The following is a 115,343-nucleotide window of genomic DNA, read 5'->3' as shown; positions in this document are numbered from 1 at the left end:
GCCGAGTATTGGCTAGGCAAACCTAACCCCACTGCCGGTCGGCAGATCGGTGTCCGATATTGTTCCGACCGTGCCGAATCGTGCACACCGACCTGGGCAGAAGGGCAAGTGACGTGGGAAGTACGGAATCAATTCTGGAGCTCGGCTATTGGCTGTCCGGCACCGATGTCTACAACAATGTGTGGCTGCCGATCTGGGATGTGATCGCGGGTACCCACAACGCGCTCTTCCCGTTCCTGCCGCCACTCTGGACCACCAACAGCTAGCCGGTCTCTGCGCGTCGGGGGTTGGTCACCGACGAACTCCCGACGCGCGACGGCAGGCTCACGAACGCGGCTTGACCAGCGGGAACAGGATCGTCTCGCGGATCCCGAGACCGGTCAGCGCCATCAGCAGGCGGTCGATGCCCATGCCGGTGCCGGCGGTCGGGGGCATACCGTACTCCATCGCGGCGAGGAACTCCTCGTCCAGACGCATCGCCTCATCGTCGCCGGCCGCGGCCAGCCGCGCCTGATCGACGAACCGCTCCCGTTGGATGACCGGGTCGACGAGCTCGGAATAGCCGGTGGCGAGTTCGAAGCCGCGCACATACAGGTCCCACTTCTCGACCACCCCCGCGACGGTGCGGTGCGCTCGCACCAGCGGCGATGTCTCGACCGGGAAGTCACGAACAAACACCGGCTGCGACAGATGTTGCCCCACCATGTGCTCCCAGAGCTCTTCGACGAGCTTGCCATGCCCGTAGCCCTTGTCCTTAGGGACCTCGAGTCCCACCCGATCGGCGATCGACAGCAGTTCGTCGACGCTGGTGCCGGCATCGCCGCTCATCGGGACGATCTCGCTCCCCAGCGCCTCCGACAGCGACGGGTACATCTGCAGCGACGTCCACTCCCCCGACAGGTCGTACTCGCTACCGTCGGCCATCGTCGGCGTCAGGGTGCCCAGCGCTCCCTGTGAGACCTCTTGCACCAGTTCGCGAGTCATCACCGCAGCGTCGTCGTAGGTGCCGTAGGCCTGATAGGTCTCCAGCATCGCGAACTCCGGCGAATGGGTGGAGTCGGCGCCCTCGTTGCGGAAGTTGCGGTTGATCTCGAAGACCCGCTCGATCCCGCCGACGATGCACCGCTTGAGGAACAGCTCCGGCGCGATCCGCAGATAGAGATCCATGTCGAAGGCGTTCGAATGCGTCACGAACGGACGGGCTGCGGCACCCCCGTGCAGCGTCTGCAGCATCGGGGTCTCGACCTCGAGAAAGTCTCTGCGGGACAACGCATTTCGCAGTTCGGACATCACCGCGATGCGGGTTCGCGCATTCGCTCGCGCCTCCGGCCGCATGATGAGGTCCACGTAGCGTTGCCGGACCCGGGTCTCCTCGTTCATCTCCTTGTGCGCGACGGGCAAGGGACGCAACGCCTTCGACGCCATCTCCCAGGAATCGGCCATCACCGACAACTCGCCGGTGCGTGAACTGATCACTTCGCCGTGCACGAAGACGATGTCACCGAGGTCCACATCGGCCTTCCATCGGGTCAGCGCCTCTTCGCCGACACCGTTGAAGCTGATCATCGCCTGCAACTGGGTACCGTCCCCCTCCTGCAGGGTGGCGAAACACAGCTTGCCCTTGTTGCGCAGGAAGATGATGCGGCCGGTCACCCCGACGATCTCGCCGGTCTCGGTGCCCGCCTCGAGGTCGGGATGGGCGGCCCGGATCTCCGACAGACTGTGTGTACGCGCGATGGAGACCGGGTAGGCCTCGCGCCCCTCGCCCAGGATGCGGTCGCGCTTCTCCCGACGGATCCGGAGTTGTTCCGGGGCGTTGTCGTCGGCAGTGTCTACGGGCGCGTTCTGCGTGGTCGGGGAGTTGCTCACCCCCGAGACCTTATCGGAATCAGGTGTCGCGCCCGTTGCCCGGTCGAGCAGCCCGCCGCGCCGGTTCAGTGGGCGGAGATCGCGGCGAGTTCCTGTTCGCTGATGGTGCCGGCGACATGCGCCCGGCGCAGGGCGCGGAACCCGCCGACCACGAACACCGCCCCGGCGATGCCGCGCGCCTGCAGATGCCAGGCCAGCCACTCGGCCTCGTGACCGTCGTCGCTGATCAGCAGCCAGCGGGCGTCGGTATGGGCCGAACGCAGGGACTCCGGCGTCCCCGGGGTGAGACGGGTGAGGAGTTCGGCGGCGTCGACGGCCAGCGCCCCGGAAAGCACACCGTCGGCCTGGCGTTTGCGCTGGCTACGGACGTCGACGGGTGTGTGGCCGGAGCGCACCAGCTTCTCGTAGTCGGCGGCCTGGGCCGACAGCGGCGTGGCGTCGGCGGACGTTGTGACAGTGGTGATGGGGGTACCGAGGACGGCGGTCATGTGAGGTCCTGAAAGTAATCGAGTGAGCGGGGGTCGTCGAAAAAGGGCGGCCGCAGATGCGGAACTCAGCCCTGACAACACTCCAGACAGCTCTTGATCACGGCGAAAAGTGTGCCACAGAATCACACTCTGCACCAGACCTGCACAGATCCGAGACGTGGTGGAAGTCGTCACCCCCGGCCCCTGAGACCCGGAGCCTGCGGAGGGTCGCACCCCGACCCCTGCGGAGAGTCGTCACGTAGGGCGGCTGACGCCTCGCTCTTCGCGCACCGACAGGCACCCACTCCGCTGATCGAGTAGCGACGAACGGAGTGAGGAGTGTATCGAGATCAGGTTCGGCGACAATCGGAACCTCAGCGCCGACGCTGCTGCTTTGACCGCTCGTACACCAGCCGCAACCCGTCGAGGGTCAGGTACGGGTGATGGGCGGTGAGCGTTTCGCATTCGTCGAACATCAACGGCGCCAGGAAGCCGGTGGCCACCACGGACACGTCGTCGCCGTCGAAGCCGGCGACGGTGTCACGCACGCGGTCCACCAGCGCGTCGACCTGACCGGCGAACCCGTACAGGATGCCCGACTGCAGCGCCTCGACGGTGTTCTTGCCCAGCACGCTGCGCGGGGGCATCAACTCCACCTTTCGCACCGTGACGGTGTGTTCGGAGAGCGCCTCTACCGCGAGGTTCACGCCGGGGGCGATGGCACCGCCGAGGAACTCCCCCTTCGCCGACACCGCATCCACCACGGTGGCGGTGCCGAAGGCCACCACGATGCACGGCGCCTTCGGATAATTGTGGTGGGCGGCAACACAGTTGGCGACACGGTCGGTGCCGACCTCTTTGGGGTTGTCCACCAGTAGCGGAACGCCGGTCCGCACACCGGGTTCCAGCAGAATGTGGTGATGGCCGTCGCCGAAGTAGCGCGGCACCATCACTCTCAGCTCACGCAGCAGCGACGGAACCGTGGACAGCGCCGCGACACCGGTCACCTGCTCGATGTCGGAGCCCAGCAGGCCGCGGATCAGCAGCGCGAGCTCGTCGGAGGTCAGGTTCGGCTCGGTGTGGATACGCCAGTCGCGCACCATTGTTGCGTGTTCGCCCGAGCCGGCGAAGACCCCGAGATGGATGTTGGTGTTCCCGATGTCGACGGTCAGCAGCATGGACGCGACTACACCGCGGTGTCGACGAGCTCGCGCGGGTCACGCAACCCTGAGCCGGCGGGCACACGGGCCGGGTCGTCGCCGGCCTCGAGGACACGGTTGCGGTCATCGACAAACACGACCGAGGGCGAGTACTCGCGCAGCTCCTGCTCGTTCAAGATGCCATAGGCGATGATGATCACCAGATCGTCGGGGTGTACGAGATGCGCTGCGGCGCCGTTGATGCCGATGACACCGGAGCCGCGTTCGCCGGCGATGACATAGGTCTCGAGGCGGGCACCGTTGTCGATGTCGACGATGGTGACCTGTTCACCCTCGAGCAGGTCGGCGGCGTCGAGGAGATCCTGGTCGATGGTCACCGATCCCACATAGTGCAGGTCGGCCTGGGTGACCCGGGCCCGGTGGATCTTCGACTTCATCATGGTGCGGAACATATGCGATTCCCTTCGGTGGGTGATCTGGTGTCAGTGGTGGATCTGTTCGGGGTCGCGGCCGGCGAAACCGGTGCCGATCGCGACGCCCACGTTGTCGATGAGGCGTGCCGCGCCGACCCGGGCGGCGACCAACAGCCGTCCGTCGCCGAGTTCGGGTGGTTCGCCGAGTTGACGGTCGGTGAGCGCGAGGTAGTCCACCTCGATCTCTGGGTTGGCGTCGAGCACCGACTGCGCAGCGGCGAGGATCGCGTCGCGTCCGCCGGCCGCGGCATGGGCACCGGCGACCAGCGCCGCCGACAACGTGGTCGCCAGCTCGCGTTGCTCCTCGTCGAGGTACCGGTTGCGCGACGACATCGCCAGACCGTCGCTCTCCCGCACCGTCGGCACGCCCACGACGTCGACGTCGAGGTTCAGGTCGTCGACCATCTGCTTGATCAGGACCAGCTGCTGGTAGTCCTTTTCCCCGAAGTACGCCGCATGCGGCGCGACGATGGTGAGCAGCTTGAGGACCACGGTGAGCATGCCGGCGAAATGGGTGGGCCGAGACGCGCCGTCGAGCACGGCGCCGGCCGAGCCCGGATGGACCATCGTGCGCTGCCCGTCGGGATACATGTCGGCGGCCGTGGGCGCGAACACCACCTCCACCCCGAGCGGCCGCAGCAACTCGCAGTCGGCGTCGAACGTGCGCGGGTAGGCATCGAGGTCCTCGTTGGCCCCGAACTGCAGCGGGTTGACGAAGATCGACACGATGACGACGGTATTGCCGCTGGCCTTCGCGGTCCGGACCAGTTCGAGGTGGCCGGCATGCAGTGCGCCCATGGTGGGCACCAGCGCCACCCGCTTGCCCGCGCGACGCAGCGCGGACGTGATCCGGTGCAGCGTCGCCGGATCCCGATGCACGGTGAGTTCGCCTGGCGTGTACGGCTTGTCGCCGAGGTCGGTGGTCATGTCGTCTCCAGCACGTCGATGAGTTCGGCGGGCGCAGCGGTGTGGGCTGCGGTCCGACGGGCGAGCACGCGGTAGGCCTCGGCGATGTCGGTGGCACCGGCGTCGTCGGCGGGCAGCCCCCGCAGCGCGCCGAGATGATCGGCGACGGCCTTTGCGTCGCCGCGGGCGACCGGCCCGGTCAACGCGCGCGGCCCGAGCTCCAACACGTTCTGCAGAGATGCCGTCACGAGGGGGCCCAGGATGCGTTCGGCGAGCATCGCGCCGCTGCCGTCGACGGTGGCCGCGGCCCGCCCGGCCTGGCCGGCGGGCCCGTCGATCGCGGCGTCGAGCGCGGCCACCGCGTCGGTGATGAGGGTGATCAGATGGTTGGCGCCGTGCGCCAACGCGGCGTGATAGAGCACGCGGTCGGCTTCGGCGATGCGCACCGGTTCGCCACCCATCTCCAGCACCAGCGCCTGCGCGATCGCATACCCGACCTCGTCGGCGGCGGTCACACCGAAACAGGCCTGCCGCAGCCGTGTGGTGTCGTCGGCGGTGCCGACAAAGGTCATCGCCGGGTGGATGGCGAGTGGCAGGGCGCCGAGTTCGGCGAGCGGCGCGAGTACGGCGACGCCGCTGGCTCCGGCCGTGTGCGCAACCAGCGTGTTGGGCCGCAGCGCCCCGCTGTGGGCGATCTCGTCGACCACGGCACCGAGCGCCGCATCGGGGACGGCCAGGATCAGCAGCTCCGACCGGGCGACCACCGACTGCAGGTCCATGACCTCGGATTCGGGGAGCCGGTCGGCGGCGCGGCGTCGGGAGGCCTCGGAACGGGCCACCACCGCGCCCACCACGTGACCGGCCTGTTCGAGAGCGGCACCGAGTGCGGTTCCGACTCGGCCGGCCGAGATCAATCCGACGGTCAGACGCGCAGGGGTGGGGAGATTGGAAACGCCGGACAGGTACGGGGCATCCCCGTGCAGCCCGGACGGGCCGAGATCATCGCTCGGTGAGGTCACCACTGTCCTCCGCTGAAAATGTTCCAGTCCCGGCTGAGCTCGGGTACCAGACGTTGCAGAGCAAGACTAGGCCCTCGACACCGCCCGGGGCCAACGCCTGTGACAGGCTTCACGTGATGACACGCGTCACGGCACGCGGTCGGTCAGTCCTCCCGACGCCGCCGACCACCGCCGGGCGCACCCGACTGACGCAGCTGGCTGAGCAGCTCGGAGACCGGCAGGCCGGCGGAGTGCGCACTCTCGCTGTCCTCGCCCCGCCGCCGACGACGCCCCTGCAGGGCCGGGTTCGACTCGTCGCCGCTGCCCTCGTGCCGTCCTATCGCAGCGAACGACGCCGACTCCGGCGACGGGTCGGGACGGGTGTTGCCCGGTGCGGGTTCGGCGGGGGCCGACTCCTCGTCGGCAGCCTCCGGGATATCGGTCCCGGCGTCGGCCGGCAGGTCGTCCACAGACTCTGGAGTAGCAGACTCGCGAGCAGCGGATGCCGGAGCCGCAGACTGGGCGGGCGGCCACTCGTCGGTCGGCGACTCGTCGACGTAGGCGTCGGCGGTCGCGGACGTCTCGGCGCCGGCCTCCTCGTCGGCGAGGACGGCATCCTGCACCTGATCGTCGGTGACGTCGGTGGGCACCTCGGTCGCGATGCGTCCGGAGATGGGCGCCTCATCGGTGATCACCGGGATCACCTCGGTCATCTCGTTCGGATCGACGTCGGCCGGGATACGCCGACCGGAGTCCGCGGCCGGGGCGGTGGTGGCGAAGTCCTGCGCGGCGCGCACACTGTCGTCGGTGGCGAAGTCCGCGCCGAAACCGGTTCCGCCCCCATATCCGGAGCCGTAGCCGCCGGGCTGACCGATCCCCGAGGCCAGCTCCCGCAACTTCTCACTCGGCAGTGCGACCCGCGGATCCGGCAACGACTCACCGAGCAGGGTCTCCAGACTCGACCGCAGCGCCAGCACCTGGGCCTTGAGTTCGGCGAGCTCCTCGTTGGACTCGGCGCTGACCTCTTTGCGGATCGTGGTCTCCACGTCGAGCTCGTACTGGCGCCGGGCCGCGATCTCGCGCTCGAGCTGCAGTTCGTACACCAGCCGCAGATCGCGACTCTTGGCCTCTGCACTCTCGGCCTGCCGACGGAATTTGGTCACCAGGATGGCGCCGATCACGGCCGCCCACAGCGCTGCGATCACCGCCAGCGATCCACTGATCGACAACTGATCGGTGAAGACCATCAGGATGCTGGCCACAATGGCGAGCACGATGAGCAGACCCAGCAGCCACTGTCCCACCGATCTTCCGGAGCGCCGCGGCTCCGTGGAACGGCCGTTCGAGGTCGTCATGATCGTGAACTTACCGCCTGACCGCACTGAAGTTGCCCAAGCACCGCGGAGAGTCACGAATCCCTCGGGTGCTATGGGCGAGGTCAAGCAGGCCCCGGATGCCCTTCGACAGCGTCATCGGTCGGGTCGTCGGGTGCACGACAACAATATTCGAGCCAGAGGGCGGCCGCCACCAACACAATGCCGCCGACGAGTCCGACGATCGCGCCGGGCCGGTCGTGCTGCGCGGCGGCGAGATCGTGTCGGGTCCACAGGAACACGAGCAACCCGGCCCACACCCCGACCGCGATGGCGCCCAGGATCGCCGACGATTTCGCCAGTGCGAACACCCGTGCCGCGGTCAGCGGATGCAACTGCCCGCGGGCGCGCCCGACATCACGCGAGGCGACCCGGGCGCGCACGATGAACGCGATCACCGCCTCGAGCGCGGCCAGGATGTACAGCACCAGGCCGGCCAGTAAGGGCATCGGCGGCAGGCTGCCGTAGTTGTAGCGAACCAGTATCCACGCCACGATCGCCACGACGACAGCGATGGCGGTCAGGTCTCGCACCCGGGTGGGGCCGAGCCCGGATTCCTGGTTCTCCTCCGGTGGACGTTTCGGTGCGGTCATCGCCGCCTCGGTGTGGGCAGTTCGTCGACCACCACGACTCCGGCGCGTTCGTCGGGGTCGAGTTCGGCGACGAGGTCGGCCACCGGCCGCTCGCCCTGCGCGGTCCACAGTGTGGCGTCGGGCTCGACGGCCAGCCACGGCACCAGCACGAAGGCGCGTTGGGCCGCACGGGGATGGGGCAGCGTCAGCGCGGGATCGGCGCTGGTTACGACGTGGCCGTCCCGGCTGACGGAGATCACGTCGACGTCCAGAGTTCTGGGCCCCCAACGCACCTCGCGGGTACGGTCGGCGGCCTGCTCGAGTTCGTGACAGATCTCGAGCCACTGCTCGGGGGAACGCTCGCCCTCCGCGATGATCGTCACGTTGAGAAAATCGTCCTGTGCAACGCCACCCCATGGCGCCGTGGAGTAGATCGGCGAGACGGCCACGAGGTCGTCGGCGAGACATTCGACCACACCGGCCAGGTGGGCCGTGCGGTCACCGATATTGGACCCGGCCGAGAGGACGACACGTGAATACGTCATCAACTCATCGACTTTCGGGAACTCATCGATTTCCGGGAGCGTCGCGTCACCACCGCGACGTCGGCGAACTGCAGCGGGATGGGCGCCGACGGCTTGTGCACCGTCACCTCGCAAGCAGCGATCCGCTCGTCGTCCATCAGCGCGTCGGCCACCTCACCGCCGACGGCCTCGATCAGGTTGCGCGGTTCGCCGGCCACGATGTCGTGAGCGCGTTGGGCGAGTGCACCGTAGTCGACGGTGTCGTCGAGGTCGTCGGAGGCAGCCGCCGCGGTCAGGTCGAGCCACAGGATGATGTCGAGGATGAAGTCCTGCCCGTCGCGGCGTTCGTGTTCGAAGACACCGTGGTTACCCCGGACGACGAGGCCACGCAGCTCGATGCGGTCGGTCATCGGCTGTTCCTCGCTCTGGTCGGACGTATCGGGTCGGCCGACCCGGCGTCGGTGGGTCGGCGGCGTCCGCCACGGCGCCAGGCGCTCGCGACGGCGATGGCATCGCGACTCTTGGCCACATCGTGCACACGGACCGCCCAGGCACCGTCGGCAGCGGCGAGGGTGGAGATGGCCGCGGTCGCGATCTCACGTCCCGCCGGTGGCCGGCTCTCGCCGTCGTCGGCCAGCAGGGTGCCCAGGAAGCGTTTGCGCGACGCCCCCACCAGCACCGGGAAACCGAGACCGACCAGGGTGGGCAGGGCGTGTAGCAGCGCCCAGTTGTGATCGGCGGTCTTGGCGAAGCCGAGGCCCGGATCGAGGATGATCCGATCGGCGTCGACACCGGCATCGACGGCCGCGTCGACCTGGGCCAGCAGTTCCCCGCTGACCTCGGCGACCACGTCGCGGTACCCGCCGGCGTCGTCGACGCCGTGGGTGAACGGTGCACCGGCATGAGCGGCGACCCGGTCGACCGGACGCCAATGCATCAGGATCCAGGGCAGGCCCGAGTCGGCCACCACCCGCGCCATGTCGGCGTCGGCGCGTCCGCCGGAAACGTCGTTGATGACGGTGACACCGGCGTCGATGGCGGCCTCGGCCACCGCGGCCCGCATGGTGTCCACCGACAGCGGCACACCGGCGTCGGCGAGGCCCTTGATGACCGGCGCGACCCGCGCCGCCTCCACCTCCGGGTCCACGCGGCTGGCGCCCGGTCGGGTGGATTCGCCGCCGACGTCGATGAGGTCGGCGCCCTGGGCGATCAGTTCATGCCCGTGGGCGATCGCCGCGTCGAGGTCGAGGTAGCGGCCGCCATCGGAGAACGAGTCCGCGGTGACGTTGATGACCCCCATCACGAGGGTGCGGTCGGCATCCAGACGCATCGGGTCGCGTGGGCCGCTCAGGTCCGCGAGATCAGGTCGAGTGCCTCGCCACGCGAGACGGCGCTGGTCTTGAACAACCCGCGCACCGCCGATGTGGTGGTGGTGGCACCCGGTTTGCGGATACCGCGCATCGCCATGCACAGGTGCTCGGCCTCGATCACCACGATCACCCCGCGCGGCTCGAGCCGCTTGACGATGGCGTCGGCGATCTGGCTGGTGAGACGTTCCTGGACTTGCGGACGCTTGGCGTACAGGTCGACGACCCGCGCCAGTTTGCTCAGCCCGGTCACCTGGCCACCTTCGCCGGGGATGTATCCGACGTGCGCGACGCCGTGGAACGAGACGAGGTGGTGTTCGCAGGTCGAGTACATCGGGATGTCCTTGACCAACACCAGTTCGTCGTGGTTCTCGTCGAAGATGGTGGCCAGCACTTCGCTGGGGTCGGTGTAGAGACCCGCGAACATCTCCCGGTAGGCGTTGGCGACGCGGGTGGGGGTGCGTTGCAGCCCCTCGCGGTCAGGGTCCTCGCCCACCGCGATCAGCAGTTCTCGGATCGCGGCCTCGGCGCGAGGCTGATCGAAGTGTCGCCCGCTCGGCGTGCGCGGGGCGAGTTCGTCGACCGCGCGATCCATGTCCTGCTGCTCACTGATGGTCATCGTGTCATCTGGTCCGTTCTGGGAACGTCGGTGCCGTCGGCGGGGTCTGACGCCTGGTGTCGCGGGTCGTTACCGGTATCCGGCACCGTTCGTGCCGGAGTCATCGGGTCCCCGGTCGTCTGGATTCCGGTCGGGAGACCCGTATCCGGCACCGTGGCCGTTGGTCCCGTTGGGGTACCCGTGTCCGTTCTGCTGCCCCTGGGGCTGCTGCCCCTGGCCACCACCGTGGTGGCCGGCACCCTGGTTGCCGGGGTAGCCGGGGTAGCCCTGGTTGCCGGGGTGGCCCTGGTTGCCGGGGTAGCCCTGGTCGCCGGGGTAGCCCTGACCGCCATAGCCGCCCGAGGACCCATTGGGGCCGCCCTGCGGAGCGTCCCGCGGCGGCCAGCCCGGTGCCGACCAGTCGCGCGGGGCGCCGTAGTCGGGCCGGGTGCCGTGGGTGGGTTGACCGGAGTAGCCACCCGACCCCTGATATCCACCCGATGAGCCACCGTAGGGCTGGCCGGGCGCGGACTGCGGCGGGTAGGACGGTGGATACGACTGGCCCGGTGTCGGATTCGGGTAGCCGGGTGCGGCACCCGGATGTCCGGGCGGACCGCCCGCGCCGACCGGTTCCGGAACCGGCTCGGGCGCCGGCGGCGGCCACGGCTCACCACGTTCGATCGCCATTTCACCCGGCGTCTTCACCGGCGGCTTGTCGCTCGGGGTGCGATCACCGAACTCGTTGAAGGTGGTGATGCGCGGACGCTTGTGCACCTCGGCGAAGATCCCCTCGAGGTCCTTGCGGGTGAGCGTTTCCTTCTCCAGCAGTTCCGAGGCGAGCACGTCGAGCGTGTCGCGGTACTCCGACAGGATGGCCCACGCCTCGGTGTGCGCGGCCTCGATCAGGCGGCGCACTTCTTCGTCGATCTCGCTGGCGATCTCGGCCGAGTACGACGCCTGATTGCCCATCGACCGGCCCAGGAACGGATCGCCCTGTTCCTGGCCGTAGTGCACGGCGCCGAGCTTTGCGCTCATGCCGTACTCGGTGACCATCGCACGCGCGATCTTGGTGGCCTGGTCGATATCGCTCGACGCACCCGTGGTGGGTTCGTGGAACACGAGTTCCTCGGCGGCCCGACCGCCCATCGCCATGACGAGACGCGCGATCATCTCCGAGCGCGTCATCAGGTCCTTGTCCTGCTCGGGCACCGCGAGAGCGTGGCCGCCGGTGCGGCCGCGGGCCAGGATGGTGACCTTGTAGATCGGGTCGAGGTCGGGCATCGCCCAGGCCGCCAGGGTGTGTCCGCCCTCGTGATAGGCGACGACCTTCTTCTCGTGCTCGCTGATGATGCGGCTCTTGCGGCGCGGGCCGCCGATGACGCGGTCCACGGCCTCTTCCAGCATCTCGGCGGTGATGGTGTCTTTGTGCTCGCGAGCGGCCAGCAGCGCCGCTTCGTTGACGACGTTGGCGAGGTCGGCGCCGGACATGCCGGGAGTGCGCTTGGCCAGTCCGTCGAGGTCGGCGTCGTCGTCGATCGGTTTGCCCTGCGCGTGCACCTTCAGGATCGCGCGGCGACCGGCGATGTCGGGATTGCCGACCGGGATCTGCCGGTCGAAGCGGCCCGGCCGCAGCAGCGCCGGGTCGAGGATGTCAGGGCGGTTGGTGGCGGCGATCAGGATGATGCCGGAGCGATCACCGAAGCCGTCCATCTCGACCAGCAGCTGGTTGAGCGTCTGCTCGCGCTCATCGTGGCCGCCGCCGAGGCCGGCACCACGCTGGCGACCGACGGCGTCGATCTCGTCGACGAAGATGATGCAGGGGCTGTTGTTCTTGGCCTGCTCGAACAGGTCACGCACGCGCGAGGCGCCGACACCGACGAACATCTCCACGAAGTCCGAACCGGAGATGGTGAAGAAGGGCACTCCGGCCTCGCCGGCGACGGCCCGGGCGAGCAGTGTCTTACCGGTTCCGGGCGGGCCGAACAGCAGCACACCCTTGGGGATCTTGGCCCCGAGCGCCTGATAGCGCGTCGGGTTCTGCAGGAAGTCCTTGATCTCGTAGAGCTCTTCGACCGCCTCGTCGGCGCCCGCGACGTCGGCGAAGGTGGTCTTGGGCATGTCCTTGGTGAGCTGCTTGGCCTTGGATTTACCGAAGCCCATCACGCCGCCGCGACCACCGCCCTGCATGCGGTTCATCACGAAGAAGAAGAGTCCGAACAGCAGCAGCATCGGCAGGATGAAGATCAGGATCTGCCAGAGCGCCGATTCCTCGGTCACGTTCGTCTGATAGGGCGCGCCGGTCTGGGTGACGGTGTTGAACACTTCGTCGCCGGCCGCGGCGGGATACTTGGCGCTGATCTTGGTGACGTCCTGGCCGTCGACCTGGATCGGGTTCTTCAACTCGATTCGCAGCGTCTGCTCGCGGTCATCGATGTCGATGCGGTCGGTGTTCTTCACGTTGAGCTGCGTCAACGCGACCGAGGTGTCCACGGACGAGTACTCGCGGCCGGAGTCACGCATCACGCTCCAACCCCAGAGGGCGAGCACGATCAACGCCACGATGGCGAGGTTGCGGAAGACTGACTTTCGGTTCATGCGTGTTGGTGGTGGTTCGGGCCGGTCTGGCTGTCCTGCCCGCGCCGTTCCCACTGTCCTTCCCGGTCGACGTCGCGGCTTGCCGCGCGTCGCGAGCGCAGCTGTCCGTATTTGTAGAGGCTACCGGTCAACGAACTTCCGGGGAAAACCGTTCCGCCCACCGTCCGCGGCTGCTCACCGCAGGTACACGGTCAGTTCTGGTACACCGTCGGGCGTAGCCGACCGATGAAGGGGAGATCGCGGTAGCGTTCGGCGAAATCGAGGCCGTAACCGACCACGAACTCGTTGGGGATGTCGAAGCCGACGTCGGCGACGTCGACAGGCGAACGCACCGCTTCGGGTTTGCGCAGCAGCGTGCACACCTCCAACGAGCGCGGCGAGCGGGTCGCGAGATTCTTCATCAGCCACGACAACGTGAGCCCGGAATCGATGATGTCCTCCACGATGAGCACGTCACGGCCGGTGATGTCGCGGTCGAGGTCCTTGAGGATGCGCACGACTCCCGACGACGAAGTCGACGACCCGTAACTCGAGACGGCCATGAACTCCATCTGCGACGGGATGCTCAGCGCCCGCGCGAAGTCGGTCATGAACATGACCGCACCCTTGAGCACCCCGATCAACACGAGGTCCTGCTCGATGTCGGCGTAGCGCGCCGCGACCGACTCGGCGAGCTCCTGGGTGCGGAGCTTGATCTGCTCCTCGGTGATGAGGATCGCCTCGATGTCGTCGCCGTAGGCGTGTGAGTTGTCGACAGGTGCGGCGTCGGCGGGTGTGGTGTCGGATCCGTGTGGGGACTGCACGCTTCCAGCTTGTCATGTCCCGGCCGGAGCACGCCCACGACCACCCGAATCCGCGCGCGAATCTCGGGTGGATTCGCTGTCGCCGGCGTGGCGTTGGTCAACCGTCCCAGTGGGCCTGGTAACGATGTAGGTCGTTCGTACGACATTTTTTGTGGGAACGGGATGTCGCGCATCACACTAAGATCACGAATGACAACATGATTCACACGCGACACACTTTTCTCCAGCCGTGAACAGATATTTGTGAAAGTGAAATTCGTCCGCAGACGCTGTGATTTCAGGGGGCCTGGTCATTTGTTCTGCGAACGAGATTCCTTCATGCAGCCTGCCCAGCCCCGACTCTCGTCGCGGAGTCGATGACCTGAAAGACACCACAATATGCATGCACACCCAGGCACCCGCACCCGCAGCCGCGGGCTTCGTCGCCACCTCCGCCTACTGACCGCCTTTTCCTTTGTCACCGTGGCGATTACGGCGTTCGCCGGGGTCGCGCAGGCCGCTCCGACCCAGCCCGCGCCGACGACGTACGACATTCATACGACAGCGACGTCGTTCTCCATCACCGTGCACAACGGCTCGATCAGCACCAATAACGGTGTGCTCGCCATTCGCAATAACGCCGGTGCGACCGCATTTCAGATGCCCCTGAACTATCGCAAGGAATATCTGCAATTCCCCATCGATGCCCGGACCTCGGGAAATAGCGCCACGCTGATACCTTCCCGTGACGTTGCGCGGGCCGTTCCGGTCAATCCGGCCGAGGTGGAGCGGCTGCGGGTGGAGGCTGCCAAGCAGCAGAAGGCGGCCGGCCCGCAGACGAAGCAGGAGCGGGATGACGAGGCGCTGGCCCGGTTCAATCAGGAGTTGAGTGCTGGTCTGTCGATCTCGTCACTGGTCGGGACTGTGCTGGGTGCGATCGTAGGTGGCGTCATCGGTTGCCTCACGGGACTGATCGCGGCAATCGTCGGGTGCCTCCCCGCGATCCCGCTGGGCGCGAGTCTCGGTGGAATCGTCGGCCTCAGCCTCGGCGGCGGCGGCTCGCTGATCTACTCCGCAATCAACTACTTCAACACCATCAACTCCCCGTTCGTCCCACCCAAGAAGTGACACGCTGACGCTTCACCCCGACGGTCCGCCTCAGTGATCGACGAGGCGGACCGTCACTTGAGTCTGCGATGTTGGCCTGCCGTGGTCGCGAACTTCTGGCCGCAGTTCCCGCTTCCGGCTTGGAGCCGCACCTGCGGCCAGAACCCACAACTGCAGCCAGAACTTATTGGCCCACCGCCCGCGGCGGCGCGGCGCACGTCAGCGGGGGTGGCGGGTGAGGTGTAGCCGCGTTCCGGTGCGGGTGGCGACGAGGCGCGCGGTGGGGTCGCCGCCGATCGCGACCTGCGCTCGGGAGGTGGGATCGCACACCAGCGAGTCGACGGCGACGATAACCCGATAAGTGGGCTCGGTGGCGCCGACGTCGAGCAGCCAGCGACGCACCGCCCGGGTACGCAACGCCGCCGGAGCGTCGGCGAGGACCGCAGCGTCGAGTACTGCAGCACCGAGTTCTGAGATGTCGACTCCTGGGATGTCGGCTCCTGGGATGTCACAGTCTGCACCGATGACCGCCCGGTCATACAGGTCGTCGGCGAGTGCGTCGAGAGCGTCGTTGTCGTCCCGCAGCGACGCCGCCGTCCGGCCCAGCGCGTCGACGACCCCGCCGTGCAGCACGTCGTCGAGCAGTGGCAGCACCTCGGACCGCACACGAACCCGGGTGAAGCGGGGATCGCGGTTGTGCGGGTCGTGATGCGGGCGCAGTCCGAGCTCGGCGCAGGCGGCCAGTGTCTGGGTTCGACGAACACCCAGCAACGGCCGGCCCCACGGCGGATTCCATGGCCGCATGCCGGCGATCGATCGCGTCCCCGATCCCCGCGCGAGGCCGAGCAGCACCGTCTCGGCCTGGTCGTCGGCAGTATGCGCCAGCAGGACGGGCCGGCCGGCGCGGGCGCCGTCGAGTGCGGCGTAGCGAGCGGTGCGCGCGGCCGCTTCCATCCCGCCCGCGGAGCCCACGCGGGCCGCAAGCACGGTCGCCTCGGCCCCCAGCCGCCGTGCGGCATCGACTGCCTCGGACGCAACGGCGTCCGATCCCGCCTGCAGACCATGGTCGACGACCAGCGCGCGCACCCGCAGACCAGCACGCACCGCGCACGCCATCAACGCCAACGAGTCCGGTCCGCCGGACAGCCCGACGCACACCTCGTCGCCGACGCCCGGGTACGCAGCTGCGAATTCGGCGACTGCGCGGGTTACAGCACCCGTTGCATCCACAGGCGCGGTTCGTCGATCTCGTTCGGTCGCGGCATCGTCTCCGGCGAGGTCCAGATGGTGTTGAACTGTTCCATCCCGACTGCGCCGACCACTTCGTCGACGAACGCCTTGCCCCGGATGTACTGCGCCAGTTTGGCGTCCATGCCGATGAGAGCCCGGATGATGCGCTGGATCGGGTTGCGGGGCGCGGTGCGTCGTTTGTCGAAGGCCGCGCGGATATTCGCGACGGTCGGCACGTGCACGGGGCCGACGGCATCCATCACGTGATCGGCGTGGCCCTCGAGCAGGGTGCCGAGCATCATCATGCGGTTGAACGCCTCGTACTGTTCGGGCGTCTGCAGCAACTGCATCGCGCCGAGCACGCCCTTTTCGCGGGGTTTGTCGCCACGCAATGTCTCGGTGATTCTGCCGATGATCTCGCCGGTCGATTCCCCCGCATCCGAGGTGAGGATCTCCAGATTGTCGATCATGTACTGGCGCAACCACGGGTTGGCGGAGAACTGCACCCGATGGGTCACCTCGTGCAGGCACACCCACAACCGGAAGTCGCTGGGCACAACCTTCAGGGACCGTTCGACGGCGATGATGTTGGGTGCCACCACCATGAGCACGCCGGGGTCACCGGTGTCGGGGTCGGGGGTGAACGGGTCGTACTGCCCGAGGATGGCGCCGGACAGGAAGGCGAGCAGCCCGCCCGCCTGCACTCCCCCGGCCTTCGCGGAGAGTCCGGCGAGTCCAGAGGTGTCGGCCTCACCGCTGACGCCGAGCATCGACTGCATCGAACGGGAGGCGGCGTCGACCCATTGCTTGCGGTCGAGGATACGGGTGGTGGGCACCCGCAGGCCGTCGGCCAGACCGGTCACTTCACGGACCGGCGCCTCGGCGCGGGTGGCCGCATCGGCCAGTTCGGCATGGGCGGCGTCGAGCGTGTAGGCGGTGGTCTTGGGTCCCGGTCGGGCCAGTCGTCGTCCGGTGGCAGCGGCCAGGCCCCAATCGATCCGGGCACCGATCGACTCGGCGTCGACCTGGTCGAGAGTCGTGTCGTTGCTGTTCATCGGCACCCACATTCCCTCAGCGCGCCGGCCACGTCGTCGAGCGCGGGCCGTGCATCGGCCGGGGACGTGCCTCCTGACATGAGCGCGAACGCCAGCACCCGGCCGTCGATCGTCTGGACTATCCCCGTCAACGAACTCACCCCGGTGAGGGTTCCCGTCTTCGCGCGTACCCATCCGGCGCCGGGATTGGTGTCCGGGTCGAAGCGGTCGGTCAGGGTGCCGGTGCCGCCGGCCACCGGCAGTCCGTCGAGCAACGACCGCATCAGCGGCTGCGACGGCCCGGCCGCCGCGCCCATCAGGGTGTCCAACACTCCGGCCGGCACCCGATTGGCGTACGACAGCCCCGACGCGTCGCGCAGGGTCACCGCCGACATGTCGAAGCCATGCCGGCTCAGCGAGCTCTCGATGGCGGCCACTCCGCCGGCGAGGCTCGCCGGGCCGCCCTGCGCGGTCGACAGTTCGACCGACAGCGTCTCGGCGAGCACGTTGTCGCTGAAGCGCATCATGTCGTTGACGCGCGTCACCAGCGGCGCCGACTGCACCTGCGCGATCACCTGTCCGCCGGTGGGCACGGTCTGCTCGGTGACGGGGGCGTCGACGCCGAGCGCCGCGGCCAGCGACTCCCCGGCGATGATGGCGGGGTCGGCGACGCGCGGCGAGTACTCGTCGAGCGGTTCTATGCGGGCGCCGTCGGCCATCAGCGATTCGATGGGCGCGATGTCGCCGCCGGCGATGTCACCGTCGTCCCAGGTGCTCTCCATCGACGGCCCGGTGTAGGCACTGGTGTCGACGGCCACCGAGGTGACGTCGATACCGGCCTTGCGGATCTGCGCGGCGAGGTCGGCGATGCGGGGGGCGCGCGTGTAGAAGGTGTCCGCGCCGGTCGGCTGCGCCGACAGGGTGGGATCGCCTGCGCCCTTCAGGATCACCTGTCCGCCGGGGCCGGCGACGACCGTGGTGGTGATCCGCTGATCGTGTGGCAGATCCAACAGTGCCGCGGCGGCGGTGAGGATCTTGGCGTTCGACGCCGGAACCCGCGGCTCGGTTGGCGAGTCCGACCAGAGCTGCTGCCCGGTGAGCGCATCGCTGATCTCCCCGGTGAACTCACCCAGAGCCGGGTCGGTGACCGCCTCTTCGATGGCCTGCCGCACCCCGGCGGGAGTGGGTTCGGGCGCGTTCGGCGGGACCGGGTTGATCTGCGGGTTCACCGCGATGGCGGCCGGCTGCGGCGGGATGCCGGGTGGCAGTTCCTCGGACGAGTCGATCTGCAGGGCGACGGCGACGGCGCCACCACCGATGAGGGCCAGGATGACCACCGAGATCAGCGCCCACAGCACTCCTCGACGCGACCGCAGCGAACGACCCGACCTGCTGTCGGGCCTCGTCGATCCGAGCCGCACGCTCCGCCACCTCCGGTGATCGCCGTGGGGGTCGGGCCCCCATGTCCGCCTCACAGTATCGTTGAGGCGATCTGCGCAGGCGACTGCTCGTCGGCTGCCGTCACCACCAGCGACAACTGTGCCAGGAGGAACTGTGGAATTCGATGTGACCATCGAGATCCCGAAGGGTAGCCGCAACAAGTACGAGGTCGATCACGAGACCGGCAAGGTCTACCTCGACCGCTACCTGTACACGTCATTCGGCTACCCGGCCGACTACGGCTACATCGACGGCACCCTCGGTGAGGACGGCGACCCGTTGGACGCGCTGGTGCTGCTACCCGAGTCCGTCTACCCCGGTGTCATCGTCAAGTCCCGTGTGGTCGGCATGTACACCATGACCGACGAGGCCGGCGGCGACGACAAGCTGCTGTGCGTGCCCGCCGACGACGTGCGCTGGGACCACATCCAGGACATCTCCGACGTCAGCGAGTACGAGCTCGGCCCGATCTCCCACTTCTTCGAGCACTACAAGGACCTCGAGCCGGGCAAGGAAGTTCAGCCGGGTGGTTGGGTAGGCAAGGCCGAGGCCGAGAAGGTCGCCCAGCAGGCCATCGACCGCCTCGCCGCGCATCCCGACCACGCCAACGAACCCTCCCGCGGCTAAGCAACCGCACCTGCGGCTGGCCACGACACCAGCACGGCGGTCGAGTGGGCACTGTTTTCCGTCGAGTGGGCGTCGCTTCCCACAGAACCGCACGTTCTGCCGGAAGTTCGACGCCCACTCGACACCAACACAGCGCCCACTCGACACGAAAAGCGTGCTGGGCACGGTGCGAGCGTGACTTACGTGGCTTTCTGTCCTATCGGCCGACCCGTCCGCAATGGCAGTTCCTTCCAGGTCACCGTCCCGATGATCGCGAATGCCGCCATGATCGACACGGCCAGGAACACGCTGTCCATCGAGTTCGCGAAGCCCTCCTTGATCGGGCGGGCGAGTTCCGGCGGTAGTTCCTGGATCACCGACGTGTCCGACATGACGTCCGACGACGCCGACGCCTGGCCGGGGTTCTGTGCCGCGGCAATGAGACCTTGCGCGAACTCACGGGTCTGCGGGTTGTCACTCTGCGCGGCCTGCGCCACCGCCGCCTGATACTCCGGCTGTGTGGCGGCCGAGCTCATCTCGTCGGCGATATTCGGCCCCATCAGGGAGAACAGCACCGAGAAGAACACCGCCACACCCATGGTGCCGCCGATCTGGCGGAAAAAGGTCGCGGTGCCCGTCGACAGGCCCATGTCCTTGGGCGGCAGGATGTTCTGCATCGCCAGCATGATCGGCTGCATCAGGTTGCCCAGGCCGAAGCCGATCAGCGCGGCGATGAGCATCACCAGATACAACGGGGTGTCCACGCCGACGAGGTGCATCAGGAATGCACCGACGGTGATGAGCACCGAACCGATGATCGGGAAGATCTTGTACCGCCCAGTGCGCGAGATCAGCTGACCGGACAGGATCGAACCGGTCATCAGGCCCAGCACCATCGGCAACATCTGCAGGCCGGCGACCATCGGACTCGATCCACGCAGCACCTGGTAGTACTGCGGCAACATCGAGATGCCGCCGAACATCGCGGCACCGACGATCACCGAGATCCCGATACCCTGCGAGAAGATCGGGTTCCGGAACACCCGTAGCGGGATCAGCGCCTCGTCGCCCATCCGGTTCTCGATCCAGATGAAGGCGGCGATGCCGACGACGCCCACCACGTAACACAGCCAGGCAGCTCCGGAGGTCCAGCCCCATTCGCGGCCCTGCTCGGCGACGATGAGCAGCGGCGCGACGGCGATGGCCAGGGCGGTGGCGCCCCAATAATCTGTGCGGCCACCCTGTCCCTTCTGCTGGTCGTAGTTGAGGACCTTGTAGATCAGCACCAGCGCGGCAATCCCGATCGGCACGTTCACCAGGAAGACCCAGCGCCAGCCGGTGACGAACAGGATCGACGACTGTCCGGCGAAGAGACCACCGAGCACCGGACCCAGGACGCTGGAGGTACCGAACACCGCCAGGAAGTAGCCCTGGTACTTGGCACGCTCACGCGGCGGCACGATGTCACCGATGGTGGTCAATGCCAGCGTCATCAGGCCACCGGCGCCGAGGCCTTGGAAGGCACGGAAGGCCGCGAGTTCGTACATCGACGTCGCGATGCTGCACAGGAACGATCCGATCACGAAGATCGAGATGGCCACCATGAAGAACGGCTTGCGGCCGTACATGTCCGACAACTTGCCGTACAGCGGTGTGACGATGGTCGCCGTCACCAGGTAGGCGGTCGTCGCCCAGGCCTGCATGTCGTAACCGTTGAGGTCGTCGGCGATGGTCCGGATCGATGTCGACACGATCGTCTGGTCCAGCGCGGCCAGGAACATCGCGCTCATCAGGCCGGCCAGCACCGTCAGGATCTGACGGTGACTCAACCCGGCGCCGGCGACGTCGTCGTCGCGGGCCGTAGCCGTGGATTCTGTCATTTCTGTCCTTTCACAAGCGCTTCGAGCGAGCCGGATCCCGTCTTGGCGCACGGGGGTGCGATCACGGACTCGGCGGCGTCGACGAACCTGCCGAGCAAACCGACCAGGGTGCGCAGTTCGTCGTCACTCCAGTCCGACATGGCGTTGTCCATGGCTGTACGACGCACCGTCCGCATCGCCTCGACGCGGGCGCGGCCGTCGTCGGTGATCACGAGCTGGGTGGCACGGCCGTCATCCGGGTCGGCTTCGCGGCGTACCAGGCCGAGATCGACGAGTTGGGCCACATAGCGACTCACCGTCGACGGGTCGGCGTTGAGGCTCTCGGCGAGTTCCCGTGACCGCATGGGCTGGCGGGCCAGGTGGAAGAGCGACTTGAAGGCGGCCGACTCGAACTCGCCGTCCGGTGTCTTGAACGTGGTGTGTGCCGCACGGTCGCGGATGCGGATGTATCGGGCGAGCGTGTCGAACAGCTCGTCGAGAGCTCTCTGGTCGAGCATCACGCCTCCTCGAGTTCTTTACTTTCCCTTTGCAATTAGTTGCACACTGCAATTAGTTGCCGGACGCAAGTATGCGCGCGGATTCGTGGGAAGGCAAACCGTTACCTACGATCAGAAAACGTGACTCCTCAGCCGCCTCCCACATCGGGCAACCGTCCGCATTTCACCTCCATGCCCGATCTCGCCCTTCGCGATCTCGGGGGCGCGGTGGTCTGGACCAACGACGACCTGTTCGCCGAGGCGCAGAACCTCATCAAGACGCCGGCGGCGCAGTACCAGCCGGCCACGTTCGGTCACAAAGGCCAGGTCTACGACGGCTGGGAGACCCGGCGACGGCGGCAGAGCGGGGTCGACCAGGCGATCGTCCGACTCGGCGCGCCCGGCGTCATCTACGGCGTGGTGGTCGACACGTCCTGGTTCAAGGGCAACTATCCTCCGCACATCTCGGTGGAGGCGGCCGCGGTGGAGGGCGTCGTCTCAGTCGATCAACTGCTCAACGACGTCGAGTGGGTCACGATCGTCGACAAGTCCCCCGCCGAGGGTGACACCCGAAACCCGTTCAAGGTGGACGCCAAGAATCGCTTCACGCACGTGCGTCTGACGATGCACCCCGACGGCGGCGTGGCCCGCTTCCGCGTGCACGGTCGCGGAGTGCCCAACCCGCACTTCTTCCGCTACGGCCACTTCGACCTCGCCGCACTGGAAAACGGCGGCCTGATCACCGCCTGCTCCAACATGTTCTACAGCTCCCCCAACAATCTGCTGATGCCCGGACGCGCCCGCAACATGGGCGAGGGCTGGGAGACCTCGCGGCGCCGAGACGACGGCAACGACTGGGTCCAGGTCCGGCTGGCCGGGCGCGGCCAGGTCAGCCTCGTCGAACTCGACACCAGCTACTTCCTCGGCAACGCTCCCGGTGCGGCGACGGTTCGGGGTCGCGACGGCGAGAACGGCGAGTGGTTCGAGGTCCTGCCCCGCACCGAGCTGCAGCCCGACACCCGCCATCGCTTCGTCATCGACCTCGATCGTCCGATGACCGAGGCGCGCATGGACATCTACCCCGACGGCGGGATGGCGCGGTTCAAGCTGTACGGCACGTTGACCGACGATGCGGAGGCCGAGCTCATCGAGCAGTGGGAGCGTGGCGAGGCCTGAGCTTCGCGCGCATCTATCGCGCATCCGCGCATGTCGAGACGTGCGCGGATGCGCGCTCGGTGCGCGGATGTGTCAGGCCTGCAATCGGTGCAGCGCCTCCACCAAACGGTTGATGTCGTCTGCGCCGGTCCCCAGGCCGAAGCTCGCGCGCACCGCACCATCGGGAAAGCCGAGCCGTTGCAGCAGCGGATGTGCGCAGAACTTTCCGTCGCGCACGCCGATTCCCGCTGTGTCACTGAGATGTTCGGCGACTTCACGGGGCGCGTGACCGTCCACGACGAACCCGGCTATACCGACCCGGTCGGTCGAGTCGTCGAAGATCCGCAGCAGCTCGACGCCGGCGATCCCGGCCAGTCCGGCGTCGAGGCGACCCAACAGCTCCGCCTCATGCGTACCAATGGTCTCGAAGCCGATGCCGGCCAACGCCTCGCAGGCCGCCGCGATCGCGATGGCGCCCAGCACGTTCGGTGATCCCGCTTCGTGTCGAGCTGCGCCGCTGCGCCATTCGACACTCGCCGACGCTGCGTCGTCGAGGGTGACTGCCGCCGACGCACCGCCGCCGGCGAGGTACGGGTCGGCCGCGTCGAGCCAGTCCGCCCGGCCGATCAGCACCCCGGCGCCGAACGGCGCGTAAAGCTTGTGTCCGGAGAACACGAGGTAGTCGATACCGTGGCTGACCATCGACACCGGCCGGTGCGCGACGAGCTGGGCTGCATCGACCAGGATGCGGGCGCCGTGTCGGTGGGCCAGCGCGGCGAGCCGGCCGATCGGCAGCACTTCACCGGTCACATTGGACGCCGCGGTCACCGCCAGCAACGCAGCCGGCGCCGCCGCCAACTCCGCCTCCAGTGCAGCCAGGGTGCCCTCGATAGTCGACCGCGCCCGCACCACCCGCGAGCCCCCGGTGCGCTCGCGGGCCGTCCACGGCAACAGATTCGCGTGGTGCTCGATATCCAGGACGACGACATCGCCGCGGGTGGCCCGGGCGGCCAGATTGATCGCGTCGGTGGTGCCGCGAGTGAACACCACGGCGTCGTCGATCCGTCCGCGCACGAAGGCTCGTACCGACTCGCGGGCCGACTCGTACCTGACGGTGGTGACCTGCGAATGATGTCCGGCACCCCGATGGACGCTCGCGTACTGGCCGAGCGCGGCCTGCACGGCGCCGGCCACCGCGGCCAGCGCCGGCGCACTGGCCGCGTAGTCGAGGTTCACATAGCGCACCGACCCGCCTGAGCACAGAGGAACGTGCGCGGTGGCGCCGACGACCTCGGCCAGCGGCGGGATCGGGGTCGGCTGCGGGCACGCGGGCAGCGGCGCAGCCGCGAGTGACGTGATGAATGGGTCTGACAGCACAGTGGACATGAACGCTCCTAGGGAATCCGCACTTGCCGTGGCCACCTCGACCACAGCCGGGTCGTCACCCGGAGCACCCCACCGCGGAGGAGGGTTGCCGGCCAGCGAGCCGGGGCTTGTCACTGGCACTCATGACCCGCATCAACAGTCGCCCATCGGCCCCGGATGAGTCAATTTCCGATCATCGTGAGCGAAACCCGGCGAGCCGCGCCGGTACCGTGAGGTCATGTCCACTTCCGACGGCGACGACCGCGAGGTGTTCGTGCTGTCCCGACCCCACGGCACCGTCCGCGCCCGTGGTCGTCGGCGTGCGTTCACCGACACCGCCGCCGCCCGCGCAGCCCTCTCCACGGGTGACGTTCGGGCCATCACCGGGGCAATCCCTTTCGACCCGGCCGACAATGCGGCGCTCGTCGAACCAAAAGTCCTCGATGTGGACGCCGCACCGCTGACGCCGGTGCCGCCGACACCGCGCGAGGCTGTGTCGATGACGGCCCACCCCGATCCACGAACCCACCGCGACCGGGTGGTCGCAGCCATCAAACAGATCGCCGACGGCGTGGTCGACAAGGTGGTCCTCGCCCGCGCCGTCGACATCGTGATCGGGCAGCCGGTTGAGGTCACCGATCTGCTTGCCGCACTGGCGGGCGGCAATGTCGACCACAACGCCTTCGCCGTGGACGTAGGGGCCGTCATCGGCGACGATTCGTGGCTACTCGGCTCGAGCCCGGAAGTGTTGTTGCGCAAGACGGGTCAGGTCGTCACCTGCCGACCGTACGCAGGCTCGGCACGCCGATCCGCCGACCTTACCGCGGACCGTGCGGCCGCCGAGGCGCTCGCGTCGTCGTCGAAAGACCTCGCCGAGCACCGATTCGTCGTCGATTACCTCCGCGACCGGCTTGCCCCAGTGAGTTCCGATCTGGATGCACCGTCGACGCCGGAGGTCCGCTCCACGGGCGAGATCTGGCACCTGGCGACACCCATCCGTGCGACGCTGCGTGATCCGTCGGTCACCGCGCTGGATCTCGCGGCGCTGCTCAGTCCCACCCCCGCGGTCTGTGGCACACCGAGTGATGTTGCCGCCCAGTTGATCCGCGATGTCGAAGACCCACGCGGGCTCTACGGGGGCGCGGTCGGCTGGTGCGACGACGCCGGCGACGGCGAGTGGATGGTCACCATCCGATGCCTGCAGCTTGCCGCAGATCGCCACAGTCTGCGCACCTGGGCCGGCGGCGGGATCGTGGCCCAGTCCGACCCACAGGACGAACTCGACGAGACCACCGCCAAACTCGCGACCGTCCTCAACGCATTGGGTATAGCGCATGCCTGACGACTTCCTGATCGCCCACAACCCGGAGGAAGGTTCGTCGCTCCTCGATACGTCGCCCAGCGGTTGGGCTGACTCTCCGGTGATCGAGTAGGTCCGAGGCGCTAGCCGAGGGCCGTATCGAGATCAGGCCGCCGACTTCCTTACCCCAGCGCCCGATCGAGATCCGCGATCAGGTCGTCGACGCCCTCGAGCCCCACCGAAAGCCGCACCACCGAGTCGGTGACGCCGATCGCGGCTCGACCCTCCGGACCCATCGCACGATGGGTGGTGGTGGCCGGGTGGGTGATGAGCGACTTCGAGTCGCCGAGATTGTTGGAGATGTCGACGATCTGCAGGCCGTTGAGCACCTCGAAGGCCCGCTTCTTGCCACCGACGCCGTCACGGTCGGCGATCTCGAAGGTCACCACGGTGCCGCCGCCCGACATCTGCGCCTTGGCGAGTTCGTACTGCGGATGTGACTGTAGGAAGGGATATTTGACCCACGCCACCCGTGGATCGGCCTCCAGGAACTCGGCGATCCGCAACGCCGAGGCGACCGAGGCGTCCAACCGCAACCGCATCGTCTCGAGGCCCTTGAGCATCGTCCACGCATTGAAAGGACTCAACGCCGGCCCGGTGTGGCGCATCAGGGTCTGAACCGGGCCGTCGATGTACTCCTGCTCGCCGAGCACCGCACCGCCCATCACACGTCCCTGGCCGTCGATGTGTTTGGTCCCCGAGTAGACGATGACGTCGGCACCCATGTCGAGTCCGCGCTGCAGCAGCGGGGTGGCGAACACGTTGTCCAGCACCACCTTCGCGCCGGCGGCATGGGCCAGCTCGGTCACTGCCGCGACGTCGACGAGGGTCTGCATCGGGTTGGACGGGGTCTCGAAGAACACCGCCGTGGTGGGCGTCGACAGCGCATCGCGCCACTGGTCGAGGTCCTCGCCGTCGACGAACACCGTCTCCACACCCCAACGGGGCAGGATCTCGTTGCACACCACGAAGCACGAGCCGAACAGGCTGCGTGCGGCCACCAGGCGGTCACCGGCCTTCAGCAGCGCACCGAGCGCGACGAACACGGCGGCCATTCCGCTGGCGGTGGCGAAACACGCTTGCGCACCTTCGATCTGGCGCAGACGTTCCTGGAACATCTCGACTGTGGGGTTGCCGTAGCGGGAGTAGACGAAGCGCTCGTCCTCACCGGTGAACGCGCGTTCGGCGGCCTCCGCCGAGTCGTAGACGTAACCACTGGTCAGATACAGCGCCTCGGAGGTCTCGAAGAAACCCGACCGGTCGAGGCCGGCGCGCACCGCCAGCGTGTCGGCCGAAACACCTTCGGGCAGTTGCCGGCTCACGACTGCCGCCAGGGGAGGTTCTGTGCCCGCCAGCCCGCGTTGCCGCGATGGTCGTCGGAGTCCAGCCCACCTTCGAAGCCGTCGAGCACGTTGTAGGCCTTGCCGACCCCGTCTGCGGTCGCGGCCTCGGCCGCCCCGATGGACCGATGTCCGGACCGGCAGATGAAGATCACCTCGTCGTCATCGGCGATTCCCGCATCGCGCAACTGCGAGACGAACGCATCATTGTGGCGGCCGTCCGGGAAGGTGTTCCACTCGATGAACACCGTCTTCTTACCGATGACCTCGAGATCCGGCACACCCACAAACGCCCACTCGGCCCGGGTGCGGCAGTCCACCAGCACCGACTTGGGGTCGTTCTCCAGTTTCTTCCACGCCTCCAGGGGCGTGAGGTCACCCGCGTAGCTCACGACGTACACACCTTCCAGTCCCCGTCTTCTCGCACCACGACCACATCCGTGACCTGTTCTGAGTCCGGCGTCTCGTCGAAATGCCAATGTACCTGTGCGGTCGCCCGGTCACCGTTCACGGTGATGTCGGCGATCTCCGGGATCACGATCTGCCCGTTCTCCTCGAACGAGACCCGGTTCTGCTCGACGAATGTGTCCTTGTCCGGGAAGGTGTCGGAGGCGAGTTCCGCAGCGCATGTGGCCTCCCGGTAGCGCGTGTAATCCAACTCGTTGCGAGCGGTGTACGCATCGTTGACCGCATGCTGGATGTGCGCTTCGGTACTCATCCGGTCGTCGGCGGGACGGATCAGATACGAGATGCCGATGCCGATCGCGGCGATGGCCACCACACCCAGGGCCACCAGGAACGGCCACGCCGCCTTCCAGGTCGGCGCGGGCGTGGTCTGACCGTCGGAAGGTCCACCGGACTCCGAACGATCCTGATCACCCGCACGCTTGGCCATGGCGCGCAGTCTATCGACCCTCGTCAGACCCGCTGGCCGCGGCACCGGCCCGCCACAGGCGGTTAGGCTAGGGTACCCAACCAATCGACGTGAGGGCTCCCATGAAGGCACATCGGTCACTCCCCCGCACGGTGCGGATCGCGATCACGTCACTCGTGGCCGTCGCGGCACTGGCGGTCGGGGCATGCAGCGCACCCGATGAAGACAACGCCGCATCGTCGTCGATGCCGGCCGCCGATCCCGGCGCCCTGCCCGTGACCATCGACCACGAGTATGGCGCCACGACCGTCACCGAGCAGCCTTCACGCGTCGCGGCGATGGGTGTGGGCGACGCCGATACCCTGTTGGCGCTGGGCATCACACCAACGACGATCGCGCCGTTCGCCGATCCGACCCAGCGCAGCACACCCTGGAACGCCGACCTACTCGGCGACGCGGAGCCGGTGATCCTGCCGCAGGCCGCCGCAGAGTTCGGCAGTCAGATCCCGCTGGCCCTGCAGACCGATCCGGAGCTGGTCACCGCCGTCGGCGCCGCGCCGACCCGGGAGCAATACGACATTCTGTCGAAGGCGGTACCCACCATCACCCGCCCCGCCGAGTACCCCGATTGGCAGGTGCCGTGGGACGTGCAGACGACCCAGATCGGTCGCGCCGTGGGACTACCCGAACAGGCGCAGGCCAAGATCGACGAGACACAGGGATTCCTGGCCGACATCCGCGAACAGCATCCCGAATTCGCGGGCAAGACCGGCGTGGTGGTCACGGCCTCGCCCGACGGCGGTCTGTCGATCTATGCCGGCTCCGACGGCCGAGGGCAGACCCTCACCGACTACGGGCTCACGTTTCCGGAGTCACTGCAACCGGCCATCACCAACGGCTTCTACGGTTCGATCTCCGCCGAGAACATGTCCATGCTCAACGGCGTGGACGTCGTGGTCGCGGTCGACTGGGACGGCGCCAACGATCGTCTGCGCAACGATCCGGCCTGGTCGCGGCTACCGGTGGTTACCGAGGGCCGCGTGGTCTACCTCGATCAGCAGGTGGGCAGTGCGATGTCGGTGCCCACTGTGCTCACCATCCCGTGGGTGGCCGAGCAGGCTGTCGAGCCGATCTCGGCGGCCGCACAGCGCTGACCACCGAGGACACAGGTGAGGTTTACCTCACAAGAGATTTTGGCCGACGACGATCAGCGCCTACCGTAGAAGGGATAGGCGCCGCGTCAGCGGCCACCGCCACCGACTTCTTCACCGGAAGTCACCGAGAGAGCCACGGAAAGCACCTATTCCATGAGTGACACCAGCCGCCCGTTGCGGGTTGCCATCGTCGGTGCAGGTCCCGCCGGGATCTACGCCGCCGACGCGTTGATGAAGTCCGACACCGCCAAGGACCGAGGCGTCAGTATCGACCTGTTCGAGCGCATGCCCGCACCATTCGGTCTGATCCGTTACGGCGTGGCACCGGATCATCCGCGTATCAAGGGCATCATCACGGCGCTACACAAGGTGCTCGACAAGCCGCAGGTCCGCCTGATCGGCAACGTCGACTACGGCACCGACATCACACTGGAAGAACTCCGTGACCTCTACGACGCGGTGATCTTCTCCACCGGCGCCACCGACGACCGCGCGTTGGGCATCCCCGGCATCGACCTCGAGGGCAGCTACGGCGCCGCCCAGTTCGTCGCCTGGTACGACGGGCACCCCGACTTCCCGCGCACCTGGCCGCTGGACCAGGAGAAGGTCGCCGTCATCGGTGTCGGCAACGTCGCCCTCGACGTCGCGCGCGTGCTGGCCAAGACCGGCGACGAACTGCTGCCCACCGAGATCCCCGCCAACGTCTACGAGGGCCTCAAGGCCAACAAGGCCGTCGAGGTGCACGTGTTCGGGCGTCGCGGACCGGCGCAGGCCAAGTTCACCCCGCTCGAACTCAAGGAACTCGACCACTCCCCGAACATCGAGGTCATCGTCGCACCCGAGGACATCGAGTACGACGAGGGTTCGGCAGTGGCCCGCCGTGGGTCGAAGATCACCGACCAGGTCGCCACGATCATCGAGAACTACGCTATCCGCGACCCCAAGCAGGGCGCGATCCACAAGCTCTACCTGCACTTCTTTGAGAATCCGGTGGAGATCCTCGGCGAGGACGGCAAGGTCGTCGGCCTGCGCACCGAGCGCACCCAGCTCGACGGCACCGGCAACGTCAAGCCGACCGGCAAGCACACCGACTGGGAGATCGGCGCGGTCTACCGTGCTGTCGGCTACCTGTCGGACAACCTGCCGCAGATCCCGTTCGACCACCAGGCAGGCGTGATCCCGAACGAGGCCGGACGCGTGTTCGACGAGGGCAGCCAACTCACCGGCATCTACACCACCGGCTGGGTCAAACGCGGCCCGGTCGGCCTGATCGGTCACACGAAGGGCGACGCCAACGAAACCGTCGACTGCATTCTCGAGGACATGACCAACGGCGCTCTGCTCTCGCCGAGCCGTCCGTCCGAGGACGCCCTCATCGAGATCCTCGAGGCCAAGAGCATCCCGTTCACTACCTGGGACGGCTGGTACCGCCTCGACGAGCACGAGCGCGCCCTGGGCGCCGCCGAAGGCCGCGAACGCGTCAAGGTCGTCGAGCGCGAGGACATGCTCGCCGCCAGCGAGCCCGACAAGGTCGCCCGCCCCTCCAGCTGAGTCCCGAGCGTTGGCGAGTCACCTCGCCAACGCGCTCAGCACGGCAGCCGACAGAACCCAAAAAATCACCGAGAGAACCCACCCGCACAAGTTCGCGGGCCGGTCATCACAGACCGTGGGTTCTCTCGGTGATTTTTTGGGTTCTGTCGGCGCGAAACCGGGTTCTGTCGGCGCGAAACCGGGTTCTGTCGGCGCGAAACCGGGTGCCGTCGGCGCTACCCAGCGCCGACGGCGGGAGACCTAGCTACCGGTGGGCGGGGTCTGCTGGCCCGGGTTGTCCATCCGGCGGAAGTTCTGCCAGTAGCCGAAGTTGTTGGTCAGGTTCTCGGCCTCGTTGGCGAAGGTGAAGCCGGAGATCGACGACGGGAAGCAGCCGAACCAACGGGTCTCGATCGGACGGACCCAGCGGTTACCGTTCCACTTGGACATCGACTCACCCGGCTTGAGTTCCTTGACGCGCACCGACGCGCCGTTGATCTCGTTGAGGATGACGTTGTGCATGGTGGTGTCACCGATGTTGCGGACCGTCATCCAGCGGTACATGTACCAGGCCTGATTCCACGGCTGGCCCCACTGACCGAAATGGCATTCGATGCCTCCCAGGATCTGCAGATCACCCGGAGTCGCGGCCTGTGCCGGCGCAGTGCCTGCCAGCGAACCTGCCGCGATGCCGACCGTGGCCAGCACGGCTGCCCCCGCACGCTTGAGTGATGCTCTCATCGCCCTCTCCTCTGTTGTCTTCTCGACTGTTGTCTTCTCGATTGCTTCGACTTCTCGATTGCTTCGACTTCTCGACGAGTTGCGCCTGTCGACGCAACGTCCGTGCGACGTGTTGTCTCTGCGACGTGTGGTGTGACTATCGGCCCGCGCCTGCCGAATCGTTACGCACTGCTCAGCATCTTCACAGTCATGAGCGTGATTCGTTATACAACGGATATTGGAACGTTTGGCCCTGACATCGGGGGCGGGAAAGGTTGGTAAGGTAACCCTTTGTGCGTCGAATGACCGGGATTGTGCTGCTCACCGCGGTTCTCGTGGTGGCGCTGCTCGCGTCGGTCGCCATCGGTACCCGCCAACTCGGCTTGAGCGAGGTTCTCGACGCGATCCAGGCCGGCGGCTGGCCACATCTGGCCCTCGCCGACTTCCACGGGGTGCCGTGGCTGGTGCTGGAATCGCCCACTCCCCCGCCCGGCGCCGACGACGTGTACGGCATCGTCTGGGACCTCCGTTTCCCGCGTACGGTGCTCGGCCTGATCGTGGGCCTCGCGATCGGCGCGGCCGGCGCGCTGGCCCAGGGCCACACCCGCAACCCGCTCGCCGATCCCGGCATGTTGGGAGTGAACGCCGGCGCGGCGTGCGCGGTGGTGGTCGGCGTCTACGTGCTCGGCATCCAGAGTCCGATCGCCTACATGGCCTTCGGTCTGCTGGGCGCCCTGATTGCCGCGAGTGCGGTGTTCGGCCTGTCCGCATTGTCCGGTGCGAGCCCGCTGACACTGGTGCTGGCCGGCACCGGACTGTCGGCGCTGCTACTCGCCATCACCTCGGGAATCGTGCTCACCGACAGCGTCACGTTGGATGCCTGGCGGTTCTGGAACGTCGGCGCCACCACCGGCCGCGGCCTCGACGTGTTCTCGGCGAGTCTGCCGTTCATCGTCCTCGGACTGATCCTGGCGCTGGGCAGCGGCTACTTCCTCAACGTGCTCAGCCTCGGCGAGGACATGACCAAGGCGCTGGGCTCGCGGGTGGTGTTGATCCGATCCGTCGGCATCCTCACCATCACGCTGCTCATCGGTGCCGCGACGGCCGCCTGCGGCCCCATCGTCTTCCTGGGCCTGGTGGTCCCGCACATCTCCCGCGCGATCGTCGGCCCCGACTATCGCTGGATAGTGCCCTACTCGGCGTTGCTCGGTGCGATCCTCATCTTGGTGTGTGACATCCTGGGCCGCGTCATCGCCCGGCCCGGCGAGATCCAGGTCGGTGTGGTGCTCGCGCTGGTCGGGGCGCCGTTCTTGATCGCGCTGGTGCGTCGACGGAAGTTGGTGAGCGTATGACCGTCGACGTCGCGCCGCAGCCGCCGGCCCCCGAACCCGACCAGACCACCGCCGGTCAGCGGCGGGCCACCCGGCGCGTTGTGCGGATCGGACCGTCGTCGTGGGTGATTCGGCCGCGCATGCTGACGGTGGGATTCGTGGGCGCCGCGATCACCGTGCTGCTGTTCCTGCTCAGCGTCGGTGTCAGCGATTACCCGATGGGGCCGTTCGATGTCGCGCGCGTCCTGCTCGGCGGCGGAACCCGCATCGAGAACGTGGTGGTCTTCGACGTCTCGCTGCCCCGCGCGCTCGTCTCCCTGCTGGTGGGCTTCGGCTTCGGCATGGCCGGCGCGTTGACCCAGCGGATCGCCCGCAACCCGCTGGCGACCCCCGACATCCTCGGCATCACTGCCGGGGCGAGCGCAGCCGCGGTGGCGGCCATCGCGTTCTCGACCAGCTGGGGCGCCTGGCTCGCCGGCCTCGGCATCCCGACGGCAGCCCTTCTCGGCGGTTTCGTGACGGCGATCGCGATGTACATCCTGGCCTGGCCGGGGCGGCGGGCGAATTCGGGGATAGACCCGTTCCGGCTGGTCATCATCGGCGTGGGCGTCACCTGGATGCTGCAGGCGCTCACCAGCTATATGTTGACCCGCGCGCAGATCGCCGACGCCGCACGCGCACAGACCTGGCTGGTGGGGTCGGTGTCGCAGGCGACGTGGACCGACGTGTGGCCGTCGCTGATCGCGGTGGCGGTCGGTGTGACCATGGTGCTCGGGTTGTCGCGCCCGATCGGTGTGCTGGGCCTCGGACCCGACATCGCCCGCGGGCTCGGTGTGAACGCCGGCCGGGTCACCGCAGTGGTGCTGCTGGTCGCGGTGTTCGTCACCGCGCTGTGCGTGTCGGCGGCCGGACCGATCGCGTTCGTCGCGCTGCTCGCACCGCAGATCGCCCTGCGACTCACCGGATCGTCGCAGCCGACGCCCCTGGCGTCCGGACTGATCGGCGCGATGCTGGTCCTCGGCGGCGACCTGCTGTGCCGAACGGTGCTGCCCGGCAACCTGCCGGTGGGCATCGTCACCGCCGCGATCGGCGGACCGTTCCTCATCTACCTCATGATCACCATGTCCCGAAAGGCCACCGTATGACCAACGGTTTCGGCACCGACGTCACCTCCCCGAACAACGGGCGGTGTCGGCTGCGTGCAGAAGGGCTCAGCGTCGGCTACGACGAGCGGACGGTGATCACCGATCTGGACATCGCCATCCCCGACGCCCAGATCACCACGATCATCGGTCCCAACGGATGTGGGAAGTCGACGTTGCTGCGTGCGCTGTCGCGGTTGTTGCCGCCCCGCGCCGGCACCGTCTATCTCGACGACGAAGACATCAACCGGATGCGGCCGAAATCGGTGGCCCGCGCGCTGGGTCTGCTGCCGCAGAATCCCGTTGCGCCCGAAGGTCTGACCGTCGCCGACCTGGTCATCCGCGGCCGTCATCCGCACCAGCGGTGGTATCAGCAGGCGACCGCGGCGGACGAAGCCGCGGTGGCTCGGGCGTTGGCGCAGACCGAGACCGCCGATCTGGCCGACCGCCCCATCGACGCGTTGTCCGGCGGACAACGACAGCGGGTGTGGATCGCGCTGACGCTGGCCCAGGAGACCGATCTGCTGTTGCTCGACGAGCCGACCACCTACCTCGATCTCGCGCACTCCGTGGAGATCCTCGATTTGGTACACACGTTGCGCACCGAGCACGGCAAGACCGTGGTGATGGTGCTGCACGACCTCAATCTCGCTGCCCGCTACAGCGATTCACTGTTCGTGATGCGGGCGGGACAGATCGTCGCGCAGGGTCGACCCGACGACGTCGTCACCGCCGACCTCCTCGAGGACGCCTTCGGTCTCCAGGCCCACGTGATGGAGGACCCGGTCGCCGGCGGGCCGATGATCATTCCGCTCGGTTCACGACACGCGCCAGTGCGGTCGTGAGCGCCATGACGAGCAGTGCGACTACCGGAATCCACAATGCGGACAACGTCAACCATCGGAAGCCGTAGCCCCCGCCGACGGCGCCGACGGCGAGCAGCGACCACATTCCCAGCGATTTCAGCCACGCCCGACGCGGAGCGTCGGTGTGATCCCCGCGCGTCACCACCGTATCGGCGAGTTGCCGAGCCGAACGTACCAATGTGCCGGTGACGTAGGTGAGTCCGTAGGGCACCGCGGCGTCCCGTTCGAAGATCGCATTGATCATGCCGGTCGCGACCGCCACCACCAGCATGCCGGTCACGCCCGCCCCGGCGATGCCTTGTCCCGACGAATCCGGTTGCAGGCCGGCAACTGTGGCACCCAGAGCCATGGTGCCCGTCACCGTCCACAGCAGCCATTCCCGGGGGCGTCGGCGGGTGCGGTTGATGACCGAGCCCACGAACACACCGGCGAAGAACAGCGCGATCAGCCCGGCGCATATCCCCACATCTGACCAGTGCCCCAGGCTGGGCGACACACCCATCACGGTGGTGTTGCCGGACATGAAGGACACGAAGTTTGCCTGCAGGTAGATGAAGGCGATGGCGTCGACGAATCCGGCGACCAGCAGCAGCGTTGCGGCAGAGATGATCCCCGCAGCCGGCCGGGTCACCAGATCCCTGCCCCGACAAGCCAGATCGCGGTGCCGAGCAACGCGGCGAACAACTCGATGCCGATGGTGATGGCCGCGGCCTTTGCGGACGACACGGTGCCCCGCCAGGCGGCGTGCGCGCTTCGGGTGCGGACCAGCTCGGCGATCATGGCGCCGACGACGAAGCCGATGAACAGTCCGATCACCGGGATCACGAAAAACCCGATGATGCCGAGGACCCCGCCGACGGCGATGGTGGTGTTCGGCACACCGGAGGCCTTCAACGACCGCCCGGCGACCAGATACTTGACCACTTCACCGATGACGATGACAGCCGCGGCGGCGGCGAAGATGCCCCACGCCCAGCCACCGACCGCGACCGCCCACACGCCGATCGCGAGCGCCACCAGGATGCTTCCGGGCAGCACCGGGAAGACGATGCCCAGCAGACCGACCAGGATGACCGCTCCGATGAGCAGTTCCCCACCCAGCGACATCGTCGGTTGGGGTCAGTCGACCGAGGCGCGCGACGGTTCGTCGGCCTGGCGATTCGCCGTGGGCCCGGCCGGACGCGATGCCGGTGGAGGGGTGGGTCCCGGCGGCGGACCGGGCCGTCCGGGCGGCGGCCCGACGGGGCGTCCGGGCGCGCCGCCGCGTGGTGGTTGCGGCCCCCGCTGCGGCGGTGGGCCGGGCCGTGGGCCACCGGGCGGCGGTCCCGGCGGGGTCGGCCGCGGCGGACGTCCACCCGGGCCCGGGCGCGGCGGCTGCCCGGAAATCGGCGGTGCGCCGGCCGGACGCGGTCCGGCCGGATAGGCCCAGCCAGCTGGGCGCTGTTGCTGTGGACCGGCGTGCGGCGGCACATTCGGAGCACCGGGCGGCGGCCCCGGACGGCGGGGCGGTGGCGGCACCGGCGGGTTACCCAGCGGCTCGGGGACAGTCCGTTCGAAGGGACGCGCCGCCACCGGCGTCACCAGCGACGCCGCCTGGACGGCGCGCTGGCGGGCCGTGGCCACATCGTCGGCGGTGGCGGTGATGACACCCATGCGGCGCCGGTGGAAGCTCTGCGGCTTGCCGAACAGCCGGATGTCGGTTTCGGGTACGGCCAGCGCACGAGCGACGTTGGCGAATCCGATGGCCGGTTCGTCGAGCTGACCGTAGATCACCGCAGACGCACCTGGCGAGGCCAGCGTGACGTCGACGGGCAGGCCGAGGATGGCGCGCGCGTGCATCTCGAACTCGGAGAGGCGTTGCGTGGCGAGAGTCACCAACCCGGTGTCGTGCGGGCGCGGGCTGACCTCGGAGAAGTAGACGTCGTCGCCTTGGACGAAGAGTTCGACGCCGAAGATACCTCGACCGCCGAGCTTCCCGTCGCCCATCGCGGTGGCGATGCGGGCCGCGATGGAGGTCGCCGCGGCCAGCGCGTCGGTGGACATCTCGTGCGGCTGCCAGCTCTCCACGTAGTCGCCGCCGACCTGCTGGTGACCGATCGGTGCGCAGAAATGGGAGGCGAGGCGACCGGTGACGGGATCGATCGCGCGGACCGTCAGCAGGGTGATCTCGTAGTCGAACTCGATGAAGCCCTCGACGATGACCCGCTCGCCCTGCACACGAGCGCCGGTCGTCGCGTTCTGCCAGGCGCCGCCGATGTCGGCGGGTGCACGCACCACGGTCTGGCCCTTGCCCGACGACGACATCACCGGTTTCACCACGCAGGGGAAGCCGATCTCGGCGACCGCCGCCTCGAGCTCCTCCGCCGACGATGCGAACAGATAGGGCGAGGTGGGCAGTCCGAGTTCCTCGTCGGCGAGGCGCCGGATGCCTTCGCGGTTCATGGTGGCAACCACAGCGTGTGCGGTCGGGATGACCTCGGCGAGCGCCCGCTTCTCCACCTCGATGAGGGCCTCGGTCGCGATCGCCTCGATCTCCGGGACCACGTAATGCGGGCGGTAGCGCTCGATCAGCGCCAGGAGTGCCGCGGCGTCGGTCATGTCGATGACCTCGGCATGGTGTGCGACCTGCTGACCCGGCGCGTCGGCGTACCTGTCGACGGCGATCACCTCGACGCCGAGGCGCTGGAACGCGATGATGACCTCTTTGCCCAGTTCACCGGCGCCGAGCACCATCACCTTGGTTGCTGACGGGCTCAGCGGGGTGCCGATTACCGCGGGCGGTCCGACGGCGGGTGCCGGAACGTGCTGCTCCGGGCCACGATCAGGGGACTGGTGGTCGGCCGGTGCGTCGGATGGCGTCTGATCGGCCGGCGGTTGCTCCACCGACGCGTGTTCTGCCGGGGTGGAAGCGTGTGCGTCCGGCGCCGACGCGGCCTCTCCGCCCGCCGGCGCCGACGCCTGCGAAGCGTTGTCGCTGTCTGACGTCATGACCAGATCCTACGTGCAGTTCAGTGCACGGCCGCTAACAGATCGCGTCGGTCCCGCATCGTCGGCGGCCCGCACCCCGCATCAGTCCGTCGACTGATGGACATAGCACCATCGCCAGACCTCGCCGGGCTCGGCCGAGCGCATCACCGAGTGACCTGTCTCGTCGAAGTGGGCTGCCGCGTGACGCCGCGGGCTCGAGTCGCAGCACCCGACATGACCACACGTCAGACAGATCCGTAGGTGCGCCCAGTGGTGTTCACCGAGTTGAGTACATTCCTCGCACGCCGAGCGGTCACCGTTGCGCGGCTCGGGGTCGGCATTGATGTCGGCCCCGATGGCCGCGAGTTCGACGCAGCGCCGATCAGCGTCCGATTGCGCACCCCGGGCGAATGTCATGGTGACCATCATCCCCGATCGTCCCTCTCCGGGTCGGGCTTTATGCAACGAGCGGCACCGACTGACGCCGCGTAGGAAGCGGGCGAGGAACGTCCCCTGCCTTCTACCCCGGGGGAGCGGCCGAGCTTGCGAGGCCGCATTTCTGACCCCTGAGGAGCGTCCGAGCGTGCGAGGCCGCGTCACGAAGGGTCCACCCACGCAACCACTCTCACGCACGAAGTTGTCACACCCCGCCGCTATCCTGTACCCAACACCTCACCGAACAAGTCCATCCACAGCCCACTTGCAGCGCACCAAATTTGTCAGACCCGCCCGATAGTCTGATAGCAGTTCGGTTCCCCACCAACGTTTCCCGAGAATCAGAGAATCGGAAAGGAAGGGCTTTGTCATGAGCCACAAAGAGCGCAGCGACGAACAAGCGAAGCGCCCTGACCCAAAGGAACAAGTCGAGGAACGAGCGCAGCCTCTGACCATGAGTAGCGGTCGAGCCTACAAACCCGCGCCCCCCGATCTTTGAGGAGCGTCCGAGCGCGCGAGGCCGCGTCGCGAAGGGTCCACCCACGCAACCACACTCAGCCACGAAAAGTTGTCGGACCCCGCCGCTATCCTGAACCCAACAGCTCACCGATCGAGTCCATCCACACCGCACCCGTAGCGCACCAAAAGTTGTCAGACCCGCCCGATAGTCTGATAGCAGTTCGATTCCCCCACCAACCCATCCCGACCTCAGAGACCGTCTTCGCCGGAAAGGAGCGTCTCGTGTTCACCTTCACCGACCGTGCTGCCGACGACGCTCTGCTGGCCAGCAGCAGTCTCGACGAGTTGGCGCAGTACGGTCGCGATCTGTTGCGGTTGAGTAATCAAGCCCAGGCAATCGCGATGCAGATCGCCCGTCAGATCGGGCAATCCACTTACAACGAGCGCCTGGCCGGGTACAACGATTTCGTTCCGAACCGAGTCCGCAACGCCGCCGACAAGGCCGCGAAAGGCGAAATCTCGCTGCAGTTGGGTATTTCTCGACGTCAAGCCGGCGAATGGGTCGGTCTCGATGAACTGCTCGACGAACACCCCAAGATCCGTGACGCCTTCCGCGCCGGCGATTTGAGACCCCACCGGCTGGGTGTGGCCATCCGCGGCGCCGCCACCGGCCCCACCGGCGATCTGCGAGCACGACTGGGCGAACTCGCCGACAACGCTGACACCACCGACGACACCGACAGCAAGGATGTCGACGAGGAACTCACCCTCGACCTCGACGACCCCGAATCTGACCTCGACGCCGGCACCGACGGTGAGCGCACCGACGGCGGCGGCACTGATGATGGCGGCTCCGATGATGCTGCGTCCGAGACCGACCCCGCCGCCACCGACGATCCCGCCGGTGACGATGCCGAGGATGATGAGCCGTGGGATTTCGATGATGTGGTGCTCGATCTGGCCAGCCGCCCCACCACCGACACCGCCCTGCGAGATGATCTCGACGCCATCATCATCAGCCTCGACCCCGATCGGGCGGCCCAGACGCGCGATGACATCACCGACCTGTTCGGGGATGTGACGATCGGTAACGAAGCGTTCGGTCACATGACCGTCGATGCCTGCATCCCCGCCGAACACGGCGTACACCTGCGCGACCGCATCAGCGCCCTCATCGGACGACGGGTGTGTCGCCGTGATGGGCGCAGCATCAAAGCCCAACGCGTGGCCGCGTTCGCCGAAATCATCAAAGCCCCCGGCGCGAAACTACGCTGCCACTGCGGCGACGACACCTGCCCCGCCCGCCAGACTCGTACCAGCAACCGGGGGCAGGCCACGGATTCCACCTCGAGTTCGGTCACCGACAGTGAGCGCACCGACAGTGAGCGCACCGACAGTGAGCGCGACTCGTCGGTCGACACCAGCACGGCTGACGACGCCAGCGCATCCGGCCAGACCGCCGACGAACCCGAGACGGGTGGGCCTGACGCGGCAGAAGAACAGCCGATCACCCTCGCCGACCTCGACGACGACACTGCCGTCGACAGCGACAGCGACTCGAACATCGACAACAACGGCGAGAGTAGCCAATCCGGCACCGGAACCCATGCCGATGACACCACTCAGGATGTCGCGCCCTCCCCGAACCCGCGACGAGAGTTCATCACCGCACCACCCGCCGAACACGACACCGACGTCGCCGACGCGGAACCGGCCGACGACTCCGCCGAAACCGACAGCGACTCCGACTCGGACGCGGACGCCGATCCCGGCCTCGTCGTCCCCGGCCTGACCCTGCTCCATGACCCGACCGGTCTCGACCCGACCCGCCTGATGGGCTACGGCGCCATCGATCCCGCCCACGCCGCACGGATCGCACCACACGCCACCACCATCACCGCCCGCCCCAGTGAAACCCGTACCGCCAGCGGGTTGATCATCTTCGGCAACCACACACCAGCCCCACCCATCGACCCCACCGGCCACGGCGGATTCGCCACCCCACCACCCGGAGCACTGACCTACAAACCGTCAGCCGCATTGCGGGCCGAGATCATCCAACTGGACCGGCGCTGCCGTTATCCGTACTGCGGCCGACCGTCTGAGGAGTGCGAACTCGACCACCTGCTCAAGTTCTGCCATGCCGACCCGTTGGCCGGTGGCTGGACCGTGGCCTTCAACCTCGCACCCCTGTGCCGCCCCGACCACGACCGCAAACATGACGGGCCGTGGATACCGACCATGCACACCGACCGCACCATCTCCTGGCGCAACGCGCGCACCGGACAGGTCATCGTCACCTACCCGCGCTGACGCATGCGCTACAGCGCCGCGTACACCACCGTTTCTTCGCTGCGTCCACGAAGCGTTGTGCTTTCTTGCCGTTCCCATGACGTCGCCTCACCGTCGGCTGCATCCACAGCCCGTCCGGAAGCCAACGGACGGCGCGGATCGCGCTTGGCCAGCTCCGACAACCGCGCACTCTCGTTGACCGGATCGCCGATCACCGTGTACTCGAATCGCTCGATGGCGCCCACATTTCCGGCCACCACCGTCCCGTAGCTGACGCCGATGCCCGCGGAGATGTCCGGAACCTCATGCGCCAGGCCGCTCGCGATGTCGCGAGCCGCCATCAAAGCCGCACCCGCCGGATCGTCGATCTCGAGCGGAGCTCCGAAAATGGCGAGCACCGCATCCCCTTCGAATTTGTTCACCAACCCCTGACCACGTTCCACTGCTGCCACGATCACGGCGAAGAACCTATTCAGGATCTCGACGACCTCGCTCGGAGTACGCCCCTGCGCCAGCGTCGTGGATCCGATCACGTCGACGAACACCACCGCCACAGTGCGCTCGGCGCCGCCGAGCTCGGGGTCCTGAGCCAACGCCGCCTCGGCCACATCGCGACCCACATGACGGCCGAACAGATCCCGCATGCGTTCGCGCTCACGCAATCCGCCCACCATGCTGTTGAAACCCACCTGCAGATCACCGAGCTCGGTGCCGTCGTAGACGACGAGATCGACATCCGAGATCCGGCCGCTCTGCACCCGGTTCATCGCGGTACGCACACTCCGGATCGGCGCCGTCACACTGATACTGGTCAGCACCGTCAGCAGCAACCCTGTCGACAATGCGATCACGGCCAGCACCGTGACACCCACGAACAGATCGAGTTTCGACGTGTCATCCCGAAAAGCACCGAAGAACACCACCAGCAGGATGCCGATGATCGGTATCGCTGACCCCACCATCCACGACACGATCGACCGCGAGCGGACTCCACTGCGTTTACGCCGCCGGTAGCCGGCGCTGATCACCTCGGCCGCCACCGGCCGCAGCGCGAATTCGATGAGCAGGTAGGAGATCGCGACCACCACAATGCCGCTGAGCCCCACCACGAAGAACATCTTCGGGATCAGATTCGGGTCCAGAACGCCGTACATGATGGTGAACATGACGGTTGCCGCCGCCCACAACGCACCCTGGATGAACACCAGTCGCCACGGCGCGCGCTGCGCACGCCGGGCATCCTTGGCGGTTGGCGGACGATCCCGGATGGCCCACTGCAGATCTCGCACCACCACCACGGTCCCGAGGACTGTGCCCACCACAAACGCCACCGCCACATACACCGGCACCGCGATGTAGTTGACCCACCACAGTTCCGACTGGAACAACGACGGCTCCGGAATCCCCACCGCCGACAACGCGATCGCCAGAATCGCGCCGATCAGGTTGGCGATCAACAGGAACGACGTCAGCAGGGTCTGGATGCGAACCCGCTGCTTGAACCCGCCCTCAGACGCCGAACCGAGCAGGATCGATCCGTAGTCACGACTCCCCCGGTCCATCCCGCCCCCTCGACGGTTACTCGACGTCCGATACCGCACCTACACGATGACGCAGCTAGACGATCTCGCGTCGCACTATGGTCTGATCGCGCCCCGGTCCCACTCCGATGCACGAGATATGTGCGCCGGCAAGATCTTCCAGACGCAGAATGTAGTCCTGCGCATTCTTGGGCAGTTCCTCGAAGGTCGTGCATCCGGAGATGTCCTCCCACCAGCCGGGCATCTCCTCGTAGATCGGCTTGGCGTGATGGAAACCGGTCTGCGTCATCGGCATGTCCTCGACTCGCTCACCGTCGACGTCGTAGGCCACGCAGATCGGCACCGTGTCCAGGCTGGACAGCACGTCGAGCTTGGTGAGGAAGTAGTCGGTGATCCCGTTGACCCGGGTCGCATACCGCGCGATCACCGCATCGAACCAGCCGCAGCGCCGCGCCCGACCCGTGGTGACGCCGACCTCTCCGCCGGTCTTGGCGAGGTAGGCACCCCACTCGTCGAACAGCTCGGTCGGGAACGGCCCCGACCCGACACGCGTCGTGTACGCCTTCAGAATGCCCAACACGGTGGTGATCTTGTTGGGTCCGATTCCCGCGCCAACCGCCGCACCACCCGAGGTGGGGTTCGACGACGTCACGTACGGATATGTGCCGTGGTCGACATCGAGCAGCGTGCCCTGCGACCCCTCCAACAGCACCGTCTCGCCCCGTTCGAGCGCCTTGTTGAGCAGCAACCGGGTGTCGGCGATCCGATGTTTGAAGCCCTCGGCCTGCTCGAGCACCTCATCGACCACCTGCGCCGGCTCGAGCGCGCGGCGGTTGTAGATCTTGACCAGGATCTGATTCTTCAGCTCGAGCGCAGCCTCGACCTTCTGGGCGAGGATCTTCTCGTCCAGCACGTCGGCCGCCCGCACGCCGACACGAGCGATCTTGTCCTGATAGCACGGCCCGATACCCCGGCCGGTGGTCCCGATCTTCTTGTTGCCGAGGAAACGCTCGGTGACCTTGTCGATCGCCACGTGGTACGGCATCAGCAGATGCGCATCCGCGGAGATCATCAGGCCCGAGGTGTCGATGTCGCGGTCCTCGAGTCCACCCAGTTCGGTGAGCAGCACCCCCGGATCCACCACGACACCGTTACCGATGACGTTCTTCACTCCCGGGGTGAGGATGCCCGACGGGATCAAGTGCAGAGCGAAGGTCTCACCGTTCGGCAGCACCACCGTGTGACCGGCATTGTTGCCGCCCTGGTAGCGGACAACCCATTGCAGCTTCCCGCCCAGGAGGTCGGTCGCCTTGCCTTTGCCCTCGTCACCCCATTGGGCGCCGATCAGCACGATCGCGGCCATGGTCGGTTACTCCTTCGAGTCGGGACGGGTGAACAACAGGCCAACCTTACTTGTTCGCCCGGGTCGATACGCTATTCGAGTGTCTTTTGCGCTGATTTCGCAGGCCTCCCGCTCCGACGACAAGACCGCCATCCGCACCGCGGTCACCACGGCGGTGGCCGACCCCGCGGTCACCCGCCTCCTCGTGGAACCGCGCGTCGCCGAGCGGGTCGCCCCGACCATCGCCGACGAGTCGGACACCTTCTTCGCCCAGGTGCTGGCCGCGTTGATGCTGGCCGAGCGCCTCGACGTGGAGGTGGCCCTGCTACCGGCGGAGGCCACCGGCGCCTCCACACGCTACGGCCTACCGCACGGACCGGCAGCGCGGGAACTCGCCGAACACGGCACGGCGACCTCGGTACCGCTGATCCGCGACGACGCGGCCACCGTCCTGCTCGGCCGAGCCCGACACCTCGGCGCCGAAGGCGCCAAACTGCACGGCGAGACCTACGTCGACAGCGAACGACTGTTCCGTGGCGAGGTGCGCTCGGTGCTCATCGAACCCACCCTTGCCCTGCCCGGCCTGCGCGCCCAGGTGGAGCGGTTGCTGCTGCCGGGCCGCTGGCTGACCGGGCGCGCGGCCCAGACCGGCGGCACCAACATCGTCGTCGAAAGGGAGGGCGTGGTGAATCCCCGCGTGGTCAAGCGATCCACCTTCTACCGGCACGACACCGACCTGCGCCTGGTACGGCCATGACCTCGGCACCGTTGCGTCCGACGACCCGCGAGATCATCCGCGCGGTACGTCCCGGCCCGGTCTTCCTCGGTCTGGTGGTCGCCGCCGCGGCCGGCGGATGGCTGGTCGCGGGCTCCGCACCGGGCCGCAACCTCGAGTCGGTCGGCGGCACCCTGCTGTTGGTACTGGCCGGCTGGGTCATCTCGCTGTGCCTGCACGAATTCGCCCACGCGGTAACCGCCTTCCGCTTCGGCGACCGCAACGCCGAACTGCGCGGATATCTCACCCTCAACCCGCTGCGCTACACCCACCCCGGGCTGTCGATCGGGCTGCCGCTACTGATCATCCTGTTGGGTGGCATCGGTTTTCCCGGCGGTGCGGTGTACGTCCACCAGCACGGATTCACCCGCGCCCAACGGACGATGGTGTCGCTGGCCGGGCCACTCACCAACGCCGCACTCGGCGCGATCCTGCTGATCGTGGTGAGATTCGCCCAACCCAGCACATACGGATCGCAGGGTTTCGGCTCAGGCGACAACGTCCTGTATTTCGCCGACGGACTCAATCTGTGGGCCGCCCTGTCGATGCTGGCGTTCCTGCAGATCACCGCCGCAGTCCTCAACATCGCGCCGGTGCCCGGCTTCGACGGCTACGGGGCCATCGAACCGTATCTGTCCGAGCAGACCCGGTTCTCGATGCAGAAGATCGCGCCGTACGGCTTCCTGATCGTGTTCGCACTACTGTTCATCCCGTTCCTCAACCGCGCCTTCTTCGACTTCGTCTACTGGCTGTTCGGCCTGTCCGGGGTGCCCAGCGTCCTCGCGTCCTACGGGTGGAATCTGTTCGTGTTCTGGCGATGAGAGTGTCACGGATACACGACGCGGTACTTCACGCTGCCCGCGATGCGCCCGACGAGATTGCCGGTCACCCACACCCACGCGCCGCGGCGCTTACGCGACCAACCCCACGGCCACACCGGCGCGGTCGCGGCCACCACGACCGCATGGACGGGAAACCACCACCACTGCCGGCCGGGCGCACCGAACTGCTTCGCCGTCCGCGCCTCCTCACGGCCGTAGTCGACGACCTGATGCCAGGTCTCCCGCAGCCCGGTGCGATACCGGTAAGCCACCATCGCCGCCGGCGCGTAGCCGAAACGGTAGCCCGACTTCTGCACCCGCCAGCAGAACTCGACGTCACTGCCGGCCGTCGGATACGACTCGTCCCACCCGCCGACGGCGTCGAACACCTCCCGACGCACCCCGAGGTTGCAACCGAACGTGATGGGCAGGAAGCGGGCGAGCACCGCTGCGCGATCAGGATCGGGTAGTTCACGCCACGCCGCGACCACCGGATCGTTGAGCGTGTCGCGCTCCAGGGGTCCGCCGACGATGTCGCAGCGCTGCCCCTCCTCCAGCAGCGCACGCAACCAGCCCGGATACACCGCGTCATCCTGATCGCAATAGGCGATGAAACCGTATCGTGCCGAACGGGTCCCGACATTGCGCGCATGGGAGGTACCGGCCACCGCCGACGAGTCGACATAGCGCAGATCGAGTCGCTGCCGATGAGGATGGGTGGCCACGTGCCGCCGGAGTTCGTCGCTGCCCTCGTTGTCGCTGAGGATCACCTCGAACGGCGCCGAACAGTCCTGCGCGGCCAGCGCATCGAGTTGGACGTCGAGATCCGGCAGGCCGCGGTAGGCGGCGATCACCACCGATGCGTTCACCGAAGCAGCCCCCGCAACTCGGCGACCGTGATGGACACCCCGCGGTCGGCCAGCGCTGCGAGTACCGCGCGGAAACTGGCGACCATCGTCTCGGCAGTAGCCCGATCGAACAACGCCGTCGGATACATCAGTGTCCCGGCCAGTCCCGCCGGTACGCCGTCCGCGTGTCGCTCCCGCATCGTGATCTCCACCTCGTGTTTGGCCACCACGCGTTCGATCGGCTCACGCCGCACGCGCACCGCGCCCAGATCGACCTCCGCATCCACCGACCCGTCCGGCTCCGGCTGCACGATCAACGTCGCAGGGAACAGCGGATGTTCACCCGGTGTGGCCGAGATACCCAGTGCTGCAGTTAGTTCCGGCGTAGACACGTCTGGATGCCGCAGCCCGCCCACCAGTTGCTCGTGCACGTCGGCGATCACCTCACCGATCGTGCGCCGATCGTCGACGTCCAGGCGCATCGCCAGATCCTCGGAGAAGTTGCCGACCACTCCCGCCAGCTCCGGATGCGGACGGTTCGCGTTCGCGGTCGCCACATGGACATCCGGAGAGTCGGCGCCCTCGGCGAGAATCACCGCGAATGCCGCCTGCAGCAGCGAGAACAGCGCCACCGACCGGCTCTTCGCCAGTTCGTCGAGTGTCGCATGCGCCGAGCCCTCGACGACGAACTCGATCCCCGCCCCCATCGGATTCCAACGCTCCGGTCGAGGACGATCGGTCCGCAACCGCGGCCGGAAGTCGTTGCTGCGGTCGGCGAATCTGGCTGTCCAGTAGTCCAGTTGACGCTGCCCGTGCTCGGACGGCGCGGTCGGTGCGCCCAGCAGGCGGCGCTGCCACTGCGCGTAGTCGCGGAACCGCACGCCGGGTTCGGGCAGCTCGGGTACCGCACCGTTACAGCGGGCGGCGAACGCCACCACCATGTCACGTGTCAGCAGCGACATCGACTGACCGTCGACATTGAGGTGATGGGACACCACCACCAGCACGTGGGTGTGCTCATCGAGCCGCAACAGCCGCACCCGCAGCGGCGCGACCCCGTCGAAGTCCAACGGCGACCAGGCGATCGCGTCGATCACCCGGGCGCTGTCCGCATCGTCGACCGGCACCGGCTCGAGGTCCCGCTTCAGCACCTCACGCAGGTCATCGATGTCGGTCACCACCAGTTCCGGCCCCGAATCGGTGTCGCGATATGTCGTGCGCAACGCCTCATGCCGCTCGACCACGTCGAGCAACGCCGCGCGCAACGCCGCGACGTCCAGCACCCCGGACAGCCGCAGCGCGAACGGCACATTCCAGTCGGCGCCGACGCCGTCGGCGACCGCCGCGAAGATTCGGCGTTGCGCCGGCGCGATCGGCGCGACCGGGCCGTCGACCCGGACCCGCCCCAGCGCCGCATCGTCGTCGGTGCCCGCCTCGAGCAGCGCCGCCACCGCGTCGGAGAACTCCGCGAGATCCGCGGATTCGAACAACACGCGAACCGGCACCGGCACCCCGAGGTCGGTCTCGAGACCAGCGGCGACGCGCGTCGCCGACAGCGAGTTGCCGCCGACACCGAAAAAGTTGTCCGACAATCCGACCCGATCGGTTCCGGTGACCGATTCCACCACCCGCACCACTGCAGCCTGCACCGGCGTGGACGGTGCCACATACTCGCGGCGCGGACGCGGCGGCTGTGGCAACGCCTGCCGGTCGACCTTGCCGTTCGCTGTGTACGGCAGCGCTTGGAGCCGATGCACCTCCGGGATCATGTAGCTGGGCACCATGTCACGAATCTGACGGCCCACCACGTCACCGGGACTCGAACCGACGACGAACCCGACCAGACGCACCTCGTCGCCCTCTCCCACCGTGACGACCACGGCCTCGTCGACGCCTGCACATCGCCGCAGCGCGGCCTCGATCTCCCCGGGCTCGATGCGGAAGCCGTGCACCTTGAGCTGATGGTCGGTCCGTCCGAGATACTCCAACTCACCATTGTGGTCACGGCGCACCAGGTCTCCGGTGCGATACATCCGCTCACCGGTGAACGGATCGGCGACGAACGAGGCCGACGTGCGTCCCGGGTCGCCGTGATAGCCGCGCGCCAGCTGCACGCCGGCGAGATACAGCTCACCCGCGACCCCCGGAGCCACCGGATGCAGCCGCGCGTCGAGGACGCGCAGCGCCACCGACGGTTGCGCCCGCCCGATCGGAATCCGATCCGCCTCGGCTTCCGGGTCCACCTGATGTGCGGTCACACTGACGGTTGCCTCGGTGGGTCCGTACAGATTGTGGAGTGCGGCCGACGACATCGCCGACATGCGCCGCACCAGCGCGGCCGGCAATTCCTCACCGATACACAGGACAGTGCGCACCGACTCCGGGAACCGGCCGCCGTCGAGCATCATCGACAATGCCGACGGCACCGTGGGCAGCACGGTCACCCCCGAACGCCCCATGGCTTCGCCCAGGGCACGACCGTCGCGTTCCACGCCGGGCTCGGCGATCACCAGCCGGGCACCACACAGCAGCGCCCACCAGTACTCCCACACCGACAGGTCGAAACCGGCGGCTGTCTTGACCATGACGGCGTCGGTCTCGTCGAGCGCGTAGGTCTGCTGCATCCACCGCAGTTGTTCGGCAACCGCACCGTAGGACACTGCAACGCCTTTGGGGCGGCCGGTCGACCCCGACGTGAACAACACGTAGGCCGGATTCTCCGGTCGCAACGGCCGCAGCCGTGGGGGTTCGACGACGTCGGCCGGATGCCGATCCCCCACCTCGGTGAGATCGAGCACCGGACGGCCGAACATCGAATCGCCCGCCGAGGCATCGGAGATCACCAACAGCGCATCGGCCGACTCCACGATCATCCGGGCGCGTTCACCGCCCACGGTCGTACCCACCGGAACGGGATCCACAGGAACGTAGGCGCCGCCCACGGTCACCACCGCGAACATCGCGGTGAGCTGATCGATACCGCGTGCCAGGGCGATGGCCACCCGGTCCTCCGGGCCCACCCCGCGCCGCGCGAGTTCGTCGGCCACCGCGGCCACCCGGCGGTGGAACTGACGGTAGGTGAGGTGGGAGTCATCCCACGACACCGCGCGCGCATCCGGTGTGCGGCACACCTGGCGGGTGAACAGCTCCGCGAGATCGAAACGCGCGGCCCGAACGGGGTGCGTCGCTTCATCGCGTGCCGGCACCGTCACCGACCCTGCGCGTTCGGTGTCGTCGAGGATCTCGAGGTCACCGACAGCGCAATCGGATCGGGACACCAGCCCGTCCAGCACGGCCACGAACCATCGGGTCAGGTTGAGCGCGGTGGAGTGGTCGAACAGCTCGGTGGCATAGGACAACTGCGCACTGAGCCCGGTGGGGGTCGCGCCGTCCCAACGTTCGACCAGGGTGAGGTGCAGATCGAACTCGGCCAGACCGTTGTCCTCGTCGATGGCCTCGATCGTCAGCTCCGGCAGCTCGATCGCGAGACGCCCGATGTTCTGGAACGACAGCGCCACCTGGAACACCGGGTGGCGGGCGGCGGTGCGGGTCAGGTCGAGGCCGTCGACGACGCGGTCGAACGGCAATGTGGTGCGGGAGAACGCGGCCAGATCCGCGTCACGCGCGATCGCCAGCGCTTCTGCTCCGGTGGCGTCCGCGGGAATCTGGGTGCGCAACGCGAGCATGTTGACGAACATGCCCACCACCCGTTCCAGGCGTTCGTCCTCCCGCCCGGCCACCGGGGTGCCGATCACCACATCCCGGTTGGCGCCGAGCCGGCCGAGCAGCACGGCCAACGCCGTGTGCGCCACCATGAATGCACTCGCCGAGTGTCGCTGCGCATGGTCGAGCATGCGGGCATGCAGATCCGCGTCGAGGTCGAAGTCGACCCGGGCGCCGATCCCGCTTCGCTGCGCAGGCCGTGGCCGGTCGGTCGGCAGGTCGATCACCGGTGGGGCATCGGCCAGCCGGTCCTGCCAATAGGCGAGTTCGGTGGCGGCGCGCCCGTCACCGTCGGCCAACAACGCCTGCTGCCAGATCGCGAAGTCCGCGTACTGCACGGCCAGGGGCACGAATTCGGGTGCGACCCCCGACAGTCGGGCACGGTAGGCATCCGACAGCTCGGTCGCGAGGCCGACGACGGACAGGCCGTCGGCGCTGATGTGGTGCAACACCAGGGCGAAGATGTGTTCGGCGGCCGCGGCGGCCGGACCCTCCACGGAGAACAGTTCCGCGCGGATCGGCGGCTCGGCGGTGACATCGAACTCGGTGCGCATCACCGATCGCAGCACGTCGGGCAGGGCAGCGGCACCGACGAGCTGCGGTGCCAACTTCACCGGAACGTCGGTCGGCGACAGGATCACCTGGTACGGGTGACCCTCGGTGTCCGCCGGATACATCGTGCGCAGCGCCTCATGACGCTCGACGAGATCGCCCAGCGCCGCCGCGAACGCCTTGTGCTCCATCGTTCCGGTGAGCCGCAGGATGATCGGGATGTTCTCGGTGGCCGCCGACGGGTCGAACCGGTTGAGGAACCACATCCGTTGCTGCGCCGGGGACAGCGGAATCGTCGCGGGCCGCGGCAGTGAACCGAGCGCCGGGGTGGTGCCTGCTTGCGCCCGCCCGATTCGCCGGGCGAGTTCGCGGGCGGTGGGCGCGTCGAACAGGTCACGAACCGCGATGTCACGCCCGGTGACGCCCCGCAGCCGCGACACCACCCGGGTGGCCGACAATGAATCACCGCCGACCTCGAAGAAGTTGTCCAGCACGCCGAGACGTTCGAGTCGGAGTACCTCGGCGAACGCGGCGACCACCACTTCCTCGCGGGTGGTGGCGGCCGCCGCATGCTCCACGACATCGAAGTGCGGCTCGGGCAGCGCACGACGGTCGATCTTGCCCGCTGCCGTCAGCGGCAGCGCATCGACTTCGGTGATCGAGGACGGCACCGCGTACGCCGGCAACCGCGACCGCAGGTGGGCCATCAGTGCGATCCGGTCGAACGGCTGCGATCGCGCCGGCTCCACGTACGCAACGAGGGCGAGCGCGTCGGCCGGCCCGGGGCGGCCGACGGCGACGGCGGCACCGACGCCCGGATACGACCGCACGGCGGCTTCCACCTCGCCGAGTTCCACCCGATGTCCGCGGATCTTGATCTGGAAGTCACTGCGTCCGTGGTGGATCAGCGTGAGCTTGCCGGCGGGATCGGCTACCTGGCGGACGAGGTCGCCGGTTCGGTAGCGCCGTGACCCGGGCGGACCGTCCGGGTCGGCCACGAAGGTGGCGGCCGTCAGACCCGGCCGTCCGTGATAGCCGCGGGCCAACCCCTGACCCGAGACATACAGTTCGCCGGTCACCCCGGGCGCGGATCGGGTCAGGCTCGGCGAGAGTACCCGCGCGGCGGTGCCTGCGATCTCCCGGCCGATGGGCACTGCCGCACCCGACACCGGCGGCAGCGGACCCGCCGCGGTGGCCATGATGGTCGACTCGGTGGGGCCGTAGGCGTTGAAGAATCTCTTGCCCAACGCGATCCAACGGTTCGCGGTGGCCGGTGCGCAGGCGTCACCGCCGACGATCAGCACCTCGAGGCGCGGTAGGGGGTCCTGGGCAATCGCGTCGACCACCGGTATCTCGATCGTGTCGAGTGCACCGGGGGTGAGGAAGGCGTGTGTCACCTGCTGCTCGTGGAGGACACCGCGCAGGTCCTCGGCCCCGTAAACATCCGTCGGCGCGATGACCGACGTCGCGCCGGCGTCGGCGGCGAGGAGCAGTTCCAGGATGGCCGCATCGAACCCCGGGGACGCGAAATGCAGTACCCGGCTGTCGGCCCTGACACCGTAGCGGCGCTGCTCGGCGACGAATGCCGACAGTCCGCGATGGGTGACCGCGACCGCTTTCGGCCGTCCGGTGGACCCGGAGGTGTAGATCAGGTAGGCGAGCTGGTCGACATGTCGCCGGACCGGGGTCGGCGGCTGCGACGACCGGCGCGATGCCACGGTGTCGAGTTCGATCACCTCGCTGACACCGGCCAATGTCTCTGCGGCGCAGCGATCCCGCTGCTGGGAGGTGGTGACGACGATGGCCGCTCCCGAGTCTTGCAGCATGAACGCGACCCGGTCGTCGGGCTGGCGCGGGTCGATCGGCACGAACGCCGCGCCGGTGGACGCCACCGCTCGCAGCGCGGTGTAGAAGCGGATCGAACGGCTCAGGTACAGCGCGACCACGACCTCCGGTCCGGCACCCGCCGCCCGCAGACGCGCAGCGAGTTCGTCGGTTGCGCAACGCAGTTCATCCTCGCCCAGCTCCCGCAGCACCGTCGGGTCGGACGCGCACGGGTCGCAGCCGACCAGGCGGTGACCGGGTGTGTTAAGGATCTCGGCCAGGTACCGCGGCGTGGCGGCTGCGGGTCCGGCGGCGCCGTCGAGTGCGCGTCGTTCCTGCGCGGTGAGGATTTCGACGGTCCGCAAGGTCGCGTCCGGGACTGCGGTGAACATGGCGACGGCGGTAGCGAATCGGGTCAGCAGTGTGCGCGCGGTGTCCGCGCGATACACGTCGGGCCGGTAGACGAGTTCGAGGGCAGGCGCCCCGGTTTCGCCGGCGAATGCGGTGAACTCCAGATCGAATCGTGCCATCGGCACGTCCAGACGTTGCGGAGCAACAGATTCGAGGTCGGCAGCCGGGTGCTCGGCACCGTCGACGGTGAATGTCACCTGGATCAGCGGGTGACGCCCGTCGCCGCGCGAGCGCCCCAGGTCGTCGACGACCTGCTCCACATCGACGGCCGCATGCTCGATAGCCGACACGATCTGATCGCGCGATTGATCCACCACGGCAGCGAAATTGCCGGCCTCGTCGACGTCACTGCGCAGGGCCACCAACGAGACGAACATGCCGATCAGGTCCGCGACGTCGGGCTCCCATCGGCCTGCGGTCGGGGTGCCGATCACGATGTCGCGGCCTGCGCCGGAGCGGGCCAGCGTGACGGCCAACGCCGCGTGCAACACCGCGAACGCGGTGGTGTGATGGCGATCGGCCAGATCGGCGACACGCTGCCAGATCGCGGGGTCGAGCGCCGTCCGTTCCACCGCGCCAGTCGGTCCCGCTTGCGCATCCGAATCCGCCTCGGGCACCGACAACGCGGGCGCACCGGCCAACACCGACCGCCAGTAGCGCAAGTGCTCGGACACCAAGGATGTGTCGTCGTCGACCTCGCCGAGTCGCGCGTCGGTACGCAGTACGTGGTCGGCATACTGCAGTGGCAGCGGCGCCCATTCGGGCGCCAGCCCACCGAGCCGTGCGGTGTAGGCATCCGTCAGATCGCGCGCCAGGATGCGTAGCGACCATCCGTCGGCCGCGACGTGATGGACCATCAGCAGCACCGTCGTAGTGGCGGCGTCGACGGCGTGTACCAGCAGCCGCACGGGCAGGTCGGTGCTCAGATCGATCGGTTCGGTGAGGGCGGCGGCGATCAACGCCTGCTCGACCGACCCGCTGTCGGGTGCCACGTCATCGAGCACGCGGATGAGGTGCGCGCTCAACTCGCGATCCGGTTCCATGATCCGCTGGATCGGCTGCCCACTGCCGCCGTCGGGGTAGACGGTGCGCAGGATCTCGTGCCGTGTGAGCACATCGGCGAGTGCGGCCTGCAGCGCGCCGATGTCGATGGCCTGCGGCACACGCACCGGCGCGACGATGCGATAGGCGGCCGAGTCGGGATCAATACGGTTGTGCAACACCATCTGCCGCTGGACCGCAGACAGCGGCAGCTCGGCCGGCCGGGGCGGCAGTACGACGGCGGCCGTCGCGTCCGCAGTCGCCTCGAGTGCGTCGGCGGCGGCGGCCACCGCCGCCGCGGTACGACCGTCGAACACCGCCCGCACCGGTATCAGCACGCCGAGCCGCTGCTCGACGCCGGCAACGATTCGCGTCGCCACCAGCGAGTTGCCACCGGCGGAGAAGAAGTCGTCGTCCACGCCGACGTCGACACCGAGTACATCGGTGAACACCGCCAGCACCGTGCGCTCCGACTCCGTGCGCGGGTCGCGAGACCGGCCCTGTGCGGCGGATCGGGTGGGTGCGGGCAGCGCGCGACGATCGACCTTTCCGCTGGTGCCGATGGGCAATGCGGTGGCCGGCATGATGTGTGCGGGCACCATGTGTTCGGGCAGCGTCGCCCGCAGGTGCGCACGCAGTTGCGCCACGTCGACCGGGTCGGCGTCGGTACGGCCCACCACATGGGCGACCAGTTGGTCACCCAGTTGCGGATCGGTGTGCACCACCACTACGGCGGCAGCCACCGCGGAATGCCCCGCCAGGACGGTCTCGATCTCGCCGAGCTCCACCCGCTGGCCACGGATCTTGACCTGGAAGTCGCTGCGGCCCAAGTACTCCAACACTGGAGCAGCACCCTCCTGCGGGGCGGACCGCCAGCGCACGAGGTCGCCGGTACGGTACAACCGCTGCCCGTCGCCCCACGGTGAGGCGACGAACCGGGCCGCGGTGAGGTCACCACGACCGTGGTAGCCGCGGGCGAGCTGGACACCGCCGAGGTAGAGCTCACCGGTGACCCCGAGAGGCGCCGGACGCAGGTAGCGGTCGAGCACCATCACCTCGCCGCCGGGCACCGGCCGGCCGATGGACACCGGACGGTCCACGATGTCCTCGGGGCCGACAGTGGTGGCGGTGATGTCGACGGCGGCCTCGGTCGGTCCGTACAGGTTGTGCAGAGCAGCTGGAGTGCGGCACAACAGTTCTGCCGCCGCCGGTGAGCCCAGGGCCTCCCCGCTGGTCACGACGTGCCGCAACGCCGGGAACCGCGCATCGGCGGGTAGGGCGGCGAGGAAGGTGTCGAGCATCGCCGGTACGAAATGCACCACGGTAACCGCGTGATCGCGCAGCAACTCCGCGATCTGGTAGGGGTCGCGGTGGGCATCGGCGGGTGCGAGCAACGTACGAGCGCCGGCGGCCAAGCCCCAGAACAGCTCCCACACCGACACGTCGAAGGTGGCCGGAGTCTTGTGCAGGATCACGTCGGTGTTGTCGATCGGATATGCGGTCTGCATCCAATCGAGGCGGTTGACGATGCCGGCATGCGACACCACCACGGCCTTCGGCGTACCGGTGGACCCGGAGGTGAACAGCACGTAGGCGGGATGCTCCGGCCGCAGCGGCGCACGGCGGTCGGCATCGGTGACCGGTGTGTCCGGCCATTCACAGCAGGGATCTGCGGGGTCGATGACGGCCGAGTGCAGGTCTGCGGGTAGGTGACGATCGTCGCGGGCGACCACGACGATGGGCCGTACGGCATCGAGCATGGCCTCGATGCGCTGGGCCGGCCAGGACGGATCGACGGGCACGTAGGCGCCGCCTGCGGCGACGGTGGCGTGCACGGCGACCAGCAGGTCCAGCGACCGCTCGACCTCCACCGCGACTGTGCGTTCGGGTTCGACGCCGGCCGCGATCAGCCTGCGGGCGGTGCGCGCCACCCGGGCCGCGAAGTCGGTGAAGCTGACGATTTCGGTATCGGTCACCACCGCAACGGCATCGGGGTTGCGCGCGGCCATGACGGGCAGCAGTCCGGCGAGCGTGCGCATCGGGTGAGGGTCGCCGAGAACCGGTGCGGGTGCGGGTGTGCGCCCCCACTCGGCGAGGTTCGTGTCGGCGACGTCCGTGGCCGGGGCCGCGGCCCGGTGCACCGCGCGGGCCGGTTGGGCGATCAGTCCGGCCACGACGGCGCGGAACATCTCGGCCACCTGCGTCACCGTCGCGCGGTCGAAGAGGTCGGTGGCGTAGGTCCAGCGCATCCGCACCCCGCCCTCGGGTGCCGAGCCGTCTGCGGGGAGATCCACCGTGGCGTGCAGGTCGAAACGCGCCACCGGGAGTTCGACATCGATCAGTGCGGCTCCGTCGATGACCGGCGCCGGGTCTCCGACGGCCAGCATCACCCCGAAGAGCGGATGATGTGCACCGCCGCGGTCGGGTTCGTGTTCTGCCGCGAGTTCGTCGAACGGCACCTCGCTGTTGGCGAGCGCGGCGACGTCGACGTCGCGAACGTGCCGCAGCAGCTCATCGGCACTCACCGACTCGTCGATCCGGGTACGCAGGACGGCTGTTTCGACGAACATGCCGATCAGGTCGTCGAGTTCGGCGGCGCCTCGCCCGGACACCGGTGTACCGATGGCGATGTCGGTGGTACCGCTCAGACGGGCGAGGGTGACGGCGAGCGCGGTGTGCAGCAAGTGGAACAGCGATGCCTGTCGGCTGCGTGCGAAGTCGTCGGCCGCGGCGACCAGTTCGACATCGAGGTGCGTGTCGATGGTGTCGCCCCGATGCGTGGGGCGCACCGGGCGCGGCCGATCGACGGGTAGCGGCAGCGGGCCGGGTGGGTCGGCGAGGACATCGCGCCAGTACTCGCGCTGGCGCTGCAGCGACGGGTGGGCCGGGTGGTCATCGTCGCCGAGGAGTTGCGTCTGCCACACCGCGAAGTCGGCGTAGTGCACCGGTAGCGCAGGTGCGTCGTCCACGCCGAGGTAGCCCCCGAGGAGATCCCGCAGCAGCGGTCCGAACGACCAGCCATCGGCTGCGATGTGATGCAGCACCACCACCAGCGCCGTCGAGTCGTCCTCGGTGCGCAGTACGCGCACGCGCAGCGGGATCGCGGCCGACAGGTCGAAACCGTCGGCGGCGATCGCGGTGATGACTGCGCTCAGTTCACGTTCGGTGATCTCCGTGGCGTCCAAACTGATGTCGGCGCCGGCGATGGCCTCTTCGGTCAACAGGATTCGCTGCTGCGGCACCCCGCCGTCGGCCGGATAGATCGTCCGCAACACCTCGTGCCGCCCGATGACGTGGGCCAGCGCGGCGCGCAACGCGGCCGGATCGGGGGTGTCGGTGAGCCGCACGGCGAACGGCAGGTTGTAGAGGCCGGTTCCCGGCGCGAACTGCTCCATCAGCCACATCCGATGCTGCGCACGCGACAGCGGCAACACCTCCGGGCGGGGCAGCGATCCGACGGCCGGCCGGTCGCTGACCGCGGCGTCGTCCACCCAGCGGGCGAGGTCGGCGATCACGGGTGCCTCGAACACCGCCCGCACCGGGACATCCCGGCCCAGTCGGCGGCCGATCCGGGCCGCGAACCGGGTGGCGAGCAGGGAGTTGCCGCCGAGCGCGAAGAAGGAGTCGTCCCGACCGATCGGCTGTTCGTCGGCGACCCGGCCGTCGAGCAGTTCGGTGAGCACATCCACGATCGCGTGTTCGGTGTGGGTGGCCGGTGCGGTATACGTCGTCGCGGCCGACGTCGGCGCCGGCAGGCGAGAACGGTCCAGCTTACCGTGGATACCCAGGGGCAGTTCGTCGAGCAACACCACCGCTGTCGGCACCATGTAGGCGGGTAGCACCGTGCGCAGACGCGCCAGGATGTCGTCGGGATCGACGGTCGCACCCGATGACGGGACCAGGTAGGCGATCAGGGCGTCACCACGCGCGACGGCCACCGCCGCGCCGCTGACCGCGGGGTCGCGCAGGAGAGCTTGTTCGATCTCCCCCAGCTCGATGCGCTGTCCGCGGATCTTCACCTGGAAGTCGTTTCGGCCCAGATACTCCAGGTCGCCATCGGCATTCACCCGAACGAGGTCACCGGTGCGGTACATCCGGCGTCCCACAGCCCGCGGGTCCGCGACGAACCGCCCGGCGGTGAGATCGGTACGACCCTGGTAACCGGCCGCCAATTGTGCACCGGCCAGGTACAGCTCGCCGGTGACCCCGGCCGGCACCGGATGTAGCCGGCGGTCCAGCACCAGCGCATCGGAGCCGGTCACCGGTCGGCCGATCGGCACCGTCACCGGCGCGTGATCATCGGTGTGCCAGGCATGTTCGGTGATGCCGACGGCGGCTTCGGTGGGCCCATAGAGATTCACCACACGAGCACCGAATTCGGTTGCGACGCGGCGGGCCGTGACCGGGCGCAACGCTTCGCCGATACACAGAATGGTGCCGGGTGCATGGTCTCCGGCTCCGGGATCGTCGGCACGCGCGTCGAGGTAGGCCTCCAGCAGCGAGGGGACGAAATGCGCGGCGGTCACCCCGGCGCGGGTGCTCAGCGCGTCGAGGTAGGCCGGATCGCGCTGACCACCGGGCGCGGCGATCGCGAGGCGTGCGCCGGACACCAACGGCCAGAACAGTTCCCACACCGACAAGTCGAAGGTGATAGGCGTCTTGAGCAGTACGGTGTCGGCGGCACCGATCCGATGGGCGGCGCGCTTCCATCTCAACTGGGTCGCTATCGCACCGTGTGAGACGACCACCCCCTTGGGGGTACCGGTGGACCCCGAGGTGTGGATGACGTAAGCGGTGTTGTCGGCCCGCAACGGCCCGCGGCGGTCGGCGTCGGTGACTGGATGGCCGGCGAATCTGTCCACCTCGGCGGTTCGGAGGTCGATCAGTACGGCGGTGGTCGGCACCCTCAGGTGCGAGACGTCCGCGTCGGTGATGATCGCGCACGGCGCGGTGGCGTCGACGATGAGGGCGGTGCGGTCGACGGGTGCGTCCGGGTCGATCGGCACGTAGGCTCCGCCGGCACGCAGGACGGCCAGGATCGCCTCGACCAACCGGGGCGAGCGCGCCATGGCCACCACCACCCGGCTCTCCGGTCCCACCCCGGCGTCGATCAGGAGGCGGGCGAGCCGATGTGTCCGATATGTCATTGCCCGATAGGTGGATTCGACCGCGGCGCCGGCGGCCTCACTCCAGATCGCGACCACGTCGGGAGAGCTGTCAGCTGCCGCATCCAGCAGAGCGGTGAGCGTGTCCGCACCGGGTTCGGCCGTGTCTCCCACCAGTACCCCGTCGATGACAGCGGGCGCGGTGGGTGCGACCAGTGCCGCACCGGTGATGTCGATTGCCGCGAGATCGCCGACGGCACAGCTCGGATCGGCGGCGGCGGCCTCGACCACAGCTGTGAACAGTTCGTGCCATCGGACCACGGTGGAGCGGTCGTACAGGGCGCGGTCGTAGTCCCACAGCACCGACATCCCAGAGTCGGTGTCGGTGATGGTCAGGTGCAGTTCGGATTTCGCGACACCGGACGGCTGCTCGATCACCTCGACATCCAGGTCGTCGAGGGTCACGTGGGTGGGCGCCATGTTCTGATACGAGAAGCCCACCTGGAACAGTGGGTGATGCGCGGCCGAGCGCATCGGATTGATCAGGTCGACGAGCCGGTCGAACGGGATGTCGGCGCGTTCGACCGCGTCGAGGTCGGTCTCGCGGACGGCGGCGAGCACGGTTCGGAAGTCGTCGCCGGGACGCAAGCGGGTGCGCAACACCACGGTTCCGACGAACATGCCGACCAGGTCGACCAGGTTCCGGTGACCACGCCCGGCAACCGGCGTGCCGACGGCGATGTCGTCGCTGCCGGTCAACCGTGCCAGCGTCACCGCGAGGGCCGTGTGCGCCACCATGAACGGCGTGGTTCCGGTGGACTCGGCCAGCGCTCTCAGACCTGACACCACTGTCGGCGACAGCTGCGTGCGCACTTCCCCGCCCCGCCCGCGCAGGGCCGCCGGACGTGGCCGATCGGTGGGCAACTCGAGCCGTTCCGGCAGGCCTGCGAGCTGGTGGTGCCAGTAGTCCAGTTGCCGCGCGACCGTCGAGTCGGGGTCGGCCTCGCTGCCCATCAGATCGTGATGCCAGTGGGTGTAGTCGCGGTAGCTCACCGGCAGCGGTGGCCACGCCGGCGGTGTCCCCTCGCGGCGCGCCCGGTAGGCCACCGCCAGGTCCCTGGCCAGTGGCGCGGTCGACGACCCGTCGGCACTGATGTGGTGCACCACGCAGAACAGCACATGGTGGTCGGTGGCGATGCGAAGCAGATGTACCCGAATCGGCGGTGCGGCAGCGACATCGAATCCGGAGTCGGCGAGTTCCACCAGGGTTGCGGACAGTTCGGACTCTGCGACCGTGCGGACGGTACGCGTGAGATCAGTGAGCCCGACAGGCAGGTCGGCGATGTCGAGGACCTGCTGAACCGGCCCGTCGGGTGTGTCCGGGTACATGGTGCGCAACGGTTCGTGCCGCTCGATGAGGTCGGCCACCGCAGCGCTGAGCGCATCGATGTCGATGGCCCCCCGCAACCGCAATGCGATCGGGATGTTGTACATCGCCGAGTCCGGATCGAATTGGTTCATCACCCACATCCGGTGCTGCGCGGGCGACAGCGGGGTGACGCGACCGTCGTCGGGCAGCGGCCGCAGTTGCGGGCCGTCGTCGCCACCCGGTTGTTGCTCGACCCGTTCGGCGAGTGCCGCCACCGTGGGGGCCTCGAAGATCCAGCGCACCGGAACCGTGGTCGACAGACGATCGTTGATCGCCGCCACCACCTGGGTGGCGATCAGGGAGTTGCCCCCCAACGCGAAGAAGCCGTCGGTCCGACCGACCTCCCCGACACCGAGAACCTCGGCGAAGATCTCCGCCGTCAGCCGTTCGGTCTCCGTTTCGGGCCGCACGTACTCGGCGACCTCGACGGTGGGCTCGGGCAGGGCGGAGCGGTCGAGTTTGCCCGACGTCGTCAGCGGGATCGTCGTCAGGGTCACCAGCGCGTTCGGCACCATGTGCGCGGGCAGTCGTCGACGCAGGACGCCCTTGATCTCCAGGTGGTCGACGTCGCCGGTCACATAGCCGACCAGCATCTGCGCGCCGGGGCCGCCACGGACCTCGCAGGCGGCGAACTCGACGCCCGGCACCGCGGACAGTGCGGCCTCCACCTCGCCGAGTTCGATGCGGAAGCCACGGAGCTTCACCTGTCGGTCCACGCGACCCTGGTAGTCGAGGTGACCGTCGGCGTCCCAGCGCGCGAGATCCCCCGTCCGGTACATGCGGGACCCTGGCACGCCGTAGGGGTCGGCGACGAATCGACTTGCGGTGAGCGCGGTTCGGTGGTGATAGCCCAGCGCCACCCCGGCACCACCGAGGTAGAGTTCACCGGTCGAGCCCACCGGTACCGGCTGGAGTCGGTGATCGAGGATCACCGCGGTGGTACCGCTGATCGGACGCCCGATCCTCACGGGGGCACCACTGCGCAGCGGTCCGGCCAACGCGGCCATCACGGTGGTCTCGGTGGGGCCGTACGCGTTGAACATGCGACGCCCGATCGCCCACCTCGCCACCAGATCGGGTGGACATGCCTCACCTCCGACGATGACGGTGTGCAGGTCGTCGAGGCGGGTGTCGGGAACCGAGGCCAGCGCCGCCGGGGTCACGAAGGCATGGGTGACGCGGGTGCCACGCAGCAGGGCGGCCAGTTCCGCACCGCCGTACACATCGGTCGGCGCGATCACCATGGTGGCGCCGGACGCGAAGGCGAGCAACAGTTCCAGGATCGACGCGTCGAAGCTCGGTGAGGCGAAATGCAATGTGCGCGAACCAGGCCCGACCTCGTAACGCCGGTTCTGCTCGGCAGCCAAGGAGGCCACCCCCCGGTGGGAGACCATCACGCCCTTGGGCACGCCGGTCGACCCCGAGGTGTAGATGAGGTATGCGGGATCGTCGATACGCAGCGGCCGGATGCGGTCGGTATCGGTGACCGGTTCAGGCGATGCCGCCCGGTACCGGTCGAGCATCTCGGGTGTATGACACCGGTGCCATCGGGTTGTACCGCCGGTCTGCGGCACCGCGTCGTCATAGCCGGGCGCGGTGATGCCGTGATCGGCGTCGCTGTCGTCGAGCAGGAATCGGATACGGTCGCGGGGCGACTCGGGATCGATCGGGATGAAGGCACCGCCGGCGGCCAGCACGGCGAGTTCGGTGACCACCGACAACGCACTGCGCGGCAACACGACGGCGACCACGCTGCCCGGTCCCACCCCGCGGTCGATGAGCACCCGGGCGAACCGGTTGACCCGGGCACCGAGTTCGGCATAGGTGAGGTCGGCGTCGCCGGCGATCAGGGCGGTCGTGGTCGGATGAGCGTCGATCACGTCGCCGAACAGGTCGGGCACGGTGACGGATGTCGCCGCTGCCGGGCCGGCGGCCGGGATCAGGCTCGCGCGCTCGTCGTCGGTGAAGGAGTCGAGGGTGACCGCACGTCGGTCTCCCGGCGCGTCGATCAGCTGCGCCAGGACCTGCAGGAAACGCCGATGGTGTGCACGCAACTCACCCGCCGAGTACGCTGCGGCGTTGCCCTCCAACTCGATTCGCGTCGCACCGGTGCCGGTGTAGATCGTGAATGCGAGGTCTTCCACCGGCCCGGTGGTGAGGATGTAGCTGCGGCCGGTGCACCGCCCCAGCACGACCTCGGACCGGAAGGTCATCACGTTGACCGCCGGCCCGAAGAATCCGCGTCCGACGTCGGCCGCGGCCGACCCGTCGGTCATGTCCCGGAGCATGTCCTCGAAGCGATAGCGCTGCCGGCGAAGAGCGCCGCCCATCTCGGCGGTCACACCTGCGATGAGGTCGGCGACGGTGGTGTCGGCGGTGATAGTGCTGCGGATTGGCACCACGTTGCTCACCATGCCGCCCGACCGGCGCAGCAGTGCGTTGGTGCGCGCCGACACCGGCAGGCTCAGCATCACATCGTCGGTACCGGTGCCCTGTGCGAGAAACAGCGCCGCGGCGGCGGTGACCAGGGCAGGTAGCGCGGTACCCAGCGCTGCGGCGCGTTCGGCGAGCCGAGCACTGAGGTCGGGGTCGAGCGCGTCACCACAACTGTGGGTGCGCGGGGTGACGGTCGGGTCGGGATCGGCCAGTCGGACCGGGGCGGGCAGGTCGCTCAGCCGGTGCGACCAGTACTCGCGATCACGCTCATAGCGCGCCGATTCTCGGTAGGCGAGATCGTCGGCATGAAGTTCGGCGAGGTTGCCGGCGCGACTCGGCGGCACGGACGCACCGTCGATGCGGGCCGTGTAGACCTCGGAAGCACGTTGCGCGAAGGTTGCGGCACCGTAGCCGTCGAGCACGATGTGATGCACACGCGTGTACCAGAAATGGCGATCGTCGGCGATACGAATGGTCGCCGATTCGATCAGCCGGTCCTGCAGCAGATCAAGTGGTCGACGGAACTCCGCATCCATCCAGGCGCGGGCGTCGGCCTCGGGGTCGTTGCGTCCGCGGAAATCCAGATGCAGCATCTCGTCGCGCAGCGAGTCGTCGAACACCTGCTGCGGTACGCCGTCGGGTCTGGTCCCACCGACCAGCCGCATCATGCCGACGTGCAGGTCACGGGCCACCTGACGGCCCACCTCGGTGAGCAGCGCCCGATCGAGGTCGCCGCGGACATCGACGTACTGGGCGATGTTCAGCGGAACGTCGGGGACCAGCTGCTGGGCGAACCAGATACTGCGCTGGGCCGCCGAGAGGGGCACCACGTTCTCGACCGGCGACAGATCACTCACGCATCACTTGTCGGGGACATTCTCCGAGTGCCTCTCTGCGGACCCGCTGGCAGTCGTCCGACTGGGCGCTGGGGTGGCACGCAGACCGCAATGACATTTGGTTAGGGTAACCTACCAAAAAAAGGTTAGCCTAACCAATTGTGTCGGTCTGCCCGCTGTCAACGAGCGTGAGGTTCATGGCCCCTATGAACCTTGCTACGTTGACCACTGAAAGAGGCACTGTCGAGAGTAGCAGGATGGGTAGGAAAGCCATGGACGTCCGTCCTCGTAATCCCAAGGGCGACAAAGCCTCAACGCAAGTTGTAGATCTGGCCGTCAAGGTTCGCGACATGCACAAGTCGTTCGAATCGGTCCATGCCCTCAACGGTGTGTCCTTCGATGTGCCGCGCGGCGGGGTACTGGGCATCCTGGGGCCCAACGGGGCCGGGAAGACCACCCTGGTGGACGTGCTGTGCACATTGATCCAGCCCGATTCCGGGTCTGCGCAGGTGTGTGGACATGATCTGATCGATGATCCGGCCGGCGTCCGCAACGCCATCTCGATGACCGGACAGTACGCGGCGCTCGACGAAACCCTCGGCGGCCGCGACAATCTCGTCTTCTTCGCCCGCATGCTGGGTCTGCGGCGAAGCGCCGCCCGCGAACGTGCCGACTACCTCCTGGAACGATTCGGTTTGACCGATGCCGCCAAGCGGCCCGTGTACGCCTACTCCGGCGGCATGCGCCGACGCCTCGACATCGCGTGCGGCCTCGTCACCCGGCCATCGGTGGTGTTTCTCGACGAACCGACGACGGGCCTCGACCCCCGCAGCAGGCAGGCAGTGTGGTCACTGGTGGAGACGCTGCGCGCCGATGGCATCACCACCCTGCTCACCACGCAGTACCTGGAGGAGGCCGATCTGCTCAGCGACAACATCATCGTGATGGACCGCGGACGTGTGGTCGCCGAGGGAAGTGCCGACTCACTCAAGCAGCAGGTCGGCGGCACCTACTGCGAGGCGATCCTCGATGATCCCACCCAGAGTGCAACGCTCGTTGCGGCCATCGCCGGTGAACTCGGTGCGGCACATCGGCCTTCGGTCTCGGCGAATGGTGCGGTCACTCTCACCGCACCCGACGGCGTGGCGACCATGGAGCAGGTGATCGCGCTCGCGCGCACCGCCGGTGTGCGGCTGCTCGATGTGGGTCTGCGCAAGCCGACCCTCGACGACGTCTTCCTGACCCTCACCGGCCCGCCCGGTGACCACGTGGGTGTCGGCGGGTGACGGCGCATCTCCCGGTCGTGTGGCCGGACCGATCCGACCCGGCCGTATTCGTCCGCGGTCCGGTGTTCTGGCGGCAGTGGGTCGCGGCAACCGGACGTGCCGTTCGCTCGGCCCACTCCGAGGGCGAATTCGTCATCGCAGTGGTGATGCCGATGGTGTTCGCGCTCGGTTTCTATCTACCGCTGCGGCTGATCATGGCCGACCGGGGTATCGACTACGCGCAGTTCCTCATGCCGATCATCGTGCTGCAGGCGATTGCATTCACCGCTGTCGCCGCAGCGCAACGGGCGACGCTGGAGAAGCTGCGCGGCATGAGTCGCCGGATGGCGTCGATGCCCGTTCGCCCGCTCGTTCCGTTGTTCGCCCGGATGAGCACCTCGATGATCAGATCGGTGATCTCGATGGTTGCGGCGCTGGTGTTCGGGGCACTGCTGGGTTTTTCGTTCGACGGAGATCCGCTGGACACACTGGGTTTCGTCACCTTCGCGTTGGCGCTGGGACTGGTCCTGGCCATCGGCGCGGATTCGCTCGGTTTGATCGCCCGAAGTCCGGAGGCCACCTCGCAGCTGTTGGTGCTGCCACAGCTGGTGCTGGGGCTGCTGTCAACCGGATTCGTCCCCGAAGACAGTTTCCCCGATTGGGCCCAGCCGTTCGCCCGCAACCAGCCGATCTCACATTTCGCCGCGACCATGCGGGAACTGGCCGCCGGTGAACCGACGATGCACACCGCACTGCCGGCGCTGGTGTGGCTCGGCGCTCTCGCCGTGGTGTTCGTCGGTATCGCTCACCACACCCAGACCCATCGGCGGGCCCACACATGAAGCACGCAACAACGTCCGACATCGCCACCACTGCGACCGGACCGCTCCCCTTCCCCGAGCGTGACCTGTGGACACCGGAGCCGACCTCGACCGCGCTGCTGCGCGGCGCGGCTCTGCAGGCCCAGCGAATCCTGGTGAAGTGGACCAAGGATCCCGCCACCCTGTTGCAATCGCTGCTCTTCCCGGCGCTGATGGTGCTGCTGTTCTGGCTGGTCCTCGATCGCTCGGTGAGTGATCGCTCCGGCACCTCGTACGCGTTCGGGATGGTGCCGATGGTCGCCTTGATCGGTGCGATGTCGGGGGCGTCGATCAGCGGGCTGGGTCTGCGGCGAGAACGCACGTCGGGTCTGCTCACCAGGCTGTGGACGCTGCCGGTGCACCGGGCCGCGGCGATGACGGGCCGGCTCGCGGCCGAGGCGGTACGCGTGGCGGTCACCGTGAGCTTCATCCTGCTGGTGGGTACGATCATCGGATTCCGCATCGAGAGCGGCATCCTCGGCTACCTCGGCATCCTGGCCGTCGCCATGGCCTTCGGCCTGTCGTTCTCGATGATGGTGACCGCGATGGCGTTGCTGTCGCGCGACTCTCACATCGTCGAATGGGTGGCGATCGGGACCAACCTGGCGATGTTCTTCAACACCGGTTTCGTGCCTGCCGACGCATATCCGGCCTGGTTACGCCCGATCGTGGAGTATCAACCACTCAGCTGCGGGGTGGAGGCCATCAAAGCGATGGCGACCGGTGGCGAACTGATGCAGCCGCTGATGCTGACGACCGCATGGTCGGCAGCACTGCTGGTGTTGTTCACCGGCCCCACCCTGATCGGATACCGCCGTGCGGCGCTGCGGGGGTGAGAATCAGACGTAGAAGCAGCCGTAACGCACGCTGCCTTTGATGCGGCCCAGCAGGTGCCCTGCCTGAAACAGCCAGCGCCCGGCCGGAACTCTCGTGACCACCTCGGGCAGCAAAGGATTTCTCAAAGTCAGATAGAGCAGGACGTCCAGGAGTGCTATGACTGGCCGCCTGGGCATGCCGTAGTCCCGATAGTCTGCGTACAGTTGTACGTTCCCCAAACCATACTGCGCAGATTGGGAGAATGTTCCACGCAGGGTTTCACGAAGCCGGTATCCGACCAGCGCTTCGGGTGCATGGCCCACCGTTCCGCCCCGCAGCTGTACGCGCAGCGCGAAGTCCGCGTCTTCGTAGCCCGAGACATAAGTCTCGTCGAATCCCCCGACAGCCATGAAGTCATCTCGCCAGCACGCCATGTTGCAGCCGCTGACGACATTCATGAAACCGGGGAACTCGAAAGGCTCCTCGGCGTCGGGCATCGGACGCCAACTCGCGACCTCAGGTGCGTTCAACGAGGTGGTCTCGACCCCACCGCTGACCACATTGTGAAACCCTGCGGTCTCGACCATATGACGGAGCCATTGGGGATGCACCATGTCATCTGCATCGCAGTAGACAATCAGATCACCAGCCGCAGCTCTGGAACCAACGTTCCTCGCAAACGAGGTACCCGCCCGCTCGGAGGCATCGAGCCACTTCATCTGCAACTTCTCGCGGAGTCGATGGGTCTCGATATGCCGACGCAGGCCATCTCGAGAGCCGTTGTCACAGATCAGAACTTCGAATCCGGCAGGATAGTCTTGGGTCGCGAGCGCTTCTAGTTGGCGATCGATAAGATTTCGCGCATTGCGCGCTGGGATCACCACCGACACCGCACGCGGCCTGCGACGCGCGTGACGTGCCCGCCGTTCCTCACTTGGATGTGACACCCCTCGACCCCGACTACGCGCGAGAGTACGGGCGGGGATACGCCCAGTGTCACCCTTGATACCGGCACGGAAACCACTGGCAGTCAGGTAAATTCGCGATACTCGATGCGACCCGATGAGCATCGCCCTGCCCCGACTCAATGTGTCCTTGGCGATGGAGACCGCGCACCACAGCGGCTCGGTTCGAGCGTATCGGCGGTAGAGGACCAGTCGATTTCGCGCGATGTAGTAGTGCCGGAACGGTGCGTCTTCGGTGAACTCCACGGTCGCACCGAACCTCGTCTGCCCAGCGCCCAGCGCAGGGGCCGCGGCACTGTCCAGGTCGCGGGGTGACCCAATCGATGATGGATACATGTTCCGGGAACGATCAGCGCGTGCACACCGCGTGCTCGCGCGCGGAGATAGAACTCGGTCTCTACGCAGTCGATGAACAGGCCTTCTTCGAAGAGGCCGATCAACTCGAAGAGCCGGCGGGAAAATAGCATCCCCGACTGAAGAGGTTCGAAGGCCAGTGTGAGTCCGCGGTGGGCGAACCAGAATGGCGCCACCTCACCGTTGATCTCACTCGGCGCGACCATCATGTCTGTGATGCCGACGGACGCTGCCAGTTCGCGATGCGCGACCATCCGCTGTACGTAGTCGACATCGAGGACCGTGTCTTGATCGAGTGTCAAGATCAGGTCAGCACCACCGTCGAGCGCGTTGGTCACGCCTCGATTCAGCGCGCTGGCGATCCCACGGTTGTCTCCGCTCTCCAGCACGGTCGCGCCGACCTCGGCACACCGGTCAAGCACGGCTCGCACCGTCCCCGCGGGATCGCCGATCAAAGACGGTGATCCGTCATCGACGATCACGACGCGGTCGACTTGCCCGATGACCGAATCCACCGTCGCCACAAGGCCCGCATCGGGCTCGTAAGACGAGATCACGGCAACCACACCACACGAATCCGTCACCGGGCACCCTCCTGCACTCTTTCACCGATAGCGGTTCCCACAGCTTTGGCGGTTTCGCTCACGTAGGGCGTCCGAACCATCGAATGGTGATCTCCGGACACATCCACTGGACGCACCGCAGCGAGCGAAAAATGCCGCCAAAGGCTGAGATCATCTGTGTTGCTACGTGATCGGATCAGCATGATGTCGCCTGGGAAGGGTACAGGCCGGTGCCGCCGGATCATTCGCGTTCCCAGATCGAAGAACACCGTCCACTGCAGTGTCGTGGGTAGCCTCACCAAGCCGGCGGCAGACATCAGCACGTTCATCACGACAACATTCCAGGCGATCTGCCATCGCGAGCGTGTCTCGACCCCGACCGACGGTTTACCCGAGCGATCCGGCAGAGCTCCGGTCACAGTTGCCGGCGCCGGATCGACCGCGACCCGCCAGCGTCTCCTTCGCTTCGGATCACTGATTGCTGCGGCCAGGATGGGATCGATGATGGAGTCCAATACGATCACACTCTCGCAGTGCTCACCCGAAGCGGACAGGCGCGCGGCGGCCTCGATCGCTACGAAACCGCCCCACGAATAGCCTCCCAGCAGATATGGCCCCCGCGGTTGCACCGATCGCACATCCCGGATCAATCGTCTGGCGGCGGCGCGAATCGACTGGTCAGCACGACCGCGGCCCTCGATCCCACGGGCTTGAACACCGTAGACCGGCCGTGGCGTGGCCAGCGCACGTGCCAATGGCGTCAGACTCGTTGCCAGACTGCCTGCCCCGGCCACCAGGAACAGCGGGCTGCCCACGCCCTCGCGCAGCCGGACGAGCGTGCGCGGAGTTGCCGTCTTCTCACGACTCTCGTTAGCAGCATCGAGATGCTGGGCGAACTCGGCAACGGTCGGCGCTTGCGTCAACAGGCCGGTATCGAGTTCGACCTGAAACCGATGATTGATGTCGGCGATCATGGTTGCCGCGGCGAGTGAGTCGCCACCGAGCGTGATGAAATCTTCCTGCCGTCCGACCTGGTCCAGTCCGAGAATCTCCTGCCACAGAAGGGCGAGCATCGACTCGGTCGGGCCGCGGGGTGGATCGGGCTTCGGCCGGGCCGCCGGCTCCGGCAACGCCACCCGGTCCACCTTCCCGCGTTCATTTCGCGGGAGCTCGGTCATGATGACGACGTCACGGGGAATCATCCAGGGCGCCAGCGTCGTGGCGAGCGCTGTCCGAACTTCAGCGGGCGACGGAGTCCACTTCGACGGATCAACGGCGACGTGGGCGATGAGTTGGGTACGTTCGGTATTCGCCGACACCACGGCGTCGACGGTCCACGGCATCGCGCGCAGCGCGGTCTCCACCTCGGCGGGCTCCACCAGGTAGCCCCGAACCTTGATCGCATCATCACGCCGACCCAGCAGATGCAGCATCCCACTGTCATCGAAACGGCCCAGATCTCCGGTGCGCAAGCGCGACCGGCCATCTCCGATCGGTTCGAACCGCTGCGCCGTGAGCTCGGGGTCGTTGTGGTAACCCGACGCCAGGTGACCCGACTCCACCACGATCTCCCCGACGTCGCCGGCGTCCACATCGTCGCCGTTGTCGTCGACTATCCGCACATGCTTGTCACCGGCCGGAATGCCCACCGCCACGGCCCCATCGGGCACTGCGCGGTCCGGCCCGAAGAGGTTGAAGGCGAGATTGCCGATCTCCGAGGAACCCGACCAGCTGCAGAACGTGCCGGACGGCATCACGGTGCGCCGCACCCGGGTCACATCGGCACCGCGGACGGGTTCACCACAGGTCGACAGCAGGCGCAGTTCAGGGAGTGCGGCGTCGGTGTCGAGGTCACCGAGCCACGACCGCAGCAGCGACGGCGTGCAGTGCGCGGTGGTCGCGGCCTCGGCACACAGCCAGTCACGCAGGCCGGTAGTGGTGCGCCGGCGCACATCCCACAGCAGGAGGGTGGCCCCGTTGAGCAAACCCATCACCAGGCAGTCGACGCCGGCACCGAAGCTGATCGGCAACAGCACGGCCATCCGATCACCCGGCCCGAGACCGAGGAACTCGCGACCGTCGGTGGCCTGGTTGACCCAGCCTCGTTGGGAGTGGATGAGCCCCTTGGGCTTTCCGGTGGAGCCGGAGGTGAAGATGAGGATCGACGGATCGATCGGGTCGGGCTCGGGCACCGGAGCGTCGGACGGGGGCAACGCTGCCATTGACGCGGGATCGAACCGTCGGGCCCCCGAAAATGCGAGGATGTGTTCGCGCCGCTCCGCGGGCAACAGCGGGTCCAGCAGGATCACCGGATGGCCGGAGCAGAGCACCGACAGCACGGCAAGGACAGAGTCGACATCGGACTCGACGTCGACGGCGATCGGCCGGCCAGGTTCGTCGACGGCGGCGGCCAGCGCGCGGCCGCGTTCGTCGGCGCGATCACGGGCCGCACCATAGGTGAGCGAACCATCCGGGCTGCGCACCGCGATCGCATCCGCGTAACGGCCGGCTACCGCGCGCCACCGGGCGACCGTGGTGGCCGGCTCAGCCATCGAGCCCTGCCGCCAATGTCGGCCAGGACCGGTGCAACTCGTCCTGCCAGTACCCCCAGGAGTGGGTGCCGGTGGATGGGAGGTGCACCTGCGCCGGAATGGACAACTGCCGCAACCTGTTCGCCATCGCCTCGGTACACGCGCGGGTGGCCGCCTCCAACGCGCCGCCGACCAGGATCTGGTTGGCGATCGGCGGGGCACCCGGCGCCTGCGCGCTCGGCGTGTCGTACCGTCCCGGTGCACCACTGCCGCTGGACAGGTAGAGGTGGGTTCCGCGAAGCTTCTCGGCGTTGACATACGGGTCGTGTGCGCGCCACTGCCGCGATCCCGTCGGACCCCACATGTTGTCGGCATTGCCACCGGCAGCGGTGTAGACGATGCCCCGGACTGCGGCCTCGCCCTCCGGGGTACTGGTGCGGGCGCAGCCACTGTAGGAGGCCACCGACCGGTACAGGCTCGGCGCGATGGTCGCCAGGTCGAGTACCGACGTCGCCGACATCGACAGTCCGGCGATGGCATTGCGACCGTTCGTGCCCAATGCGTCATCGACGACGTCGGGCAGCTCATCGGTCAGGAAGGTGGCCCACATCGGTTGCCCCACTTGCGGATCGGCGGCGATCCAGTCGGTGTAGTAGCTACCGAGACCGCGTGCGGGAATCACCACATTGACGAACTTGCCGGCGAAGAACTGCTGGGCGTCGGTTTGCGCGAGCCAGTTGGCCCCGTCCTCTCCCCCGCCGGCGCCGTTGAGCAGATATAGGGTGGGTGCGCCGATTGGGGCACCGGCCGGACGGATCACCTGAAACGGAATGTCGATCCCCATCGCCGGCGATCGCACGATCATCTGCCAGAGGGTCCCGTCGACCTGAGTCAGCCCGGTGAGCGTGGCGCGCTGGTCGGGGTCGCGCGCGTCGGCCGGTCCGGGCCCGAACTGTGACATCACCACGGTGAGCAGAATCGCCGCTATCACCGTGCGCCCGAACCACCGTGGGCGTCGTGGCGAGGTTCGCTGAGCTTCACAACGCGCCCCTGAAAACGGCGCCGAGGATGTCATCAGTCGATTCAAACCGGAAACACCCCTACACATGCAAGTTAGCTTAGCCTACCTTACACACATTGCCCGGCCGGGGCCGCGAAACCGGCGGGCCTGCGACCGGCACAATCACCCGAAAAGTGCAACGTCCGTTGAGCCGCAAGCGATGTCGGAGAACCGACCCTCCGGAGACCAAGAATCACCGCTCCAGCAGACCCCGCACCGACGCCGGCACCGCACCCGGCGTCGCGGTCACCGGATCGCCGTAGACGGTCTTCATCGGTACGTGTCCGGTCCACCCGATGGCCCCGTCGTCTCCGGGTCCGCCGGCGCGCGCCTTCGCCAGCCAGCACCCGTCCATGATCGGCAACGCGAGGATCGCCGTCGCCGACAGTTCTCTACGCGTGTGCGCACGCACCTCGGCACTGCGGCCGGGCAGGATCGCATCGGAGAAGATGTCGAGCGCACGGGAACCGTCGTCAGCGTTGACCGGCTGCAGCCGCCCGCGCACGACCGCTGACCGATAGTTCACCGAATGGTCGAACAACGTCTCCGCGACCACCAGTCCGTCGAGAAGAAACGCCGTGAACGTCACCGGCGCACCGGCGGCGACGTGCCGCAACGCACCGGCCCCCGACGACCCGTGGATCAACAGCCGATCACCGTCACGGGCGGCGAGCATCGGTACCGACCACGGGAGGCGATCGTCGGTGACCGTGGACAGCACTCCCACTCGTGCTTCGTCGAGGACCTCGTCAAGCAGCCTGCGATCACCGGCGCGGTCGGGCTTACGTGTGAGAGTTGCGAGTTCGTCGGTCGTCATGGGTGTCAGAATGCCCAGCCGACACCGGTACACGTCACCGAATATCGATTGCAGTCACCACGTGAGTTCGTCGCGGCAGCGACGCTGCACCGCGGCCGGATCCACCTGGATGGTTGCGTGTTCGAGTCCGTGGCGGGCCATGACCACCTGCGCGGCGGCCAGCACATCGGTGTTCGAACAATCGCTGTCGAGGTGCACCGTCGCCACATCCATCCCCGTGGTCAACGTCCACACGTGCAGATCGTGGACGTCGTCGACCGACGGGATGGCGGCCAACTCGCGCCGGAGAGCCTCCACGTCGACATGTGCCGGAGCCTGTTGGTTGAGGATGCGCATCGCATCGAGCGCGAGTCGCACCGCCCGCGGTACCACCCACAGGGCGATCAGCACCGCCACCACGACATCGGCGTACCCCCACCCCGTGGTCAGTGCGACGACACCGGCGACCAACACCCCCACACTGCCCACCGCATCGGCGAGGACCTCCAGGTAGGCGCCGCGTACGGCGATCGATTGCCGGGAGTCGGCGCGCAGCAGCATCATCATCGCGACGTTGACGGCGAGCCCGATGAGCGCGACCACGATGAGCGTCAAGCCGGGAACCTCGGGGTCGGTGCCGATGCGGCGGATCGCCTCGTAGAGCACGAAGGCCGCGACACCGATGAGCAGGACCGCGTTGGCGACGGCGGTGAACACCTCGGCCCGATGCCAGCCGAAGCTGCGGTCGTCGGTGGCCGAGCCGTGTCTGGCCAGGAGCAATGCGACGAGACCCATGAGCAGGGCCACCACGTCGGTGAGCATGTGGCCGGCGTCGGCGATCAATGCCAGCGAGTCGACCAGCAGGCCGGTCACGAGTTCGACGACGAAGTACGCGGCGATGATTCCGGCGGCCAGTGCCATCGGCCAGATCCGGCGATGACCCGCCGACGTCGCGGTGGCCGCCGTCGGCCCGTGCGAATGCGAATGTGAATGTCCCATCTCGCCGCCAATATATGCAGGTTTTCGCATATATGACAAGAGTGGCGCTCCCCACGATGGGCGTGACGTGGTGTCAGCGCAGGGTGGCCGCAGCCGACGACCGCCGCAGGCCGCTGATCATCAACATGTCGATCAGCAATGAACGGAGCTCGGCCATCACCGCCGTCTCCGACAGCGAACTATGTGCGACGAGCTCGGGTTTGGCCTTGCGCGCGACGCTGCGCAGCACTCGCGCGGCATCTGCCTGGTCGGGTTCCTCGCCCGGTTTGGCGATCATCATCGCGCGAAGCACCTCGAAGGCCTCGCCGATGTCGTCGAGGATGTCGATGATGGCCGGGTCGAGCGCCTCCCCGCGCTGCGTCATGCCCAACGCGCGCCGGGCGATGATGCGGAAGTTGCGCACCGCGTTGTCGATGGGGTCGGCGGTTGCCGAGATGCGCTGAAGCCGCTCGCGCGACGTCCAGTACAGCGGGGAGATGGCGCTGACCTCTTTGCCGCCGCGCATGTCGGACCGCATCGTGTTGATGGCCTCCTGAGTGCCCCGCGCGGACGCCAGCGCGGCGAAGACCTCGGCCTCGTCCATCTCGCGCAGACCGCTCGCGAGGCGTCTCGACGCATCCCGCATCGTGGCAAGCAGGCCGGCGGCATCGCGTCGGGCCCGATGCGCCGGATTCACCGGGACCAGCGCCCCGATGAGGATGCCGATGAGACCACCGATCAGGGCGTCGATCGCACGGTGGAAGCCGCCCACGCCACCCGGCGGCAGCAACGTGGCCACCAACACCGCCGACGACGCGGCCTGCATCGGGATCAGCGGCCCGTCGTCGATGAACACCGCGATGGTCATCGCGAGTGCGACCACCACGATGATCTGCCACGTACCCGAGCCGATCACCGAGATCAGCAGATCACCGACCAAGATCCCGATGACCACACCGCTGACCAGTTCTGCCGAGCGACGCCATCGTTTGCCCAGCGACAGTCCGAGCGAGATGACGGCGGCGATGGGCGCGAAGAAGGGCTGCGGATGGCCGAACACCACCACAGCCACCCACCACGCGACCCCGGCTGCCAGCGAACACTGGATGATCGGGACGATCGACAGCCACAGTCGGCGGACGCGTCGATGCAGCGGAGTAGGCAACGCGTTGAGGCGGGCGCGCAGCCATTCGGTCACGGCGGTTGGTCGATCTCTGCGATCAGTGGTCGCGCCGGCTGTCGATCACGCCAGTCCGAGGTGCGTCACAGCGCTTGGATCACTGTCGTTGAGCAGGTCCAGGCACCGCAGGTACTCGTCCTGCTCACCGACCGCGTTGGCCGCACGGGCGAGCGCACCGACGCACCGCAGGAAACCCTGGTTCGGCTCATGGCTCCACGGCACCGGACCGAATCCCTTCCAGCCGTGTCGACGCAGCTGATCGAGTCCGCGGTGATACCCGGTGCGCGCGTACGCGTAGGCCTCGATGACCTTGCCGATGTCCGAGCCGTCCGCAGACGCCTCGAGCGCCGCATCCGCCAGGTACGCCCAGGCGATGGATGCCGTCGGGTGTGCGGCGGCGACCTGTGCGGGTGCGGTCCCGTTGAGCAGGTCCGATTCCGCCTCGTCGTCGCCGGTGAGCAGCACCGGCTGCGGGCCCAGGAGATCTCCGAAAGAAGTCACCACACCATTCAAGCACCTCGCCTCGGCGCGGGCGGAGAGCCGGCCGGTCCACTCGACCCGACTGTTGGGCGGGCCAGGCAATGCCGTCAGCAGTGTGAACCGCGCCCACCGAGTGCTGAATCGGGGGGCCATTCGCTAGGGTGAGTGGCGCGATCGGCCACGACGTATCCCCTTCGGCGGGGAACGTCGCACACTCACCGACGCCGATCAGATTCCATCCGGGGAAGCGGGGTGTAGACGACGATGCCTTCAGCACGCGACGACGGATCGTTGATCGGCCGCGCCCTGCAGGCGTGGCGTAATCGCGGTAACGACCAGGCGGCCCGACCCGGCCGTCGTGGTCCGGACGATTCCTGGGTCGACAGTACGAAGGGCGACGACGCAGCGGTGACAGACGAGACGAACAACGACGGCCTGAACGAATCCTCCTCGGATGACGCGTCGGCGAACGCGAACGAGTCAACCGACCCGACCGCTGCGGTCGACGACCAGCCCGAACGCGACCCCGTCGCGGAATCCGCAGAGGACGATGTCACGACCGGCGACACGACCGACGACGGTTCCGATGCTGAGCCCGACGCCGACGCCCACCCCTCTGATGACTCGTCGACAGACGAGGCAGCGCCGGAGGCCTCCGACGGGACCGCCGACGAAGACGAGGGCACCCCCGAGCAGCAGACCGAGGCTGAGTCGGACGCCGAATCGGCCGATGATGCCGACGACACCGAATCGGCCGATGATGCCGAGGCCGGGCCCGCGGCCCCCGAGGACGACGCGACAGCGCTCGAAGAGGCAGCCGGAAACGGCGACGAGGCCGGAGACGCCGCGGAGGACCGGTCTGAACCTGCCGACACCGAACAGTCCGACAACGAGGCGTCAGACCCAGCCGAGACGACCGACGCCGGGCCGGTGAAGACCGAGCCCACCCGGCCGAAGCCGAAGGGTGGCCGGGGCATCGACTCCGCGACCGCGGTCATCCGACGCGAGGACCTGCCCGAGATCTCCGAGCTCGAAGACCTCGACAGCATCAGCGCCGTCGACGACGCGGACACCACCGCGGCCGACGCTGACACCGAGCCGGAGGCTCCGACCGAGCGCGCGAAGCCCGGCGGTGGGATCGGGCCCACGGATTCGGCGACCACCGTCATCCGACGAGATGACCTACCCGACGATGACGAACTAGAAGACCTCGAGTCGATCGAAACGGTCGCCGCGCCGTCCCCCGCAGCCGACGGCGAGTCCGACGAAGCTCCCGCTGATGGCAATACACCCGATGACGGTGCATCCGATGCCGACGCCACCGGCGCCGAGGCCGACGCCGGCGGGACCGACGACCACAACACCGACGCCGACGACCCGACCGACGAGTGGGTCGACGTCGACGACGCTGCCGCCACCGCGAGCGACTCCGACTCCGACAGTCAGGACGACGACGAGAAGTCGGGTGCGACGAAAGCGTTCCCGGCCGCGGCCGCCGCGACCGGTGCTGCTGCCGCGGGGGCGGCCGGGGCGGCAACCACCAAGACGTCCGCAGCCGAGGGCTGGTCGACGGCCGCCCACAAGCCGGAGGTCATCCCGTCCAGAAGCGATGCGGAGCGGGCCACGACGTCCGGGTCCGCCACGTCTGGGAGCGGAAAGTCTGGGGCCGGGAAGACGGTAGCCGAGAAGTCCGGGGGCGAGAAGTCCGGCGGAGGCCGCCGATGGTGGATTGTCGCGGCGGCCGTGGTCGTCGTACTCGCAGCTGCCGGTGCGGTCTTCGGATATCTGAACCTGCGTCCCCCGGCCCCGGCCGACGAGGCCGCCGACGCCGCCGAGGAGTTCTCGACCGCTCTCTACGAGGGCGATCTGGCCACGCTGCGATCCGTCACCTGCGGCGAGCGGCATCAGTTCTACGCCTCGATCAGCGACGCGGACTTCCAGAAGATCTACGACGGTCAGAAGTCCCGTGACGAACTGGTCCGCATCGACGAGATCAAGGCGGTCAAGCTGACCGGCGAGGGCGATCAGGCGGTGGTCGAGGTGTCCGCGGTGCAGAGCGCCAACCCCGACCAGCCGCAGACAGTGACCATCAACCTGCAGAAATCCGGCGAGGAGTGGAAGGTGTGCACGCCGCAGTGACCAGCACCGGTCCTACGGAACCCCTCCGACACCAGTCGAGGTGGGTACATCACCCGAACGGTCCCGCACCGCATTCCGCTCCGCACGCTACGGCCTACCGTCGATCCGATGCGCCGCTGGCCGGTCTGCCGCTGTCGGCGGTCCCGCCGCTGCCAGAGTCCCCGGTCTTCGAACCCCAGACCCGGCCGTTGCGGATCGAGCGCCAGGCAGCCCGGCCGCTGCCGACCGCCCGACCGGCCCGCCGGCAGCGCCTCGATCCGCCGGTCGTGATGGCGGCGCTGGTCATGGCGGCGCTCGCGGTGGGCGTCGTGGTGGGGCTCGCGACCCTCTGACCATCTCCTGAACGGCCGACAGCGCCCGGCGAACCGGGCGCTGTCGAGTGGTTACGCGGGTCGTTCAGGCGCTGATGGACTTACCCACCGACTTCAGGTCGGTGCAGGCCTCCACCACACGCTCCGACATCGAGGTCTCGGCCTTCTTCGACCAGCCGCGCGGATCGTAGGTCTTCTTGTTGCCCACGTCGCCGTCAACCTTGAGCACGCCGTCATAGTTCTCGAACATGTGCCCGGCGACCGGACGGGTGTAGGCGTACTGGGTGTCGGTGTCGACGTTCATCTTCACGACGCCGTAGCTGAGGGCCTCCTCGATCTCGCTCTTCAGCGAGCCGGAACCGCCGTGGAAGACGAAGTCGAACGGCTTCGCGCCCTCAACCAGACCGAGCTTCTTGACCCCGACCTCCTGGCCGGTGTTCAGCACGTCGGGACGCAGTTTCACGTTGCCCGGCTTGTAGACGCCGTGCACGTTGCCGAAGGTCGCGGCGAGCAGGTACCGGTTACCGGTGTCGCTCGCGCCCAGCGCGTCGAGGGTCTTCTCGAAGTCCTCGGGGGTGGTGAACAGCTTGTCGTTGATCTCGTTCTCCACACCGTCTTCTTCACCGCCGACGACGCCGATCTCGATCTCCAGGATGATGTTGGCGGCGCCCGCCTTCGCGAGCAGATCTTTCGCGATCTCCAGGTTCTCGTCGAGCGGCACGGCGCTGCCATCCCACATGTGCGACTGGAACAGCGGGTTCTTCCCGGCGTCGACGCGCTCCTGCGAGATCGCGAGCAGCGGACGCACGTAGGTGTCGAGTTTGTCCTTCGGGCAGTGGTCGGTGTGCAAACCGATGGTGACGTCGTACTTGGCGGCCACCACATGCGCGAACTCGGCGAGCGCCACCGCGCCGGTGACCATATCCTTCACGCCGAGGCCGGAACCGAATTCCGCACCACCGGTGGAGAACTGGATGATGCCGTCACTGCCGGCATCGGCGAAACCCTTGATGGCTGCGTTGATCGTCGACGACGACGTGCAGTTGATCGCGGGGAACGCGTAGCCCCCCTTCTTGGCCTTGTCGAACATCTCTGCGTACTGCTCTGGAGTTGCAATGGGCATCGACGAAATCCTTCGAACGTAGGGTTCTCGCAGGCGCGAGCTGCCATCGCGTCTCAGTATGGCAGGTGCGCGGCGCGCTGTTGCGGCTGCAGGTGGACCCGCGGGCCCGGTTCCGCCGACGCTCGGCCCGCCCGGTTTGACCGTTACGATGGCAACCGTGTCGTCGTCAAAGGAGAAACCGGTACCGCAGGATCGTCCATCTCCCGACAATCACCGTCCGTCGGCCGGTGTCACCGTCGCCAACGTGGTGCGCGGCGGTCTGATGGGACTGGCCGAGACCGTGCCCGGTGTCTCCGGCGGAACGGTCGCACTGGTCACCGGCATCTACAGCCGGCTGATCGCATCGGCCAAACACGTCACCGACGTCCCGCGGGCGGTGGTCCTGCGCTCGGACTGGCGGGCCCAGATCCGCCAGGTCGACTGGTGGTTGCTCATCCCGGTCGCGATTGGCATGCTCATCGCCGTCTTCTCCATCGCCGGGGTGATGGAGACGTTCGTCACAGAGCAGCCCGTTTACTCCAAGGCACTGTTCATGGGCATGATCGCCGCCTCGGTCGCGATCCCGTTCCTCGAGGTCCGGCCCGGCGACCTCGACGGTGGCGGCGCCAAGGGCCGCGCCGCGGCAGTGTTCGCCATGATGGCTGTCGCCGTGTTCGTGCTCACCTCGCTACCGCGCAGCGAGATCGCCGATCCGCCGCTGGTCCTGGTGTTCTGCGCCGCGGCGGTGGCTGTGTGTGCGCTCGTTTTGCCCGGTGTGTCGGGTTCGTTCTTCTTGCTGGTGGTCGGCATCTACGCACCCACCATGGCCGCTGTCGACGACCGCGACCTGCAGTATCTGTCGGTTTTCGCCCTAGGCGCACTACTGGGCATCGTGACCTTCGTGCGCGTGCTCGAATGGCTGCTCGAACACCATCACACCACCGCCATGATCGCGGCCGCCGGCCTTCTGCTGGGTTCGCTACGGGCGCTGTGGCCGTGGCAGACCGACGAGGGAGGCCTGATGGGCGTCGGTGACGACTGGCCCGGTGCGCTCGGGTTGTTCGTCCTCGGTGCAGTCGTGGTGGGATTGGTGGCACTCGTCCAGCACAAGGTCTACTCCACCGACGCCGAGGCTTCGGTCACAGCCACCCCTTAGCCGACTCCCAGCGCAGAAGTACCTTCCGCTCCGGTTGCGCGAGTACATTGGTTCGTCGTGATCGACACCGCCCTTGCCACCACCACGACCAACCTCGCCTTGATGCCGGGGTTTCTGGACCCGGTGAACTTGCTGAACTCGTTTGGCACCTGGATCCTCGCCGGCCTGCTGCTGGTCGTGTTCATCGAGTCGGGGCTGCTGTTCCCGTTGTTGCCCGGCGATTCATTGCTGTTCACCGCGGGGCTGATCGTCGCCGCGAAATCCACCGACATCGAACCGTTCGCACCCCTGTGGGTGCTGCTTGTGACGATCCCGATCGCGGCATTCCTGGGCGACCAGGTCGGCTACCTCATCGGCAACCGCGTCGGATACTCGCTGTTCCGACCGAACGCAAAGGTGCTCAAAGAGCGCTATATCTTCGAGGCCCACGAGTTCTTCGAAAAGCATGGGCCCATCACGATCTTCCTGGCACGTTTCGTACCGATCGTGCGCACCTATGCCCCGCTGGTCGCGGGAGCTGCCAAAATGCGTTACCCGGTGTTCCTCACCTACAACGTGGTCGGTGCGATCGCGTGGGGCGCCGGTGTCACCCTGCTCGGATACTTCCTCGGGCAGATCGCGTTCATCCGCGACAACATCGACATCATCTTCCTGCTGATCGTGTTCGTCTCGGTGGTCCCGATCATCGCGGAGGTCGTCAAGCGGTTCCTGCGTTCTCGCAAGCCGGTCGTCGAGGAAACGCTCGAGGTGGAGACGCCGGAGAAGCGGACCTCATAGGCTTCCGCGCGGGCGGCTACGGGGTGTAGGCGTACGCCGCAGCCAGATCGATCCGCAGCCACCCGCCGTCGCTGCCCGACTTGTCGAGCGGATAGCCGGGGTCGATCGCGGTCCGCTGCAAGATGTCGAGACGCTGCGCGTCGGTCAGACCCGGGAATCGGCTCGCGAGCAGCGCCGCCGCCGACGCGGGGATCTGGTTGCGCTGAGCCGGCGCCGTCTTGTCGAAGCCGTAGGTCATCATCCGCCGATGCTCCGCCACCGCCTGCTGGGTGCTCATGTACGGGGTGTCCGCGGCGATGAATCGCGTCAACGATCCGCCGACGGCACGTTCGAGTTCGGCACGAAGCTGACGTCCCGCCTGGTCGACGAGGGACCGGAAGGCCGGATCGGACAGTCGTGCCGAGGCGAGGTCGGTCGCCAGGATCCGTCCACCCATCACGTCGAGCGGGTAGTGCACACCGAGCACGATGCGGCCCAGGCCGATCTCACCGGCACGGGCGATGATCTGTGGGCCGAGTTCGGGCAGCCAATACGCCAGCAGTCCGCCGAACAGGTAACCCATGCTGGTGTGTCCGGACGGATAGGAGCCGTTCCCGCCGAGGTCGGCGTAGAGGTCCTCGCCCGGCCGGTTGTAGCGCTCGATCTTTCCGGGCGCCACCACGAACGGACGCGGGTTGCCGAAGATCTCCTTCTCGATCAGGGTGGTGCCGAGCGGGAGCATGGCGCGTGCCGTGTAGCCCTCGGTGAGCGCGGCGACCTTCGGCACCCGGCCGTCGGCGAGCAGCTTGCGGAAGACCGGCCCGAGCCGCTTCCCGAGCGCTTCGGACAACGAGGTCAACCGATCGTCGTAGTTGATCGCGATCGCGTCGGCCTGCTGGGCCGGGGTGGCCGAGTTGTTGATCCGGATGACGGTGCGCAGATTCTGGTCGATGATGTCGGGGCGCTGTTCACGCAGAACATCGAAGCCGTCCAGGACCGGCACGTACGTCCCGCCCGGCGGATAGTCCGACGGGTACGGTCCGATGAGCTGGGCGGGTGTGAACGCCGCCGGCGCCGCCACCGGGGTGGGCGCGGCCGCGGCGACTCCCCCGGAGACGAGACCGAGACCGAGAGTCAGAGCAGTCAGTACGGAGATGAGCGCGGGGCGTAGGCGCGAGGTCGACACGGGTGATCACTCTTCCGTCCCGGACGTTGGTTGCGCAAGTGAACGATCGGTTACCGTGGGCGCGACCCACCGCCGCGGGCACAGTTGCGGGCAATCGCCGGAGAGCAGGGACCGATGAGCAGCACACCGTGTCGTATCACCGAGTTGTGGCGCCATCCAGTGAAGTCGATGGGTGGCGAGTCGCTCGAGTCGCTCGAGTTGAGACCCCTTGGGGTACATGGTGATCGGCTGTGGGCCCTGCATGATGTCGAACGCGACACCACCATCTCGGCTCGACGGCTGCCCGCCGTCTTGGGATTCTCCGCGCGGTTCGCGGCGCCACCCGGCCCCGACGCGGGCCCGGGGCGGGTACCGGCGGTGATCCTCACCGCTCCCGACGGCTCGGAGCATCACAGCGACGACCCGCAGATCCATTCCGCCGTGTCCGCGCGACTCGACCGCGATGTCCGCCTGATCCCCCTGCCCGACGATCCGCGCGCGCACCGGCTGTCGTGGCGCGAGCGGATGACGTCGCTGACCCCGGGGGCGCTCGCCCGCGATCTGGGTATCGCGTCCGACGAGAAGCTGCCGAAGGTCTCCGACATGAATGCCCGCGCGCTGTCGACGTTGACCCGCAACGCCACCCCGCCGGGTACGTTCGTCGATCTGTGTCCGGTGCATATCATCACCGAGACGAGCGTGGCCACCATCGCCGCCGCGATGGGTGTCGAGCACCTCGATCCCCGACGGTTCCGGCCGAACCTGATACTCGCCGGCGACTTCGGCGCCGACGGCCTCCCGGAGGCCCGGTGGCCCGACGCCACCCTGGACCTGGGTGACGCACGCATGCGCGTGGTGATGCGGACGGTGCGCTGCGTGGTGCCCAGCCGGGCACATGTGGGCCTACCGGTGGAGGCCGGTCTGACCCGTGCGGTCGCCACGACCGCCGACCGCTACCTCGGCGTGTATGCCGACGTCATCCGGTCGGGCCGGGTCCGGGTGGGCGACTCGTTGACGATCACGCCGCCGAGCCCACCGTCGGCGCCACGACGACTGGCCCGGCGCGGCCGCGTGCTGGCCTTCGACTCCGCCAACCGGGTCGCCGAGTTGCTGCGTCGCGGCTGACGCATCGGCGCCGCCTACCACGCCGTCCCGAGATCGGCATGCTGACGCACCCAGGCGTGCATCGTAATCCCGGCCGCCACACCGGCATTGATGCTGCGGGTGGAGCCGAACTGGGCGATCGAAACGGTGAGGTCGGCGTGGGTCTGGGCGTCGTCGCTGACTCCGGGGCCCTCCTGCCCGAACAGCAGCACACAGTCGCGCGGCAGGTCTGCCGTCTCGAGGCGAACCGCACCCGGCGTGTTGTCCACGGCGACCACGGCGAGTCCCTCGGCTCGCGCCCAGTCGATCAGCTCGGCCACCGAATCATGGTGCATCAGATGCTGATAGCGATCGGTGACCATCGCGCCGCGCCGATTCCACCGCCGTCGGCCGACGATGTGCACCGCCGCCGCCGCGAAGGCGTTGGCGGTGCGTACCACGGTGCCGATGTTGGCATCGTGGGCAAAGTTCTCGATGGCCACGTGGAAGGGGTGACGCCGGGAGTCGATGTCGGCGACGATGGCGTCGCGCGTCCAGTACCGGTAGGCGTCGACCACGTTGCGGGTGTCGCCGTCGGCGAGCAGCTCGGGGTCGTAGCGTGCGTCGGTGGGGGCCGGGGCGTCGTGTTCGGCGATCCACGGCCCCACTCCGACCGACGGCGTCGACCGCGGTTGCCACTCGGTGGGTCCGGTTTCCTCCACGGTCGTAAGTCGCTCCACTCGGGCCTAGCCGAGGCCGAGATCGGGCAAGCCGAGCAACGACCGGTAGGGCACCCCGAGGGCGGAAATCACCTCGTCGGCACCGGTCGCCCGGTCCACCACGGTGGCCACTCCGATGACCGTGGCGCCGGCCTCCCGCGCGGCCTCGACCGCAGCAGACGGCGAGGCACCGGTGGTGGAAGTGTCCTCGACGACGAGCACAGCGCGCCCGGCGATATCGGGACCTTCGATACGGCGTTGCATGCCGTGGGTCTTGGTGGCCTTGCGCACCACGAAGGCGTCGATGGCCGGGCCGTCGGCGTGCATGATCGACGTGGCGACCGGGTCCGCCCCCAAGGTGAGGCCACCGACCGCGTCATACGACCAGTCGGAGGTGAGTTCGCGCATCAGCTGCCCGATGAGCCGCGACGCCTCGTGGTGCAGCGTGGCTCGCCGCAGATCCACGTAGTAGTCGGCTTGTTTGCCCGACGACAACGTCACCCGTCCGTGCACGACGGCCAGGTCGGTGACCAGTTCGGCCAGGCGGGTTCGGGCGCGGTCGTCGACGGTGGGTGCGGACGCTGACGAAGACATGACGCTGCTCATTTCTGCAAGTGGTGGACGGTCACGGGTGCGCCGACGCGCGCCGCGAGGCCGACGACATCAGCCTTTGCGGTGACGGTTGGGGCGATCGGAGGGAGGGGTGGCGCCCGGCGGCATGTCGTAGGGACGACGCCCGTCAGGTCCCGGCCGACGCACAGGCATCGGTTGCATGCGCCGTCCGGGTGCCGATTCCGGAGTTTGACTCCAGGCTCGTGTCGGCGCGGGTGACACCTCGTCACCCTCGGCGGTCGACGGCTCGGGCGCCGCGGTGGGTGGCTGGTGCGGGGCGGCAGCAGCTGCGGGTTTGTCGGCCTCGATCCGCGCGCGGCGCTGCTTGTCGCGCATCGACTCGGTCTTCTCGTCGGCCAGTTCGGCGCGTGTGGGGCCGTGCGGGTCGCGGGGGTCCGGGGCATCCTGCGGATCGACCAGTGGGGGTAGCACGCGCAACAGATCAGCGAACCGGCGGACCACCTCGAGCCCGGTGTCGAGCTGAGCGTCTTCGGTGGTCAGCGGCATCGAGCCGAGCACCCAGTTGCCCTCGTTCCACAGCACCTCGATGAACGGCGGGGCGTTGTTGGCCAACGCCACCATGCGCCGATCGCAGACACGACGCGCCACGTCGAGATTGTTGGAGAACATCACACGCGGCCCCATCGCGCCCAGCAGCTCCACGTCTTCTTCGGCCGGCGCCAGGACGTCCTCGTGGCGGAGGTCGATCACGACCGGGGACGGGGTCGAGCGCCGTACCGCGACCACGGTGGCCGTTTCGGCGAGGTCGAACACCGCCGCCTCGGTGCCGGCGTAGTGCCCGTATGCGACGTCCTGCACTGCCACACGGTCGGGCACGTTCATCGTCGCGCGGTGAAAGACCTTGCGCAGCTTGGTGTCCGTTTCACGGAACTTGAACTCGTGCTGGTCCCCCCAGACCGCTCGCCGATGCCGCACAGCACTCGCACGCTGCCGGTCGAGCCACAACAGGGCGACCGCACCGGCGAGTGCCAACACGGCGATCACGAAATACACAATGGTCATCGCGCTACAGCCTACTATCGCCGCCGGTGCGTGTAGCGCCGGCGACATAACCCCGGTCCTTGTCGACGACGTTGCCGAGCACCTCGGCCGGCGGTACGGACGCATCGAGGTAGCGCCGCAGGTTCGTGAGGAACTGTTCGGCGAGTACGTCGCGCCATCCGACGACGTCACCGCTCATGTGCGGGGAGATGGCGACGTTCTCCATCGCCCACAGCGGGCTCGACGGGTCGAGCGGTTCGTCGGTGAACACGTCGAGCGAGGCCGCACCGATGTCGCCGGACCGCAGTGCGTCGATCAAGGCCGGTTCGTCGACAAGCTGACCGCGCCCGACGTTGATGAGGTGCGCATCCGACCGCATCGCAGACAGCACGGCGGCGTTGATCATCCGCTCGGTCTGCGGGGTCAACGGGGCGATCGCGACCACGGTGTCGAATCCGCCGACGTGCTCGGCGAGGTCATCGGTGGGCACGACGGTGCCGAAGTCGGGGTCGTCGGACCGTGCGGTCCGTCCCGCTCCGGTCACCCGAATCCCGACGGCCTTCAACAGCCGAGCGGTGGCGCGACCGATGCCGCCGGTACCGATCACCAACGCCGAGGAGCCCTCGGTGCGCGCGGTCTCCCGATGCTGCCAGGTACGCTGCTCCTGAAATCGCTTGGAGATGTGTAACTGCTTGTCACGCGCGAGGATCGAGGCAAGTACGAACTCGGCGATCGGGCGGTCGAATACCCCCGCGGCGTTGGTGACGACGATGTCAGAGCGACGCAGATCGTCGAACAACAGCGAGTCGACGCCGGCGGCGCATACGTGCACCCAACGGAGATCGGCGGTCGCGGGACCCCAATTGTCCTTCAGCGCACGGGAAAAGAAGTCCCACACGAGCAGCACATCGGCTCCGGTCAGCGCCGCGGGCAAGGTCTGCGCGGTGCAGGGTCGGATGGTGGCGAGCTCCGAGATCTCATCGAGGTTGGCGGGCTCCGGGACGCCGTCGGCCCCGAGGATCGCGATGGTCGGTCGTTGTGTGGCCACGCCTCACCGTAACCAGGCGCCGCGGTTCTGGCCGCACCTATGGGTTCTGGCCGCAGTTCGGACGCCAAGCCGGAATCCGGAACTGCGGCCGGAAACCCTCCTCTGCACGCGCCGGACCAGGGACGATGTCTAATTGTTGACAATCCGACGATCGACCGTCACCGTGTACGCATGACCGTCACTGCCGAAGCCATGAACACCGCCCAAACCGCATCGCTGAGCCCCGCGCTCAAACAGGCCACGCCCGTCGTCGTCGACCATGCGCAGGGCTCGTGGATCCGCGGAACCGACGGCAACGACTACCTCGACTTCACCACCGGTATCGGCGTCACCAGTACCGGTCACTGCCACCCGCGCGTGGTCGCCGCAGCGCAGGAGCAGTGCACCAAGATCATCCATGCCCAGTACACGACGGTGATGCATCAGCCGCTGCTCGAACTGACCGAGAAGCTCGGTGGCGTGCTACCCCTGGGTCTCGATTCGGTCTTCTACGCCAACTCCGGATCGGAGGCCGTCGAGGCCGCCATCCGGTTGGCCCGGATGGCCACCGCCCGACCCAACATCATCGTCTTCCAGGGCGGTTTCCACGGCCGCACCGTCGCCGCGGCCAGCCTCACCACAGCGGGCACCCGCTTCTCGGCCGGGTTCTCACCGCTCATGTCCGGCGTGCACATGTCACCGTTCCCGTATGCCTACCGCTACGGCTGGGGCACCGACGCCGCCGTCGACTTCGCGCTGCGCGAGCTCGACTACCTGCTGCAGTCACGCGTCGCACCCAACGACACCGCCGCGTTCCTCATCGAACCGGTGCTCGGCGATGGCGGCTACCTACCGACCCCACCGCGATTCCTGGAGGGTCTGCGTGAACGCGCGGATCGCCACGGCATCCTGTTCATCCTCGACGAGGTACAAGCCGGCTTCGGCCGCACCGGCAAGTTCTGGGGACATCAGCACGCATCGGATCTGACTCCCGACATCCTCATCACCGCCAAGGGCCTGGCCTCGGGCTTTCCCATCTCGGCCATCGCCGCCTCCACCGAACTGATGAGCAAGGCGTGGCCGGGGTCGCAGGGCGGCACCTACGGCGGCAACGCCGTCGCCGCGGCCGCCGCCGTGGCCACCATCGACGTCATCCGCGACGAGAATCTGGTGGAGAACGCCCGGGTCCGGGGCGAGCAACTGCTCACCGGGCTGCAGGAGATCGCCGGGCGCTTCGACGCGATCGGCGATGTCCGGGGGCTTGGCCTGATGACCGGAATCGAGTTCGTCAAGACAGACGCCGCCGACGTGCCGGTGCCCGATGCCGCGGCCGCCGCGGCGGTTCAGCAGGCCACCACCCGGCACGGCCTACTCACTCTCACCTGCGGGCCCGCCGGCAACGTGGTGCGCCTGATCCCGGCGCTGGTGGTGACCGAGGACGAGATCGCCCTAGGACTGGAACGATTCGCCGCAACGCTGTCCGATGTGTTCGCAGACGATACGCTCGGACAGAGATGACCGATGTCAGCACCAGGGGGCCGGCAGCCACCGGAGATGTAGACGTCTCCGGTGAACTCGCCGCGCTCGGTCTCGAGGTCGATGCGTCCTCCCGCCGACGTGCCGAATACTCCTACGACGCTTCCAATTACCGGATTCGTCCGATTGCGGTGGTTTTTCCGCACACCGACGTCGACGTCGCGCGTACCGCGGCGTACTGCCACGCGCACGGCATCCCGCTCATCGCGCGTGGCGGCGGGACGTCGATGGGCGGCAACGCCATCGGCACCGGCGTCGTCATCGACCTCTCCCGGCACATGGATCGGTTGCGCGCCGTCGATGCCGCATCGGGCACCGCCGTCGCCGAGAGCGGGATAGTCCTCACGTCACTGGCCGCACAGGCCAAGGCGGCCACCGACGGTCGGCTGACGTTCGCACCCGACCCATCGTCGGCGTCACGTGCGACTCTCGGCGGTGCCATCGGCAACGATGCGTGCGGCAACCACTCGGTCCGGCACGGCCGTACCACCGATCATGTCGAGGAGCTCTACCTCGTCACGGCCGACGGGCTGCGGCTCACCGCAACCCGCACCGGCATCCATGCCACCGATCCGGACGATGCCGAAGCCGCGGCACGTGCGGTCGATCTCACCGAGCAGCTGCGCGATCTCACAACCCGCAACCTCGCCATCCTGCGCACCGACCTGGAGACCATCCCGCGGCAGGTGTCGGGATACCACCTGTCGAAGATGCTGCCGGAGAACGGTTTCGACATAGCTCGCGCCCTGGTTGGCAGCGAGGGCACCTGCGCACTGGTGGTGGCCGCCCGGGTACGGCTGGTGCCGGTCGCCACCAGTCCACTGTTGCTGTGCGTCGGCTACCCCAGCGTCAGCGACGCCGCCCGCGATGTGCCCGCCATCCTGCCGTACGCACCGTCGGCGGTGGAGGGCATCGACCGCAAGATCGTCGCGACGATGGCCGCCCGCCGTGGTCGCGACACGGTGAGCGCGTTGCCCGGCATCTCCGACCGCGAGTGCACCGCCTGGCTGTTCATCGACCTCGACGAGCACAGCGCCGCACAGAAATCCGAGACCAACGTGACGGCCACCGCGAAGCGACTGCTCGATGAGCTCCGGGCCGGCGGGCGGATGATCGCCGGCACCACGGTGCCCGATCCAGTGACCCGCAAGACGCTCTGGCGGGTCCGCGAGGACGGTGCGGGACTCTCGTCACGCCTGGCCGACCCCGATGACGACAACGTCGACAGCGGTTACGAGTCCTGGCCCGGCTGGGAGGATGCCGCGGTCGCCCCGGACCGACTGGCCGACTATCTCGACGACTTCACCGGCCTTCTCGATCGGCACGGGCTCACCGGGGTGATGTACGGGCACTTCGGCGCCGGTTGCATGCACGTACGCATCACCTTCGATCTGCGCACCGCCGACGGCCGGGCGACCATGGACAGGTTCTGCAACGACGCCGCTCATCTCGTTGTGGCCCATGGTGGTTCGCTGTCCGGTGAACACGGCGACGGCCGGGCACGATCGGCTCTTCTCCCGGTGATGTACTCCCCCGCCATGCTCAGCGCCTTCGCGGAATTCAAGCGGATCTGGGATCCCACCGGCACGCTCAACCCCGGCTCCATCGTCGATCCGCCGCCGATCACCGCCGACCTCGCGCTCGCCGACGTCCCGGCCCGCACCTGGTCGACCATGTTCGATCTCGGCACCCCCGATCCCACACAGGCTGCCCCGAGCAGTGGCGTCGGGACCGACCCGGGGCTCGACCCGTTCGTGCACGCCGTCCAGGGCTGTATCGGGGTCGGGCGGTGCCGCGCGTCGTCGGGCGGCGTGATGTGCCCCAGCTATCGCGCCACCCGCGACGAGAAGGACTCCACGCGCGGCCGTGCGCGAGTGCTGCAGGACATGGTGCGCACCGCCCCCGACGTCGAATCCGGCTGGCAGTCCACCGATGTCGCCGATGCCCTCGACCTGTGCCTGTCGTGCAAGGCGTGCTCCACCGACTGCCCCACCGGTGTCGACATGGCGACCTACAAGTCGGAGTTCCTCCACCATCACTACGCCGGGCGTCGGCGACCACTGTCGCACTACTCCCTGGGTTGGATGCCGGCCTGGCTGGGCGTCGCCGGTGCGCTGGCACCGATGATCAATGCGAGCCTGCGCAGTCCGCTGCGCCGCGTGGCCGCCCGGGCCGGGGGACTCGACCCGCGCCGCAGCATGCCCCGCTTCGCACGTCGACGCGATCGGCGGCGTCATCTGGGCGCACTGCCCGACGTCGGTTCCACCTCCGACGTCATCTTGTTCATCGATTCGTTCACGCAGGCATTCCGGCCGCAGGTCGCCACGGCCGCCGCCGACGTCCTCGGTGCCACCGGCGCACAGGTCGGCTGCCACGCGGACAACTGCTGTGCCCTCACCTGGATCTCCACCGGGCAGCTCAAGCACGCGCGAAAAGTGTTGACGCGCACTGCCGACGCTCTCGACGACGGCACCGATCGGCCGATCGTGCTACCCGAACCCAGTTGCGCCGCAGCGCTACGCAAGGACCTCCCGGAACTCGTCCACACCGATGCGGCGCGACGGGTGTCGAAGCGGGTGCACAGCTTCGCCGACTATCTCCCGACGCTCATCGAGCAGGGGTGGACGCCGATCGGACTACCCGAATCGGTGACGCTGCAGACGCATTGCCACGAGTACGCGGTGTTCGGCGCGCGCACCGGCGCGACGGTGCTGGAATCACTCGGCGTGCAGGTGCACACCTCCGACGGATGCTGCGGCGTCGCCGGGAACTTCGGATTCGAGCGTGGGCACTACGAGGTGAGTGTCGCGGTCGCCGAGAACGCCCTGGCACCCGCGTTGCGTTCGGCACCCGAGCGCCCGGTGATCACCGACGGGTTCAGTTGTGCGATGTCGGTGGACCACCTATCCGCGACCGACCCAGAGATTCGTTCCGCCGGACTTCATCTCGCCGAACTCCTCACCCGCTCCCCCGTACCTCCCCGCGCGCCGACAGAACCCCAGAACGCGCCGAGCGAACCTCCCGCAGCGTCGACAGAACCCCGATATCCGTCGACGGAATCCGATCCCTCATCGACAGCACCCGACAACCAGGAAGGAGCGTGACCATGACGGCCACCATCCCCACCACGGACGCCGCGCAGGCCATCGCGCGCCTGCACACCGACCTGTTCATCGACGGCCAATGGCGACCCGCCGCCTCGGGTGCCACCTTCACGGTGGAGAATCCCGCCACCGGTGCGCCGCTGACGGTGGTCGCCGACGGTTCCGCCGACGACGCGCGTCTGGCCCTGGCAGCCGCCGCCGCACACCAGGCCGATTGGGCGGCGACCTCACCGCGCTCCCGCAGCGAGATCCTATATCGCGCTTATCAGATCATCATGGATCGCGTCGACGAGATCGCCGCGGTGATGACCGCCGAGATGGGCAAACCACTGGCCGAGGCCAAGGGCGAGGTCGCCTACGGCGCCGAGTTCTTCCGCTGGTTCGCCGAAGAAGCCGTGCGCATCGGCGGCGACCACACCGTCACCGGCGACGGCAACAACCGGGTCGTGGTCAGCAAACAGCCCGTCGGCCCGTGCATCCTGATCACCCCCTGGAACTTCCCCCTCGCCATGGGAACCCGCAAGATCGGTCCGGCCGTCGCGGCGGGCTGCACGATGGTGTTCAAACCGGCCGAGCTGACGCCACTGACCGCGTTGCTGCTCACCGACATTCTGCGCGAGGCCGGCCTACCCGACGGTGTCCTCAATGTGGTGACCACCACCGACCCCGGTGCCGTGGTGGGTGAATGGATGACGTCGGGCGATGCCCGCAAGGTCAGCTTCACCGGGTCCACCGAGGTCGGCAAGATCCTGCTCGGCCAAGCCGCGGGCACGGTGATGCGCACGTCGATGGAACTCGGCGGCAACGCCCCGTTCATCGTGTGCGCCGACGCCGATGTCGACCGGGCCATTGACGGCGTGATGGTGGCCAAGATGCGCAACATGGGCCAGGCCTGCACCGCGGCCAATCGGATCTTTGTGCACCGCGACGTGCTCGACGCCTTCACCGACAAACTGTCGGCACGTATGGGCGGGCTCGTCGTCGGCGACGGCGCCGCCGTCGGCACCCAGGTGGGTCCGCTCGTCGAGCAGAAGGCCACCGACAAGGTCACCACCCTCGTCGACGACGCACTCGAGCGTGGCGCCCGCATCGTCTGCGGCGGTGAGCGACCGGATGGACCCGGGCATTTCTATCCGCCCACCGTGCTGACCGATGTGGATCCGGCCGCCGACCTCATGCACACCGAGATCTTCGGCCCGGTGGCAGCGATCATCCCGTTCGGCACCGCCGGCGGTGACGCGAAGTCCGATGACGACGAGGTGCTGCGGTTGGCCAACGACACCCCGTGGGGCCTGGTCGGTTACCTCTACACCCAGGACATCGACCGAGCCGACCGGTTGTCGACGGATCTGCAGGTCGGCATGGTGGGTGTCAACACCGGCCTGGTCTCCAATCCGGCGGCACCGTTCGGCGGCATAAAACAGTCCGGCCTCGGCCGTGAGGGCGGTCGACTCGGCATCGAGGAGTTTCTCGACATAAAGTATGTCTCGCGGCCTATCGCCCGCTGACACACCAGTATTCACCGGCCGCACCATCGGCCGGGACGACCCGACAGGAGACCACGGATGTACCTCGGCGCTCAGCTGTTCACCGACAGCGAGTACGAGCAGCGCCTGACCCGTGTCCGCGAACTCATGGACCGGCAGGGCCTCTCGGCGATCATCGTCACCGACCCCGCCAACATCTTCTATCTCATCGGGTACAACGCGTGGTCGTTCTACACCCCACAGATGCTCTTCGTGCCGATCGAGGGCGAGATGGTGTTCTTCGCCCGGGAGATGGATGCGCACGGCGCACACCGGACTTCATGGCTACCCGAGGATCAGATTGTCGGCTACCCGGAGAGCTACGTGCACCGTCCGCACGTCCACGCATTCGACTGGGTGGCATGGGCGTTGCGCCAGCGCCACCAGATCGCACCGGCGTCGCGGGCCGGGTCGGTGGGGTTGGAGATGGATTCGCACTTCTTCTCCCCCAAGGCCTACCGGGCCCTGTACAACGCCATTCCGGAATGGAAACTGGTGGACAACTTCGAATTGGTCAACTGGGTGCGGTCGGTGAAATCCGACGCCGAGATCCAGTTGATGCGCCAGGCCGGCATGGTGTGTTCGGAGGCGATGCGCGCAGCCATCGAGACCATCGACGTCGGTGTTCGCCAATGCGATGCAGCTGCGGCGATCTCGCAGGCGCAGATCACCGGGACATCGGACTTCGGCGGTGACTATCCGGCGATCGTGCCGATGATGCCGACCGGGGCCGCCGCCGACACACCGCATCTCACCTGGCATCAGGGCACGTTCACCGACGACGAGGCGGTCGTCATCGAACTCACCGGCGCCCACAACCGATATCACTGTCCCTTGGCCCGCACGGTGTCCCTCGGCACACCGTCGAAAGATCTCGACTACGTCGCCAACGCCACCGCGGAAGGTCTCAACAACGTCCTCGAGGCCATCCGTCCGGGCGTCGCCACTCGCGAACTGGCGTCCACCTGGAACTGGACGCTGGCCAAGTACGGGCTCGAAAAGCCATCCCGCCTGGGCTATTCGATCGGTATCGGATACCCGCCCGACTGGGGCGAGCGCACCATCAGCATCCGCACTGAGGACGAGACGATCCTGGAGACCAACATGACCTTCCACATCGTGTGCGGAATGTGGATGGACGACTACGGTTTCGAACTCTCCGAATCGGTGCGGGTCAGCCCCACCGGAGTGGAGACGTTCACGAGTTTCCCGCGGGAGCTGATCCGAAAATGAAGCCCCGATCCCTGACGGCCGAGCGTCACCCCCCGACCCCTGAGGAGCGGGGCGCTAGCCGAGCGTTACGAAGGGCCCCAACCACGCCGAGAGAGGTGAACCGATGACCGCCACCGCCGACACCCACAACCTGCGCCATTCCGGTCCCACCCTGCCGCTGGCGGGCCGGGCCAAAGATCTGGTCGGCTCGATGATCGACTCGTCCACGTCGCTGCTGGCGGCCCAGACCCACGACATCGTGCGCTTCGCGATGGGCTCACCCGCCGACGAAGCGGTACCGGCCGACGAGTTCCGGCAGATCGCCGGGGAGATCCTCGACAACTCGTCGTTCACCTACGGTGCCACCGAGGGTGAACCGCGCCTGCTACAACTGCTGGTCGACTACCTGGCCACCACCCCGGATCCGTCCAGCCTCGACCGGCTGGTCATCACCACCGGCGGCATGCAGGGCCTCGATCTGGCCTGCAAGCTGTTCGTCGATCCGGGCGATCTGGTGGTCGTCGAGTCACCCACGTACACAAATGGCAGCGCCACCGCCCTCTCCTACGGTGCGCAGCTGCTCGAGGTCCCGACCGACGAGGACGGCATGCAGGTCGACACCCTAGAGGATCTCGTCTCCCACACCCATCAGACGCCCAAGGCGATCTACACGATCCCGACCTTCCAGAACCCGTCGGGTGTGACCCTGTCCGAGGAGCGCCGACGCGAACTGCTGCGCCTGGCCCACAAGTGGGGTGCGGTGATCATCGACGACGACCCGTACGGCCTGCTGCGTTTCGCCGGCGAGGACCTGCCCACGTTCCAGACGCTGAGCCCCAAGGACCCACTGATCTTCTCGGTGCGGACGTTCTCCAAGATCCTCGCGCCGGGCTGGCGCGTCGGTTGGGTCGACGCCGACGCGTCGTTGCGCCAACTGCTCATCAACGGCAAGCAGGCGATGGACACCTGCACGAATGTGCCGAACCAGCACATCGTGGCCGAGTACATCGCCCGCGGCGGCCTGGAGGATCATCTCGCCGGAATCCGCAAGCTCTACCGGGAACGCAAGGAGGCCATGCTGGACTCCATCGCTCGACATCTCGGCGATCGGGTGGTCACCACCAACCCGGACGGCGGCTTCTTCCTCTGGGTCACCCTGCGTGAGGAGTTCGCCGAGATCGACACCCGCGAGTTGTTCGAGCAGGCGCTGGCCGACGGGGTGGCGTTCATCCCCGGTCCCGCGCTGTCGCCGGGTGGTCGGTTCCGCAACGCCATGCGGCTGTGCTTCGCCTCGAGTACCCCGGAGCGGATCGAGGAGGGCATCGCCCGCCTGACCGGCACGCTGGAGAAGATGGCTCATACTGGATGACGGAATCCATTCGATGACCAGAAGAGCTCCCGGAGGTCGCGACGTGTCCCTGTCCGAAGCCGAGTCCGGCGTGTTGTCCCACATCAACGCCGATACCGTCGCCATGCTGACGGCGAGTCTCGTCGAGGCATCCAGTGAGAATCCCGGCGGCACCGAGGCCGCAGCGGTCGAGGTGCTCGAGAAGGCCTGCCGCAGCGCGGGTTTCTCGGTCGCGACGCGAGAAGTGGAGCCGGGGCGACCGAATCTGGTGGCCACCATGGCCGCAGGTGACGGACCGGGGTTGATGTTGCTGGGACACTCCGATGTGGTGCCCGCCGGCCCGGGCTGGTCGGCGGACCCGTACCGCGCGCGCTTTGCCGACGGCCGGTTGTACGGGCGTGGCGCCACCGACATGAAAGGTGGGTTGGCGGCGGCCGTGGTCGCCATGCAGGCGCTGTCACATGCCGGCGCCTATGGTGCCGAGCTGACCGGACCTGTCCGGCTGGTGTGCACGGTCGACGAGGAGGAGCACGGGATCGGTGTGCGCGATTTCGTCGCTCAGCAACCCGATCACGAGTTTGCCGGCTGCATCGTGGCCGAACCCACCGACCTCGAAGTGGTCCGGGGGTGCCGTGGCGCCTCCTACCTGGAGATCGACATCACTGGGCGTGCAGCTCATTCCGGGCGTCCGGCCGACGGTCGCAGCGCCATCAATGCGGCCGCGTCCATCATCGATCTGATCCGTTTTGATCATGATCAGCTGGCGATGACGTCGGACGACCTACTCGGTTCGGGCACCTGGAATGTGGGCACGATTGCCGGCGGCCAAGGCATCTCGGTGGTGGCACCGATGTGCAGTCTCGGCATCGACCGACGGCTGATGCCGCACGAGGATGCCCAGAGCATCGCCGCTCAACTGCGCCGGGCGATCTCGGCGGCCCACATCGATACCGACGGAGTGTCGGTGGATGTTCGGGTCACCATGGAGATGCCGGGATTCGCCACCGACGAATCACACGCGCTGGTCGGTACCACCGTTGGCGCCATCACCGATGCCGGTGGCACCACCTCGGTCGGCGGCTGGAGCGCCGCCTGCGATGGCGGCTTTGTCAGCCGCGATCTGGGCATCCCGGCCATCGTCTGCGGACCGGGCGAAATCCACAGCGAGGCACATCAACCCGACGAATCGGTGGCGATCGCCGACCTGGAGACTGCCGCCCGGGCCTACGCGCTCACCGCCCTGCGGCTACTGAGCTGAGAGTCGGTCCGACCACCACCGCTGATCGAGTAACCCACCAGCCGCCATGCCAGCGCGCACTACCTCTGCTGATCGAGTAGCCCGCGAGCCGCCAAGCCAGCGCGCACTACCTCTGCTGATCGAGTAACCCACCAGCCGCCAGGCCAGCGCGCACTACCTCTGCTGATCGAGTAGCCCGCGAGCCGCCAGGCGAGCGCGCGCTACCTCTGCTGATCGAGTAGCCCGCGAGCCGCCAGGCGAGCGTGCGTATCGAGATCCCCCCAACACACACCCGCCCGGCCGACCCCGTCAGGCCGCCCGTGCGGCCATCGCGAGATCGCGTTCCTTGGACGGGATCTCCGAGCCCCGGATCGACACTCCCGCGGTCTCCTTGAGGAAGACCAGAGCGACCATACCGATGGCGCACGCGATCATCATGTACAACGCGGGGAACAGATTCCATCCGGTCCCCTCCACCACCGCGTCGTTCACCAGCGGCGCAGTACCACCGAACGCGGCGGTGGCCACGTTGTAGGAGATCGCGAAGCCCGCATACCGCACCTGCGTCGGGAACATCGCCGGGAAGGTCGCCGAAATGGTGGACAGCTGCGGGATGTAGAGCAGACCGAGGATCACGAAGCCCATGATCGCCCAGCCAAAGCCCTGGCCCATCAGCCAGTACAGCGGCAATGCGAGGACGAACAGGCCGATGAGCGACGCCCACCACATCGGTTTTCGTCCGGTCCGGTCAGACCAGGCGCCGAAGAACGGGATCACCGCCATCATCACCAACTCACCGATGAGGATGACCGCCGTAGACGTGTCCGTACTCATCCCGATGGTGTTCTCGAGGTACGTCGGCTGATACGCCAAAAGCGTGTAATTGGCCACGTTGAGGGCGATCACCATGCCGAACATGACCACGACGGGCTGCCAGTACGTCTTGACGAGGTCGATCAGCTCACGACCGGGTGACGCCTCGAGTTTGTGTTCGTCCTCGAGTTCCTCGAACACCGGGGACTCGTCGACCTGGGTACGGAGGTAGAGCCCGACGAGGCCGAGCGGGAGGGCGAGGAAGAACGGCAGGCGCCATCCCCAGGTGGCCATCGCGTCGTCGGTCAGCAGCAGGTCGAGCAACAACACCACCGCGGATCCGAGGACGAATCCGGCGAGAGTGCCGAATTCGAGGAAACTGCCGTAGCGTCCGCGCTTCTTGTCGGGTGCGTACTCGGCCATGAAGGTTGCCGCGCCGCCGTACTCGCCACCGGTGGAGAATCCTTGCACCACACGCAGCAGGATCAGCAGTACCGGAGCCCACACGCCGGCCACGGCGTGGGTGGGAAGGACGCCGATCAACGCGGTCGCACCGGAGATCAGCACGATGGTCAGGGCGAGCACCGAACGTCGTCCGATGCGGTCTCCGATGGGTCCCCAGACGAAGCCGCCGAGGGGGCGGAGCACGAATGAGATGGCGAACCCGAGCATCGTGCCCAGGGTGCCGAGATCGCCGGGGAAGAAGGCGTCGGTCAGATACGTCGCGGTCGCGGCGTAGACACCGTAGTCATACCACTCGGTGGCGTTGCCGATGGCCGATGCGCTGATTGCTTTGCGCAGGATCGACTTTCCCTCGGGTGATTCCGGATCGGGTCTGGGGTGTGCATTCGCCGCGGACGGCGTGGGATTCGTCATCTGAGCCTTCCTCGATTTGGTTCGGCCAGTTGTCGTGTGTGGGGTTCACGGAGGTGAACGACGCGTGGTGCGATCGAGAAGCAACGATGACGAGATGGGACCGATCAGAGACCTGCTGCGATCACCCCGCCGACACCACGCCGGCCAGATCGGGAATGTCATCTCCGACCAGTCGGTGCAGTCCGTCGTTCATGTGCTCGATCATCAGCGCGTCGGCCGCCGGCGCGTTTTTCGCCGCGATGGCGTCGACCAATGCCTGATGTTCCTCTATCCGTTCCTTTCCCGATGCGTAGGTTCCCCGCATCGCCCGCAGACACATTCGCGTCTCCACCAGGATCGTTTCGTGCAACCGCGAAAGTCGCTGGCTGGCGGCGTGATCCACCAGCGTCTGGTGAAAACGCATGTCTGCGTCGGCCATCTCGACCCCGTTCGGGTCATCGATGAACTCTCGCATCTGTGCCACTACATCATTCAAGTCGTCGATGGCGTCGTGATCCCCACGATAGATCACCTGTTCCACCGCGGCACGTTCGACTGCAGTTCTCGCCACGTACATGTCCCGTATGTCCGAATTGTCCATCGACACAACGAAAAGGCCGCGATTCCGATGGCTGACGAGCAACCCTTCGGCGGTGAGTCGTTGCATCGCTTCCCGCAGCGGTCCACGGCTCACCCCGAGGTCGGCGGCCAGCCCCGATTCGGTCAATTGCGACCCCGGCGCGAAGTCGCCGTTGGCGATGGCATCGTGCAGTTTGCGCGCGATGATCGCCGGCGTCGACTCCTGCACGAGCGGGGTCAGGACCCGTTTGCGTCCGGATCCTCGTTGCCGCGTTCCACTCATCTGCATTACCCCTTGTTGTTTACTCTCATGCACGCCGATACGAGAGTGTTTCGCCGCGCGCGCCGCCCATCCAGATGTCATTGCACGCCGCGGCGAACGCGTCGAGCCCCTCGGTGATGGTCCCGAACACGTTGCCCGGCACCCAGCCCACGTCCCCGTTGATCAGCAGATTGTTGCGTCCGTAGAAGACCGCGAGATCGATCAGCAGACGATGTGCGCCCGGCGCACCGCCGGGTTCATACCCGTAAGCAGGGTTGTCGAGCACGCCGTCGAAGGTGAAGTAGCACAGGTCGCCGGGGATCGGGGTCACGGTGGTGTTCTCCGGACCCGGCTCGACCGGCGCGAAGGCCGGTAGCAGGGTGTAGATCTCGTTGCGGGCGAATTTGCCGTGATATACCTGGTCACCCAACGGAAGCGCATCCCACACGGCCGCCGCGGTACGCGGCGCCTCGTCGTCGAGCAAGCGCGCCACCGCGGTGACACCGCGCTGTTCGAGTGTGACCGTGATGTAGCGGTCGCTCATCGTGCGCCCTCCCGGGTCCGGAACGGCGCGATACGCTCGTATGCCGCCGCCACCCGCAGTACCGTGTCGTCGGCGTGGCGGGCACCGACGATCTGCAGGCCGGTCGGCAACGGCGCAATCGCGTCATCGTCGAATCCGCTCGGCACGGTGATCGCCGGTTGACCGGTCAGGTTGAACGGATAGGAATAGGGCGTCCACGACGTCCAGTCCGGCGAGTCAGATCCAGCCGGCACGTCGACGCCGGCCTCGAACGCTACCCGCGGCGTGCTGGGTGTGATGAGCACGTCGTAGTCGAGATGCAGGTTACCCATCTCGACGCCGAGCGCCATCCGCACGGCGGTGGCATCGAGGTAGTCGGTTGCCGAGAAACCGGCGTGACGGGCCAATGCCGCAGCCAAACCGTGGTCGATCTTCTCGTGCGCGCCCGGGCCCAGCGCGCGCACCACCACGTCGGCGCCACTGAACCACAGGATGTGATACGCCCATGCCGGGTCCGACCAGCTCAGGTCGATCTCGGTCACCGAGGCACCCAGCCCACGCAATGCATCGACGGCTACCTCGGTGTTGCGTTGCACCACTGGGGAGTTGGTTCCGAAACCCAGATCGGGGCTGTAGGCGATCCGGACTCCGTCCAGATGATCCGGTGCGAGCGCGAGCTTCTCGGCCGAACTCGTGGTCGGTGTCGGCATCGCCCACCAATCGCGCGGATCGAATCCACTCAGCACGTCGAGCATCGTCGCGCAGTCGGCGACCGTGCGCGTCATCGGGCCGGCATGTGCCAGAGTCCCGAAGGGACTCGCCGGATACAGCGGGACACGACCAAAGGTCGGTTTGAAACCGACGATCCCGCAGAAGGATGCGGGAATGCGGATCGATCCGCCGCCATCGGTGCCGACCGACAGCGGACCGAGACCGGCCGCCACCGCCGCCGCACTGCCGCCACTCGAGCCACCAGAGGTGCGGTCGGAGTTCCACGGGTTGCGGGTGACACCGCACCGCGGGCTGTCGGTGACGCCCTTCCAGCCGAACTCCGGCGTGGTGACCTTGCCCAGCAGCACCGCGCCCGCCTCACGCAGGCGTGCCACCACCGGAGCATCGACGGTCCAGGCGTCATCCTCGGGTTGAATCAGTTCGGATCCCCGCAGGGTGGGCCAGCCCGCTGTCAGGAAGAGATCCTTGATGCTCACCGGCACGCCATCGAGCGGACCCACGGGAATGCCGTCCGCGTGTCGTCGGGCGGACTCGCGGGCGTCGCGCATCGCCGCGTCGGAGTCGACCAGGCAGAATGCGTTGATGACAGGGTTCTCGTCGTCGATGGTCGCGAGTAGTTCTTCGGTCACGGCGACCGGGGAGAGTGCCCCCGACCGGTACCCCGCCCCGAGCTCGGTGGCGGTGCACCAGCGTGCGGTTGTGTCCATCGGTTCCTTCAGCAGATCGTGCGGTTCTTGGTAGATTGTTGACAATCTACCCGGGAGGTCTGTGAGTGACAACCAGAACGCCAACCGTCGCATTGCTCTATCCAGGTCATGCCGCCGAAGACGACTACCCGCTCGCCGAGACCGGCCTCGACGGCGCGATCCGGCTGCCGGTGGTCATCACCGAGATCGAATCCGACGATCACACGGTGGAGGCCATGCGCGCCGTGGGAACCGATACCCCGCTGCGCGAGGGAGCCCAGCGCGCCATGCGCCATGAGCCGGGCGCCCTGATCTGGGCCTGCACGTCCGGCAGCTTCCTATACGGCTGGGAGGGCGCACATGAACAGGTCGCCCGGGTGGCCGACCAGGTGGGTCTGCCGGTGTCTTCGACGTCCCTGGCATTCGCCGCTGCCTGCCGCGAGCTCGGTGTGACGTCGGTGTCGGTTGCCGCCACGTATCCCGCTCCGGTCGCCGACGGTTTCACGACCTTCCTCGCCGGCGCAGGCATCTCGGTGGTGTCCTCGTCGGCCCACGACGTACACACCGCGACCGAAGCGGGAATCCTGGACGGCGACAACCTGTTCGAGATGGTCCGCGCGGCCGACTCGGCCTACACCGAGGCGGTGTTGGTTCCCGACACCGCGCTGCACACCATCGGCTGGATCGCCGATCTCGAACGCGAGGTCGGCAAACCCGTACTCACTGCGAATCAGGTGACCACTTGGCAGGCAACACGTTTAGTCGGCCTACAACTGTCCGTCGACGGCTTGGGGGCGCTGTTCGGCGGCACCGTTCCCGAATCCCGAGTAGCGTCGGCGGGAGTGCATCCCCCGCTGGTTGAGTAGCGGCGAGCGAGCCCGCGAGCCCGCCGCCACCAACCACCGCAACCGATCTCGACAACGTCCCCACGCTGCCCGCTACTCGACAGGCAGTACGGACCGATCACGCACCTCGTGTTCGTGCTGTCGGCGATAGTGACGGTTCCGAGACCGTAGGACCACTGTTGCCAGCGTCGCCGACACCACCGAACCGAACAGCACGCCCACTTTGACGTACTCCTGTCGGTCAGGGTCGCCGGCGAAGGCGAGTTCACCGATCAACAACGACACGGTGAATCCGATGCCGGCCAGCATGGCCGCCCCGATCACATCGACCCACTTGAGACTGGAGTCCAGCGATGCCGGGGTCACCGACGCCACCAGCCAGGTGGTCCCGAAGATCCCCACCACCTTTCCGATCACCAGTCCTGCGACGATCCCCATCGCCACCGGCTCTTGCAGTGCCGAGACGAGACCGCCGACCCCGCCAAAGGCCACCCCCGCAGCGAAGAACGCGAACACCGGAACGGCCACGCCCGAGGAGAGCGGTCGGATCGTGTGCTCGAAACGTTCGGCCAGCCCCGGGCCGTCGTCGCGATCACCGGTTGTGCCGGCACGCAACACCGGCACGGTGAACCCGAGTAGCACTCCGGCAACCGTCGCGTGCACTCCCGACTCGTGCACGAAGGTCCAGGTGAGCCCGGCCAGCGGCACCAGGAGCCACCAGGATGTGATGCGCCGCTGCACGAGAATCGCGAACAGCACCAACGGAATCACTGCCAGACCCAGGAAGGTCAGGTCGATGCTGTCGCTGTAGAACACCGCGATAATGGTGATGGCAAGCAGGTCATCGACGACGGCGAGTGTGAGTAGAAACGTCCGTAGCGCGACCGGCAGATGTGTTGCGACCACTGCGAGAATCGCGATGGCGAAGGCGATGTCGGTGGCCGCCGGTATGGCCCAGCCCTGCATCGCGTCGGCACCCTGACGGTAGGTCACGGCGATGAACAGTGCTGCGGGGACGATCATGCCGCCCAGTGCCGCGGCAACCGGCAGGGCCGCGCGGCGCGGGTCACGGAGATCGCCGGCCACGAATTCCCGTTTGAGTTCGAGTCCGACGACGAAGAAGAAGATCGCGAGCAAGCCGTCGGCAGCCCACGCCGTGAGGCTCAGGTCGAGATGCAGACCGACGACGTCGGCACCGACCTGGGTGTCTCCGAGGGTCTCGTACCCGTCACTCCAGGGCGAGTTCGCCCATACGAGCGCCAGTAGCGCCGCACCCAGGAGCAGGAATCCGCCGACGGTGTCCCGCCGCAGCACATCGGCGAGCCGTCCCGTCGGCGTCTGACGGTGCTGCGTATCAACGGTTTCCGCCGATCCCCGCCCGGTCATGGCGACACATCGTTCGCCACACGATCATGATCCCTTGCGCTCACCGAGCAATGATGTACCCACATGTGGTGTCCTTGGCCTTTCATCGTCGACAACTTGCACGTGGGTGTCACGACAGTGACATCACCTCGTGGCCGACCAGGCTTCCCGGCACACCGCAGCCCAGTGTAGCCTAACGAATCCCGATGGCGCACATCGATTGCCGACAGAGATGCCTCAATCAGATCGAAATACGTTGCCTGCCAACACACCAACGGAAACGGAAGTCACTCGATCATTGCGCCCGACGTCATGTCACCGAAGGTGTGATCGCGATGCCCACGGTGCCTGCCTTGCCGCGCCGCCACGTCGACGCCGTGACCAACACCTTGCCCAGCAGGCCGTACTTACCCTTGATGAGGTCGCGGACGTGTTCGGTGGCTGCCGGGTCGAGGATCTCGGCGGTGCCGTCGACCGCGGCGCCACGGGTGGTCTTGCCGCGGGCGTCGCACGCCTGCACGACGACCCTGCCGTCGCGGCGGATGCGCTTGACCTTCCACGACTCGGCCTCCGTCCACATCACCATGCGATCGCCATCCATCGCCGCCCAGATGGGCGTGGGTTTCGGCGTGCCGTCCTTGCGGAACGTGGTCAGCAGGACGTACTTGGCGTCGGCGGCCTCGCCGAACGGTGCATCGGACATGGATGTCAGGCTACGCGCGCGAACAACGACTGCCCATCGTCGGCGGACAACGACTCGGCCACCAGGCCCGCTTCGGACAGGGTGGCCCACGCGGTGACCTGATTGGCCGACAGCACCGGCTTGCCGAGTTCGGCCTCCATCAGGCCGAGGATCTCGTAGGTCCAGAGATTGGTGCAGGACACGAAGATGGCATCGGCGTCGGGATGGTCGGCCTGCCGGATCAGGTCGCAGGTCACCGCATACGGAATCGTCCAGATCTCATGGTCACGGCCCAATCCTGCCTGTGACACCACCGTTCGGCCGGCCTCGCCGATGAAGTCACACAGCAGGCCGGTCAGCGCTGATGTGTACGGGGTTGCCACTGCGATGCGGCCGAGGTCCATGGCGTCAAGCGCCCGCACCAGCGCCTCCGAGGTGGTCACCGCGGCCTTCGCTCCGGCGGCCACCATGCAGTGCGACAGCTCCTTGGCCCCGGTCATTCCGTAGACGAAACTTCCTGATGCACAGGCGTATCCGACCACGCGCGGGCCGACCGCAGTGATGCTGCGGACAGCGGTGGTGATGTCTGCGTGGTTGTTGAGGTCGCGGCACAGGTCGACATCCACCGGGGCATCGATGAAGCCCGTGCGCGTGAAGTAGATCGACGCCGAGTCGGGCATCCACCGCCACAGCTCCCGGTCGAGCGCCATATCGAACGGGCACACCATCCCAATGCCCACCTGATGCTGGGGGACACCCGTTACCTCTACCGGTTTCATGCTGGAATGATGACACGTTGTCGGATTGTCAACAATCTGTGCGAGATGACATTTGTGTTACGCGATCGACGCTGGTCAGTCGCCCATTTCGATGGCGATGACGCGGGTTCTCTCGGTCCACGCGGGACGACACCGTTCCCGCAGGTCGATTCCGTTCCCGCAGGTCGTCGACGGCCCGCGCGACCCCAGCCGACCGGCGTCAGCCGATTGGACCCGCAGGACGTGCCGCTGCCCGCGCGGCCGCGACCCGCTCGCGCGTCACACACTGCACCGCGTGGTCGTTGACGATCCCGCTGGCCTGCAGCAACGCGAACATCGTGGTGGGTCCGACGAATTTCCAGCCTCGCTTCTTGAGGTCCTTGGACAGCGCAACCGACTCCACCGACGTGGTCTGCGACTGTGGCTCCGCCGCCGCCTCCGCCTCGAAGCGCCAGAAAAAACCCGGTAGTGAGCCCTCCTTCTCGATGAGCTCCTCCGCGCGGCGGGCGTTGTTGATGGTCGCCTCGATCTTGCCACGGTGACGGATGATGCCCGCATCGCCGAGGAGCCGGTCGACATCGGAGTCGGTGAAACGGGCGACCTTCTCGATGGAGAATCCGACGAACGCGGCCCGGAAGTTCTCCCGCTTGGTGAGGATGGTGCGCCAACTCAAGCCGGACTGGAACCCTTCGAGGGCGACCCGCTCGAAGAACGCATCGTCGCCCTCGAGCGGGAATCCCCATTCCTCGTCGTGATACGTCGTCTCCGGCTCGACAGCGGCCCAGCCGCAGCGCGTCGCGCCATCGGCTCCGGTGGTCACGAACGACATGGCACTCCTCAGGTTCGGCGATCAACGCACCCTACCGCTGGGCTCCGACACGTCCGATGGTCAACGGATGACGACGGTTTTCCCGATGGCTCCGCCGCTCTCGGAGATGCGGTGCGCCTCGCGGAGATTCTCGACGGTGAATCCCTCGAAGACCTGATTCACCGTGCTGCGGATCGTGCCGTCGTCGACAAACCGCGCCACCTCATCGAGTATTCGATGCTGACTGTCGTCGGACGGAAGATAAAGCGGTTTGCTGAACATGAGCTCCCAGTGCCAGCTCTGACTCTTGCTCTTCAGCGGCAACGTGTCGAGTCCCTCCGGTTCGTCGATGGCCACCACCTGACCGTGCACGCCCATGATCTCGGCGTAGGTCTCCACGTTGCCGCGGGAGTGGGGTGAGAACACGTAGTCGACCCCTTCCGGCGCCAAGGCGCCAACCTGATCGCGCATCTCTCGCGGAGCCACCACGTGGTGTGCCCCCAGATCCCGTACCCAGTCGGCCGAGCCGGGCCGCGACGCGGTTGCGATCGCGGTCACTCCCGTCAGCTTCCGCGCCAACTGCGTGACCATCGAACCCACGCCACCTGCCCCGGCGACCACCAGAAGTGTTCCAGCGGAGGACTCCTCGAGCCGCAACTTGTCGAACAGCACCTCCCACGCGGTCAGCGACGTGAGCGGCAAAGCCGCCGCATCACCGAAGCTCAGTGATGCCGGCTTGTGCCCCACGATGCGCTCGTCAACCAGCTGGACAGCGGCGTTGCTACCCGGACGGTTGATGACACCCGCGTAGTAGACCTCGTCACCCACAGCGAAGCGGGTGACTGCCGATCCGACCCCGACCACGACACCGGCCGCGTCGAAGCCGAGCACCTTCGGTCCGTCGGCGGGATCGAACGAGGCGCGGACCTTGACGTCGACCGGGTTGACCGAGACGGCCCGAACCTCCACGAGCAGATCATGTGGGCCGGGGTCGTCCACGACGACGTCGAGCGTGACGAACGACGTGTCGGCGTCGATCGGACCGGGTGCGGTGGCGGCGATGGCAGATGTGGTTGTCGGCATGGCGCTGACAGTATCCAGAGGACCCTGGTTACCCGCAAGGGATATTGGTATCCTTCGGGAACCTATGCACGTCAGGAGGATAAATGAGCACAGCTCAACACCGCGGTGACGCCTACTCGGCCACATGCCCCTGCCGAGGGATGCTCGACCTCCTCGCCGACAAATGGAGCGCCCTCATCATCGGTGCCCTGCGGTCGGGCCCGATGCGTTTCGGTGAGCTCCGCACGCGACTCGACGGCATCAGCCCGAAGGTGCTCACCGCCACGCTGCGCCGACTCGAAGAGCACGGCATCCTGACGCGCACCGTGTATCCGGCGGTGCCGCTACACGTGGAGTACGCACTGACCGACCTGGGCGCCGACGCCTCGGTGCCGCTTGACGCACTTCGCGACTGGGTGGAGGACAACTTGCCGCGCTTTTCGCACTAGAGTCCGGCGCGGGATACCAGCGGGCCCGGCCCCGACGCCTCAGGCCGACGCGGTGATCGGCATCTGCAGTTCGGTCTGCCACTTCTCCTCGGGCTCGGGATGACTGAGCAGGTACACCTCACGTGCGGTGCCGTCGGTGATGTAGCCGTTGTCGTCGATCCAGGTGGCCAGGATCTGATATCCCTCACCGATGTTGGCCATCTCGCCGTGGTGCACATACGAAGCAACCTGCTCCTGAGCCGGCAGGGTGGAGATCACGAGACCGTCGACGGTCACCCCGTCGGCGACGGTGCATGCCGCGCTGACGGACAATTTGCCGTCTGCCGTGGGTGCATAGGTCGCGACGATCGGACCCGCGGGTTCCACACCGGCCGGCCCGAGTGCGGCGAACAATTGACCGAACAGAGGTTGGATGACGGGCGCGACATCGGCGGAGTCGGTGCTCTCGGCGACTCCGCTGATCGACGCGATCCGGAGTGCCTCGACGGATTTCACAGTGACAGAGGTGGTGCTCATGGTGCCTTCCCTTTCGATCATCCGAAGTCTCGCCTCGATGCGCCGGAGCCGGTCGGTGTCGGCCTCGATCTGGGCGGCCACCTGCGATTGCCGCAGAGTCAGCATGCCGCGCAGCTCGGCGGTGTCGACGTCGGCGTCGATGATCCGGGTCACCTCGGACAAGGTGAACCCGAGATCCTTCAGCGCGACGAGCCGGTTGAGTCGACGCAGCTGATCGGCCTCGTAGTACCGGTAGCCCGTGTACTCGTCGACGCGTGCCGGTTGCAGGAGCCCGATCGAGTCGTAGTGCCGCAGCATCCGCACCGACACCCGACCCATGGTGGCGAAATCTCCGATGGTGAACATGACACGATCACACTCCTGCCTCACACGGTGTCAGGGTCAAGCGCCCGCGGCCCGACGACCCATCGATATCGAATCGTGGCATCGGATCACGACTCTGTGACCGTATGCGGTCGACGGCGGCCGCGGGCGCGCGAGCCTGCCTACGGTGCGGATATGTCCACCCGCTGCGACGGCGCCACCACCACGTCCTCCCCCACGCCCGCGTATCTCCCGATCGCCGACCATGGCGTCATCGGCGATCTACGCACCGCCGCGGTGATCGGGGTCGACGGACGCATCGACTGGTTCTGCTGCCCCCGGTTCGACTCCCCGAGCGTCTTCGGTTCGCTGCTCGACGCCGAGCGTGGCGGCGCGTGGACGATAGAGCAGATCGATGGGGATGTGACGACCCGGCAGTTCTATCTGCCCGACTCCAACGTCCTGGTGACCCGCTTCATGAGCGACGACGGTGTGGCCGAGGTCCAGGACCTCATGCCGATCGCGCGACCACACGATCCCAAGCACCGCACCCGCATCGTGCGGCGAGTGGTGTGTGTCCGCGGCAAGGTGAGATTCCGAATGCGCATCGCGCCGCGATTCGACTACGGGCGCGCCCCGCACACCGTCGCACTGGGCGACCCCGGACGAGCAACGTTCTCCGCCGAGGAATTCGCCCTACACATCCTCGCCGACGCCGACTGGCAGATCGGCGACGACAATGACCTCGAAACCACCTTCACCATCCACACCGGCGAGTCGATGACCACCGTCGCAGCGCCCGAACCCATCGCCGACGACTGTTTCGCCCACGACCGCGCCCCGGAGGTGGTGGCCGAGACCGTCGCATTCTGGCAATCGTGGATTTCGCAGTCGACCTACGCCGGCCGGTGGCGCGAGATGGTCCACCGCTCGGCGCTGACGTTGAAACTGCTCACGCACGAGCCGAGTGGTGCCGTCGTGTCGGCGGTGACCGCCGGGCTGCCGGAGAGCATTGGTAGCGAACGTAATTGGGACTACCGCTACGTCTGGATCCGCGACACCGCATTCACGCTGTACGCATTGCTGCGACTCGGGTTCACCGACGAGGCCGCTGCGTTCATGCAGTGGTTGACCTGCCGGTTCGACGACGGCGTGGACGAACAGACCGGGCCACTACGCCTGATGTACACCCTCGATGGTGATCCCCCGCCGACGGAGACGCGGCTGGACTGGGAGGGCTACCGCGGGTCGTCGCCGGTGGTGGTCGGCAACGCCGCCGCCCAGCAACGCCAACTCGACATCTATGGCGAGCTCATCGACTCGGTGTATCTGTTCAACAAGTACGGACCGGGCATCTCGTATCAGTCGTGGACTCAGCTCTGCGACGTAGCGGCCTGGCTGGTCGACAACTGGGACGCACCGGATCAGAGCATCTGGGAGGTCCGCACCGAACCGCGCCATCATGTGTACTCGCGGCTGATGTGCTGGGTAGGGCTGGAGCGGATGATCCGGATGAGTCGTCAGCGTGGGCTGCCCGGCGATATCGCCGGCTGGATGACGGCCCGCGACGAGATCTTCACCCAGATCATGGAACGCGGCTGGAACGAGAAGCTGGGCGCCTTCGTGCAGACCCTCGACGCCGACCGCCTGGACGCCTCGCTGCTCCTGATTCCGGCCGTGAAACTGTTGGCGCCCACCGACGACCGTTTCCAGAGCACGCTTCGGGCCATCGAAGACGAACTCGTCAGCGACTCGCTGGTGTTCCGCTACGACACCACCGACGGCCACGACGGCCTCGACGGCGGCGAGGGCACTTTCTCGCTGTGCTCGTTTTGGTACGTCGAGGCGTTGACACGCTCGGGCCGTCTCGCCGACGCCCGGCTGGCGATGGAGAAGATGTTCACCCACGCCAATCATCTGGGCCTCTACGCCGAGCAGATCGGGTTGACCGGCGAGCAGCTCGGCAACCTGCCGCAGGCCTTCACTCATTTGTCGCTGATCAGTGCGGCCATCAACCTCGATCGACGGCTGGCCGGCGGATGAACCGCCGTTACCTTTCCGTTATCCGAGTTGCAAATGCATCGCAGATGGTCTGCCGACAGCGGGTGTGGACCCGAATCGTCGATAGCGTTTTCGTATCGGCTGCAACACTCATGACGCGACAGGTTCATCCATGACGGTTCTCGACATTTCGCCCGCCACCGCGACGCGCACCGTGACCGATTCGGATATCGACCTCGCCGACCTACTCCGACGTGTCGGTGGCGGCGACCATGCCGCGTTCGCCGCCCTCTACGACAGCACGTGCGAGCGGGTCTTCGGAATGGTCCAGCGTGTGCTGCGCGACCCCGGATACAGCGAGGAGACCACTCAGGAGGTCTATCTGGAGGTGTGGCGGTCGGCATCGGCGTTCGATCCCGCCGCGGGGTCGGCGTTGTCGTGGCTGATCACCATGGCGCATCGCCGCGCGGTGGACCGCGTGCGGTCGGAGACGGCATCGCATCGGCGCACCACCGAATACGGGCTGGCCTCGCTACGCCCCGAGGTCGACGAGGTATCCGATGCCGTGGAGATCCGCGCCCGACGCCGGGAAGTCCGAGACGGCATGGACGCGCTGACCAACCTGCAGCGAGAATCTGTGGAGCTGGCCTACTTTCAGGGTCTGACCTATCGCGAGGTCGCCGACCGGCTGGGCATCGGGTTGCCGGCCGTCAAATCCCGCATCCGCGACGGCATGCGCAGACTTCGCACCCACTTGGAGCCGGGTCACGCTGCCTAGGGTGGAGTCGTGACCGCACACCAGTACGTCCTCAACTCCCCCGACACCTTCATCACCGACGCACTGCGCGGCTTTCTCGCCGCCAACCCGCGCATCGCCTGGCGGCCCGACCCCGGTTTCCTGCACCGTCGCGAGGCTCCGGGCTCCGGTGTCGCGGTGATCTCCGGCGGCGGGTCGGGCCACGAACCGATGCACGCCGGGCTGATCGGCGCGGGCCTGCTCGACGCCGCCTGCCCAGGCCTGGTGTTCACATCACCGAACGCACTGCAGATCGTCGGCGCCACCCGATGGGCCGACCGCGGGCAGGGCGTGTTGCACGTGGTGAAGAACTACACCGGCGACGTGATGAACTTCCGGATCGCCCGTCACCTGCTCCGCGAGGAAGTCGCCACCGATCACGTCCTCGTCGACGACGACGCCGCGACCGAGTCCGAGTCCGGTCCCGGTCGCCGCGGGACCGGGGCGACCATCGTCGTCGAAAAGATCTGTGGCGCAGCGGCCGCCCGCGGGGACGACCTCGCAACAGTCGCCGAACTCGGCCGCCGGACCGCCGACAACGCCCGCAGCTTCGCGGTTGCCTACCGCGCCTGCACCATCCCCGGAGCGCAGTCGGCGACCTTCGACCTCGAACCAGGCCAGATGGAGTTCGGTGTCGGCATCCACGGTGAGGCCGGTGAGGCGCGGACCCAGCAGGTCGGGGCACGGGAGTTGGTTCACCGCATGCTCGATCGCATCGTGGAATCACTGGGTCTCGGTGCGGGCGAGCGGGTGATCTGCCTGGTGAACGGCCTCGGCTCAGCCCATCCGCTCGAGTTGTCGCTGGTGTTCGGGGAGGTTGTCGCCGATCTGTCGCAGCGCGGCGTCACGGTCGGTCGCTCGATGGTCGGCACCTATGTCACCGCCCTGGACATGACCGGCTTCTCGATCACCCTCGTCCGTCACGACGACGAGATCCTGGACCTGTTCGACGCCGACACCGACGCGCCGGCGTGGCCCGCGCACATCGGCCGCGGTCCGGCAGAGGTGAGTGATGTCGAGTTCACCGAACCCGACGACGCCGCCTCCGAGGGCGACGAGTCGGCGTGGCTGACAACCTTTGTGACTCGCGTTCGCGATTCGATCGACGACCTGACCGCGCTGGATCAGCAGGCCGGGGACGGAGACTTCGGCACCAACATGCAGGCGGCGCTCGGCCATTTCGAGGCGCCGCTTCGCGGGACGGATGCCGAGGTGTTGACGGCGATCAGCACCTCGTTCCTGGTGCGCGCCGGTGGTACCTCCGGCGCCGTGTTCGGGGTGCTGTTCCGTCAGCTCGCGTCCGCGTTCGCGGAATCCGACGACTTCGCTGCGGCCCTGCGCGACGGCACGGCCGCAGCACTCGCCGAGATCAAGGACCTCGGTGGCGCGGAGGTCGGCGACAACACCATGGTCGACGCGTTGGCCCCGGCAGCCGACGCGTTGGCCGGGGGCGCGGCGCTCGATGAGGTCGCGCAGGCAGCCGAGGACGGCGCCGAATCCACCCGCGACACCACCGCCGCCAAGGGTCGGGCGAGCTATGTGGGCGAGAATGCCCGCGGCGTGGTCGATCCGGGCGCGCTGGTCGTCTCGTGGTTGTATCGGGCCGCGGCCGAGGTCGGTAGCTGAGGCCGGTCTCGATACGTCACTCGCTGCCGCTCGCGACTACTCGACCATCGAGTTGGGGGCCCCATCGCCGTGGCGGGTTTCGCAGCGGCCCGACCCCACCCCGCGAGTTACACAGCGGCCCGCCCCGCCCCCCGAGTTTCGCAGCGGCCCGACCCCACCCCGCGAGATTCGCAGCGGCTCGACCCTGCCCCGCGGGTTGAGTAGCGCCGAGCGAGCTTGCGAGCCCGGCGCGTATCGAAACCCGTAACGCAAGAATCCGCCCATGACTGAAATCGGCCCCCTCGGACAGTTCCGAGGGGGTATCCCCTCGGTCCGACCTGAGGGAGCCGATTTCAGTCAGTTCCGACTCTGCCCGCTCAGCCGAGCACCAACGATTCCCCGTCGGCACCCACATTCACCGGCACCACGTCGCCGTCGTGAATGTCACCGGCCAGCAACGCCTTCGCGAGCTGGTCGCCGATCGCCTGCTGCACCAGCCGCCGTAGCGGACGGGCACCGTAGAGCGGATCGAAGCCACGCTCGGCCAGCCACTCCTTTGCCTTCGGGGTGACCGACAGCTCGAGGCGACGCTGCGCCAGGCGCTTGCCCAGCTGGGCGAGCTGGATGTCGACGATGGAGACCAGTTCCTCCGGGCTCAGCGCGTCGAAGACGATCACGTCGTCGAGGCGGTTGATGAACTCCGGCTTGAACCTGCTGCGGACCGCCATCATCACCTGATCCTTGTCACCACCCGCGCCCAGGTTGGACGTGAGGATGAGGATGGTGTTGCGGAAGTCCACCGTGCGGCCCTGACCGTCGGTCAGGCGACCCTCGTCGAGCACCTGCAGCAGCACGTCGAACACGTCCGGGTGGGCCTTCTCGATCTCGTCGAACAGCACCACCGTGTACGGCCGGCGCCGCACCGCCTCGGTCAGCTGACCACCCGCCTCGTACCCGACGTAGCCGGGAGGGGCGCCGACGAGCCGTGCGACGCTGTGCTTCTCGCCGTACTCGCTCATGTCGATACGCACCATGGCGCGCTCGTCGTCGAACAAGAACTCCGCCAGCGCCTTGGCCAGCTCGGTCTTGCCGACACCGGTCGGGCCGAGGAACATGAACGAGCCCAGCGGACGGTTCGGGTCCGCGACACCGGCACGGGCACGCCGCACCGCGTCGGACACCGCCTGCACGGCGGCCTTCTGGCCGATGACCCGGTGTCCGAGTTCATCTTCCATCCGCAGCAGCTTGGCGGTCTCGCCTTCCAGCATGCGGCCGGCGGGGATGCCGGTCCACGACGACACGACCTGCGCCACATCGTCGGGGCCCACCTCCTCCTGCAGCATCACGTCCTGGCCGGGGTCGGTGCCGGTCTTCTCCAGCGCCGCCGCCAGTTCCTTCTCGAGGCCGGGGATCTTGCCGTACCGCAGCTCGGCGGCACGGCCCAGATCGCTCTCGCGTTCGGCTCGATCGGCCTCTCCGCGAAGACGTTCCAGCTCCTCCTTGACGTCGCGCACGGCGTCGATGGCGGTCTTCTCCGACTGCCAGCGAGCCGACAGTTCGTTGAGCTTCTCCTTCTGGTCGGCCAGTTCGCCGCGCAGCTTCTCCAGTCGTTCCTTCGAGGCCTCGTCGGTCTCCTTCTGCAGGGCGACCTCTTCGACCTCGAGGCGGCGCACGATGCGTTCGACCTCGTCGATCTCGACAGGCCGCGAGTCGATCTCCATCCGCAGCCGCGACGCGGCCTCGTCGACCAGGTCGATGGCCTTGTCCGGCAGGAAGCGCGAGGTGATGTAGCGATCCGACAGCGTGGCCGCCGACACCAGCGCGGAGTCGGTGATGCGCACACCATGGTGCACCTCGTAACGATCCTTGAGCCCACGCAGGATGCCGATGGTGTCCTCCACCGACGGCTCCCCCACATAGACCTGCTGGAAGCGCCGTTCGAGGGCAGCATCCTTCTCGATGTGCTGGCGGTACTCCTCCAGGGTGGTGGCGCCCACCAGCCGCAGCTCACCGCGGGCGAGCATCGGCTTGATCATGTTGCCGGCGTCCATCGCGGAGTCGCCGGTCGCACCGGCGCCGACGATGGTGTGCAGCTCGTCGATGAAGGTGATGACCTGTCCGGCCGATCCCTTGATCTCGTCGAGCACGGCCTTGAGCCGCTCTTCGAACTCGCCGCGGTACTTGGCGCCGGCCACCATCGAACCCATGTCCAGGGAGATGACCGTCTTGTTGCGCAGGGACTCAGGGACGTCGCCGGCGATGATCCGCTGGGCGAGGCCCTCGACGATGGCCGTCTTGCCGACGCCGGGTTCACCGATGAGGACCGGGTTGTTCTTGGTGCGGCGGCTCAGCACCTGCACCACGCGGCGGATCTCGGTGTCGCGGCCGATGACCGGGTCGAGTTTGCCCTCACGGGCGGCTGCGGTCAGGTCGGTGGAGTACTTCTCCAACGCCTGATAGGTCGACTCGGGGTCCTCGCTGGTCACCCGCGCGCTGCCACGCACGGACACGAAGGCGTCGCGCAGGGCCTGCGGGGTGGCGCCGACATTCGCCAGGAGCTTGGCGGTGTCGGAGTCGCCGGTGGCCAACCCGACCAGGATGTGCTCGGTGGACACGTATTCGTCGTCGAGCTCGCCGGCAAGCTGCTGAGCCGCGCTGATGGCCGCGATCGATTCGCGGGAGAGCTGCGGCTGCGCGCTCGCGCTGGACACCGTCGGCGCTCGGTTCACCAGCGCCTGGGCCTGCGACCGAACCGCCGACGGGTCCACCCCGACCGCCTTGAGCAGCGGTGCGGCGATGCCGTCGGACTGATCGAGCAGGGCCACCAGGATGTGGGCCGGGCGCACGTCGGAGTTGCCAGCAGAGGCCGCCGCCTGCACAGCAGCGCTCAGGGCCTGCTGCGTTTTGGTGGTCGGGTTGAAGCTGTCCACGGGCGTGTACCTTTCTCTCTTTAGTCCAACAGGCTCAAGTATGAGCCATACGCGAGGTGTAACGCCACCAGGGTTGAGTGCATTCCGCTCAACTCTGTACGTTTAGTGGAGTGGGTCACACTCCGCCCGTGCCGCGCGCGGTCAGTTTCTGGACTGGCGTACGCAAATTCTGGATTCCTGGACTGGAATGCCCCTCTGGTCACAGATTCTGGACTGGGCTCCCGAGGAAGCTACGACAGTCGGACGGCCCGCCAAAGCGTCGGCCACCGCCCGGACAGCTGCACGATGTCGGACTCCAATGGTGGAATAGACGCGGTGGACGACGATGAGCCGTGTCCTCGATTGGACAGTCGGCCAGTGGATGAAAGCGTGGAGCAGCGATGAATAAGTCGAATCAGTCTTGCGTCAGCCTCGCTAGTCAGCTCGGAATTGACCCGGTGACCGCGTTGACGATCGCCCGACTTCTGGGCGAGTCGAAGCCGCTGACAGTCGCTGACTCGATTTCGGGCCCGGTATGCGCACATATCGTAGAGCTCCACTCGGACCCCACGAGGGCTAGTTCATGGTCTCGCTTCCTACACCTGGCAATCCAATCGTCGCGTCACCAGATGGGCCGCAAGCAGGCCCGCGAGCTTACCGGCTCTTCCTGATTCAGAGTGCATCCAGGCGTTCGGCGAGCTGTCCGGAATGGATCAGGGACCGCAAGATGTAGTGGCCGAGGTTGCGGAATCCGAGGGCGATGCCGCGTAGATGCTCGAG

89 protein-coding genes and 1 riboswitch are annotated in these 115,343 nt (G+C 67.4%); of the genes, 32 read left to right on the top strand and 57 right to left on the bottom strand.

Annotation, left to right across the window (positions count from 1 at the left end; all coding sequences use genetic code 11):
* The first annotated feature begins 113 nt into the window (after positions 1 to 113).
* Complete coding sequence (locus L1892_RS15425) at positions 114 to 266, top strand: hypothetical protein (protein ID WP_235724489.1); 153 nt, start codon at positions 114 to 116, stop codon at positions 264 to 266.
* Positions 267 to 324: 58 nt separating this feature from the next.
* On the opposite strand, the gene lysS is transcribed toward L1892_RS15425, so the two are convergent.
* The 14 genes from lysS to hpt form a co-directional block, all read right to left on the bottom strand.
* Entirely contained in the window at positions 325 to 1,869 is a 1,545-nt protein-coding gene (gene lysS, locus L1892_RS15420) for a lysine--tRNA ligase (protein WP_235724488.1), read from the bottom strand.
* Between the two features lie 65 nt (positions 1,870 to 1,934).
* Positions 1,935 to 2,357, bottom strand: coding sequence for a rhodanese-like domain-containing protein (locus L1892_RS15415; protein WP_235724487.1), 423 nt, complete (start codon positions 2,355 to 2,357; stop codon positions 1,935 to 1,937).
* Positions 2,358 to 2,710: 353 nt separating this feature from the next.
* Positions 2,711 to 3,514: a type III pantothenate kinase gene (locus L1892_RS15410; protein ID WP_235724486.1), complete on the bottom strand. Its 804-nt coding sequence runs from the start codon at positions 3,512 to 3,514 to the stop codon at positions 2,711 to 2,713.
* Positions 3,515 to 3,522: 8 nt separating this feature from the next.
* Positions 3,523 to 3,948 carry an aspartate 1-decarboxylase gene (gene panD / locus L1892_RS15405; RefSeq protein ID WP_235724485.1) on the bottom strand — a complete coding sequence of 142 codons (426 nt, stop codon included), beginning with the start codon at positions 3,946 to 3,948 and terminating at the stop codon, positions 3,523 to 3,525.
* A 30-nt stretch (positions 3,949 to 3,978) separates the two neighbouring features.
* Positions 3,979 to 4,896 (bottom strand): pantoate--beta-alanine ligase, encoded by a 918-nt coding sequence (gene panC / locus L1892_RS15400; protein ID WP_235724484.1) that lies wholly within the window; start codon positions 4,894 to 4,896, stop codon positions 3,979 to 3,981.
* Positions 4,893 to 5,894, bottom strand: coding sequence for a Rossmann-like and DUF2520 domain-containing protein (locus tag L1892_RS15395; protein ID WP_235724483.1), 1,002 nt, complete (start codon positions 5,892 to 5,894; stop codon positions 4,893 to 4,895). Before L1892_RS15395 ends, panC begins: the two co-directional genes overlap by 4 nt.
* A 143-nt stretch (positions 5,895 to 6,037) precedes the next feature.
* On the bottom strand, positions 6,038 to 7,228 hold the full coding sequence (locus tag L1892_RS15390) for a DUF6779 domain-containing protein (protein ID WP_235724482.1): 1,191 nt from the start codon (positions 7,226 to 7,228) through the stop codon (positions 6,038 to 6,040).
* An 83-nt stretch (positions 7,229 to 7,311) separates the two neighbouring features.
* Positions 7,312 to 7,839, bottom strand: coding sequence for a DUF3180 domain-containing protein (locus L1892_RS15385; protein WP_235724481.1), 528 nt, complete (start codon positions 7,837 to 7,839; stop codon positions 7,312 to 7,314).
* Positions 7,836 to 8,363, bottom strand: coding sequence for a 2-amino-4-hydroxy-6-hydroxymethyldihydropteridine diphosphokinase (gene folK / locus L1892_RS15380; protein WP_235724480.1), 528 nt, complete (start codon positions 8,361 to 8,363; stop codon positions 7,836 to 7,838). Before folK ends, L1892_RS15385 begins: the two co-directional genes overlap by 4 nt.
* Positions 8,363 to 8,752: a dihydroneopterin aldolase gene (folB, locus tag L1892_RS15375; RefSeq protein WP_235724479.1), complete on the bottom strand. Its 390-nt coding sequence runs from the start codon at positions 8,750 to 8,752 to the stop codon at positions 8,363 to 8,365. Before folB ends, folK begins: the two co-directional genes overlap by 1 nt.
* Entirely contained in the window at positions 8,749 to 9,672 is a 924-nt protein-coding gene (gene folP / locus L1892_RS15370) for a dihydropteroate synthase (protein WP_235724478.1), read from the bottom strand. Before folP ends, folB begins: the two co-directional genes overlap by 4 nt.
* Before the next feature lie 17 nt (positions 9,673 to 9,689).
* Entirely contained in the window at positions 9,690 to 10,328 is a 639-nt protein-coding gene (folE, locus tag L1892_RS15365; RefSeq protein ID WP_372475106.1) for a GTP cyclohydrolase I FolE, read from the bottom strand.
* 69 nt (positions 10,329 to 10,397) lie between these two features.
* On the bottom strand, positions 10,398 to 12,902 hold the full coding sequence (ftsH, locus tag L1892_RS15360; RefSeq protein ID WP_235724477.1) for an ATP-dependent zinc metalloprotease FtsH: 2,505 nt from the start codon (positions 12,900 to 12,902) through the stop codon (positions 10,398 to 10,400).
* Positions 12,903 to 13,093: 191 nt separating this feature from the next.
* On the bottom strand, positions 13,094 to 13,705 hold the full coding sequence (gene hpt / locus L1892_RS15355; protein WP_372475104.1) for a hypoxanthine phosphoribosyltransferase: 612 nt from the start codon (positions 13,703 to 13,705) through the stop codon (positions 13,094 to 13,096).
* A gap of 378 nt (positions 13,706 to 14,083) precedes the next feature.
* On the opposite strand from hpt, the gene L1892_RS15350 reads away from it, so the two are divergent.
* Complete coding sequence (locus tag L1892_RS15350; RefSeq protein WP_235724476.1) at positions 14,084 to 14,812, top strand: DUF8020 domain-containing protein; 729 nt, start codon at positions 14,084 to 14,086, stop codon at positions 14,810 to 14,812.
* Positions 14,813 to 15,010: 198 nt separating this feature from the next.
* On the opposite strand, the gene tilS is transcribed toward L1892_RS15350, so the two are convergent.
* The 3 genes from tilS to dacB are packed head-to-tail and all read right to left on the bottom strand — an operon-like array spanning position 15,011 to position 18,476.
* Complete coding sequence (tilS, locus tag L1892_RS15345) at positions 15,011 to 16,021, bottom strand: tRNA lysidine(34) synthetase TilS (protein ID WP_235724475.1); 1,011 nt, start codon at positions 16,019 to 16,021, stop codon at positions 15,011 to 15,013.
* Positions 16,000 to 17,076, bottom strand: coding sequence for an Rv3626c family coenzyme F420 biosynthesis-associated protein (locus tag L1892_RS15340; RefSeq protein WP_235724474.1), 1,077 nt, complete (start codon positions 17,074 to 17,076; stop codon positions 16,000 to 16,002). Before L1892_RS15340 ends, tilS begins: the two co-directional genes overlap by 22 nt.
* On the bottom strand, positions 17,073 to 18,476 hold the full coding sequence (gene dacB / locus L1892_RS15335) for a D-alanyl-D-alanine carboxypeptidase/D-alanyl-D-alanine endopeptidase (RefSeq protein WP_372475103.1): 1,404 nt from the start codon (positions 18,474 to 18,476) through the stop codon (positions 17,073 to 17,075). Before dacB ends, L1892_RS15340 begins: the two co-directional genes overlap by 4 nt.
* A 133-nt stretch (positions 18,477 to 18,609) precedes the next feature.
* On the opposite strand from dacB, the gene L1892_RS15330 reads away from it, so the two are divergent.
* Positions 18,610 to 19,122: an inorganic diphosphatase gene (locus L1892_RS15330; RefSeq protein WP_235724473.1), complete on the top strand. Its 513-nt coding sequence runs from the start codon at positions 18,610 to 18,612 to the stop codon at positions 19,120 to 19,122.
* Positions 19,123 to 19,301: 179 nt separating this feature from the next.
* Here the strand turns inward: L1892_RS15330 and L1892_RS15325 are convergent, their stop codons facing one another.
* Complete coding sequence (locus tag L1892_RS15325; RefSeq protein ID WP_235724472.1) at positions 19,302 to 20,981, bottom strand: MDR family MFS transporter; 1,680 nt, start codon at positions 20,979 to 20,981, stop codon at positions 19,302 to 19,304.
* Positions 20,978 to 21,478 carry a MarR family winged helix-turn-helix transcriptional regulator gene (locus L1892_RS15320; protein WP_235724471.1) on the bottom strand — a complete coding sequence of 167 codons (501 nt, stop codon included), beginning with the start codon at positions 21,476 to 21,478 and terminating at the stop codon, positions 20,978 to 20,980. Before L1892_RS15320 ends, L1892_RS15325 begins: the two co-directional genes overlap by 4 nt.
* Before the next feature lie 171 nt (positions 21,479 to 21,649).
* Here L1892_RS15320 and alc point away from each other — a divergent pair, with 171 nt between their 5' ends.
* Positions 21,650 to 22,633: an allantoicase gene (gene alc, locus L1892_RS15315; protein WP_235724506.1), complete on the top strand. Its 984-nt coding sequence runs from the start codon at positions 21,650 to 21,652 to the stop codon at positions 22,631 to 22,633.
* Positions 22,634 to 22,705: 72 nt separating this feature from the next.
* Here alc and L1892_RS15310 read toward each other — a convergent pair whose 3' ends face one another.
* A complete protein-coding gene (locus L1892_RS15310; protein WP_235724470.1) occupies positions 22,706 to 23,998 on the bottom strand; it encodes an aminotransferase class V-fold PLP-dependent enzyme in 1,293 nt (430 codons plus the stop codon).
* Positions 23,999 to 24,012: 14 nt separating this feature from the next.
* Positions 24,013 to 24,126: riboswitch (SAM riboswitch) on the bottom strand.
* 89 nt (positions 24,127 to 24,215) lie between these two features.
* Here L1892_RS15310 and L1892_RS15305 point away from each other — a divergent pair.
* Positions 24,216 to 25,319: an isochorismate synthase gene (locus L1892_RS15305; protein ID WP_235724469.1), complete on the top strand. Its 1,104-nt coding sequence runs from the start codon at positions 24,216 to 24,218 to the stop codon at positions 25,317 to 25,319.
* Positions 25,320 to 25,459: 140 nt separating this feature from the next.
* Here the strand turns inward: L1892_RS15305 and L1892_RS15300 are convergent, their stop codons facing one another.
* Genes L1892_RS15300 through L1892_RS15290 form a run of 3 tightly spaced genes read right to left on the bottom strand, consistent with a single transcriptional unit; the run spans position 25,460 to position 27,572 of the window.
* Complete coding sequence (locus tag L1892_RS15300; protein ID WP_235724468.1) at positions 25,460 to 26,659, bottom strand: O-succinylhomoserine sulfhydrylase; 1,200 nt, start codon at positions 26,657 to 26,659, stop codon at positions 25,460 to 25,462.
* On the bottom strand, positions 26,656 to 27,069 hold the full coding sequence (locus tag L1892_RS15295) for a rhodanese-like domain-containing protein (RefSeq protein ID WP_235724467.1): 414 nt from the start codon (positions 27,067 to 27,069) through the stop codon (positions 26,656 to 26,658). Before L1892_RS15295 ends, L1892_RS15300 begins: the two co-directional genes overlap by 4 nt.
* Complete coding sequence (locus L1892_RS15290; RefSeq protein ID WP_235724466.1) at positions 27,066 to 27,572, bottom strand: Rv0361 family membrane protein; 507 nt, start codon at positions 27,570 to 27,572, stop codon at positions 27,066 to 27,068. Before L1892_RS15290 ends, L1892_RS15295 begins: the two co-directional genes overlap by 4 nt.
* A gap of 101 nt (positions 27,573 to 27,673) precedes the next feature.
* Here L1892_RS15290 and L1892_RS15285 point away from each other — a divergent pair, with 101 nt between their 5' ends.
* Both L1892_RS15285 and L1892_RS15280 read left to right on the top strand, forming a co-directional pair.
* Entirely contained in the window at positions 27,674 to 28,705 is a 1,032-nt protein-coding gene (locus tag L1892_RS15285) for an ABC transporter substrate-binding protein (protein ID WP_235724465.1), read from the top strand.
* 153 nt (positions 28,706 to 28,858) lie between these two features.
* On the top strand, positions 28,859 to 30,256 hold the full coding sequence (locus L1892_RS15280) for an FAD-dependent oxidoreductase (RefSeq protein ID WP_235724464.1): 1,398 nt from the start codon (positions 28,859 to 28,861) through the stop codon (positions 30,254 to 30,256).
* A gap of 240 nt (positions 30,257 to 30,496) precedes the next feature.
* Here L1892_RS15280 and L1892_RS15275 read toward each other — a convergent pair whose 3' ends face one another.
* On the bottom strand, positions 30,497 to 30,976 hold the full coding sequence (locus L1892_RS15275; protein WP_235724463.1) for a hypothetical protein: 480 nt from the start codon (positions 30,974 to 30,976) through the stop codon (positions 30,497 to 30,499).
* A gap of 281 nt (positions 30,977 to 31,257) precedes the next feature.
* On the opposite strand from L1892_RS15275, the gene L1892_RS15270 reads away from it, so the two are divergent.
* From L1892_RS15270 to L1892_RS15260, 3 genes are read left to right on the top strand one after another with little or no spacing between them, the layout of a single operon-like run.
* The gene (locus L1892_RS15270) at positions 31,258 to 32,307 is read left to right on the top strand and encodes a FecCD family ABC transporter permease (protein ID WP_235724462.1); all 1,050 of its coding nucleotides are present in this window, start codon (positions 31,258 to 31,260) and stop codon (positions 32,305 to 32,307) included.
* Positions 32,304 to 33,431, top strand: coding sequence for a FecCD family ABC transporter permease (locus L1892_RS15265; protein ID WP_235724461.1), 1,128 nt, complete (start codon positions 32,304 to 32,306; stop codon positions 33,429 to 33,431). Before L1892_RS15270 ends, L1892_RS15265 begins: the two co-directional genes overlap by 4 nt.
* Positions 33,428 to 34,273 carry an ABC transporter ATP-binding protein gene (locus L1892_RS15260; protein WP_235724460.1) on the top strand — a complete coding sequence of 282 codons (846 nt, stop codon included), beginning with the start codon at positions 33,428 to 33,430 and terminating at the stop codon, positions 34,271 to 34,273. The genes L1892_RS15265 and L1892_RS15260 overlap by 4 nt, the downstream gene beginning before the upstream one ends.
* Here L1892_RS15260 and L1892_RS15255 read toward each other — a convergent pair.
* The 4 genes from L1892_RS15255 to L1892_RS15240 all read right to left on the bottom strand — a co-directional run bounded on the left by L1892_RS15255 (position 34,233) and on the right by L1892_RS15240 (position 37,678).
* Positions 34,233 to 34,925 carry a YoaK family protein gene (locus tag L1892_RS15255; protein WP_235724459.1) on the bottom strand — a complete coding sequence of 231 codons (693 nt, stop codon included), beginning with the start codon at positions 34,923 to 34,925 and terminating at the stop codon, positions 34,233 to 34,235. The two genes, L1892_RS15260 and L1892_RS15255, sit on opposite strands and share 41 nt — an antisense overlap.
* Positions 34,922 to 35,401, bottom strand: coding sequence for a DUF456 domain-containing protein (locus L1892_RS15250; RefSeq protein WP_235724458.1), 480 nt, complete (start codon positions 35,399 to 35,401; stop codon positions 34,922 to 34,924). Before L1892_RS15250 ends, L1892_RS15255 begins: the two co-directional genes overlap by 4 nt.
* A 12-nt stretch (positions 35,402 to 35,413) precedes the next feature.
* Positions 35,414 to 37,282, bottom strand: coding sequence for a formate-dependent phosphoribosylglycinamide formyltransferase (gene purT / locus L1892_RS15245; protein WP_235724457.1), 1,869 nt, complete (start codon positions 37,280 to 37,282; stop codon positions 35,414 to 35,416).
* Between the two features lie 81 nt (positions 37,283 to 37,363).
* Positions 37,364 to 37,678: a UBP-type zinc finger domain-containing protein gene (locus L1892_RS15240; RefSeq protein WP_235724456.1), complete on the bottom strand. Its 315-nt coding sequence runs from the start codon at positions 37,676 to 37,678 to the stop codon at positions 37,364 to 37,366.
* Between the two features lie 759 nt (positions 37,679 to 38,437).
* Between L1892_RS15240 and L1892_RS15235 the strand changes: the two genes are divergently transcribed.
* A complete protein-coding gene (locus L1892_RS15235; protein ID WP_235724455.1) occupies positions 38,438 to 40,468 on the top strand; it encodes an HNH endonuclease signature motif containing protein in 2,031 nt (676 codons plus the stop codon).
* 8 nt (positions 40,469 to 40,476) lie between these two features.
* On the opposite strand, the gene L1892_RS15230 is transcribed toward L1892_RS15235, so the two are convergent.
* Together L1892_RS15230 and L1892_RS15225 are read right to left on the bottom strand one after the other, a co-directional pair.
* Complete coding sequence (locus L1892_RS15230) at positions 40,477 to 42,009, bottom strand: adenylate/guanylate cyclase domain-containing protein (protein WP_235724454.1); 1,533 nt, start codon at positions 42,007 to 42,009, stop codon at positions 40,477 to 40,479.
* 55 nt (positions 42,010 to 42,064) lie between these two features.
* Positions 42,065 to 43,351 (bottom strand): adenylosuccinate synthase, encoded by a 1,287-nt coding sequence (locus tag L1892_RS15225; RefSeq protein ID WP_235724453.1) that lies wholly within the window; start codon positions 43,349 to 43,351, stop codon positions 42,065 to 42,067.
* Between the two features lie 79 nt (positions 43,352 to 43,430).
* On the opposite strand from L1892_RS15225, the gene L1892_RS15220 reads away from it, so the two are divergent.
* Positions 43,431 to 44,087, top strand: a complete 657-nt coding sequence (locus tag L1892_RS15220; protein ID WP_235724452.1) for a hypothetical protein — start codon at positions 43,431 to 43,433, stop codon at positions 44,085 to 44,087.
* Entirely contained in the window at positions 44,084 to 44,926 is an 843-nt protein-coding gene (locus L1892_RS15215; RefSeq protein WP_235724451.1) for a site-2 protease family protein, read from the top strand. The genes L1892_RS15220 and L1892_RS15215 overlap by 4 nt, the downstream gene beginning before the upstream one ends.
* Before the next feature lie 5 nt (positions 44,927 to 44,931).
* Here the strand turns inward: L1892_RS15215 and L1892_RS15210 are convergent, their stop codons facing one another.
* Together L1892_RS15210 and L1892_RS15205 are read right to left on the bottom strand one after the other, a co-directional pair.
* Complete coding sequence (locus tag L1892_RS15210) at positions 44,932 to 45,795, bottom strand: glycosyltransferase family 2 protein (RefSeq protein WP_235724450.1); 864 nt, start codon at positions 45,793 to 45,795, stop codon at positions 44,932 to 44,934.
* A complete protein-coding gene (locus L1892_RS15205; protein WP_235724449.1) occupies positions 45,792 to 63,152 on the bottom strand; it encodes a non-ribosomal peptide synthetase in 17,361 nt (5,786 codons plus the stop codon). The genes L1892_RS15210 and L1892_RS15205 overlap by 4 nt, the downstream gene beginning before the upstream one ends.
* A 329-nt stretch (positions 63,153 to 63,481) precedes the next feature.
* On the opposite strand from L1892_RS15205, the gene L1892_RS15200 reads away from it, so the two are divergent.
* From L1892_RS15200 to L1892_RS15190, 3 genes are read left to right on the top strand one after another with little or no spacing between them, the layout of a single operon-like run.
* Positions 63,482 to 64,417, top strand: a complete 936-nt coding sequence (locus tag L1892_RS15200) for an efflux ABC transporter ATPase subunit, DrrA-related (protein WP_308191710.1) — start codon at positions 63,482 to 63,484, stop codon at positions 64,415 to 64,417.
* On the top strand, positions 64,414 to 65,238 hold the full coding sequence (locus tag L1892_RS15195; protein ID WP_235724448.1) for an ABC transporter permease: 825 nt from the start codon (positions 64,414 to 64,416) through the stop codon (positions 65,236 to 65,238). Before L1892_RS15200 ends, L1892_RS15195 begins: the two co-directional genes overlap by 4 nt.
* Positions 65,235 to 66,092: an ABC transporter permease gene (locus L1892_RS15190; RefSeq protein WP_235724447.1), complete on the top strand. Its 858-nt coding sequence runs from the start codon at positions 65,235 to 65,237 to the stop codon at positions 66,090 to 66,092. The genes L1892_RS15195 and L1892_RS15190 overlap by 4 nt, the downstream gene beginning before the upstream one ends.
* Positions 66,093 to 66,095: 3 nt before the next feature.
* Here the strand turns inward: L1892_RS15190 and L1892_RS15185 are convergent, their stop codons facing one another.
* The 8 genes from L1892_RS15185 to L1892_RS15150 form a co-directional block, all read right to left on the bottom strand.
* Positions 66,096 to 66,962, bottom strand: coding sequence for a glycosyltransferase family 2 protein (locus tag L1892_RS15185; protein ID WP_235724446.1), 867 nt, complete (start codon positions 66,960 to 66,962; stop codon positions 66,096 to 66,098).
* Positions 66,963 to 67,156: 194 nt separating this feature from the next.
* Complete coding sequence (locus tag L1892_RS15180; protein WP_235724445.1) at positions 67,157 to 67,975, bottom strand: glycosyltransferase; 819 nt, start codon at positions 67,973 to 67,975, stop codon at positions 67,157 to 67,159.
* The gene (locus L1892_RS15175) at positions 67,972 to 70,506 is read right to left on the bottom strand and encodes an alpha/beta fold hydrolase (RefSeq protein WP_235724444.1); all 2,535 of its coding nucleotides are present in this window, start codon (positions 70,504 to 70,506) and stop codon (positions 67,972 to 67,974) included. Before L1892_RS15175 ends, L1892_RS15180 begins: the two co-directional genes overlap by 4 nt.
* On the bottom strand, positions 70,499 to 71,446 hold the full coding sequence (locus L1892_RS15170; protein ID WP_235724504.1) for an alpha/beta hydrolase: 948 nt from the start codon (positions 71,444 to 71,446) through the stop codon (positions 70,499 to 70,501). The genes L1892_RS15175 and L1892_RS15170 overlap by 8 nt, the downstream gene beginning before the upstream one ends.
* Positions 71,447 to 71,738: 292 nt before the next feature.
* On the bottom strand, positions 71,739 to 72,362 hold the full coding sequence (locus tag L1892_RS15165; protein WP_235724443.1) for a pyridoxamine 5'-phosphate oxidase family protein: 624 nt from the start codon (positions 72,360 to 72,362) through the stop codon (positions 71,739 to 71,741).
* Positions 72,363 to 72,416: 54 nt separating this feature from the next.
* Complete coding sequence (locus L1892_RS15160; protein WP_235724442.1) at positions 72,417 to 73,340, bottom strand: cation diffusion facilitator family transporter; 924 nt, start codon at positions 73,338 to 73,340, stop codon at positions 72,417 to 72,419.
* 73 nt (positions 73,341 to 73,413) lie between these two features.
* Positions 73,414 to 74,517: an FUSC family protein gene (locus L1892_RS15155; RefSeq protein ID WP_235724441.1), complete on the bottom strand. Its 1,104-nt coding sequence runs from the start codon at positions 74,515 to 74,517 to the stop codon at positions 73,414 to 73,416.
* Between the two features lie 45 nt (positions 74,518 to 74,562).
* Positions 74,563 to 75,000, bottom strand: a complete 438-nt coding sequence (locus L1892_RS15150; RefSeq protein WP_235724440.1) for a DUF3151 domain-containing protein — start codon at positions 74,998 to 75,000, stop codon at positions 74,563 to 74,565.
* 243 nt (positions 75,001 to 75,243) lie between these two features.
* On the opposite strand from L1892_RS15150, the gene L1892_RS15145 reads away from it, so the two are divergent.
* Entirely contained in the window at positions 75,244 to 77,118 is a 1,875-nt protein-coding gene (locus L1892_RS15145; protein ID WP_235724439.1) for an Rv0361 family membrane protein, read from the top strand.
* Positions 77,115 to 77,450 (top strand): hypothetical protein, encoded by a 336-nt coding sequence (locus tag L1892_RS15140; protein ID WP_235724438.1) that lies wholly within the window; start codon positions 77,115 to 77,117, stop codon positions 77,448 to 77,450. The genes L1892_RS15145 and L1892_RS15140 overlap by 4 nt, the downstream gene beginning before the upstream one ends.
* Before the next feature lie 64 nt (positions 77,451 to 77,514).
* Here the strand turns inward: L1892_RS15140 and fbaA are convergent, their stop codons facing one another.
* Positions 77,515 to 78,552 carry a class II fructose-bisphosphate aldolase gene (gene fbaA / locus L1892_RS15135; RefSeq protein WP_235724437.1) on the bottom strand — a complete coding sequence of 346 codons (1,038 nt, stop codon included), beginning with the start codon at positions 78,550 to 78,552 and terminating at the stop codon, positions 77,515 to 77,517.
* 148 nt (positions 78,553 to 78,700) lie between these two features.
* On the opposite strand from fbaA, the gene L1892_RS15130 reads away from it, so the two are divergent.
* Together L1892_RS15130 and L1892_RS15125 are read left to right on the top strand one after the other, a co-directional pair.
* Complete coding sequence (locus tag L1892_RS15130; RefSeq protein ID WP_372475100.1) at positions 78,701 to 79,687, top strand: DUF368 domain-containing protein; 987 nt, start codon at positions 78,701 to 78,703, stop codon at positions 79,685 to 79,687.
* A gap of 57 nt (positions 79,688 to 79,744) precedes the next feature.
* The gene (locus tag L1892_RS15125) at positions 79,745 to 80,464 is read left to right on the top strand and encodes a VTT domain-containing protein (RefSeq protein ID WP_235724435.1); all 720 of its coding nucleotides are present in this window, start codon (positions 79,745 to 79,747) and stop codon (positions 80,462 to 80,464) included.
* 16 nt (positions 80,465 to 80,480) lie between these two features.
* On the opposite strand, the gene L1892_RS15120 is transcribed toward L1892_RS15125, so the two are convergent.
* Complete coding sequence (locus L1892_RS15120; RefSeq protein WP_235724434.1) at positions 80,481 to 81,629, bottom strand: acid phosphatase; 1,149 nt, start codon at positions 81,627 to 81,629, stop codon at positions 80,481 to 80,483.
* 114 nt (positions 81,630 to 81,743) lie between these two features.
* Between L1892_RS15120 and L1892_RS15115 the strand changes: the two genes are divergently transcribed.
* Positions 81,744 to 82,733: an MOSC domain-containing protein gene (locus tag L1892_RS15115; RefSeq protein WP_235724433.1), complete on the top strand. Its 990-nt coding sequence runs from the start codon at positions 81,744 to 81,746 to the stop codon at positions 82,731 to 82,733.
* A 14-nt stretch (positions 82,734 to 82,747) separates the two neighbouring features.
* Here the strand turns inward: L1892_RS15115 and L1892_RS15110 are convergent, their stop codons facing one another.
* The 4 genes from L1892_RS15110 to L1892_RS15095 form a co-directional block, all read right to left on the bottom strand.
* On the bottom strand, positions 82,748 to 83,413 hold the full coding sequence (locus tag L1892_RS15110; protein ID WP_235724432.1) for a TrmH family RNA methyltransferase: 666 nt from the start codon (positions 83,411 to 83,413) through the stop codon (positions 82,748 to 82,750).
* Positions 83,414 to 83,437: 24 nt separating this feature from the next.
* Positions 83,438 to 84,004, bottom strand: coding sequence for an orotate phosphoribosyltransferase (pyrE, locus tag L1892_RS15105; protein WP_235724431.1), 567 nt, complete (start codon positions 84,002 to 84,004; stop codon positions 83,438 to 83,440).
* Between the two features lie 69 nt (positions 84,005 to 84,073).
* Positions 84,074 to 85,045 (bottom strand): TtfA family protein, encoded by a 972-nt coding sequence (locus tag L1892_RS15100; protein WP_235724430.1) that lies wholly within the window; start codon positions 85,043 to 85,045, stop codon positions 84,074 to 84,076.
* A gap of 4 nt (positions 85,046 to 85,049) precedes the next feature.
* The gene (locus L1892_RS15095; RefSeq protein ID WP_235724429.1) at positions 85,050 to 86,072 is read right to left on the bottom strand and encodes a D-2-hydroxyacid dehydrogenase; all 1,023 of its coding nucleotides are present in this window, start codon (positions 86,070 to 86,072) and stop codon (positions 85,050 to 85,052) included.
* 171 nt (positions 86,073 to 86,243) lie between these two features.
* On the opposite strand from L1892_RS15095, the gene L1892_RS15090 reads away from it, so the two are divergent.
* The 6 genes from L1892_RS15090 to L1892_RS15065 all read left to right on the top strand — a co-directional run bounded on the left by L1892_RS15090 (position 86,244) and on the right by L1892_RS15065 (position 96,035).
* Positions 86,244 to 87,569, top strand: a complete 1,326-nt coding sequence (locus L1892_RS15090) for an aspartate aminotransferase family protein (RefSeq protein ID WP_235724428.1) — start codon at positions 86,244 to 86,246, stop codon at positions 87,567 to 87,569.
* Entirely contained in the window at positions 87,566 to 90,691 is a 3,126-nt protein-coding gene (locus L1892_RS15085) for an FAD-binding and (Fe-S)-binding domain-containing protein (protein ID WP_235724427.1), read from the top strand. Before L1892_RS15090 ends, L1892_RS15085 begins: the two co-directional genes overlap by 4 nt.
* Before the next feature lie 2 nt (positions 90,692 to 90,693).
* A complete protein-coding gene (locus tag L1892_RS15080; protein WP_235724426.1) occupies positions 90,694 to 92,199 on the top strand; it encodes an NAD-dependent succinate-semialdehyde dehydrogenase in 1,506 nt (501 codons plus the stop codon).
* A 57-nt stretch (positions 92,200 to 92,256) separates the two neighbouring features.
* Entirely contained in the window at positions 92,257 to 93,450 is a 1,194-nt protein-coding gene (locus L1892_RS15075; RefSeq protein ID WP_235724425.1) for a M24 family metallopeptidase, read from the top strand.
* Positions 93,451 to 93,553: 103 nt separating this feature from the next.
* Entirely contained in the window at positions 93,554 to 94,798 is a 1,245-nt protein-coding gene (locus tag L1892_RS15070; protein ID WP_235724424.1) for an aminotransferase-like domain-containing protein, read from the top strand.
* A gap of 13 nt (positions 94,799 to 94,811) precedes the next feature.
* Positions 94,812 to 96,035, top strand: coding sequence for a M20 family metallopeptidase (locus L1892_RS15065; RefSeq protein ID WP_372475098.1), 1,224 nt, complete (start codon positions 94,812 to 94,814; stop codon positions 96,033 to 96,035).
* 288 nt (positions 96,036 to 96,323) lie between these two features.
* On the opposite strand, the gene L1892_RS15060 is transcribed toward L1892_RS15065, so the two are convergent.
* The 4 genes from L1892_RS15060 to L1892_RS15045 all read right to left on the bottom strand — a co-directional run bounded on the left by L1892_RS15060 (position 96,324) and on the right by L1892_RS15045 (position 100,485).
* Entirely contained in the window at positions 96,324 to 97,703 is a 1,380-nt protein-coding gene (locus L1892_RS15060) for an MFS transporter (RefSeq protein WP_235724423.1), read from the bottom strand.
* 121 nt (positions 97,704 to 97,824) lie between these two features.
* The gene (locus L1892_RS15055) at positions 97,825 to 98,544 is read right to left on the bottom strand and encodes a GntR family transcriptional regulator (protein WP_235724422.1); all 720 of its coding nucleotides are present in this window, start codon (positions 98,542 to 98,544) and stop codon (positions 97,825 to 97,827) included.
* Between the two features lie 25 nt (positions 98,545 to 98,569).
* Entirely contained in the window at positions 98,570 to 99,067 is a 498-nt protein-coding gene (locus L1892_RS15050; protein ID WP_235724421.1) for a DUF3830 family protein, read from the bottom strand.
* Positions 99,064 to 100,485 carry an amidase gene (locus L1892_RS15045; protein ID WP_235724420.1) on the bottom strand — a complete coding sequence of 474 codons (1,422 nt, stop codon included), beginning with the start codon at positions 100,483 to 100,485 and terminating at the stop codon, positions 99,064 to 99,066. The genes L1892_RS15050 and L1892_RS15045 overlap by 4 nt, the downstream gene beginning before the upstream one ends.
* Before the next feature lie 65 nt (positions 100,486 to 100,550).
* On the opposite strand from L1892_RS15045, the gene L1892_RS15040 reads away from it, so the two are divergent.
* Positions 100,551 to 101,330: a maleate cis-trans isomerase family protein gene (locus tag L1892_RS15040; RefSeq protein WP_235724419.1), complete on the top strand. Its 780-nt coding sequence runs from the start codon at positions 100,551 to 100,553 to the stop codon at positions 101,328 to 101,330.
* Positions 101,331 to 101,402: 72 nt separating this feature from the next.
* Here L1892_RS15040 and nhaA read toward each other — a convergent pair whose 3' ends face one another.
* From nhaA to L1892_RS15015, 5 genes are all read right to left on the bottom strand, one after another.
* Positions 101,403 to 102,695, bottom strand: a complete 1,293-nt coding sequence (gene nhaA, locus L1892_RS15035; RefSeq protein WP_235724418.1) for a Na+/H+ antiporter NhaA — start codon at positions 102,693 to 102,695, stop codon at positions 101,403 to 101,405.
* A gap of 289 nt (positions 102,696 to 102,984) precedes the next feature.
* Positions 102,985 to 103,377, bottom strand: a complete 393-nt coding sequence (locus tag L1892_RS15030; protein ID WP_235724417.1) for a PPOX class F420-dependent oxidoreductase — start codon at positions 103,375 to 103,377, stop codon at positions 102,985 to 102,987.
* A 5-nt stretch (positions 103,378 to 103,382) separates the two neighbouring features.
* Positions 103,383 to 104,135 carry a maleate cis-trans isomerase family protein gene (locus tag L1892_RS15025; RefSeq protein WP_235724416.1) on the bottom strand — a complete coding sequence of 251 codons (753 nt, stop codon included), beginning with the start codon at positions 104,133 to 104,135 and terminating at the stop codon, positions 103,383 to 103,385.
* Positions 104,136 to 104,334: 199 nt separating this feature from the next.
* Positions 104,335 to 104,943 carry a DNA-3-methyladenine glycosylase I gene (locus L1892_RS15020; protein WP_235724415.1) on the bottom strand — a complete coding sequence of 203 codons (609 nt, stop codon included), beginning with the start codon at positions 104,941 to 104,943 and terminating at the stop codon, positions 104,335 to 104,337.
* 60 nt (positions 104,944 to 105,003) lie between these two features.
* Positions 105,004 to 106,005, bottom strand: a complete 1,002-nt coding sequence (locus L1892_RS15015; RefSeq protein WP_235724414.1) for a zinc-binding alcohol dehydrogenase family protein — start codon at positions 106,003 to 106,005, stop codon at positions 105,004 to 105,006.
* 83 nt (positions 106,006 to 106,088) lie between these two features.
* On the opposite strand from L1892_RS15015, the gene L1892_RS15010 reads away from it, so the two are divergent.
* Positions 106,089 to 106,433 carry a winged helix-turn-helix transcriptional regulator gene (locus tag L1892_RS15010; RefSeq protein ID WP_235724413.1) on the top strand — a complete coding sequence of 115 codons (345 nt, stop codon included), beginning with the start codon at positions 106,089 to 106,091 and terminating at the stop codon, positions 106,431 to 106,433.
* Positions 106,434 to 106,472: 39 nt separating this feature from the next.
* On the opposite strand, the gene L1892_RS15005 is transcribed toward L1892_RS15010, so the two are convergent.
* Positions 106,473 to 107,294, bottom strand: coding sequence for a MerR family transcriptional regulator (locus L1892_RS15005; RefSeq protein WP_235724412.1), 822 nt, complete (start codon positions 107,292 to 107,294; stop codon positions 106,473 to 106,475).
* 153 nt (positions 107,295 to 107,447) lie between these two features.
* On the opposite strand from L1892_RS15005, the gene L1892_RS15000 reads away from it, so the two are divergent.
* From L1892_RS15000 to L1892_RS14990, 3 genes are all read left to right on the top strand, one after another.
* On the top strand, positions 107,448 to 109,295 hold the full coding sequence (locus L1892_RS15000) for a glycoside hydrolase family 15 protein (protein ID WP_235724411.1): 1,848 nt from the start codon (positions 107,448 to 107,450) through the stop codon (positions 109,293 to 109,295).
* Between the two features lie 130 nt (positions 109,296 to 109,425).
* A complete protein-coding gene (sigK, locus tag L1892_RS14995; RefSeq protein WP_235724410.1) occupies positions 109,426 to 110,031 on the top strand; it encodes an ECF RNA polymerase sigma factor SigK in 606 nt (201 codons plus the stop codon).
* A 9-nt stretch (positions 110,032 to 110,040) separates the two neighbouring features.
* Positions 110,041 to 111,675 (top strand): dihydroxyacetone kinase family protein, encoded by a 1,635-nt coding sequence (locus tag L1892_RS14990; RefSeq protein ID WP_235724409.1) that lies wholly within the window; start codon positions 110,041 to 110,043, stop codon positions 111,673 to 111,675.
* A 356-nt stretch (positions 111,676 to 112,031) separates the two neighbouring features.
* Here the strand turns inward: L1892_RS14990 and clpB are convergent, their stop codons facing one another.
* On the bottom strand, positions 112,032 to 114,584 hold the full coding sequence (gene clpB, locus L1892_RS14985; protein ID WP_235724408.1) for an ATP-dependent chaperone ClpB: 2,553 nt from the start codon (positions 114,582 to 114,584) through the stop codon (positions 112,032 to 112,034).
* Positions 114,585 to 115,343: the final 759 nt, after the last annotated feature.

The sequence above is a fragment of the Gordonia tangerina genome (genome assembly GCF_021556435.1).
GTDB lineage: Bacteria > Actinomycetota > Actinomycetes > Mycobacteriales > Mycobacteriaceae > Gordonia > Gordonia tangerina.
Note: the sequence above shows the minus strand (reverse complement) of the source record. Positions and strands in the feature narration are given on the sequence as shown.

Coding starts and splice junctions, on each gene's coding strand:
- L1892_RS15215 (WP_235724451.1), top strand. CDS start 44,084: ATGACCTCGGCACCGTTGCGTCCGACGACCCGCGAGATCATCCGCGCG.
- L1892_RS15265 (WP_235724461.1), top strand. CDS start 32,304: ATGACCGTCGACGTCGCGCCGCAGCCGCCGGCCCCCGAACCCGACCAG.
- panC (WP_235724484.1), bottom strand. CDS start 4,896: ATGACCACCGACCTCGGCGACAAGCCGTACACGCCAGGCGAACTCACC.
- L1892_RS15350 (WP_235724476.1), top strand. CDS start 14,084: ATGCATGCACACCCAGGCACCCGCACCCGCAGCCGCGGGCTTCGTCGC.
- L1892_RS15310 (WP_235724470.1), bottom strand. CDS start 23,998: ATGTCCACTGTGCTGTCAGACCCATTCATCACGTCACTCGCGGCTGCG.
- L1892_RS15060 (WP_235724423.1), bottom strand. CDS start 97,703: ATGACGAATCCCACGCCGTCCGCGGCGAATGCACACCCCAGACCCGAT.
- L1892_RS15280 (WP_235724464.1), top strand. CDS start 28,859: ATGAGTGACACCAGCCGCCCGTTGCGGGTTGCCATCGTCGGTGCAGGT.
- L1892_RS15020 (WP_235724415.1), bottom strand. CDS start 104,943: ATGTCGTTCGTGACCACCGGAGCCGATGGCGCGACGCGCTGCGGCTGG.
- L1892_RS15285 (WP_235724465.1), top strand. CDS start 27,674: ATGAAGGCACATCGGTCACTCCCCCGCACGGTGCGGATCGCGATCACG.
- L1892_RS15410 (WP_235724486.1), bottom strand. CDS start 3,514: ATGCTGCTGACCGTCGACATCGGGAACACCAACATCCATCTCGGGGTC.
- pyrE (WP_235724431.1), bottom strand. CDS start 84,004: ATGTCTTCGTCAGCGTCCGCACCCACCGTCGACGACCGCGCCCGAACC.
- L1892_RS15115 (WP_235724433.1), top strand. CDS start 81,744: ATGAGCAGCACACCGTGTCGTATCACCGAGTTGTGGCGCCATCCAGTG.
- L1892_RS15340 (WP_235724474.1), bottom strand. CDS start 17,076: ATGAACAGCAACGACACGACTCTCGACCAGGTCGACGCCGAGTCGATC.
- L1892_RS15240 (WP_235724456.1), bottom strand. CDS start 37,678: ATGACATTCGCCCGGGGTGCGCAATCGGACGCTGATCGGCGCTGCGTC.
- panD (WP_235724485.1), bottom strand. CDS start 3,948: ATGTTCCGCACCATGATGAAGTCGAAGATCCACCGGGCCCGGGTCACC.
- L1892_RS15305 (WP_235724469.1), top strand. CDS start 24,216: ATGTCCACTTCCGACGGCGACGACCGCGAGGTGTTCGTGCTGTCCCGA.
- L1892_RS15415 (WP_235724487.1), bottom strand. CDS start 2,357: ATGACCGCCGTCCTCGGTACCCCCATCACCACTGTCACAACGTCCGCC.
- L1892_RS15015 (WP_235724414.1), bottom strand. CDS start 106,005: ATGCCGACAACCACATCTGCCATCGCCGCCACCGCACCCGGTCCGATC.
- L1892_RS15190 (WP_235724447.1), top strand. CDS start 65,235: ATGAAGCACGCAACAACGTCCGACATCGCCACCACTGCGACCGGACCG.
- folE (WP_372475106.1), bottom strand. CDS start 10,328: ATGACCATCAGTGAGCAGCAGGACATGGATCGCGCGGTCGACGAACTC.
- L1892_RS15200 (WP_308191710.1), top strand. CDS start 63,482: ATGCACAAGTCGTTCGAATCGGTCCATGCCCTCAACGGTGTGTCCTTC.
- L1892_RS15160 (WP_235724442.1), bottom strand. CDS start 73,340: ATGGGACATTCACATTCGCATTCGCACGGGCCGACGGCGGCCACCGCG.
- ftsH (WP_235724477.1), bottom strand. CDS start 12,902: ATGAACCGAAAGTCAGTCTTCCGCAACCTCGCCATCGTGGCGTTGATC.
- L1892_RS15000 (WP_235724411.1), top strand. CDS start 107,448: ATGTCCACCCGCTGCGACGGCGCCACCACCACGTCCTCCCCCACGCCC.
- L1892_RS15075 (WP_235724425.1), top strand. CDS start 92,257: ATGTACCTCGGCGCTCAGCTGTTCACCGACAGCGAGTACGAGCAGCGC.
- L1892_RS15165 (WP_235724443.1), bottom strand. CDS start 72,362: ATGACGACCGACGAACTCGCAACTCTCACACGTAAGCCCGACCGCGCC.
- folK (WP_235724480.1), bottom strand. CDS start 8,363: ATGACGTATTCACGTGTCGTCCTCTCGGCCGGGTCCAATATCGGTGAC.
- L1892_RS15065 (WP_372475098.1), top strand. CDS start 94,812: ATGACCAGAAGAGCTCCCGGAGGTCGCGACGTGTCCCTGTCCGAAGCC.
- folP (WP_235724478.1), bottom strand. CDS start 9,672: ATGCGTCTGGATGCCGACCGCACCCTCGTGATGGGGGTCATCAACGTC.
- L1892_RS15290 (WP_235724466.1), bottom strand. CDS start 27,572: ATGGCCAAGCGTGCGGGTGATCAGGATCGTTCGGAGTCCGGTGGACCT.
- L1892_RS15055 (WP_235724422.1), bottom strand. CDS start 98,544: ATGAGTGGAACGCGGCAACGAGGATCCGGACGCAAACGGGTCCTGACC.
- sigK (WP_235724410.1), top strand. CDS start 109,426: ATGACGGTTCTCGACATTTCGCCCGCCACCGCGACGCGCACCGTGACC.
- L1892_RS15045 (WP_235724420.1), bottom strand. CDS start 100,485: ATGGACACAACCGCACGCTGGTGCACCGCCACCGAGCTCGGGGCGGGG.
- fbaA (WP_235724437.1), bottom strand. CDS start 78,552: ATGCCCATTGCAACTCCAGAGCAGTACGCAGAGATGTTCGACAAGGCC.
- L1892_RS15390 (WP_235724482.1), bottom strand. CDS start 7,228: ATGACGACCTCGAACGGCCGTTCCACGGAGCCGCGGCGCTCCGGAAGA.
- L1892_RS15090 (WP_235724428.1), top strand. CDS start 86,244: ATGACCGTCACTGCCGAAGCCATGAACACCGCCCAAACCGCATCGCTG.
- L1892_RS15025 (WP_235724416.1), bottom strand. CDS start 104,135: ATGAAACCGGTAGAGGTAACGGGTGTCCCCCAGCATCAGGTGGGCATT.
- L1892_RS15175 (WP_235724444.1), bottom strand. CDS start 70,506: ATGGCTGAGCCGGCCACCACGGTCGCCCGGTGGCGCGCGGTAGCCGGC.
- L1892_RS15130 (WP_372475100.1), top strand. CDS start 78,701: ATGGCAACCGTGTCGTCGTCAAAGGAGAAACCGGTACCGCAGGATCGT.
- L1892_RS15010 (WP_235724413.1), top strand. CDS start 106,089: ATGAGCACAGCTCAACACCGCGGTGACGCCTACTCGGCCACATGCCCC.
- purT (WP_235724457.1), bottom strand. CDS start 37,282: ATGACGTCAGACAGCGACAACGCTTCGCAGGCGTCGGCGCCGGCGGGC.
- L1892_RS15270 (WP_235724462.1), top strand. CDS start 31,258: ATGACCGGGATTGTGCTGCTCACCGCGGTTCTCGTGGTGGCGCTGCTC.
- L1892_RS15145 (WP_235724439.1), top strand. CDS start 75,244: ATGCCTTCAGCACGCGACGACGGATCGTTGATCGGCCGCGCCCTGCAG.
- folB (WP_235724479.1), bottom strand. CDS start 8,752: ATGACCGACCGCATCGAGCTGCGTGGCCTCGTCGTCCGGGGTAACCAC.
- L1892_RS15030 (WP_235724417.1), bottom strand. CDS start 103,377: ATGTCCGATGCACCGTTCGGCGAGGCCGCCGACGCCAAGTACGTCCTG.
- alc (WP_235724506.1), top strand. CDS start 21,650: ATGCCCGATCTCGCCCTTCGCGATCTCGGGGGCGCGGTGGTCTGGACC.
- nhaA (WP_235724418.1), bottom strand. CDS start 102,695: ATGACCGGGCGGGGATCGGCGGAAACCGTTGATACGCAGCACCGTCAG.
- L1892_RS15320 (WP_235724471.1), bottom strand. CDS start 21,478: ATGCTCGACCAGAGAGCTCTCGACGAGCTGTTCGACACGCTCGCCCGA.
- L1892_RS15250 (WP_235724458.1), bottom strand. CDS start 35,401: ATGTCGCTGGGTGGGGAACTGCTCATCGGAGCGGTCATCCTGGTCGGT.
- L1892_RS15050 (WP_235724421.1), bottom strand. CDS start 99,067: ATGAGCGACCGCTACATCACGGTCACACTCGAACAGCGCGGTGTCACC.
- L1892_RS15385 (WP_235724481.1), bottom strand. CDS start 7,839: ATGACCGCACCGAAACGTCCACCGGAGGAGAACCAGGAATCCGGGCTC.
- L1892_RS15100 (WP_235724430.1), bottom strand. CDS start 85,045: ATGACCATTGTGTATTTCGTGATCGCCGTGTTGGCACTCGCCGGTGCG.
- L1892_RS15275 (WP_235724463.1), bottom strand. CDS start 30,976: ATGAGAGCATCACTCAAGCGTGCGGGGGCAGCCGTGCTGGCCACGGTC.
- L1892_RS15325 (WP_235724472.1), bottom strand. CDS start 20,981: ATGACAGAATCCACGGCTACGGCCCGCGACGACGACGTCGCCGGCGCC.
- L1892_RS15225 (WP_235724453.1), bottom strand. CDS start 43,351: ATGGCCGCGATCGTGCTGATCGGCGCCCAATGGGGTGACGAGGGCAAA.
- L1892_RS15170 (WP_235724504.1), bottom strand. CDS start 71,446: ATGTCACAGTTCGGGCCCGGACCGGCCGACGCGCGCGACCCCGACCAG.
- L1892_RS15005 (WP_235724412.1), bottom strand. CDS start 107,294: ATGTTCACCATCGGAGATTTCGCCACCATGGGTCGGGTGTCGGTGCGG.
- L1892_RS15260 (WP_235724460.1), top strand. CDS start 33,428: ATGACCAACGGTTTCGGCACCGACGTCACCTCCCCGAACAACGGGCGG.
- L1892_RS15080 (WP_235724426.1), top strand. CDS start 90,694: ATGACGGCCACCATCCCCACCACGGACGCCGCGCAGGCCATCGCGCGC.
- L1892_RS15085 (WP_235724427.1), top strand. CDS start 87,566: ATGACCGATGTCAGCACCAGGGGGCCGGCAGCCACCGGAGATGTAGAC.
- L1892_RS15070 (WP_235724424.1), top strand. CDS start 93,554: ATGACCGCCACCGCCGACACCCACAACCTGCGCCATTCCGGTCCCACC.
- L1892_RS15230 (WP_235724454.1), bottom strand. CDS start 42,009: ATGGACCGGGGGAGTCGTGACTACGGATCGATCCTGCTCGGTTCGGCG.